The following is a 113158-nucleotide window of genomic DNA, read 5'->3' as shown; positions in this document are numbered from 1 at the left end:
CCTGTGGCGCGCCCCCATCTCGTCGGGCGTGATGACGTCGAGCGGTTCGCCCACGAGTTCCTCCGGCGCGTAGCCGAGGACGTCCTCGACGGCCGAGTTCACGAACCGGATGGTGTTCTCCTCGTCGATGGAGAGGATGAGGTCCGAGGAGACGTCGAGGAGCGTCTCAAGCGTCTCTCGGGTCTCCCGGGACTCCGCGTCCGTCCGGTCGGGCGGCGCCGTCCGGGCGGCGACGGCGTAGTCGCCGAGGACGGCGGCGCCGTCGGGGCCGGTGTCCCGGACGTACTCGTCGACCCCCGCCTCACGGACCCGGCCGAGGAGTTCAGGCGAGCGTTCGGTATCGAACAGGACCGTCGTGACCGACGGATACCGCGCGGCGACGGACGCGAGGTAGTCCACGCCGTCGTCGGGGGCGGACGGGGCGGCGTCGACGGACGATGTGTCGCCGGCCGGATCCTCTCCGGACGACTCGGCGCCCGAGAGCGTCAGGCGGGCGACCACGCAGTCGACCGACGACTCCGAGAGCGCCGTCTCGGCGGCCGAGACGGTCGTGACGGTCCGAAGCCGGAGGTCCGGGTGCGACTCCCGGAGGGCCGAACGAAGCGCGTCGGCGCGGTCAGGGTCGGGGTCGACGTAGAGGGCGAGGGGTGCGTCTGAGGGCATGGAGGGCGAACGGGTGAACAGCGTTAGCGAAACTATGTGTCTGGCTGTCTGATAAATGGCCCGGCCGCGGCGAACGATGCTGCGGAGGAGCCCCGAGACGGCGTATCGTCGGCTCCGGACCGCGGCACGGATAGGAAATGTATCTGATATGTCTGGTCGGCGCCGTCGGGTCGGCGCCGCGACCGGGGCCCGTCGGCGAAGGGTAATGAGTGGTTTTCACGTACAATCCGGACGCTTACGTCGCCGCACCGTCGACCTCGGAACGTCCATCAGCGGTCGGCTTCCGACGTTCTCTGTAGACACGGGCGGAGGTATCGCTGCTGGTGGGCGAGGCATTTCGGAGCGCGTCCCACCAGTATCCGAGATGTCGTCCACACGAGTCGCCACCTCACTGGCGGCTTTTCCGGTGGGAGAGCTACACGCTGTGTTCGACGGCGATGGTGTGCTCGATCAGGGAACCGGTCCCGCGTCTGAGGAGTGCGCCGAGCGCCTGCTGGCTTATCTCCAGTTCCTCGCTTATCTCTCCGAGTCTGACCGTTCGGTTCACGTCGTAATAGCCCGCTTCGTACGCCTCGAGGAGCGCGTTTCGTTGCTTGTCGGTCAACCCGTACAGGGCGCTGTCGCGGGCGATACTGTCCGACAAGCGAGTCACCGTCAGGTCGAGTCCCTTCTCCTTGCAGGTGGATTGGAACTCCGCGAACGTCTCTCTATCTTCGGCGATGAGTTCGAATCGCCAACTGCCCTCCGAGCAGATGGCCCGTTGGACCGCGAGGTCGTGCGTCTCCAGGGCGTCGAGCAACCCGTCGACGCCCGGCTTCCACCGCACCTGGAACAGACTCCGTCCGGTCGCACCGTTGAGTTTGTCGACCGACTCCACGTACTCGGAGGCGCGGACCGCCGAAGCGACCGCGTCGTCGTCCTCCGTGTCCGCCCAGAAGTACGGGATGAGGGCCTCTCCGACGGGGACGAACTGGGTGAGTTCGATGTACGTCGCGGCGTCCACGTCCAGCGCCTCTCCGAGGACGAACTCGTCGCTCTGGACGGTGAACTGGAGCAAGGCGGTCATCGGTCCTCACCCCCGGCATCCGTCGACGGACGTGGTCGGAGAGCGAGCAGTGCGGACGGGTCGTGACGGAGATTCGGCTCGTGACTCCGCGAACGGGAAGGTATCATGGTTGACTGGTCTGGGGCGCGTAAAAGCCGATTATGTGTCCACTCGTCTGCGCGACGAACGGACTGCCAGCAACCCACATTAGGGCCCCGTGAGGAACACACAAAGGGGGCGTTCAGTCGTCCCGCTTGTCGTACGGCGTCGACGCATTTAGTCTGTGCTCATACCTATCATGGAGTATCGGGAACTCCGAAAAGTCGGAATATGTTTCCGTTATCGGCGGCGGCGCTCGCGAGCGATTCGGGCGCGCATTCGGTTCTCTCGGGAGAGACGGAGGCGGAGCCGTCGAAATCAGACCGCCGGATTAGTCGGAGAAATTTAATTTCAGATAAACCTTAGAGATACAAATAAGCGTTTCAACGACAGCGTACAGACGTATCATCGAAATCGTCGTCTCACGAGACGTTGACGAGCGGTACTCCCCCGAACCGCTCGTCGCCCCCCAACCATGACAAGTAAACAGTCCGGGAAGACGTCCGGCGTTACCGAATCCGCGATCAGACACTGCGAGGACTGCGGTGGTCGGCGAGAGCACGCGGTCCACCTCGAACTGCTCCGAGGCGAGACCAGAGACGACATCCGAGTCGAAAACCGGGACTACGCGAAGAAACCGTACCGAGTCGTAGCGTGTGTCTACTGCGGGGAGTCGTCGAGAGAGAAGGTCACCTGACGAACGGTTCCCACAGCGAGGAGAACTCTCTCGCCTCGAAGGAGTGTACGCGGAAAAAATCGGATTCGAGGTCGCCTGCAGTTCGCGGTCGTATATCGTCGGAGATACGCTCCGCGATTAGATGACGCGGTTCTGGAGGTAGTCGAGGTGCTTCGCGTTGTAGACGATTTTGACCTCGTCTGCCTCCGGCGACCCGATGCAGGTGAGACGGACGTTCTTGTCAGAGACCTCCTCGTCGGAGAGAATCTGCTGCATGTCCATCTCGATTTCGCCCTCTTTCAGGATGGCCGCGCAGTTCGCGCAGGCGCCCGCGCGGCACGAGAAGGGCCAGTCGTAGCCCTGCGCCTCGGCCGCTTCGAGGATGTACTCGCCCTGGTTGACTTCGAGAGAGCCGTAGTCTTCGTCGTCGAAGTCCGCGTCGGCGGCCTTCTCGAAGAGGTCGTCGTCGTCGATTTCCCAGCCGTTGTCGTCGAGTACTTCGTAGTTGAGGTATTCTACCGTGGGCATCACCGATTGGTTCACGACGCACGCCATTAGACTTTGCTGTTCTTCGCCGAAAATCGGACCCCCAAATCGGCCGAATTTCGGTTATTTGGCCCGCCTAAACCCAATCGCGGTCACAGCGGCGTGACCGAGAACAGCGCGTAGGAGGCGACGGCCGACAGCGACGGCGTGAGTAGCCAGAAGAAGATGACGCGGCCGGTCGTCCCCGGGTCGAACAGGTCCGACCCGGCGAGGTCCGTCTCGGACTCCTCGCCGACCGGCGGCACGTCCTCGCGCGTCTCGGCGGTCAGGGCGTTCACCGACATGCCGGGCGATTTCCCGCCGATGGCCTCGCCGATGGTCACCGTGCGGGTCGCCCGACCCCACCCGAGGCCGACGATGCACATCGTCGCCGAGACGGCGAGGCTGGCGGGGATGCCGATGTACGAGAGGAACGTGATGAGCGACGCCGACACCGTCTCGACGATGAGCGCCGCGAGAATCGGGAGTTCGGTGAGGTCGTTGCCGACGGTGTCGAGCGTCCGGCGGGCGATGGTGAACGCGCCGAGGCCGATGGCGCCCGCGCCGAGGAGGATGCCCTCGTTGATTCCGAGGGCGCCGTTGCCGACGAGGGGCGCGACGGCGTTCGCGGCGTTCGACGCGCCCGCCGAGTAGGCCATGTAGCAGGCGATGACGACGACGAGGACGGTGCTGGCCGCCTCGCGGACGGTGGTGTTCGGCCCCAGTTTCGGCGTCGGGATACCGTATTTGTCTATCTCGACGAGCGGTCCCGGCGAACTGTCGAGTTTGAGTTTCGCGTCGAGGTGCGGGTAGACGTACCGGCCGACCATGGCGCAGGTCCAGAAGGCGATGACGGGGGCGACGATCCACCACGAGACGATTTCGAGCATCACGCCCTCGTCGAGCGTCCCCGTGGCGACGCCGAGACCGGCGATGGCGCCGACGGCGGTCATGGAGGTGGAGGCGGGGACGCCGAACGTGTTCGAGATGAGCAGGGCGAGGCCGACGAAGAAGAGGACGGCGACGCTCGCCGCGAGCGTGAACTCCGACTGCGGGACGATCTGACCGCCCATCGTCTTGATGACCTCCCGTCCGGCGGTCCACGCGCCGAGCAGGGCGAACGCGGTCATCAGCGCGGCCGCGGCGAGTTTGCTGAGGAGGCCGCTGCCGACGGCCGGGCCGAAGGCCACGCCGGTGGAGGAGCCGCCGATGTTGAAGCCGACGAAGACGGCGACGAGGAGGCCGACGACGAGGAGTATTTCGACCACGGGTGAACCTTCGGGGGAGCCGTGGATAAGCGTCATCATCCGGTTCCGGGTTCGACCCCTCGACCCTCAGAGGGCGACGGCGGGGCCGACGGCCGAGAAGACGAGGTACGCGCCGACGGTGGCCACCGCGGGGACGAGGTTCTGCAGGAACACGACTCGCGCCGTCGTCGCCGGCCGGTACAGGGCCGCCCGCCCGTCCGCGTCGAGTCCCGGGTCCGCGGCGTCGAGGCGATCCGGGGGTCCGGGTGCGGTCGGGTCCGGGGTGGGCGAGGGGGATGCGAGGACCGACGCTTCCCGTTCGCGGACCGTCTCGCGCCCCCACCCGAGGCCGACGATGGACATGGTGGCGATGACGACGAAACTGGCCGGGATGCCGAGCCACGACAGCACGGTGACGAGCGTCGCGCTGACAGTCGCGACGACCAGGGCGGCGGTCAGGGGGAGTTCGGTGAGGTCGTTGCCCATCGTCTCCAGCGTCCGGCGGGCGATGGTGAGCGCACCGACGGCGATGGCGACGGCCGCGAGGAGGATGCCCGCGTCCATCGACAGCGAGCCGTTGCCGACGAGGGGCGCAACGGCGTTGGCGACGTTCGACGCGCCCGCGGAGAACGCCATGTAACAGCCGATGGCGACGACGAGGAACGAGCCGGAGAGTTCGCGGCGCGTCGTTCCTTCGCCGAGCGTCGGGACGGGCAGGACGCCGTCGCGACGAAGCGCCAAGAGCGGTCCCTCCGAGCGGTCGATGGCGACCCGCGCGTCGATGTCGGCGTAGGCGTAGCGCCCGACGACGGCGCTGATCCAAAAGCCCGCGAGCGGGGCGACCAGCCACCACGAGACGATTTCCAGGGCGAGTCCGGTCGCGAGTCGGTCGGTCGCCAATCCGTAGCCTGCGACGGCACCGACGGCGGTCATCGAGGTGGAGGCGGGCACGCCGAACAGGTTCGAGACGAACAGGGCGAGGCCGACGAACAGGAGGACGACGACGCTCGCCGCCACGGTGAACGGGTCGCCGACAACGAGGTCCGAGCCGAGCGTCGTGACGACGCGCCGGCCGACGGTCCAGCCGCCGAGGAGGGCGAAGACGCCCATGAGCGCCCCCGCGCCGAGTTTCGAGACGGTTCGGCTGCCCACCGCGGGACCGAAGGCGACCCCGGTGTTCGACCCGCCGATGTTGAATCCGACGAAGAAGGCGACGGCGATACCGACGAGAAGGAGTGCTTCGGTCACGTTCGAACTGCGGAACGGGGGGCGTTAAACCCCCCAGACGGTCGTCTTCGGGTAGTCGAATCCGCGCTCAGTTCGTCGTCCCCTCGATGGCCTGTTCGAGGTCCGCGACGATGTCCGCGGCGTCCTCGACGCCGACGGAGAGGCGGACCATGTCGGGCGTCACGCCCGCGGCGGCCTGTTCGTCCTCCGTGAGCTGCTGGTGGGTCGTCGACGCCGGGTGGATGACGAGCGTCTTCGCGTCGCCGACGTTGGCGAGCAGCGAGGCGAGTTCGACGCCGTTCACGGTTCCCCTCGCAGCCTCGTAGCCCTCCGCGAGGCCGAACGTTATCATCCCGCCGTAGCCGCCCTCCAAGTACTTCGAGGCCTCCTCGTGCGTCTCGTGGGATTCGAGGCCGGGGTAGTTCACCCACGAGACGGCGTCGTGGTCCTCCAGGAACTCCGCGACGGCCATCGCGTTCTCGCAATGTTTCTCCATCCGCAGCGGGAGCGACTCTATCTTCTCCAGGGTGGTCCACGCGTCGAACGGCGACTGGGCGTTACCCAAATCGCGCAGGCCGCGGGCGATGGCCGCGTAGGTGAACGCCGCATCGCCGAACCGCTCGGAGAAGTCGACGCCGTGGTACGCCGGGTTCGGTTTCGCTATCTCGGAGTACTTCTCGGCGTGGTCGGTCCACGGGAACGACCCGCCGTCGACGAGGACGCCGCCGATGGTCGTGCCCGCGCCGTGAATCCACTTCGTCGTCGACTCCCACACCAAGTCGGCGCCGTGTTCGAGCGGTCGGCAGAGGTAGGGCGTCGCGAACGTGTTGTCGACGAACAGGGGGACGCCGTTGTCGTGCGCCACCTCCGCGAGACGCTCGAAGTCGGGCGTTACCAGGGCGGGGTTGCCGATGGTCTCGACGTGGACGAACGCGGTGTCGTCGTCGATGGCCTCGTCGTAGGCGTCGTAATCCAGCGTGTCGACGAACTTCGTCGTGACGCCCCGCCGCTCGACGGTGTGCGTGAGGTAGGTGTACGTCCCGCCGTACAGCGACGAGGCGGAGACGATGTTGTCGCCCGCCTCGGCGAGGAGGAACGTGGCGAGGTCGAACGCCGCCATCCCGGAGGCGGTGGCCGCCGCGCCGACGCCACCTTCGAGGGAGGCGAGTCGCTCCTGCAGCATCGCCACCGTCGGGTTCATCAGCCGCGAGTAGATGTACCCCTCCTTCTCCAGGGCGAACTGACCCGCGGCGTCCTCGGCGTCGTCGAAGACGTAGGAGGTGGTCTGGTAGATGGGCGGCGCGCGCGCCCCGGTGGCAGCGTCCGGTTCCTGCCCGGCGTGGAGGCTTCGCGTGCTGAACCCCGGCGTTCCGTTCGCGTCGTTCCCGTCGGTTCCGTCGTCCGCGTTGTCTGTGTCGTCCGCCATGCGCGTGAGGACGCGTGACGGGGTGTTAAAACGAGGCGGCGCGCGCGGCGGACCGCGTCAGGTCGCGTCGCCGCGTGCCGCGTTCAGCGACGCCCCGGAGAAGAACAGGAGAAGGCCGACGACGCCAGCCACGAGTACGACGAGCGGCGAGAGCGCGTACAGGGCGAGGCCGAGAGCCGCGACGGCGATCAAGAGCGTGCCGACGGTGATAGCCCACGGCCGACCGCGGCCCGCGGCGACGGCGAGGCCGACGAGGGCGACGACGACACCGGAGAGACCGATGACGACGAAGACGTTGAGTTCGCCGGCGAGCAGCGCGTCGAGACCTCTCGGGACCGTCGCGGACCCGACGAGCAGACCGTAGTAGGCGACGAAGGCGCCGACGGCGGCGGCGAGGAGGCCGCCGAGTCGACCGATGAGACGAGCGAACGACATACGAACGGCGTCGTTCGGGGACGGGAAAGTCGCTTCGGGTCCATCCGGGTGGTCTCGCGGACGGTGCGTCCGGTCGGACCACAGCCACTCCGAACCCCGACTGCGGGACACCGGCTCCGGCGCGCGAGTCACTCGTCCGTACTGAGGCGGTGACGCGCTCGATATCAGAATAGATATTCTATACGGAACGTATTTGTCGCCGGTACGAATCGACTCCGTACATGCAAAGCAAACGATGGGAACTGTACGTCGAAGACAACGTTCTCGTGGCGGACTTCCACGCGGACATGGATCTGACCGACGAGATGTTCGCGGAGGTGAACGAGCGGTTCGAGAAACTCGCCTCTCGACCGGCCGTCGACACGCACGTGTCGGTTCTGGAGATGGAGTCGCCGCTGAACTCCGACGTCTTCGAACGGGCGAACGAGGCCGCGGAGGCGGGCGTCGAGTTCGGTATCGACCGCTGGATTATCGTCTCCGATACCATCAAGAACATGGCGCTCCGGAGTCGGATCGACGACCTCCCGGAGGTCGAAGTCCTTCTCGCCGACGACAAGGCGGAAGCGATGCGGATGGCGACGCGGTAGCCGTTCGGAGCCTCACGCGGCGCGTCGGCCTCCGTAGCGCGTCCGACGCGCTCGTTCTCTTTTCCGAATGCGGCGATTTCGCCGCGAGCGTTCCTCCGCTCACCGACTGAACAGCGAGGAGTGCACCGGCGCGAAGTCCCGGTCGTCCGGCAGCGACTCGGGTTCCTCCTCGGTGTCGTGAATCGCGCGGCCCTCGACGCCCGCGTCGAGGAAGTCCCTGAGCGGCGGGCCGACCTTCTCGGGTTCGACGAGGAAGGCGTCGTGGCCGTGGTCGGACTCGACGACGTGGTGGGCGACGGGGGCGTCGAGTTCGCGGAGCGACTCGGCCAGCGACTCGGACTGCTCGGTCGTGAAGTGCCAATCGCCCGTGAAGGAGAGCAGCAGCGTCTCGCCCTCGAAGGCAGCGAGGGCGTCGGCGTCGCTCTCGTACCCCTCCGCGAGGTCGTAGTCGTCCATCGCGCGCGTGAGGTAGAGATAGGAGTTCGCGTCGAAGCGCTCGACGAACTTCTCGGCCTGGTAGTCGAGGTAGGACTCCACGTCGCGGTAGGGGAAGTACGCGGCCGCGGGGTCCGTCGGGAACGACTCCCGTTGGGCGTCGCGGCCGGCGGCGCGCCGGCCGAACTTCCGCTCCATCGACGCTTTCGAGAGGTACATCACGTGGCCGAGTTGGCGGGCGAGGGCGAGGCCGTCCGTGGGCGGGTCCGAATCGTAGTAGTCGCCGCCGTTCCAGTCCGGGTCGGTGGTGATGGCGCGCCGCGCGATGGCGTCGAGGGCGAGACACTGCGGGTCGAGGCGGCCGGCGGCGGCGACGACGGCGAGGTGATGCACGTCGTCGGGGTAGCGCTGCGCCCAGTCGAGAGCGTTCATCCCGCCGACGCTGCCGCCGACGACGGCGTGCAGGCGGCCGACGCCGAGTTCGTCGAGGAGGAGACGCTGGGCGCGCGTCCAGTCGCCCACGGTGACCGGCGGAAAGTCCGTGCCGTACGGTTCGCCGTCCGGACCCGGAGAGGCGGGGCCGGTCGTCCCGTAGCAGGACCCGGGGACGTTCGCGCAGACGACGTAGTAGTCGTTCGTGTCGATGGCCTTGCCCGCGCCGACGATGTCGTTCCACCACGCGCGGGCCTGTCCGGCCGTGTTCGTCCCGTAGCCCGCGACGTTCTGGCTGCCGGTGAGGGCGTGGCAGACGAGGACGGCGTTGTCGCCGTCGAACTCGCCGTAGGACTCGTAGGCGACCTCCAGAGAGGGGATGTCGGCCCCGCACTCGAAGTCGAACGCGCCCACGTCGACGGTGCCGCTGTCGGTCTGCATCTTACCGAACCGCCTCCGCGGCCCGGCGAATCGACTCGTCCAAGTCGGCGACGATATCCGCCGAGTCTTCGATGCCGACGGAGAGGCGGAGCATGTCGGGGCCGACGCCCGCCGCCCGTTGCTCCTCGGCGCTCAACTGCGCGTGCGTCGTCGAGGCGGGGTGGATGACGAGCGTCTTCGCGTCGCCGATGTTGGCGAGGAAGGAGGCGAGGTCGGTGTTCTCGCAGGTGCGCTTGGCCGCCTCGTAGCCGTCCGCGAGGCCGAAGGTGACCATACCGCCGTAGCCTCCCTCTAGGTATTCGCTCGCGTTCCCGTGCGTCGGATGGTCCTCGAATCCGGGATAGGACACCCACGCCACGTCGTCGTGACCGCGGAGGAACTCCGCCACTTCGCGGGCGTTCGCGCAGTGTTTCTCCATCCGAAGCGGGAGGGTCTCGACGCCCTGAATCGTCTGCCACGCGTCGAACGGCGACTGCTGGTTTCCGAGGGTGCGGAGCGAGCGCTGACGCGCGGCCATCGCGAACGCCCGGTCGCCGAATCGCTCGACGAAGTCGACGCCGAACGCGGGGTTCTCCCCGGAGAGTTCATCGTAGTCGGCGCGCGCCCACGGGAACGTCCCGCCGTCGACCAGTATCCCGCCGACGGTCGTCCCCGACCCGTGAATCCACTTCGTCGTCGACTCCCAGACGATGTCGGCGCCGTGTTCGATGGGTCGGCACAGGTAGGGCGTCGCGAACGTGTTGTCGACGACCAACGGGGCGCGCGCCTCGTGGGCGATGTCGGCCAGACGCTCGAAGTCCGGCGTCTTCAGCGAGGGGTTGGCTATCGTTTCGACGTGGACGAACGCCGTGTCCTCGTCGACGGCCTCCTCGTAGGCGTCGTAGTCGAGGGTGTCCACGACGCGCGTCTCGACGCCGCGGCGCGAGGCCATCTTCGTGAGGTACGTGGAGGTGCCGCCGTACATGTCCGCGGAGGCGACGACGTTGTCGCCGACGGAGGCGAGGATGCTCGCGGCGGCGTCGAAGGCGGCCATACCGGAGGCGGTGGCGACGGCGCCGACGCCCGATTCGAGCGCCGCCAGCCGGTTTTCGAGCACGCGCGTCGTCGGGTTCGAGATGCGCGAGTAGACGTCCCCCTCGGCGTCCAGCGAGTAGAGGTCGGCGGCGCGGTCGGCGTCCTCGAACAGGTACGAGGTGGTCTGGTAGATGGGCGGCGCGCGCGACCCGGTGGCCGAATCCGGCTCCTGCCCGGCGTGGAGGCTCCGGGTGTGGAACCCGTGTGTCATGTACTACACGCATATTCCCCGTGAGAGATATAACCTACGGTTACGGTAGCCGACGGCGGCGGGTCGGGCGCACCGAAGTGTTTTTTCGCTCCGCAGAACGTCTCCGAGGCATGTCGAATCAGACGGGCGCGGCGGACGCCCGAATCGAGGTGGGGTACGACGCCGCGGTGTACGAACGGTTCCGGGGCGGGGAGTCGAACCCCGAGGCGGTCGTCCGGGTGTCGGCCGACGGTCGGGAACTGACGCGCGGGCGCGACGGACTGCGCCGATACTGCGGCCGACTACTCGACGCCGCTGAGTCGGTGCTCGCCGGCGACGCCGCGACCGTCGAGTGCTACGGCGGCGGCGGACGGTACCGCCTCGTCCCCGCGGGCGAGACGCTCCGAATCGTCCCGGACGCCGCGGTGCGGACGGGCACCGACGGAGAGACGGCAATCGAAGGCGCGGGGGCGGAGAGCGCGGACGGAGGCGGGGACCGGGACGCGGGCGTCGCCGTCGACCGCGAGGGGTTCCTGACCGAGATACTGCGGACGGCCGAGACGTTCTGCGACGTGGCCGTCGGGGCGAACCCCGCGCTGGCGGCGGACGTCGCGCCGGTCCGGGAACGCGTCGGCGCCGCCCGCGTCGCCGCCGCGGGGTTCGGGGAGTGGGGCCTGCCCGTCCGCCTGCTCGACGCCGTCCCGGAGACGGCGTACGGCGGGACGGTGTACGCACAGACGGCCGTCGTCGCCGCCGGCGACGCACGATTCGGCGCTTTCGACGGCGACACGCTGGCCGACGACACCGCGCGCGACGCACCGGCCGCCGCCCGAATCTGGCTCTCGGACGTCGAGACGGTCGACCGCGGCGACGGCGTCGGACGGCACGTCGAACCCAACCCGGACGCCCTCGTCTGGCACGACCACGCCTTCGCCGGCGAGGTGGTCTCGGTGGGTCCGGTGCCGGCGTCGGCCCGCACGCCCGCCGACCGCGCCCCCGAGCGGTACGCGCTGTTGCACGTCGGCGCGGGAACGGTGGCGTTCGACCCCGACGAGGTGGCGGCGGGCGACGGAAACGGTGCAAACGGCGGTTCGGTCGCGGTCGGCGACTTCCTGCGACTTCGGGCCTCGCGCGTCCACCTGAGCGACATCGCCGTCACCGACGCGCCGTCGCTGACCGACCGGTCGGACGCGTCGCTGCGCGACTCGCTGTCGGACCCCTCGCGCCGCGCCGCCGCCGCCGCCGAACTCGCCCGGCGCGGGGCCGAGGACGCCGCGGACGCCCTCGTCGACTGCCTCCGAACCGACCCGCCGGTGGCGGACCGCCGCGCCCTCGTCCGCGCGCTCGACGTGCTGGACGACCGCGCGGCCGTGCCGGGACTGGTCGACCGACTGGCCGACCCCGACCCGGACGTGCGCCGGGCCGCCGCGGGCGCCCTCGCCACCATCGGCGACCCCGAGTCGATAGACCCCCTGCTGGCCGCCGTGCGCTCGGAGTCCGACGCCGCCACGCGCCGCGCCGTCGCCCGCGCGGCCCGCGACGTCGATCCGACGAACGCCCTCGACTACTTCGCCGGCCTCGTCCGCACCGACACCGACCCCGAGGTGCGCGAGACGGTCGTCCGCGTGCTCAGCGGGACGCGCAGCGTCCACGCGGAGGCGCTGGTCGTGGAGGCGCTGGACGACCCGGACACCGCCGTCGCCTGCGAGGCCATCGACGCGGTCCGATGGCTCACCGACGAGCGACCCGTCGGCGGCCTCCTGCGCCGCCTCATGGACGACGACCCGACGGTCAGGGCCGCCGCCGCCGGCGCCTTCGTCGAACTCGGCGCGCGCACGCCCGACTACCACGGCGAGGGGGCGTTCGGCCCGGAGACACGGACGCGCGTGGTCCGCTCGCTGCTCGAACGGTTGGACGACGAGAGCGCCGCCGTCAGGGCGACGGTGATAGAGGCGCTCGGGTCGCAGGCGCACCCCGAGTCGGTCGCCCCCCTGTGCGACGCCTACGACCGGGATACGGAGTGCCGGCCGAGCGTCGTCGACGCCCTCGGCCGCATCGGCGACCCGCGGGCCATCCCTACCGTCGTCGCCGCGTTGGACGACGACCGGCCGGGCGTCCGGCGCCGCGCCTGCCGCGCCTGCGCCCGCCTCGGCACCGCCGCGGGCGTCTCCCGACTCTGCCGCCTCGCCCGCGAGGACCCCCGGCCGGCCGTCCGCGTCGAGGCCGTGGAGGCGCTGGGCCGCGTCGGCGACGACCGCGACGAGGTGTTCGACGCCTTAGAGGCCATCCTCGACGTCCGGGAGGCGGGCGTCGACGCCCGCGGGGCCGAGCGCGACCGCTCCTCGGCGTTCGGCGGCGCGGAGAACGCGGACCTCCGCTGGGAGGCGGTGACGGCCCTCGGCCGACTCGACCACCCGCGCTCGCGCTTTCTCCTCCGGTGGGTGGCCGAGGAGGACCCCGACGACTCGGTCAGAGACCGGGCGCGCAGTCGGTTGGAGTAGCGTTCACTCTGGAGCGGCGCCGTCGCCGTTCCCACCGCCGTCGCCGTCGCCGGACCGCCGCCGACCGCCGCGGCCGAGTATCCGGTCGCCCGCGAACGCGAGCGCCGCGCAGACGGTGAGGAGCGCGAACGGGGCGACGAAGCCGCCGATGCTGAACCCCGTGAGGAAAGCGAAAAACGCGACGAGAACCGCCAGCGCACCGAGAGCTCCGAGCGCCTCGTCGACGACGGCGTTCCAGACGAGGAGCGCGAGGACGGCGAGCACGCCGGCCCAGAACGCCACGGTGGGCGCGTTCTCGGCACCCAGTCCGCCGCGGTCGACGAGGGAGACGCCCGACGGGGAGACGGAGACGTAGGGAAGAACCAGATAGACGAAGAGTCCGACCGCGCCCGCCACTCCGGCGAGCGTCGCGAGCAGACCGAGTCCGCGGCCGAGCGAGGCGAGACGGGAATGCGAACTAGTCACACGAACAGTTGGTAGCGGACTGACAAAAGGTTGGAGGGAGGACGAGCGAGGGACTGCGAGGGTCACTCCGACGACGTGCGTCGCGTCAGGGCGTCCTCGAACGGTCGGGAGTTCCGTACGAGGAGCGTTCCGAGGACGCTCGTGACGAGGACGTAACCGACGGTGAACGCCGGAATCGTCTCGCGGAGCGCCGGCGTCGTTCCGGCCGCCGCCAGAAACGCCGCGATGACGAGCGAGAACTCCCCGCGGGGGGCGAGCGCGCAGCCGACGCGAACCGCGCGTCGACGGTCCAGCCCGTACGACCGACCGGCGAGGAAGCCGCTGAAAAGCTGTCCCGCGGTGGTGAGTACCGCCGCGACGACGACGAGACCGCCAGTGGCCGAGAGGAGCGCCGGGTCAGTCCCGAGGCCGACGGCGACGAAGAAGACGGCCGCGAACGCGTCCCGACTGGGCGCGAGGAGACGCTCGATCCGCCTGGTGTGTCGAGTCCGACCGAACGCCGTTCCGACGAGGAACGCCGCGACGGCTTCGCTCACGCCGACGGCGATGCCGGCGCCCGCGACGACCGCCCCCGCGCCGAGGACGCCGACGACGAACAGTTCCGGGGACTCGGTGTCGAACAGTCGGTCGAGCGCGCCGGCCCCGTAGTAAGCAAGGAGGAGGAGACAGAGGAGGAACGCGAGCGACCGCCCGACGGAGGACAGGACCGCCGAGGCGTCGGTTCCGCCGAGCAGAAACACCGAGAGGACGGCGAACGTCACCGCCGTGATGACGTCCTCGATGACGACGATGCCCAGCACCGCCCGTCCCTCCGAGTCGGCGATCCAGCCGAGGTCGATGAGCGACTTGGCGATGATGACCGTCGAGGAGTTGAAGACGACGAGGGCGAAGAAGCCGGCCTCGAGGAGGGAGAACCCGAACGCGAGCCCGAGTCCGAATCCGAGAGGGACGCTGACGCCGACGTCGACGGCGCCGGCGCGAAGAAACTTAGTCCGGTTCGTCAGCAACTGGTCCAAACTCAGTTCGAGGCCCACGAAGAACAGGAGGAGGACGACGCCGAGGTCGCCGAGCAGTCTGACGACGTTCGGGTCTTCCACAAGCGTCAGGGAGGCGCCGCCGACCGTCGGGGCGTACGGGCCGACGAGGACGCCGAGGAGGATGTACGCCGGAATGACCGACTGGTCGACCCTGAGCGCGACCGCGCCCGCCGCGGCGAGCAGCGAGAGCAGCAGTCCGACCGTGAGGAGGAGGTTGAGTTCGACCACGTCGGCCTACTCCCGGGCGCAGGCGCGGGCGCGTCCGCCGAACGCCGTGCCCGACTGCGAGCGGTCCGATTCGTTCACGAGGAGAGGTGCTCCGAGAGTGCGTCCTGCGCCTCGTCGTCACCCACGACGACGAGCGTGTCGCCCGGACGAATCTCCGTGTCCGGGTCCGGGTTCGAGAGCGTCGACGACCCGCGCTGAATGGCGAGCACGGAGACGCCGGTTCGACTCCGGAGCGCCGCCTGCCGGAGCGACCGGTTCGCAACCGGCGAACCGTCCGTCACTTCGATCCATCTGATCCGGGCGTCTCGCAGCGTCTCCTCTAGCTCCTCTCCGGCGTGGAAGTACGTCCCGTCGAATATTTCGGCGATCTTCCGCGCCTGCGATTCGGTGGCCTCGAACAACTCCTCGCCGTCCGCGTCCGAGTCGCCCCGCCAGTAGGTCTGCCGGGTTCCGTCGTCGTGTATCAGGACGGCGAACTCCCCGCCCGAAGGGAACCGGAGCGTGTACCGCAGACCGACGCCGGGAATCCGCGTTTCGAACACCTTCATGCGTACGGGTTCGCGAGAGGGGAGTATCGTCGTTGCGGTCGTTTCGCGGGCGTCTCCGGGAACCGACCCGAGAGTGCGAACCGCCTCCGACGTGTCAGTCGTCCGCCGGCGCGGATTCCGACTCTACCGCGTCGAGTTCCGCGCGCGCGGCGTCCAGACCCGCCTCGACGTCCACGTCGACGCCGGCGTCGTCCATCGCCTCGCCGACGGTGCGGACGCCGCGGAGGATGGCGTCGTCGGGGAGGCCGCCCATGTTGCTGACGCGGAATATCTCTCCGCCGAGGTGGGCCTGCCCGCCGGAGATGCTGACGTTCCGCTCCGCGACGCCGTCGAAGAAGGCGTCTGCGTCGTCGCCGTACACCGTCTCGGGCAGGGAGACGGCCGTGACGGTGTTCGAGTAGTCGCTCTCCTCCTCCAACTCGGCGAACAGGTCCAGCCCCATCGCGGCGAACCCCTCGCGGAACGCCGCCGCCTGCCGGCGGTGCCGGCGGATGCGCGTCGGCATCGTCTCCTCGACGATGTCCTCGACGGCGACGGCCAGCGCCCGGAACAGGGGGACGGCGCTGGTGAAGGGCGTCTGGTGGCTCTCCGCCTTGCGGAGGTGCCACTCCAAGTCCTCGTAGAACGGCGCGGACTCGCCGTCCAGTCGCTCCTCTACGTCGCTGGACACCCACATCGCGCTGACCCCCGGCGGCGCGGCCAGCGCCTTCTGCGAGTCGGTGACGGCGATGTCGACGTTCCACTCCTCGAGGCGGAACTCGTCGCCGCCGATGGAGGTGACGCCGTCGACGACGAACGTGGCGTCGTGTTCGGCGGCAATCTCGCCCACCTCGGCGACGGGGTTCAGGATGCCCGTGCTGGTCTCGTTGTGGACCATCGTCACCACAGCGGTGTCGTCGGTGACGGCCTCGCGCACGTCGTCGACGGAGAGGGAGGTACCCCACTCGGCCTCGACGCGCGTCGCCTCGCCGGCGTGGCGGTCGGCGATGCGTGCGAAGCGGCGCCCGAACTTGCCGTTGACGAGCGAGACGACTTCGTCGCCCTCGCCTGCGAGGTTGGCGACGGCCGACTCCATGCCCATCGTCGCCGTCCCGTTCAGGACGAGCGACGTGCCCCCCGAGTCGGGGGCGGTGGACGACCCGTCGAGCGTCGACTCGGTGAACACGTAGTCCAACCCGTCCTGCGCCCGTTCGTACACCGCCTCGAAGTCGGCGGACCGGTGCGAGACCATGGGTTCGTCCATCGCCGCCGACACCTCGTCGGTCACCGGCACCGGGCCGGGGTTGAGGAGGAGAAACTCCTCTTCGTCCTCTGTCATAGTTGGCCGATTGTGGTCCCCACGAATAAGCGATGCGGGTGTGTGCAAACGTCGCCGTCGCCGCCGTTCGTTCACACGGGTGCGCGACTCGTTCGGGCGCGTTCCGATGACTTTTCGCGCCGGCGGACCGACGGGCGGACAATGAGCGACGAGGCCGATTCTGACGCCGACGGAGGCGAAGACGAACCGAAGTACGCCGACACCTCGAACCCCTATCTCACCGACCCGGACACCGACTTCGACCCCGTCGAGTCGCTCTCGCGCGAGGACGCCGAACGCGAGGCCGAACGGCTCCGAGAAGCGATCAGAGAGCACGATTACAGATACTACGTCGCGGCCGACCCCCTCGTCGCCGACCGGGCGTACGACGCCCTGTTCGCTCGATTACAAGACTTGGAAGACGCCTTCGACCTCGACGACGCGTCCAGTCCGACCCGGCGCGTCGGCGGCGAACCGCTGGACGAACTCGAAACGATAGAGCACGTCGCGCGGATGCTCTCCATCGACCAGTCCGTCGAAGAGGAGGACGTGCGCGAGTTCGACCGGCGGGTGCGCGATTCGGTCGGGGAGGTGACGTACGTCTGTGAACCGAAGTTCGACGGTCTCTCGGTCGAGGTCGTCTACGAGGACGGCGAGTACGTCCGCGCGGCCACCCGCGGCGACGGCGACAGGGGCGACGACGTGACGGAGCAAGTGAGAACGATTCGGTCCGTGCCGCTCCGCCTACGCGGCGACCACCCCGACTTCCTCGCCGTCCGCGGCGAGGTGTACATGCCGAAGGACGCCTTCCGCGAGATGAACCGCGAGCGAGTCGAAGCGGACGAGGAACCGTTCGCCAACCCGCGCAACGCCGCCGTCGGCACCCTCCGCCAACTGGACCCCGCCGTCACCGCCGGCCGGCCGCTGGAGTGTTTCTTCTACGACGTGCTCGACGCCAGCGAGGTACCCGAGACGCAGTCGGAGACGCTGGAGCGATTGGAGACGTGGGGCCTGCGGACGAACGGGGAGGTGAGGACCGACGCCGAGACCATCGACGACGCCGTCGACTACCGCGAGGAGATGATGGCCGCGCGCGAGGGTCTGAACTACGAGATAGACGGGACGGTCATCAAGGTGGACAGGAGAGACCAACGCGAGGAACTCGGCGCGACGAGTCGCTCCGTCCGATGGGCGTTCGCCTACAAGTTCCCCGCCCGCACGGAGGTGACGACGGTGACGGACGTGGTGGTGCAGGTCGGCCGAACGGGCCGCCTGACGCCCGTCGCCCTCCTCGAACCCGTCGACGTGGGCGGCGTCACCGTCTCGCGGGCGTCGCTGCACAACCCCGACGAAATCGAGCGACTCGGCGTCGACGTCGGCGACGCGGTGCGCGTCAAGCGCGCCGGCGACGTGATTCCCGACGTGGCCGAAGTGGTCGAAAAGCGCGCCGAGGGGACGTTCGCGTTCCCCGAGGCGTGCCCCGTCTGCGGGAGTCCGGTCGAGCGCGAGGGACCGCTGGCGTTCTGCACCGGCGGACTCGCCTGCGAGGCGCAACTCGTGCGCGCCGTCGACCACTACGCGATGCGCGGCGCGTTGGACATCGAGGGCCTCGGCGGCGAACGCGTCGAGCAGTTGGTCGACGCCGGTCTCGTCACGGGACTGCCGGACCTCTACCGACTCGAACGCGAGGAGTTGGCCGAGTTAGAGGGATGGGGCGAGACCAGCGCGGACAACCTCGTCCGCGAGATAGAAGCGACGAAGTCGCCGTCGCTGTCGGCGTTCCTCGTCGGCCTCGGCGTGCCCGAGGTCGGCGGGTCGACGGCGCGGAACCTCGCCCGCGCGTTCGGCAGTCTCGACGCCGTGATGGACGCCTCCGAAGAGGAGTTGGAGGAGGTCGACGACGTGGGACCGACCGTCGCCGAGCGGATACGCGAGTTCTTCGACACCGAGACCAACCGCGAGGCCGTCGCGGAGTTGCGGTCGCTCGGGGTCGAACCCGAAACGGAGGAGACGGCCGACGAGGGCGACGACGAACTGGACGGACTCACGTTCGTCTTCACCGGGTCGCTGTCGGTCACGCGCGGGGCGGCGCAGGACCTCGTGGAGGCGCACGGCGCCAGCGCCACCGGAAGCGTCTCGGGGAACACCGACTACCTCGTCGTCGGCGAGAGTCCGGGCCAGTCAAAACGCGACGACGCCGCCGAGAACGACGTGGAGGAACTGGACGAGGCGGCGTTCGCGTCGCTCCTCGAAGAGCGCGGAATCGACTACCCGCCGTAGCCGGTCGACTCCCTCGAATGTCTCCCCAGACGACGGGTTTCGGTGGTTTGAAGCGTGCTGACGGTCCACATACTGACGATTCGGTCAAGAGCTCGAGTCAGACATGATCGACGACGATTCGGCTCTCTCGGGGTACGAAGGCTACGACTGGGAGCGTCTCTCGGGCGTCCCCGCGCCCGACGCGCTGTTTCGGGCGCTCTCGCACCGCCAGCGGCGCCGCGTGCTGTGGTTCCTCCTGGAGCGCCCGGAGACGGCCCTCGCGGAGGTGGCCGACGTCCTCGTGGGGTGGGAACTGAAGGACGGCGAGGACGCCGCCGGACCCGAGAAACACCGGCGGGTGCTGGCCGCCCTCCACCACCACCACCTGCCGGTGCTCGCGGAGAGCGACCTCGTGGAGTACGACGTCGAGACGGGCGCGGTTCGGCTCTCCGCGCCGCCGGAACCGATCAGAGTGCTCATCAAGTTCAGCTACCAGTACGAGCGGGCCGTCGCGGGCCGGGGAGTCTGAGGTCGGATGGCGGGCGACGAAGATGGTCTGCGGGCGATACTGGACGCCGCCGAGCGGCGCCGCAAGTCCGTCACGCACTACGCGCCGGAGGCCGGCGACCTCGCGGAGCGGTTGGACACCCGGAACCTCGACGTCGAGTTCCGGCCGATTCCGCCGGGGGGACCCGAGCCGTTTCTCGTCGTCCGGGACGGCGGGCGGTTCCGGGGAGCGATGCCCGTCGAAGCGCTCCGCGAATACGCGGTCACCCGGAACCGGCGCGGAGCGGTGACCGAGGACCCCGAGGCGCGCGCCATCGTCACCGAACTGCTCGACGACACGGTGTTCTCGTCGCTGTCGAAGCGGCAACTGCTGTCGACCGTGCGGGAGTTCGAGGACCGCGCGTTGCGGGTGGGGACCGGAACGCTGCACACCGGGTTCCAGTCGGCGGCGGCGTTCGCCCCGCAGCGAGAGCTGTACCGGGCGTTGGCCGCCGAGACGGCGCTGGACGTGCACGTCTACGTCGGCGGCGGGAAGGGGGCCGAACCGGAACCGCTCGACGAACCGAACGCGACCCTGCACGCCGACCCCCCCGAGGAACTGGGTCGCTACTGGTTTCTCGTCTTCGACGGCGGAGAGGACCCCGAACAGGGGGTGGCGCTCGTCGCCGAACAGCGACCGGACGGCTCCTTCCGCGGCGTCTGGACGTACGACCCCGAACTCGTCGACCGGGCGCTGTCGCTCCTCCCGGCGGTCGAAGGGGAGCGGTGAGGAACGCGGTCGAAAAATCGCGGCGGACGGCGAACCCGCTACAGGTCCCGTTTGCGGAAGACGTAGTAGCCGACGACCGCCGGGGCCACTATCCACGCGAGGAAGACGAGGAGCATCACCCCGCCCGAGAGGTAGACGGGGACGCCGCCCTGCGCGGGGGCGAACTGGTTGCCGACGACGAACGCCTCGCCCGTCGTGGCGCCGGTGAGGCGGGCCTGCGCGGGGCCGTAGTACACCTGCGCGACGAGCGTCTCGTACGTCCGGAGCGGGTTGAGGTACTTCAGGAACAGCCCTATCTTCACCCGCGTGAAGTTCTCCAGGGCGCCCACGCCGGCCTCCTCGGCGGCGTAGTTGAGGAGCTTCGGGATGCCCTCGGCGATGGGCTTCCAGAGGATGCCGAAGATGAGGTACAGTCCCAGCGTCGCCAGCGTCGCCTCCCGGTTCGAGTCGGCGACGGCGGAGATGCCGAGGCCGACGGAGACGAACGCGAAGCCGAGGAGCACCGTCAGCGCGACGACGGGCACCAGCGACTCGACGCTCATCGTCGTCCCCGTGGCGACGAGGACGACGAACGCCGCGAGGAAGCCGACGAGGAGGGCGGCGGCGACGACGGCGCCGCGGCCGAGGAACTTCCCGGCCATCAGGTCGCGCCGCGAGTTCGGCAGCGACAGGGCGAGCTTTATCGTTCCCGTCTCCCGCTCTTCGGTTATCGCCCCGTACGACGTCGACAGCGCGACGAAACCGAGCACGAGGGCGAGCAGACCGGGGAACGAGAGCCTGAAGATGCCGAGGTCGGCGAAGAAGCCGAACAGGTTGGAGGCGTCGTTCAACTGCGGAGGGAGGAGGACGCCGAACATGAGGAACGACGCGCCGCCGACGAACAGGACGAAAAACAGCGTCGCCCCGTGGAGCCACCGCGAGCGGATGGAGTCGTCGAACTCCTTGCGGGCGACCGCCTGCCAGGTCATGCGCGCGCCTCCTGTCCGTCGGCCGCTTCGTCCGCGTCCGCGGCGCTGTGGCCGGTGTACGAGAGGAACAGGTCCTCAAGCGACGCCTCGCGCGTCTCGAAGTCGGTCACGTCGAGGCCCTGCGACTCCAACTCGTCGATGACGGCCATCTTGGCGTCGCCGACGCAGGAGACGGTGAGGGAGTCGGCGGCGTCGTCGACGGTGACCGAGCGGACGCCGTCGAGGGCGGTGACCGCCTCGGCGTCCAGCGCCGAGACGTCCCCCGACACCTCGACGCGGAGGGTGGCGTCGGCGTCGGACTTCTCGCGCAGGCTATCGACGCTGTCGACGGCGACGAGTTCGCCCTCGCGCATGATGCCGACGCGGTCGCAGACGGCGTCGACCTGCTCTAAGACGTGGCTGGAGAAGAACACGGTCGTCCCGCGTTCGGCCTCCTCGGAGACGATGTCGCGCATCTCCTTGGCCCCGGCCGGGTCGAGGCCGGAGGAGGGTTCGTCGAGGACGAGCAGGTCCGGGTCGCCGACGAGCGCCATCGCGAGGGCGAGGCGCTGGCGCATCCCCTTCGAGTAGCCGCCGGCCTTCCGGTCGGCGGCGTCGGCGATACCGACGCGTTCGAGGACGGCGTCTATGTCGGCGTCGCTCTCGTCGAGTCGCTTGGAGGAGGCGGCGAACTCGACGTGCTGCCGCCCGGTGAGGCGGTCGTACACGTCGAAGCCTTCGGGGAGGACACCGGTACGTGCGCGCACGTCGACGCTCTCGTCGCGGGCGTCGAAGCCGAGGACGCGAATCGAGCCCTCGGTGGGGCGCACGAAGTCGAGGAGCATGTTGATGGTCGTCGATTTCCCCGCGCCGTTGGGACCGAGGAAACCGAACACTTCGCCCTCCTCGACCGTCAGCGAGAGGTTTCTGACTGCGGTAACGTCGTCGGAACGCTCGGCGTTCCGAACGGAGTCGACGAGGCGCGAGAGTCTCCCGCCCTCCTCGAACCGTTTCGTTACCCCGTCGAGTTCGATGGCGGCCATGGGCGAGGGTAGTCCGTTCCCCGGATAAAGCGTTTGGTGCAAAAATCAGCGTTGAGACTGGGAGGCGCGTTCCGGGGGGTCTCGCCCCGAACTCTGTTTAGAGTTCGTCGCCGGGGTCGTACCGTTCGCGGACGCGTTCGACCTCGGTCCGGTAGCGCTCCCGCGTCTCGGCGTCGTCGACGGGTTCGAGGTCCGCGGCCGCCACCGTCGTCGCCGCGGTGGCCTCGGTGCCGCGTTGGCGCATGATGGTCGCCGATATCTGCTTTCGCCGCACCCGGTCGCCCGCGGGCGTCGCGTACACGAGGTCGATGAGGCCGCGGTCGGTGTACGTCCGTTCGACGAGCCAACAGCGGACGCTGTCGTCGTTCTCGGCGGCGGAATCGTCGGGGGACTCGGTGTCGGAATCGGAGTCGCTCACGTCCGACGCCTCGACCAGCGGACGCTTGACGCTGTCGCCCGCGGCCGGAACTGATTCCCTCTGAGCGCGGCGGTCCGGGCGAGTCGGTGACGGGAGCCGCGCTCGTCGACGTGTCGTGTCGAAATGTAATCCTAGTAAGTATTAACTCCCCTCGGGACGGTTGTTCGGATGGTATGGGGAGGGCAGATATCGGGGACCTACACGAGATGGTATCGACCGACCGACGACGGCGGGCGCTCGCGGTGCTGGCCGACGCGGAGAGACCGCTCGGTTGCGAGGAGTTGGCGCGACGAATCGTCGCGCGCCGCTCCGACGGCGCGGGCGACGCCGAGTCGACCGGAGAACGGGAGACCGAAGTCGAGATATCCCTCGGCCACGTCCACCTTCCGAAACTGGAGTCGGGTGGGGTGGTGGAGCGGACCGCGGGAGAGGAGTACGACGTGACCCCCCTAGGATACGACCTCAGGCGCGCCGCGGGGGCCTTCGAGGCCCGTCTCGACGCCGACACGCGGGAGGTCGAGGCGGCGGCGTCGCCGGCGAACCGCTCGGACGCCGTGCCCGCGAGCGACGGCGACGACGGGCGGTAGCGGCCCCGCGACCGGGGCCGTTCGCCGCGCGTCAGCCTCAAGCCGTTCGGGGCGTAACCTCGCGTAGATGGATGCGAGCGACGTCCGCGAGCGAGCGAGCGACCTGCCGACGGGGCCCGGCGTCTACCAGTTCCTCGACGGCGACACCGTCCTGTACGTCGGCAAGGCCGTCGACATCCGCGCCCGAGTGCGGTCGTACGCCGACCCGCGCGGCGAGCGCATCCGGCAGATGGTCGACCGGGCGGCGAGCATCGACTTCGCCGTCACCGACACGGAGACGCAGGCGCTCCTCCTCGAAGCGAACCTCATCAAGCGCCACCAGCCGCGGTACAACGTCCGCCTGAAGGACGACAAATCCTACCCGCTGGTCCAACTGACGGACCATCCCGTTCCCAGAATCGACGTGACCCGCGACCCGGAGGAGGGGGCGACGGTGTTCGGGCCGTACACCGACAAGGGCCGCGTCGAGACGGTGGTGAAGGCGCTGCGGGAGTACTACGGCATCCGCGGCTGTTCGGACCACAAGTACGCCAACCGCGACCGACCCTGCTTGGACTACGAGATGGGGCTCTGTACGGCCCCCTGCACCGGCGAGATATCCGAGGAGAACTACCTCGCGGACGTGGAGTCGGTCGTCCGATTCTTCGAGGGAGAGACGGGCGTCCTCGCGGACCCGCTCCGCCGAACGATGGAGGAGGCCGCCCAGGCTGAGAACTTCGAGCGGGCGGCCAACGCCCGCGACAGACTCGAAGCGGTGGAGTCGTTCCACGGCGCGGGCGAGGAGGCCGTCTCCTCGCAGTCCGACGAGCGCGCCGTCGACGTGCTCGGCGTCGCCATCGAGGGCGACGCGGCCACCGTCGCGCGCCTGCACAGCAAACGCGGCCAACTCGTCGACCGCTCGCGGCACCGCCTCGACGCCCCCGAGGGAGGCGAGCGCTCGGCGGCCGTGCTCTCAGCCTTTCTGCCCCAGTACTACGCCGAGCGCGAACTCCCCGACGCCGTCCTCCTCTCCGAACGTCCGGACGACGAGGACGTGCTGGAGTGGTTGCGCGTCGAGGGCGTGAACGTCCGCGTCCCCGGCGCCGGCCGCGAGGCCAAACTGGTCGAACTCGCGCTGAAGAACGCCCGGCGCGGCCCGGCCCGGAACGACGAACTCGGCGCGCTCTCGGACGCGCTGGGGATTCCCGGAATCTCCCGCATCGAGGGGTTCGACGTGAGCCACGCGCAGGGGAAGGCCGTCGTCGGCAGCGACGTCTGCTTCGTCGACGGCGACGCCGTGAAGGCCGACTACCGGCGGAAGAAGCTCCCGGAGCGAAACGACGACTACGACAACATGCGCGCGCTCATCCGCTGGCGGGCCGAGCGCGCCGTCGAGGGGCGCGACGACAGGCCGGACCCCGACCTGCTGCTCATCGACGGCGGCGACGGCCAACTCGGCGCGGCGACGGATGCGATGCGAGAAGTGGGCTGGGACGTGCCCGTCGTCGCCCTCGCGAAGGACAGGGAGTTGGTCATCACGCCCGACCGGGTGCACGACTGGCCCGCCGACTCGCCGCACCTGCACGTCTTACAGCGCGTCCGCGACGAGTCGCACCGCTTCGCCGTCCAGTACCACCAGACGCTCCGCGACGACGTGCGGACGGTTCTCGACGACGTGCCGGGCATCGGCGAGAAGACGCGGCGCGCGCTCCTGCGGCGGTTCGGCAGCGTCGAGAACGTCCGCGGTGCGACGGTGTCGGACCTGACGGACGTGCCGGGCGTCGGCGAGAAGACGGCGTCGACGCTCAAAGAGCGGTTGTAGCTTAGTTAGGGTTCGAGTCCCCGCGCCCAGTCCACGGCGTCCTGCGGCGTGTCGGGCGTCTCGACGACGGCGTTCGTCCCGCGGAGGCGCCCGCGGAGCGCCACCTGCTTGGCCGTCGGGCCGACGAACGCCACGCGCCGGACGCCGAACTCGTCTATCTCGGCGGCGAGGGCGTCGAAGCGCTCGAAGAACCACTTGCTGATGCCGCCGCCGTCGCCGAGGACGAACACCGAGGCGTCCACGTCGGGGCGCGAGTAGACGGCCGCGACCGTCTCGAAGAACCGTTCGAGGAGGACGCCGCCGCCGACGCGGAACTCCGTGAGGTCGAACAGGGCGACGCCGTCGACGATGTCGTATCGGTACACGTCTGCGCTCATACCGCACAGGACCCCCCGTTCGGACCTAACTACGCGGGGGCTACCGAAGCCGTAATCGGGGGTTAACAGGGGTTAACGGGGGTATCACTCGGCGTACGCGGGTCCTACCGACCCGTGCGGCCGGTCGCTCCGGAGCGGCCCGAACTGAAGAAGATGGTGAATATGTGCTAGTAGAGACGGTCTCTTCGTGGTTATTCTCCCCATACGGTGTCGGTATCTTCGGCGTCGTCGGAACGACGGCGCGTGCACGCGCGCTACGGTGAAGACGGGCATCCACGCGGCGGCCGTGCGGGTCCGAAACGGTGTTCACGACGCGAACGCGTCCGACCGGAGGAGCAACCACGCCGCGAGTGCGACCCACGGGAGCGCCGCGAGGGCGCCGACCGGGGCGGGCCCGAGGAGCGAGTGGGGAGAGCCGAGGACGAACAGCGTCCCGAGTCCGGCGACGGCGTTTATCGCACCGTGACCGACGGCCGCGGGCCAGACGCTGTCGGTCCGGAGCGTCGCCCACGCGAGGAAGACGCCGGTGGCGACGGTGAACAGGCACATGGCGAGAAACCCCGTCCACGGCGCGCCGACGTAGCCGAAGCCGTAGTTGTACCCCATGGCGACGATGGGCCAGTGCCAGACCCCCCAGACGACGCCGACGAGGAGCGTCGCCCGCGTCGCGCCGAGGGGGAGGAGGTTCGGCAGCAGGTACGCCCGCCAGCCGAACTCCTCGCCGAAGGCGAAGACGGCGTTGATGAGCGGTGCGATGGTCAGCGCGGCGACGACCTGAATCCCGACGAGCGTCCACGGGTCGACGGGCACGCCGCCCGCGGCGGCCTCCAGCGCCGACCGATACGCCGACAGCGTGGGGTCGAACTGGCCGGGGAAAACCGCGAAGTACAGCGCCGCGCCGAGGAACGTGAGGAGGGCGGGTGCGACCCACGCGGCGGCGTAGACGCGGAGCGACCCCGAGAGGTGAGGGCGGACCCGGAGGTTCGACCGACCCTCGCCGGTGGCGAGTCGCGCGGCGACGTTGCCGACGGCCGGCGCGAACATGTACGCCGTCGGCAGGAGGACGGACGCGAGCGTGAGGCCGAGACCGGGGACGACGACCGGACTGTCCGCGAGGCCGCCGGTGGCGTAGATGGCCGCGGCGGTGGCCCATGCGACGCCGAAGGCGACGGCGAGGAAGACGCCGACGCGACGCGTCCGGACCGATTCGAGAGCCATGGCTCGCCGTTCGCCGGGTGAGCGCAATAAATGATACGGGTGGTCGCCGTCGCGTCCGAGGCGCGTCGACGTCAACGCCAACGCCGACTACGAAATCTCGTCGTACTGGTCGCTCAGTTTCTCGGCTGCGTCGTCCATCAGTTCCCGCTCGTAGTCGTCGAGGTCCCACTCGACGACCTCTTCGATGCCGTTCGAGCCGAGTCTGACCGGGACGCCGAAGGCGGTGTCCTCGTAGCCGTACTCGCCGTTGAGGACGAGCGACCCCGGCAGCACCTCGCCGGTGTCGCGGAGGATGGCCTCGACCATGTGGGCGACGCCCGTCGCCGGGCCCCACTGCGTCGCGCCCTTGCGCGAGATGACGTCCATCGCGGACTCCTGAAGGTCAGAGAGGATCTCTTCGCGTTCGTCGGCGGTGAACTCGGGGTCCGTGCCGTCGACGCGCACCTTCGAGAACGCGGGCACCTGCGCGTCGCCGTGTTCGCCGAGGATGGTCGCCTCGACGTTCTTCACCGGCGTGTCGAAGCGCTGGCTGAGGACGTAGCGGAACCGCGCGGAGTCGAGTCGGCCGCCGAAGCCGACGACTTTGTGTCTGTCGCGGTCGCCCGCCTCGTACAGGTGGCGGTTCAGGAGGTCCACCGGGTTCGAGGTGGTGACCGAGACGAAGTCGTCGTTGTGCTCGGCCAACGAGGACCCGATGTCGGCCATGATGGGCGCGTTGTCGCCCGCGAGGTCGATGCGGGTCTGTCCCTCCTTGCGCGGGATGCCGGCGGTGATGACGACCACGTCGGACCCCGCCGTGTCCTCGTAGCCGCCCTGATACACCTCCGTGTTCGAGTCGTAGGCGATGCCGTGGTTCGTGTCGGCCGCCTGCCCGACCGTCTTGTCCTCCATGTCCGGGATGTCGACGAAGACGAGTTCGTCGGCGACGTCCCGAAGCGCGAGATTGTACCCGGCGGCTGCGCCGACCGTCCCGGCCGCACCGACCACGCTAACTTTCGTCATACCACGTAAAGGACGCGGCGGATTCCGATTAAACGCTTCGGAACCGGCTCCTCCGACGCTCTATCGTCGTATTAGTGTTCGTCGTCTGTCGAAAACGGGGGCGGGACGGGGACGGGGACGGGACGCGGTCCGCCGGGTCGGCCGAGTCGTCGGGTCCCGGTGGGTTTTTCGACGCACGTCCCCTCCGCCGAGGTATGAGCGACTTCGACAAAGAGGCGGAGCGACAGCGCCTCCGCGAGAAGTACGAGAAGGACGCGGAGCGCCGCGAGGAGACCCAGCGGATGAGCGAACTCCTCCTGCAGGGGGCGACGATGACGAACAAGCACTGCAACCAGTGCGGGACGCCCATCTTCCGCTATCAGGGGACGGAGTTCTGTCCGAACTGCCAGAACGAGCAGGCGAACGCGGCGGCCGAGACGGCCGACGCCGCCGCCGCGGAGGTGGCCAACGGGGAGGCCGGGGAGGCTCCGGCCGAGGCCGCGTCGGAAGCGGCGGAGGGCCGCGAGGCGACCGGCGAGGCGGCGCAGTCGGTGCCGACGCCGGAACCCGAACGGGACGTACCGTCGGGAGTCGCCGACGCGGGCGGCGCGTCCGGCACGGGTGCGGAGAACGCGCGGGCCGGCGGGTCGAGCGGTGGAACCGCCGCGTCCGAGCAGACGGCGAGGGAGCCGGGAACCGAAGCGGCCGTCGGGACGTCGTCGACCGCACCGACGGGCGGGTCGACCGAGCCCGCGGCGGAAGCGGTCAGCGGAGCGGACTCGGCTAGCGGGTCGATGCAGGGCGCGCGCGAGGCGCTCCTGCAGGCGATAACGAAACACGCGCGACGGTCGACCGCCACCGAGGAACCGCAGCAGGCGACGGCGCACCTCCAAGCGGCCCGCGAAGCGGCCGAGGCGCTGGACGCGCTGGACCGGTAGACGGCACTACACCTCTTTCTCGGTCGCTCTGCGAAGCGCACGTTCGATGTCCCCACCCGTCGACGGTTCCGGCCGCAGCGACCGTACCGTGGCGTTCGCCGTCGTCGAAGCCGCCGGAGTCGGCCGAGGGAGACGCCGCTCGGTCGAAGGGCGGCAGTTCGGTCACGTACTAGTGGGGCACGTCGACCCCGTCACCACCGCACCATGATACCCCGGGCGCCGAGGCGCGACGCCGGGGACTCCTCGTCGGTGCGTTCACGTTCGGCCCGCCGACGGAGCGTGTCGGCGTGAGCGCGCCGTTCTTCGGGGTTCGACCGCCGGGAGTCCGAGTCCGAGTTCGTGCCCGTTCTCCCCTCCGTCGGCGTCGACGCGGAACGCTCGGCGTACGAACGGAGTTCGCGGTCGGTGGGCGGTGACGAGACGGAGGCGACGCGTGCCCGCTCGGCGTCGGTCGACGAACGCGTCTCGTGCTGCGGGGTACCGTAGAACGCCCGCACCGCGCCGGGAGGGAGGTCGGGACTCATACATCGTGTAAGCACGCTGGGATAACATATAGTCGTTGCTACGATATCCGAGATAGATGACTGTCCGTCCAGATACTAAGTCGCTCGTCCGTGCTTCGTTTTCTTACTCGTAACTCGACCCGACGACGTCCCGGATTCGCTCCGCCGTGACTTCTCCGATTCCGGACACGTCCAGCAGGTCGTCCTCGCGGGCAGTCATCACCGCCTCGACGGTACCGAACGCTTCGAGGAGGTTGCGCGCGGTGACGGGACCGATATCGGCGATGGAGGAGACGACGTACTCCTGCTGTTCCGTGAGCGTCTTCTGACTCTTGCCGCCGTGGACGCTCACCGACCGCTCGCGCTCGGTCTGTTCGCGCGAGGCGACGGTGAGGAGCAGTTCCGCCGTGTCCGCCTCGTCGCGCGTCTGCAGGACGCTCACGTCGAAGTCGACGGCCAGGGAGGCGAGGGCGCCGCGGATGGCGCCGGGGTGGACGTTCCGCTCCTCGTAGAGGCCTTCACCTTCGAGAATCAACAGCGGGCGCGCGTACGCCCGCGAGAGGTCGCCCACCTGCTCGAACAGCGAGCGGTCGCCCCCGGTGAGCGTGTCGAGGAAGTCCGAGACGGACTTGCGCTCGACGGCGACGCGGTCCGAGAGCACGTAGTCGCCCACGGCGAGCGTTTCCAACCGAGTCTCGACGCCGTCGCGCGTCGAGAGGTCCTTCGCGATGGCGGAGTCCAGTTCCCGCTGGTCGACGACGATTTCGACGACGTCGTCGTCGCGTCCGGCGGTGGCGACGGTTCCCTCGGGTTCGCTCGCGTCGGTATCGCCCGAGTCGTCCCCGTCGCCCTCGTCCTCGTCCCCGTCGTCCTCGGCGCGGGCCACCTCCTCGTCCGCCGCGGAGAACGCCGCGAGGCCCGACTGGCCGTTCGCTCCCGCCGCGGCGGCGTCCGTCCGGTTCTCTGTTGCTGCACCCCCGTCGCCTCCGCTCGACCCGCCGCCGAACGCGTCCAACCCCTTCTGGGAGTCGTCGAGTTCCTCCTCCACCTCGTCGGCGACGCCCTTCAGGTCGCGCAGTTCGGACTTCATCTCCTTCTCTCGCCGCCGTGAAATCCAGAAGTACGCCTCGTCGCGGGTGTCCTCGGCCATCAGGACGACGACGCGCCCCTCGGCCTGCCGGCCGGTCCGCCCCTTCCGCTGGATGGAGCGAATCGCCGTCGGCACGGGCTCGAAAAAGAGCACGAGGTCGACTTCGGGCACGTCCAACCCCTCCTCGGCGACGGAGGTGGAGACGAGCACCTCGAACTCCCCGTTTCTGAACTCGTCGAGCGTCTCCTGCTGTTCCTTCTGGGTCATCCCGTCGGACCCCTCCCGGTCGCCCTGTCCGACGAACCGCCGCACGTCGAACGACGCCGAGAGGAACTCCGTGAGCGCCTCGGCGGTGTCGCGCGACTCGGTGAAGACGATGACGCGCTGGCCGCCCTCGATACCGAGCGTCTGCGCGAGGAGGATTCGGGTCCGGGAGAACTTCGGGTGCAGGCCGTCGAACGACTCGGCCTTCCGCATCGCCTCTCTGACTTTGGGTTCGGCGACGAGTCGCTGACTCGCCTTCGACGCCCCCGACGACTGCGCGGCGTTGCGCTGCCGTTCGAAGTAGCGGCGGACGGACTCCACCGATTGGGTCTCGACCAGTTCGACCGCCCGCCGGAGCTTCATCACCTCCGCGTGGGTGGACATCCCCTTGTAGCCCTCCGACTGGTCGTTGTTCATCAGCTTCTGGAGTTCCGCGCGCATCCCGTTCAACTGCTTCTGGGAGACGTCCGGACTCGTCGTGTTCGACACGCCGAGCGATTTCAGTTTCTCCAATCTGTCCTTGATGACCTCGTTGAGCGCGTCGCGTATCGCCAGAATGTCGTCCGGCAGGTCGATGCGCTCCCACTCCACGTCGGTGTCGTAGGTGTACTCGTCGACGTCGGCGTCCTCCTCGGTCATCACCTCGACTTCGGAGAGTCCGAGGTTCTCACAGACTTCGAGGATGGACTCCTTGTCGCCGCCGGGCGAGGCGCTCATCCCCGTGACGAGGGGGTGTTCGGCGTCGGCGTGGTAGCGCTCCGCGATGTAGACGTAGGCGTAGTCGCCCGTGCCGCGGTGGCACTCGTCGAACGTGAGGTGCGTCACGTCGCGCAGGGAGACGCGGTTGCCGATGAGGTCGTTCTCGACGACCTGCGGCGTGGCGATGACGATGCGGGCGTCCTCCCAGAGGGCCGCCCGGTCGTCCGGGCGCACGTCGCCGGTGAACACGACGATTTCGTCGTCCGGTATGGTGAGGGCCTCGCGGTAGAAGTCGGCGTGCTGCTGGACGAGCGGTTTCGTCGGCGCGAGGAAGAGCGCCTTCCCGCCGACGCCGTTCAACCGTTCGGCCGTGACGAGGAGGCTGACCGTGGTCTTGCCGAGGCCCGTCGGGAGACAGACGAGCGTGTCCGCGTCGCGGGCGGCGCTCGCCAGTCGAATCTGGTACAGGCGTCGCTCGATGAACGACGGGCTCAGGAGGGGATGGTCGACGTGCGAGGGGTCGTCTGCGGCCGCCATTGGGCCCGCTTGGGCGCGATGCGGGTTAAGGGTTAGCGAACCGCGGCGAAAGTGTATCTCCGGCCGCGGGCGGTGCTCGTCGGCGCCTATCGTCGGTCGGTCGTCAGCGCCGGTCGGCGTCGCGGCCGTCCCACTGGTCGGGAGTCTGTCGGTCCGCCGCGTCGACGACGCCGTCCGGCACGGACTCGCCGACGAGGTCCGCCCACTCGGCGACGTGGTGACCGCGGGTGTCTCGGGTCATGCTCTCGGGCGTCACATCTCCTCAGGCGTACATAACGATTGTGCAAACACGTTACTACAGAGAACAGACAGGAGTAGAACGACTGTCGGGGTATCGAGGTAGAGACGGCCTGTCGTCTCGGCGTTCGACTCGTCTTCGGTGGCGCGAAGACGATGTCGGTCAGACGACCTGTTCGCCGTCGTCGTCGTAGAGTTCGATGGCGTCGACGGGGCAGACCCGCGCGGAGAACTCGGCGTCGAACTCCTCGTCCTCGGGAACTTCGACCTCGAAGACGCCGTCTTCGACCTCTTCGGCGCCCGCCAAGTCGGCCTTCCCGTCGTCGAGGTTCTTCTCGAAGGCGTCCCACTCGTCGACGCACTGGAACATGCCGATGCAGGTGTCGCGGTCGTAGCGAATCTTCATGCCGGCCGTTCGGTCAGGGCGTACAAAGCGGTGACGACGCCGGTGCGCTCGCCGCTCAGTCGGTCCCGGTCACCCCGGCGGCGAACTCCTCGACCGCGTCCGCGACGAGGCGTTCGACGAACCCGGCGGCGAACGCCACCGAGAGCGCGACCAGCGGACTCGCGAGGAGCGCGTCGAAGGGGTCGTCGGTTACGGCGGTGACCACGCCCGAGGTGACGAGAACGTAGGCCAGTACGCCCATGAGCGCGCCGACGACAAGGCGGACGAGCAGTAGGTCGCGGTTGACCGGCGGGTCGGACGACCCCGCGTGGCCGGGACCCGCGGCGGAGATGTCCTTCAGGTCGAAGAGGGCGCTCGCCAGCGCCCCGAACAGGCCGAACAGGCCGACGACGGCGAGCGTCGAGGCCACCGACAGGTCGCCGAGCGGGGTGAACGCCCCCGCCGCGCCGCCGACGGTGACCAACAGTAGCAACGCGGCGAACCCCGCGAGGCAGACGAGAGTTCCCAACCTGAGCAGTCGACCGACGGTGCGCTCGGTTCGGGCGTCCGCCCGCCAGCGGTCCTGAACGAGCCCGGCCGCCTGCTGGAGTTCGCGGACGTCGACGTCGGGTCGGACCGTCCCCTTCGAGTCGTAGAGTCGGCCGCGGACGCTCCCGGTCAGCGCGTCCTTCGACCCGAACTCGGCCTCAACCCGAGTGACGACGTGGGTGGCGGTCGACGCGAGATACCGGCGCGCCCGCGGGGAGAGGCGACCGCCGAGGTCGACGGGCGTCGCGGCGGTTCCGGCGGGAGCCGCGCCGCCCGGGTCGGTCGCCGACCCCGTCTCGGCGTCGTCCGCGTCGGCGACCACGGTCACGCTCACCGCGGGTTCCGTCAGGACGTCCTTCAACAGTTCGACGGCGTAGTCCACGGCGATCAGGTCCCGCTTCGCCGAGTAGAAGTGGAACAGCGCGTCGTTCGCGAGTCCCATCTCGAGGTCGCTGTCGGCCTGTCGCAGGCTCGCGCGGGCCGACGCGAGCGCCGCCTCGGCCTCTGCGACCGCGATGCGCAGTTCGCTGTCCGCGCGGGCGTCCGCTCTCGCCTCCGCGAGGAGAGCGCCGAACAGAGTCTCGCGGGCGCCGAGACGCCGAGCGTAGGCGGCGAACCGAGTCCGGTACGCGTTCGGCGACCACGGGAACGCCGGCCGGACGTACGCGAACGCGAGGAGCGCTCCGACCCCGAGACCGACGCCGATGAGGAGCCACGGCGGCGACGGGGCGGCGGCGACCGCGAGGACGTACGACGACCCGCCGACGAGCGCGGCGACCGCGAGGGCGTCGCCGGCGCGCTCGCGCGCCCATCCCGCTTCCTCCCTCCGGCCGAAGGCGAGCAGGAACCCCGCCCGGAGCGCGAAGACGCCGGCTAACGCGGCGACGGCGAGAACGACCGGCGAACGGAGCGGAACGCCGAACACCGACCCGGTCGCCGCGCCCGCCGAGGCGAACAGCATCGCGCCGACGACGGCGAGCGTCACCGCGGCGGCGCGAACCGCACTCCGCCACCCGTCGCGGCCGGAGCGACGCCGGACGGGGTCGAATCCGGCGTTTCCGACGAGGAGGTCCGTCGAAAACTCCGGGACGGAGGAACTCGGGGTCGACGCGCCGCCGCCGTCGTCCGCGGACCGGGGGGTAACCGCGGCGTTCGCGTCGGTATCGCGTCGTCGGAAATCGGAAGAGTGCATCGTGGGTACCTCTCTATCGGCCGGCCTCGAACGGTCCTAACTAGGTGATTCGGCGGCGGTACGATCCCCTCGTACTTCGCGCCGCGGGGAGAAATACTGGTACGCTCCGGAGCGGCGGTCGGCGATCGCTCACTCTTCACCGCCTCCTCCCCGCCGCACACCCCGGACGCTCTCGGGTCCGACCATTTAAACCGGGTGACGGCTTACTCCGCGCCAATGAGACCGGAGGACGTGCCGGGCCTGCCGGAGGGGGTGCCCGAACGACTGCAGTCGGGGGGCATCGAGGAACTGTACCCCCCGCAGGCCGAGGCGGTGGAGGCGGGCGTGACGGAGGGCGAGAGCGTCCTCGCCTCCGTCCCGACCGCGTCCGGGAAGACGTTCATCGCCGAGTTGGCGATGCTGTCGAGCGTGCGACGGGGCGGGAAGGCGCTGTACATCGTGCCGCTCCGCGCCCTCGCCTCCGAGAAGAAGGCCGAGTTCGAGCGCTGGGAGGAGTTCGGCGTCGACGTGGGCGTCTCGACGGGCAACTACGAGTCCAGCGGCGAGTGGCTCTCCTCCAGGGACATCATCGTCGCCACCTCGGAGAAGGTGGACTCGCTCATCCGCAACAACGCGGGATGGGTGAGCGACCTCTCCTGCGTCGTCGCCGACGAGGTGCACCTCGTGAACGACTCGCACCGCGGGCCGACGCTCGAAGTCACCCTCGGCAAACTCCGGAAGATAAACTCGAACCTCCAAGTGGTCGCGCTCTCGGCGACGGTGGGCAACGCCGAGGAGGTGGCCGAGTGGCTGGACGCGACGCTCGTCCAGTCGGAGTGGCGGCCCATCGACCTGAAGATGGGCGTCCACTACGGCAACGCCATCTCGTTCGACGACGGGACCCAGCGGGAGGTTCCGGTCGGGAAGGGCGACAGGCAGACGTCGGCGCTCGTCGCCGACACCCTCGACGAGGAGGGCTCCTCGCTCGTGTTCGTCAACTCCCGGCGGAACGCCGAGGCGGCCGCCAAGCGACTGAAGAACGTGACCGCGGAGTACCTCACGGGCGAGGAGCGCGGCGAGTTGGCCGAGTTAGCGCAAGAGATACGTGATGTCTCCGACGCCGAGACGAGCGACACCCTCGCGAACTGCGTGGCGAAGGGGGCCGCGTTCCACCACGCCGGCCTCGCGTCCGAGCATCGGAGACTGGTCGAAGAGGCGTTCCGCGACCGGTTGGTAAAGACCGTCTCGGCGACGCCGACGCTCGCGGCGGGCGTCAACACGCCGAGTCGGCGGGTCATCGTCCGCGACTGGCAGCGCTACGACGGCGAGTTCGGCGGCATGAAACCGCTCGACGTGCTCGAAGTCCACCAGATGATGGGGCGGGCCGGCCGCCCCGGACTCGACCCCTACGGCGAGGCCGTCCTATTGGCGAAGGACTCGGAGACGCGCGACGAACTGTTCGAGCGGTATATCTGGGCCGACGCCGAACCGGTCCGCTCGAAACTCGCCGCCGAACCCGCCCTGCGGACGCATCTCTTGGCCACGGTCGCCTCCGGGTTCGCGCACACCCGCGAGGGACTGTTGGAGTTTCTCGACCGAACGCTGTACGCGACGCAGACCGACGAACCCGGCCGGTTGGAGCGGGTCACCGACACGGTCCTGCAGTACCTCGAAGTGAACGGGTTCGTCGACATCGACGGGGACGACATCTCCGCGACGGCCATCGGCCACACCGTCTCGCGGCTCTACCTCGACCCGATGAGCGCCGCCGAGATAATCGACGGCCTGGAGTGGGCGGCCGACCACCGCGAGGAGAAACTCCGCGAACTGGCCGGCGTCTCCGATTCGGAGGCTCGCCGCGCGGCGAGCGACGCCGGGGACGCCGAGAGCGAGGAGTCCGCCGGGTTCCGGCGGGCCAGCGAGATGGTCCCGGAGGCGGACGGCGAGAGCGGAGACGAAGGGGAAGGCGAAAGAGAAGACGAGAACGTCGAAGCCCTCGAGACGGACCGCACGTATCCCACGGCGCTCGGCCTGTTCCACCTCGTCTCGCGCACGCCCGATATGTATCAGCTCTACCTCAAATCGGGCGACCGAGAGACCTACACCGAGGAGTGTTACGAGCGCGAACCCGAACTGCTCGGGAACGTCCCCTCCGAGTACGAGGACGTGCGCTTCGAGGAGTGGCTCTCGGCGCTGAAGACCGCCAGACTGCTCGAAGACTGGACGCGCGAGGTGGACGAGGACCGCATCACCGAACGCTACGGCGTCGGACCGGGCGACATCCGGGGGAAGGTCGAAACGGCGCAGTGGTTGCTCGGCGCGGCCGAGCGACTCGCCGGGGAGTTGGACCTCTCCTCGGTCGTCGCCGTCCGCGAGGCGAAAAAGCGCGTCGAGTACGGCGTCCGCGACGAACTGCTCGACTTGGCCGGCGTGCGCGGCGTCGGCCGCAAGCGCGCCCGCCGCCTGTTCGAGGCGGGCATCGAGACGCGGAACGACCTCAGAGAGGCCGACAAGTCCGTGATTCTCGCCGCCCTGCGGGGGCGGCGGAAGACCGCCGAGAGCGTCCTCGAAGCCGCCGGGCGGCGCGACCCGTCGATGGACGACGTCGACGAGGACGAGGCCGACGTGCCCGACGCGACGTTCGAGCGAGCGAGCGAACGGACCGACCGCGGCGACGGAAGCGGAGACGCGGACGACCCGCAGGAGCAGGCCAGCCTGGGTGATTTCGGATGAAGTTCGTCGAGGGCGTCGCCGACGTGGAGAGCGTCGACGCCTTCGTCGCCGCCGTCGGCCAGGTGGCCGAGGAGACGGGCGCGACGGTGCAGGTGTTCGACGCGCGGTACGTCGCCGGCGAGGAGCACCTCCGCCGCGCCGTCGAACTGGCGGACCGCGCCATCGACCGCGGCGAGAACGTCGCCCGCGACAGGGCCGTCGAAATCCTCCTGTACGCCGCGGGTCGACGGCAGATAGACGACGCGCTGACGATGGGCGTCTCGGCCGGCAAGACGCCCGCCGTCGCCCTCGTCGACGGCGGCGACGAGGCGGCCGCAGCGGCTCAACTGCGCGAAACGCTCGCCGAGGAACGGACGCTCGGCCGCTTCGACGGGGAGCGTCTGCGCGAGTTCTTCGCGGTGACCGACACCGAACTCGCCGCCGTCGACGGCGACCTCGGGTCGCTCGTCCGCGAACGCGTGGCGCTGCTGAACGTCGAGAAATAGCTCCGGGAACCCCTTCGTTTCGTGTGGAAATTCGAACGTATTCTCGGGAGGGGGGACCCCTTCGTTTCAACTGGAGAACGGGAGACAGCGGGGCGACGAAACGTCGAAACGAAATCCGGAGCGACGATACCGCGAGCGACTGGGTTACCGAGTAGCGGCGAGAGTCACTAAAGGGATTCGAATCGGACGAAGGGGTTCGGAGCGAAGACCGCGGGAGCGACGTGACGAAATGGTTAAGCGGGCTATCGTCGTTCCGGTCGGCGGAGAGCATCATGGATGGAGACACTCGACCGCCCGCGGTCGCGGAATCGCTCGTGACGGAGTGCGCCGACTGCGGCGGCGTCCGGGAGCACACGGTCACGGCCGCGGTGGAGACGGCACCGACGCGGGCGGGGGTGCGGAGAGAGGAGGAATCGCTTCGGCGGCGGATTCGGATCCTACGGTGTCGGACGTGCGGCGTCTCGACGACGGTTGACGCCGTCTGAGCGCCGTAGCGGATAGGAGCGGGAGCGGCCGAGGCGGGGACTGATTGGCGGCAGTGCGTACCGGCGCCGCGACGAGCGATTTCACCCTCCGCGCCGCGACGGCCGGCGCTCGCGGGCGTTCTCGGCTGCGATTACGACCGCGACACCGGGAAGCGCGCCACCGCGCCGTCGTCGACGTACGACACGTAGAGTCGCCCGTCGGCCGCCGAAACGTGTAACCGGCTGTACGACTCGGGTTCGTGCGACCACCGCGTCTCGCCGGTCGCGCGGTCGAGTACGACCACCTGTCGCCCGCCCGAGAGGGCGACCGAGTCCCCGACCGCGAGGAGGTCCTCCGCGTCCGGCGCCGCGGTCTCCGTCCGCCACTGGCGCCGCCCCGTCAGGTCGAAGCGGTCGACGCGCCCGAGGATGCCGCCGTCTGGGTCGTCGACGCGACTCCCCACGAACACGGCGTCGTCGGTCGGCGTCACCCGTCGGAGGTCGTACCCGGCGGTGTTCCGCCACGCGACCGACCCGTCGCGACGGTCGAGCGCGACCAGTTCGTCCGCCGACTCCGACCGTTGGTTCTGTAGGTACACCTGCGGACCGAGCGTCGGGTCTCGGTAGGACTCCGCGTCGACCGTCGACTCCCACCGGGCGGCCCCGCCCTGCGGGTCGTACGCTCGGACGGTCGACTCGCCGTCGGAGACGACCAGCCGTTCGTCGGCAGTGAGACCGGGATACCACTCGCTCGCCTCCGTCCGCCAGCGGACGCTCCCGTCCTCCGTCGCGACGGCGACGAGGCGCGTTCGATCCCCGCCCGCCGCCTCGCGGAAGACGAACGTCGATTCGAGCAGTCCGGAGAGTCGGTAGCCGGCGACGTCGCGGGCGAACCGTCGCTCCCCGGAGTCCGCGTCGAATCCGCGGACCTCGTCGATGTGGCGGTCGAGGTGTGCGAGCAGCGACCCGTTGCTGGCCACCGTTCCGCGCTCGTGCAATCCCTCCTCGCGCCACCGCAGGTCGCCGGCCGCGTCGACGGCGTAGACGTCGCCGTCGGTGCTGTGGGCGTGGTACGGCCCGTCGTCGCCGGACGCCGCGGGGCGCGCTTCGATGGGGCCGCCCGTCTCGTATCGGAACGCGGTCTCCCCGTCGTCGCGACGGAGCCCGTACAGCGCCTTGTCCTGCGCGCCGACGAGGACGTGCGCCGCCGAGACGGCGAGCGGACTCGCGGCGCTCGCGTCCGCGAACTCCCGCCGCCACTCCGGGTCGACGCCGCCGAGTCGAGGGAGGGAGCTACAACCCGCGAGCGCGAGGCTTCCGAGCGCCGCGATGCCGCCCAGCGCGCGCCGACGCGAGACGCGGTGGCGCTTCTCGCCGCCCGCGCGGTCACGCCGCATCCAGCACCTCCGGGGCGAGTCGGGCTACTTGCCACTCCTGTCCCAGGTAGACGCCGCCGCCGACGGCCGCCGCCCAACCGAGTTGTCCGCCGCTCTGGTAGCCCTCGAATCGCCGCTCCGTAATCCGCGTCCCGTCGGTGTCGTGGACCGAGAAGACCGTCGGCCCGAAGGGAACGGTGCCGCTCGACCCGCGAACTCGGAGGTCGCCGCCCGACAGCGTCACCAGTTTGCCGTCGGCCGTCGTCGGCCCGGACGTGACGGCGTTCGGCGTCTCCGTCCGCCAGCGCCGCTCCCCGGAGTCGGCGTCGAACGCGTACAGGTAGTAGTCCGCGGCGCCGACGAAGACGCGCCCGTTGGCGACGAGCGGCCGGGTGAATACCGTGTTTTCGAGGTCGGCCCGCCACCGTCTCTCGCCGGTCGCCGCGTCGACCGCCAGCACCGACTCGGTCGCGCTCCCGACGTAGACCGTCCCGTCCTCGACGGCGACGTCCGACATCGCGGCGCCGACGTCGAGGCGCCACGCGTCGGTTCCGTCGGCCCCGACGCGGCGGAGCGTCCCGTCCAACAGGGCGAAGACGACCCCGTCCCCGTCGCTCGCCGGGGCGCCCGCGAGGGATGCCGGAAGGTCGACGCTGAACCGCTCGGCTCCGTCCGAACGCGCGAATCCGACGAGCCTGTCGGGGACGTCGTCTTCGGTCCCGGAGACGGGCACGACGACCGTCCCGCCGGCGACGACCGGCGCGAACTGCACGACGCCCGGGTCGGCCCGGTTCACCGCCGGTATCGACGCCTCCCAGACGGGCGCTCCCCCCTCGTGCTCGAACGCGAACACCGTTCCCGTCTTCGAGAAGACGTAGACGCGGCGTCCGTCCGTCGCGGCCGGCGAACACCGCTCGTCGGGGCCGGAGACGGACCACGTCGTCTCTCCGGTGTCGGCGTCGACGGCGCTCAGCATCGGGTCGTTCGAGAACGGACTCCGGGAGGCGAAGACGACCCGTCCCTCGGTCGGCCGGACGCCGACCGTCGTCTCCCGCAGGTCCGCGACCCACGCCGTCGGCAGCGGTAGGTCGTCCTCGTCCCCCGAGAGCGCGCTGCACCCGGACAGCCCGACTGCGAGCGCGGGGAGCGACCGGAGGGCGTCGCGTCGCGTGTAGGAGACCATCGGTCGCCGCTTTCGAGTCGGTCGGTATCAGTCTTGTCACTCGTTCGGAGAGACGCGTTCGCTGTCGTGTCTCGGTCCCGCCGCCGTAACTTCTACTCGCGTGAGCGACCTGACTACGAGTGTGACCCTGGACCTCCCGCCCGTCGGATTCGGCACGCTCGGAATCACCGACGTCGACCTCCTGACCACCGGCATCGAGATGGGGTACGAGTACGTCGACACGGCCCAGTTCTACGGGAACGAATCGGAGGTCGGCGACGCCATCGAACGCGCGGACGTCGACCGCGGGGAGTTCACGCTGGCGACGAAAATCTGGTACGACAGACTCGGCTACGACGACGTGCACGACGCCGTCGAGGGGAGCCTCGACCGACTCGGCGTCGACACCATCGACCTGCTGTACGTCCACTGGCCGCTGGGCGACTACGACCCCGAAGAGACGCTCCGGGCGTACAACGAACTCGTCGCGGAGGGAACCGTCTCGAACATCGGCGTGAGCAACTTCTCCCCGGAGATTCTCGAGACGGCCCTCGAACACGCCGACCCGACGGTCGCCGCGAATCAGATCGAACTCCACCCGCTCCTCCAGCAGGAGCGCTCGCGCGAGTTCCACCGCGAACACGGCGTCGAGACCCTCGCCTACGGACCGCTACTCGGCGGTCGAACGGAGATGATTCCCGAACTCGAAGAAATCGCCGAGAAACACGACACGACCGCGAGTTCGGTCGCGCTGGCGTGGAGTCAGCGACTCGACGGCGTCACGCCCATCGCGGGCGCGGAGACCGAATCGCACCTCCGCGAGAACCTCGATTCGGTCGACCTCGAACTCGACGACGAGGACGTCGAGACCATCGAGACGCTCGGTCGAGAGATCAACGCCTACGGCAGCAACGGCGTCAGTATCGACCCGGGCGTCGACCGACTGTAAGGCGACCGTCCGTGGACGCGAGTGACCGTCTCGGACCACTGTCGGATCGAGCGTCGCTCCCGAAACCCGGTCGTCGGTCGGGCTACGCTTCCGGTTCGACGGTCACCGCGTCCGCCAGAGCGACGATCTCGGCCCGACTGGCGGCCGGATCGAGGTCGATATCGGCCGAGAGAGTCAGATCGAGGCCCGTCCCTCGCTCGCCCGTGATGCTCGCCGTGCTCGCTTCCCGAAACGACTCGGCGGGGTAGGCGCCGCCCGCGGCGAGCCCGGTGCCCGAGTCCTCCTTCCACGTCGAGATGAACCCGCGGACGGGGAGCGACCCGCCCTCGATCTCGATCGCGATTTCGCCGGCCCGTTCGTGTTCGATCGCCGCCGAGAAGCCTTCGTAGCCGAACTCGCCCTCGTACTCCCGCGTCTGACTCGCCACCTCCGGACGGACCGTCCCGACTTCGACCTCGCGGACGTTCCGTATCCCGCTCTCTCGCATCGTCTCTCTCAGTTCGTCGGCCGCGGGTTCGACCAGTCGCTCCGGCGTCGCCCCGAACGTCGTGAACCCCCGGAGATCGATATGCGCGGCGAAGAACCTCGCCAGCGGGCTATCGAACTCGCCCAACGTGAGCCGCTTCACGCGTTCGCGGAGGGCGGCGTTCTCGAACGTTCGGAAACAGACGTACGGCGTCGTCCCCAGTTGAGCGGGAAGCTTCATCCTTCGCGTCTCGGTCTCTTCCCAGCCGTCCGCTCTGTCCGACCGAACGACCGGCCGAGCGATCTCGATATCTGTCATTTCGTTCGGTGCCCACTATCCCGTCGAGGGACGCACCTACTTACGCGGACCGGCGGCGTAGTCGTCTTTCGCGGCGGTGGCGAGATACAAACGGTCAGTCTCCCGTCGTGCGACTCCGCGGAAGATCTCACGCGAGAAATCGAGAGAATAGTCCCACCAGGATTCGAACCTGGGTCGTTGCCCCCAGAAGGCAACAGGATTGGCCACTACCCCATGGGACTGACATGTCTGTCAGCAGCCACCCGCCGGCTCGTACCAACGGGACAGTCACACCTACCCCCCGATAGCGTATCAATGTTGCGAAACGGCACGATGGCGGCCGTCGAACCACGCGTCTCACCATCAAACCCGGACGGTGCTTGGATGTCGCCGCCCCTCAGTCGGAGTCGACGCGTTCTTTCGAGACGTCCCCGAACTCGGCGACCATCGCGGAGGGTTCGATATCCAGCCGCTCGAACCGGTAGTGAGCGTGTTCCTTCCGGTGACAGTTCGCACAGAGCACGTCACAGCGCCGTATCTCGGCGCGAATCGTGTCTCGCGACCGCTCGTTCGAGACCAGTTCGCTGACGTTGGCCGTCTTCTCGACGCCGTCGCGATGGTGGAAATCGAGGCAGACGGGATCCGATTCCGAACACCGAGTACAACCACGTTCGCGCTTGAGGCCGTACACCCACGCCCGGAGTTTCGCCCGCTTATCGAGCGTCTGCGTCGCGTTCTGTTCGCGGTGGCGGTAGTGCCAGCGCTGGTCGACGCTCAGTTCGGCCCACGCCTCCTCGGAGAAGTCCACATCCGTCGGCTTGGACTGAACGCGGCTCCCGCGACTCGCTGCGGTCTCTAACCCCGCTGCCTCCTTCGCGGCGTTCCATCCCCCCATCGTTCGGACGATGGTGGCCGACGCGGGGGTGAGACCGAGCGATTCGTACTGCGCCTTCGACGGTGATTCGCCGAGTCGGTCCGCGGCAGTTCTGAGTGCCTGTCGACAGTCGGTAGGAGAAGTGCTCGCCATCACTCGTTGCTGGCGAGCGATTATTTCTCACGCGATAGCCGAGATGCGAACCCAGATCCGATACTCAAGCTGAAAGGGTTGATTTGTAGCTCCGTTTTCCGCAAGTTCCGTCGACGGACTGTGACCGAGGAGCAATCAAGTCGGAACATCGATAGCGCACTCTCTCCTCTTTCGGGCATTCCGAGGAAAGCGTGGAGTGGAAACGACGGGGACCGACGCTGACATATCAGCTCTTAGATACTGGAGAATAGGATCGGAATCGAGCTACACCCCCGGTTTTTCCGGAGTCTGCCCCGCTGTGATGGATGTAGCGGGTACGTCGCGTCGATTCGGCTGTGTGTCCGTTTCGACGTAAAACGGTGGGTTGGTCTACGTCGATTTTAGCCTCTCATCGCTTCTCGCGACCGTTCGGGTAGGCATAGAGAGTACACGGACGAACGACGAATCGGTCCGCACCGACGCTCGAAATCGAATTCCTACGATACACCCCCGATTCATCGGGGTGTACCGGGGTTCCAGTATTTGTAGGGGGCGTTACTTCCGACGAGAAGGACGAACCCTTCAGCCAGTGTTGTTCGCAAACCCGGTTGAAAGCCCGGTTTTCGACGGGTTTGAGGTGATTTGAGAGTAGTTCGATGTCAATAGCATACCGACCGGACGCGTCGTCACCGAGGGTAGTTCTACACTCCGAAGACACGCTTTCCTTCCGGAGGAGTGTGTAGATGTACTCCACCGAATAGCGGATTTAGACGCCTCGTAGCGGTGAGATGCTCGTACAGAGGGGTGTACGGCGAACTCACCGCGAAACTATGTCAGGTTTCGTACGTCCGGCCCTCGGGGTCCGTGCGAACACCACCCGTCCAATCGGGCAGTCGTTTCTTTGCCGGCCGCCGCGTCGGCGCGAGCATGTCAGAACCGACGTACGTCATCGGGCACCGAAAACCGGACACGGACACCGTCTGCGCCGCACTGGCGTACGCCGAGTTGAAACAAGAGCAAGGCGAAGAGGGCGTTTCCGCGGCCAGGGCCGGGGACCTGAACCCGGAGACGGAGTTCGTACTGGACTACTGGGACGTCGAGGCGCCCGCCCTCCTCGAAGACGCGACGGGGACGCGACTGGTCCTCGTCGACCACAACGAGTACAGCCAGACCGTATCCGGCGCGCGGGAGGCCGAAATCGTCGAAGTCGTCGACCACCACCGCATCGGCGACGTGGAGACGAGCGCCCCGATTCCGTTCCGGAACGAGCCGGTGGGGTCGACGGCGACGATTCTGGTCGACCTGTTCGACGAGGCGGGCGTGACTATCGACGCGCGGACCGCCGGCCTCCTCCTCAGCGGACTGCTCAGCGACACGGTCGTTCTGCGCTCGCCGACGACGACGGAACGCGACCGGACGGTCGCCGAGCGACTGGCCGAGACGGCCGGCGTCGGCGTCGAGGAGTACGGCGAGAAGCTCCTCGCGCACAAGAGCAAACTCGGCGAGAAGGGTCCCCGCGAGATGGTGCTGGGCGACTTCAAGGAGTTCGAGTTCGGCTCCGGTCGCGTCGGTATCGGGCAGGTCGAAACGGTCGAACCCGGCGTCGTCTTGGACCAGCGAGACGCCGTCCTCGATGCGATGGACGGCGTCGTCTCCGAACGCGACTACGACGCGCTGTTGTTGCTCGTGACCGACCTGCTCGACGAGGAGTCGACGGTTCTCGTTGCCGGCGACGAAACCGCGACGGTCGAAGCGGGACTCGACGCGAGGTTCTCGGACCGGGAGGCGTTCCTCCCCGGCGTGATGTCCCGGAAAAAGCAGGTCGTTCCGCCGCTGGAAGCGGCGTTCGACTGACGGCGGGACGGAGCGGGCCCGAACTCGAACCGAATTCGAACCGGACTCGGCGGGAGAAGACCGCGCCGCGTCGCGTTCACTTCCGGTCGGAGGAGGCGCCGTCGGCGTCCGCGTCCACCGCGCAGGTGAAATGCCGCGACCGGTTCTCGGCGACGTAGCGGTAGACTCGGCGGCCGACGCGGGCGACCGGACCGAGGCTCATCACCCACGAGAGCGGAACGAGAACCGGGAACTGCTTCGCGAGTCGGCGGAACGCGTCGTAGCCGGCGTAGGCGTCCTCGCCGTCGAACACGTACATCGCGTCCTCGAAGCTCACGTCCTCGCGCCCGCGGTACCGGTCGGGGACGGTGTACTGCGAGTGGAACCGGACCGCGTTCGTGAAGTCGAGCAGTTTGAACGAGTAGAGACTCCGCGCGCAGAAGTAGCAGTGCTCGTCGTACACGAGGTCTATCGTCTCGTCCTCGTCGGGGCCGAGGTATCGGAAGAGCGAGTCCCACGGGAGGAGGAGCGCGAGGAAGACGTACTGGTCGAAGAAGAACGGACCGAGCGAGAGGGCGATGACCGTGTGCATCCCGAGCGTCCCCAGGAGGAGGGGCGTGATGGGCAACCCGACCAGAACGGCGACGAGCAACCCGAGTTCGAAGACGATGGTTCCCAGCGCGGCGCCCGTCAGGAGGAGCGGGTATCGGAGCATGAACTCGCCGAGTCGCGTCGGCGGGTCCCAGTAGACCAGGGCGGACGTCGCCCACCGTCCCAGCGCGGTCGCGCTGATCCAGTCCAGCGAGAGGTCGGACCCGAAGACGAGTTTCGTCCACGCGGAGCCGAAGTAGAGAACCGCGACCGTCAGGAGGACCAACTGCAGGATACGCATGCTGTGCTCGCCGGTGTTCGGCGAGCGGAGCGTCTCGTTCAGGTCGTCGATGCTCTCGGAGAGCGCCCCCCGAACGGCGTCGACGTTCAGGCGGTCGGTCTCCGCGTAGAGCCCGAAGAAGATCAGGAAGAAGCCGGCGATGAACATCGAGTTCACCCGACCGGAGTCGACGTAGGCGTTCATCACCGTCGCCAGGTGCGCCACCAACAGCGCGCTCACCAGCGCCGTGAGTCGCTGTCTGTACCCGACGAGGAACGCCAGCAGAAACACCAACAGCACGGCCTTCTCGACCGGAAGGTACTGCTGGACGACCGGCGGCTGAAAGAACAGATACTCCTCCGCCCCGGGCATCAGGTGCCACTCGTCGATAGCGCCGAACTCCATCGAACCGAAGTTCCAGAGGAGGTACGCCCCGAAGATGACGCGCGCGACGCCGACGTTGATAGGCGAGTCGCGCCGCGGGTTGCGGACGTAGTTCACGAACAGTTCGGGGACCCTCATACGCACCGCTCCTCGAAGGTGTACTCGACGTCGGACGCCGTCGCGTTCGCCGGGAGGCTGACCTCGAAGGCCAGTTCGCGCTCGGTGGAGGTCAGTTCGTAGCCGCCCTCCTCGAAGTGGAGGTGGAGTTCGTAGACTTTCAGCGTGACGAACTCACCGTATCCGTCCAGTTCGCTCTCGGTCCAGCGGAAATCCTGTTGGTGCCGCGGGAAGTCCACCCGCTCTACGAGCGACGGGGCGCCCGCTTCGATTCGCTCGCGGTACTCGTGGGACCTGTGCAACAGATACCGCCCCGCGGCCTCCGACTCCTCCTGCGAACAGTACGCGAGCGCACGAGCGACGTCGTCGTTCGGGCTGACGGTCGGAACGACGCGCCGGTCGAACCGAATTTCCCGCCCCGCGGAGTCCTCGACGTAGATGAGGTAGTTCACCTTCTCCTCGGACGGAATACCCGTGAACTTGTGGAGGTCCTCCATCGGTCGAATCTCGTACCCCGACGGCGAGAGGTTGACCAACAGAAGGCAGGCGAAAAACACCGCCAGATAGCTCGAGCGAACGTACCGGTGTCGGTAGAAAAAGGCCGCCGCGAACGTGCCGAGAAAGAAGAGACCGAAGAAGAGCGGAACGACGAGGTCCTTGTACGCGATGATCGACTGGACGACGTCGTCCAAAACTAGATACATGAGTTGTGATTTGTCGGGAGTACAATAGTATTTCTGCCCGATCATCGTCTAATCAAATCTCATCGAAGATGATCAGATAGTCCCGACGGGGCCGACGCGGACGGTTCGGTCGGTTCGTCCCGCAGTGGGGTTAGTGAAGGACCGCCCGTACCTCGTCGACGCGAGGCCCGTCGTGAAATGGATTTTAATCAGTAATATGACGCCAAAAAACATATACATATGTCAGCGATAGTAAGAGGCAGATGTTTAGACGCAAGTTTCTCAAAGCGGCGGGCGCATCGGGCGTAGCCGGTCTCGCCGCCGGTTGTATGGGCGGCGAGCAGAGCGAAGCGACGGAAGCGGCCGGCGGGACGACCGGCGGCGACGGGACCGCGACCGAAACTGCGACCGAAACCGAGACGGGAACCACAGAGTCGACGGCCGATGGAACCGAGAGCGGCCTCGGTGACGTCACCGGAGAAGTCGGCGACACCCCCGACGGTCTCGAAGTCGCGTCCCACAGCGTGTACGCGGAACAGAGCGCCGTCGGACTGCGAGGAACGGTCGAGAACACCGGCGACGAGGACTACCAGTACGTTCAGGCCCAGGTGACGCTCCAGGACGACCAAGGAGACGTTCTCTACGAGTTCTTCGACGAGACCGAGCAGGCGGACACCGTCACGCTTCCGACGGGCGAGTCGTGGGACTTCGACGTGCTGTTCGAGGAAGCGGACGACCTGAGTGCGGTCACGGCCTACACGGTCGACCTCGCCGCGAGCACGGGCGGGACCGGAACCGGTACCGAGACGGACGACATCACGGGCGAGACCGACCAGCAGGACCCCAACCTCGAAATCACGGACCACCAGCTGACGCGCGAGGAGTCGACGACGTACGTCAGCGGAACGGTCGAGAACGCCGGCGAGGAGGACATCGAGTCGGTCGAAGTGTCGGTCACGCTCTACGACGCCGAGGACCAGGAGCTGTTCGACTTCAGAAACACCGTCGAGCAGGAAGAGGACGTCCAGCAACTCGCGCCCGGCGAGTCGTGGAACTTCCGCGTGCAGTTCCCGGACATCGACATGCAGCGGATCAGCCGGTACGTTATCAGCGCCGACAGCGACATCGTCTAACGCTTTTTCGACGGAAGAGCCGACGGAACGACGCCGCGTCCGCGACCGGGCGGTCGTCCGACCGCACGCCGCGGCGCGGTCGAGCGAGAGGGACGGTCGAGCGGACCGCTCTCAGTCCGCGTGTTCGGTCTGCCCGCCGCCACCGCCGACGGCGTCGCGCGCGTTCGACAGCGTGCGACCGACGAGTTCCTGGAGGCTCTCGCGCCGCTTGAAGAAGAGCGCGAACCCGAGGACGAGATAGACGGCGGTGTAGGCGTAGAGGATCATCATGCTGAGTTCGGTCGCGGCGGGTTCGGAGACGGTTCGGATGACGTAGAACTCCGCGAGCACCTGCGAGACGAACAGGACGAGAAGCGTCACCGCCTCCCGCGTGCTTATCTCGAAGTTGGTCAGGATGGCGATGGCGAAGAGGCTCTGGGCGGCGGTGATCCATATCTCGGCCGCCTGCTTCGAGTCGAACGGCAGGGTCCCGACGGCGCCGGCGGAGATGGAGTAGACGACGGCGAGCGTCCCGATGAGCAGCGTCCACTGGTTCAGCTTCGAGGAGATGAGCGCGTTGAACCCCGCCGTCGAGCGCGCCTTGTTTACGAGGTAGGCGACGACGATGAGTTCGGGGCTCTCGGAGGCCAGAGGCGCCAGCCACTGTATCATGAAGAACTCGGGGATGCCGTACTGGAGGCCGAGCGTCTCCAACCCCTCGGCGAACGGGTGGACGGCGGTGAAGATGATGGCGCCGGAGAAGGCGAATCCCGTGAGGACGGCGGCGACGCGCACCGCCTTCGACTTCGCCTGGAAGTAGGCGGGCACGCCGACGTTCTCCTCGTGTTCCTCGACGCCGCCGCGGATGATGACGAACAGGTAGAGCACGTAGAGACCGACGAGAAACAGCGTGTCGACGGGGCCGATGCCGCCGCTGAGGGGGACGAAGAAGGCGAACGCCGTCGCCGCGAGGAGAAACGTTATCTCGGTGGCGATGCCGCGGTCGAGGCCGACCACGTCGGCCAGGAATCCCGAACGGTGTTCGACCGCCGGGTCGGAGCCACTCCTCGCGCGAAAGATGGTGAACAGAGCGATGCCGGACCAGCCGAGACCGATGAGGATGCGGTTGGCGCCGGTCATGTTCGCGACGGCGAGGTTGCCAGCCTGCTCGGACCCGGCGCCGGCCTGCCAGGCGTAGAGGGCGTCGACGGCGTACTCGGGAGCGACGGCGAGGACGGCGAGGACGGCGATGGCGAACGCCTGCGGGACGTCTTTCTCGGCCGTTTCGGCGGCCCACGCCAAGAGAAAGGACGCTCCCAGGATGGCGAGGCCGGCGACGAGGACGGCCGTGCCGGGCGCGATGTTCTCGCCGGGGTGGACGGTGCCGTAGCCACCGTAGGAGAAGAACAGTCCGACCCACGGAACCGTCAACAACAACGTGAGGACGACGGCGACAAGGGGGTGACGAAACCTATCGAGCATTAGTCGGTAGTTGTAGAACAAGCACCTACGTCTTTTGTTTAGCGGCCCGCCGTCGGACGGTCGCACGAACCGGGGATTGACCTCCGGACCGACCACAGGGTTATCCCTCTCATCCGCCTGTGGACGGTATGGCAGACACGAAGAAGGGGCGAGAGAAGCAGGCCCGAGACGCGGAGACCCGCCAGCAGGAACGGGACGTCGCCGAGTTCCGCGAACGCGCCGACGAACCCGAGCCCGAACCGCCGCGCGCAGACGAGGAGGCCGAGGAGGCCGAAGCGGCGGACGAGGGGGAGTCTCCCCGAACGTGTCACCGCCGCGGATGCGAGGAACCGGCGGCGTTCGTCGTCCTCGAACGGTACCAAGAGGACACCGGCCACGGTGCCGTCGAGGCCGAAGCGTTCCTCTGCCGGGAGCACACCGAAGAGGAGAGTCCGGTGAACCTCGACGGCGTCTACGAGGAGTACGTGTTCCGCGTCGAACCCCTCCGCTCGTCGGTCTGAGCGGAACGGGGCGGCCCCGCCGCCGCAGGGGAAGAACGTGCACAAATCACCACCTATTTAGCGTCCGTCTATGCACTCTCGTGTATGTACGTCGGACGGTTCATCGTCGTCGGTCCCGACTTCGGAGCGTATCGCGTCTCCTCCCGGTCGTTTCCCAATCGGCAGGTCGTCGAACGCGACGGCGTCCTCACCGTCGCGCCGACGCCGGACGCACCCGAGAGCGACAACCCCTACATCTCCTACAACTGCGTCCGCGAAGGGGGCGACGGCGTCGTCGTCGGCAACGGGTCGCACGTCGACCCCGTCGCGGAGAAACTCGACATCGGCTACCCCGCCCGCGACGCCCTCGCGGAGTCGCTTCTGGCGCTCGACTACGAGAAGGACGACTACGACACGCCCCGCATCGCGGGTGTCGTCGGCGAGGACTCCTACGTCGGCATCGTCCGGAAGGACGCGCTCCTCGTCCGCCCCGTCGAGGATGATCCCCTCCTCGTCGCCACCTACGAGGAGGACGACCCCGCGCCGGTCACCTTCGACGGGAGCGGGTCCCCCGCCGACATCGCCGAACGCGCCTACGGGATGGCCTACGAACACGCCGTCTGCGCCGCGGGCGTCGCCTACGACGACGGCGCGGTGGACGTCGGCTTCCACAACGGAGAGTGAGTCGCCGTCGGGGCCGTCGTCGCCGATATCGGTCACCGACGTTCTCGTTACCCTGACGGCGACGGCGAGGACGACGTCGGGAGTCGAAGCGTGAGGAGGACGACGACGGCGAGCACCGCGGCCAGGAGGACGTATCCCTCGTCGAAGTAGCCGCGGTCGGCCAGTCCGCCGAAGAGCACCGGCCCCGCCGCGCCGAGCGTCGCCACCGTGGTTCTGACGACGCCCAGACCGGTGCCGCGGACCTCCTCGGAGAAGGCGTCCGAGAGGAACGACTGCGTGACGGCGCCCGACCCGAGCATCGTGCTGACGACGGCGGTGAGGGCGGCCAGCGGCCAGAACCCCTCGACGACGGGCAGCAGCGCCAGCCCCGCGACGGGACCGACGAGGACGGCGACGAGCGTGTTCCGCAGACCGATGCGGTCGTACGCCGCGCCCGCGACCGGTTTGACGACGACGCCGAACGCGAAGAAGGCGCTGAACAGCGTCCCCGCGGCGGCGGAGGAGAGCCCCTTCTGTTCGACCAAGTACGTGGGGTACAGTCCGGTGAACGACTGCCAGATGAGGATATAGAGGAACAGAATGAACGAGACGAACCCGAGGTTCGAGCCGCGGAACTCGGCGAGCACGTCGCGCACGCTCTCGGAGGGGAGCGGGTCCGCGGACGCGGCGTCGGCGTCGGTACCCGAGTCGGACCCGCCGCCGGCCGGGAGCGTCACGCGGACGACGAACCCGGCCACGAGGAGCAAGGGGACGACGAACAGCAGGCCCGCCTGCCACGCGACGGCCGCCGCGAGCACCCCCGCGACGGGCGGGAGGACGGTCTGTCCGAGGTCGCCCGTCGCCATCGTCACGCCGAGGGCGCTCCCGATTCGGTCCGGGTATATCTGCGAGAGCATCGTGATGCGCGCGATGGGGTACAGCGACTGGCCGAGGCCGACCAGCGCCGTGGCGGCGAAGAGGACGAGGGCCGTCGGGGCGGCGGCGACGAGCACCAGCGCCGCGGCGACGACGAGGGCGCCCGCGGTCATCACCGACCGCTCGCTGTAGCGGTCGGCGAGGAGGCCGCCGGGGAGTTGGCCGACGGCCGACCCGAGCCACAGAACCGTCACGAGGAGGCCGGCGACGGTGAGGCTGATGTCGAAGGCGTCCCGCAGGTACGGCAGCAGGACGGGATAGATCATGCGCGCGCCGAGCAGCGTCCCCCACCCGCCCGCGATGGCGACGAGCGACGTCCCTCGGCCGCCGCCCCACAGCGCTCGGAGTTCGTTCAGGACGGACTGGAGGACCCTCATTCGGTGTCGGTGAGAGTTCCCGCGAACGGCTGATAAGGGTTGACGTACCCGCCCTCGCTCACCGCCTGTGGGCGCGACCCCCCGGTAGGAGCGGCGGGGGCAGCGGTGTGGGTCCGCGGGTCGTTTTTGAGGCTGCCGCTCCTACGTCGACGCATGCGAGTCGCCGTCATCTCGGACGTACACGGGAACCGGGTCGCACTCGACGCCGTCCTCTCGGATATGCCCGCGGTGGACGGAATCGTCTGCGCCGGCGACGTGGTGGGTTACAACCCCTGGCCGGCCGAGTGCGTCGCCGAACTCCGCGAACGGGACGTGCCGACGGTGATGGGCAACCACGACCGGGCCGTCGCTTCCGGGACGGCGTTCCGATTCAACGGGATGGCCGCCGCGGGCGTCGAGTACACCCGGAACGTGCTCGACGACGACGCGATGCGGTGGCTCTCGGAGTTGCCCGACGAACGGACGGAGTTCGACGGGCGCGTGAAACTCGTCCACGACCACCCGAGGATACAAGACAAGTACACCTACCCCGAGGAGTTCGACGCCGACTTCCTCGACGAGGAGGACGTCCTCGTCCTCGGTCACACCCACGTACAGGACCACCGCACGTTCGACGAGGGCATCGTGATGAACCCGGGGAGCGTCGGCCAACCCCGCGACGGCGACCACCGCGCGGCGTACGCGATACTGGACTTGGACGAGTTGTCGGTCGAAGAACGCCGCGTCGACTACGACGTCGAGGCGGTCGTCGAGGCGGTGAACGAGGCCGGGTTGCCGGAGCGCATCGGAACGCGACTGTACGACGGACAGTAGCCGGCGGCGGACGCGAGCGACGGAACCGAACCGTCGAAGGGATTCGACGGGGCCGATAGGGATTACCCGTCCGGGAGCGACCCGGTCTCAGCGACGGCCGGCGCGGTGACGCGCGGCCGTCGAAACGAACCATGTTCCCGTCACTCCTTCCCGTCTCCGTCTCGGTCGCCGCCGCCGTATTCGCCCTCCCCGGATTCGGGGACGGCGTCGTCGCCGAAGCGGTGCGGGCGGCGAGCGGGTGGGGCGGACTGGCCCTCATCTTCGTCTACTCGGTGCTCATCGCCGTCGTCCTACCGCTTCCGGGCGAGGCGGTGCTCGTCCCGGCGGTGGAGGGGACGCTGAAACTCGGCGCGCCGACGGCGGTGGAAATCGCGCTCGTCGTCGTCGTGAGCAGCCTCGGTAAGGCGCTCGGGAGCGTCGCCGCCCTGTCGCTCGGAACCCGCGCCACCCGGTCCGGTCCCGCGATTCGAGCGGTGCGCTCGCTCGGCGTCGACCCCGTGGCGTGGTCGCAGCGTCGCGTCGTCGACCTCGTCCAGCGGTACGGCTACGTCGGACTGGCGGGGACGCTGATGGTGCCGATGTTCCCCGATACGCTGCTGCTGTACGCCTTCGCCGTGCTCGACCTCGAACGGGCGAAGTTCGCGGCGGCGGCGTTCGTCGGGACGGTCGGCCGACTCCTCATCACGCTGTTCGTGCTGGAGAGCGTCGGGTCGGTCTCCTGAGAGTCGAACGTGAGTGAGTCGGGAAGAGGGACGGAGTCAGTCGGCCGAGAGAGAGGCCGAAACGGGTTCCAGCCGCGCCGAGAAATGCCGGAGTTCCTTCATCTCCGGTTCCTCGACGATTTCCAGCCCCTCGTAGCGCTCGGCGGACTCCCGCACCGCGGCGGCCGTCTCCGCGACGTGTTCGAGGTGTTCGCGCGAGTACGTTCGGCGGGGGAGCGCCAGTCTGACGAGGTCCGGGCGGTCGGTCCCGGGGAACGCGAAGCCGCCGAGTTCGACGCCGCGGACGCCGCCTTCGAGGTAGAGCGCGCAGACGAGTTCCTGCCCGGGGAAGCGCTCTTTCGGGACGTGCGGGAGGACGGACCCGGCGTCGACGTAGACGGCGTGGCCGCCGGTCGGTTCGTAGACGGGGACGCCCCGGTCGGTCAGGAGGCGGCCGAGTTCGGCCACCTGTTCGACCCGCTCTCCGACGTACGGCGGTTCGACGGCCTCCCGGAGGCCGACGGCCATCGCCGCGACGTCGCGCCCGGCGAGACCGCCGTAGGTGGGGAAGCCCTCGTAGAGGATGCCCCGTTGCTTGGCCGCCTCGAAGAGGTCGGGGTCGTCCATCGCGGCGAAGCCGCCGATGTTGACGAGGGCGTCCTTCTTGCCCGACATCGTCACCGCGTCGGCGTACGAAAGCTGTTCGCGAGCGATTTCGGCCACCGTCGCGTCCGCGAACTCGGCCTCTCGCTCCCGGACGAAGTGGGCGTTCTCGGCGAACCGACAGGCGTCAATCACGAACGTCGCGTCTATCTCGTCGGCGAAGGCGGCCACTTCGCGGGTGTTGGCGACGCTGACGGGTTGGCCGGCGACGGAGTTGTTCGTCACCGTGAGGACGACGACGGGAATCGCGTCGGCGCCGACTTCCTCGACCAGTTCCCACCCCGCCTCGACGTCGAAGTTCCCCTTGAACGGGTGGTCGGCGTCCGGGTCGCGGGCGAGTTCGTGCGGACAGTCTACGGGGTCGGCGCCCTGATTGGCGACGTGGGCGCGCGTCGTGTCGAAGTGCGCGTTGTTCGGCACGGCGTCGCCCTCGTCGACGAGGACGCCGTAGACGACGTTCTCCGCGCCGCGTCCCTGGTGAGTGGGGACGACGTGCTCGAAGCCCATCACGTCGCGGACGGCCTCGCGGAGTTCCTCGAAGCTTCGACTGCCGGCGTAGGCCTCGTCGCCGCGCATCAGCGCCCCCCACTGCTCGGCGCTCATCGTTCCGGTTCCCGAGTCGGTCAGGAGGTCGACGTACACGTCGTCTGCGTCGAGATTGAAGGCGTTGTACCCGGCGGCATCGAGGGCCGACTCGCGGTCCTCGCGCGAGGGGAGGGTGATGGGTTCGACCATCTTCGCTTTGTACGAGCGCATGGGAGAGCACACGCCGCCCGCCGTGAAGGTCGTTCCCGAGGATAATCGAGGGACTCCGGCGGGTTTCAGGCGACGGGGAACGGTCGGCGGCGGAGAGGACCGGAGAACGACGACAGTGGACGGAGTCGTCCCTCGACGCGCGGAGATGCGGAAAACCGGTGCCGAGGTCGAAGAGTCGGGAGTTAGAACTCGTCTTGGACGATGCTGAGCGTCTCCTCGCGGTCGTCCCACGCGACGAAGATGGCGACGGAGGTGGCGGAGGTGATGACGTCGTGGATGTTGATTCCGGCCTCGGAGATGGGTTGGACGATGTCGAGCATGACGCCCGGTCGGTTGGGGAGTTCCCCGCCCGTGACGCGGATGACGGCGAGGCCGTCCGCGACGGTGACCGAGGAGAGCGACTGCTCGTCGACGACCTTCGAGTGCAGGAGGTTCTCGGCCTCCTCGGCGCGGTCCTCGTCGATGTAGAAGGTGACCGAGTCCATCCCGCTGGCGACGGCGTCGACGTTCACGTCGCGTTCGCGGAGGGCCTGCGAGAGGTCCGCGAGGATACCCGGCCGGTTTCGGATGGAACGCCCCGCGACGGTGATGCACGCGAGGGGGTTCTCCTGCATGTCGATGAGGTTGTGAAACTCCCCCTCGATGAGCGTCCCGCCGGTCAGGAGGTTGCCGTGCTGGTAGTGGACGACGCGGACGCCGAGGGTGTCGTCCTTGTAGGAGAGCGCCGACGGGGCGACCACTTCGGCCCCGCGGAACGAGAGGTTCCGGAGTTCGTCGACGGTGATGCGTCCGACGTTCCGCGCCCCCTCGACGACGTGCGGGTCGCCCGTCATGACGCCCTCGACGTCGGTGACGATGACGACTTCGTCGGCGTCCATGTACCGGCCCATCATCACGGCCGTCGTGTCCGACCCGCCGCGGCCGAGCGTCGTTATCTCGCCGTCGTGATTCTGCGCGAGAAAACCGGTGATGACGGGGACGACGCCGTCCATGTCGGCGGCGAGTTTCGCGGCGCGCCGCTTCGTCTCCTCGACGTCCACCTCGCCGAGGTCGTTCGTGATGACCGGCCACGCCTCGGAGCCGGGTTCGACGAACAGGGCGTTCACGCCGCGGGCGGTCAAGGCCGCCTTCAGCATCCGGACGCTGGTTCGCTCGCCCATCGAGACGATTTCGGCCCGGTCGCGGTCGTCGGCCTCGAACTGTATCTCGTCGAGAAGGTCGTCCGTCGTGTTGCCCATCGCGGAGGCGACGACGGCTATCTCGTGACCCTGTTCGACGGCGGCGGCGACGGAGTCGGCGGCGCGGTTGATCCGGTCGCCGCTTCCGAGCGAGGTTCCCCCGAACTTCGCGACTACTCGCACGGCCCGACCCCCGGCCGATTCGCCCGCAGAGACTGAGACTGGTGCTGTGGCATGCGCGGGGGTAGCGTGGGGCCGCGTATAACTGTGTCTCCCCCTTCAACCGTTGCCGACGCCGACAGTCCGGTCCGACTGACAGGTTCGCGGTTGCGGGGGCTGTCGGACCGTCGGAGACGGGGGCCGCACCGACCACCGGCGGCGAGTCCCGTTCACAGCGACGCCTCCGGCCGACAGCGGCCTTTATCACTGCGGCGTGGTACCATACGGTATGGACGCGGAGGTACGAGACGCCCTCGAAACGGACGCCGAATCGCTGGCCGCCATCGCCGACGTCCCGACCGACGTGATGCGGAACGTCGTCCACGACCGGACCGTCCGCGTGGCCGAACGGCGGCGCGAGGCGTCCGACCCGAACGCCGACACCGACGCCGCGGACGCCGAACTCCTCGGCTTCGTCGCGTTCGACGTCCGCGACGACACCGTCCACGTCACCCAACTCGGCGGGTCCGCGGAGGCCGTCGAGCGACTGCTGGGCGAACCCGTCCGCTTCGCCTCGAATGAGCGCTTGCGCGTCGAGTATCTCGCCGTCGCGTCGGCCACCGACCACCACGAGGCGGCCGAGCGCGCGGGGTTCGAACGCCTCGGCCCCGGACCGCGGTTCATGAGCGAGGAGACGGTTCGGTTCGGGATGGAGCCCTGACGGCGTTCGGTCTCAGTCGTCCGCGCTCGCCTCGGACGGCACCTCGTGGTCCGCTATCGACGCGCTTGGGGCGAGGAACGCCTCGGGGTCGAACTCGTCGAGGTCCTCGACGTCGGCGCCCGACCGGACGCGGCGCGGCCAGTCGGGGTTCGCCAGCGCACCCGTCGCCAACGTCACGAGGTCGGACCCCGCCTCGACCGCCCCGCGGGCGTCCTCGGGGTCGGTGAGGCCGCCGTTAGCGACGACGGGCGCGTCGCCGTACTCGACGGCGTGTTCCGCCAGCGTCGGTCCCCCGTCGCCGAACGCCGGCGCCGTGACGTCGGGGTCGGTGACGTGCAGGTAATCCGCGCCCGCGTCGGAGAAGGCGCCGAAGAACGCCTCGGCGGCGTCTTCGCCCTCGGCCCACTCGTACTCCGCGTCGCTCACCTTCGTCTGCGAGACGCGGACGCCGACGACGAACTCCTCGGGCAGTTCCTCGGCGACGGCCTCGACCACACTTGCCGGGTAGCGAGCGCGCGCCTCCGGGTCGCCGCCGAACTCGTCGTCGCGGCGGTTCGCGTCCGCCGCGAGGAACTCGTTGAGGAGGTAGCCGTTCGCGGCGTGTATCTCCACGCCCTCGAAGCCCGCCTTCCGGGCGTTCTTCGCCGCTTCGACGAACCCCTCGCGGGCGTCCTCGAGTTGCTCCTTCGTGGCTCTGTTCGGGACGTAGTACTCCCCGCTCCCGCCGTACGCCTCGGCCATCTCGCCCTCGGGTTGGACGCCGGAGGGGGCGATGGTCTCCCCGTCCTCGACGTGCGGGTTGCCCTGCGCCTGCGCGCCGGCGTGCATCAACTGCGCGAAGATGGGTGCCTCGGCGTCGTGAACGGCGTCGACGACGCCGCGCCAGGCCTCGACCTGTTCGTCGGTGACCAGTCCGGGTTGGTTCAGGTAGCCCTGACTGTAGGCGTCGTCGGTGTAGGTACCCTCGGTGATGAGGAACGAGAACCCCCCGTCGGCGAACTTCGCGTAGTAGCGGGCCATCTCGTCGGTCGCGCGGCCGTCGTCCGTCGCGCTGACCCGCGTCATCGGCGCGAGGCCGACGCGACCGTCCAGTTCGATGTCGTTCAGCGTCACGGCGTCGAAGAGGGAGTCCGAGTCGGTCATCGTGCGTGATTGCGTCCGGACGCTGAAGAACGGGCGGCGGACGTGTCGCGGCCGCGCACAGTACGTGTGCTACCGCGGGGCGTAGGCGGGAGGTGTCGCGGAGTCGTCGGAATTCAGGAGAACTTTCGAACGGTCATCTCCAGCGTGTCCAAATCGAGGATGGGCGCGTAGCCCGCGTCGGGGTCGATGTTGACCGACTTCTGGAAGTCGGTCTGGGCCTGCCAGCACCCGGAGTTGACCGCGAGGACGTTGTGGTACTTCCCCCAGCCGAGTTTGTGGACGTGGCCCGTGTGGAACACGTCGGGCACCTCCTCCATCACGAGGTAGTCCTTCTCCTCGGGCGCGAGGCGGGTGTGCCCGCCGTACTGCGGGGCGACGTGGCGCTTCTTCAACAACTGGTACATCGCCTTGTGCGGTTCGTCGTAACTGGCCGACTCCGCGGGGAGTTCGGCGATAACCTCGTCCAGCGAGACGCCGTGGTACATCAGCACCTTCACACCCTCCAGGGTCACCGTCGAGGGGTTGCTCGTGATGTGTGCGTCGTGGACGGACATGATGTCGCGGAGGTGCTCGTCGAACCCGGGTTGGGGTTCGGCGAGGCGGACGGCGTCGTGGTTGCCCGGTATCATCACTATCTCCATGTCGCCCGGCACCTCTTTGAGGTGCTCGGAGAACTGCTCGTACTGGTCGTAGATGTCGACGATGTCCAACTCCTCGTCCTGGTTCGGGTAGACGCCGACGCCTTCCACCATGTCGCCCGCGATGAGGAGGTACTCCACGTGTTCGGCCTCCTCGGTGTGAAGCCACGAGGTGAATCGCTGCCACGCGTCGGTCATGAACTCCTGACTCCCGACGTGCACGTCGGAGATGAGCGCCGCCTGCACGTGTCTGTCCGCGGTGTTCGGCCTGTACGTCCGCGGCACGTCCGGGGAGTACATCGAGTCGACGAACATGATGCCCGCGTCGTCGGCCAGAGTGCCCTCGACGGCGATGCACTCGTCTAAGAGGAGTTCCTCCACCGCCGAGGCGAACTCGCGGTCCTTCATCACGAGACAGGGGAACGTCCCCGTCGTGTCCTCCAGTTCGACCAGCCAGTGACCGCTGGCCGTCGACCGGATGTCGTTGACGAGGCCGACCATCGCCGCGTCGCTGCCGCCGGACATCGACTGGATGGCCTCGGCGGGCCGGTGGTTCACCCGGCCGCGAAGCTGTCGGGAGAGCTTCTCGTAACGGTCCTTGAACACCTTCACGAAGTCGCCGTACTCGCCCGTTCCGGTGCTCTGTCCGGTCATGTCGTTGGCGACGTCGAGCGACCGGAGCGACGTGTCCAAACTGCGTCCGGACCGGTTCCCCTCTGTTTCGGGTGCAGCCGATTTCGGTCCTATCGAGTCTTCGTCGTTCGTTTCTCCACTCGAAGTAGAGGGGTCTGTCGAGGGGGTGGAAGCGGGGGTAGAGGCGGATTCGTGGGCGTCGTTATCCGCGGGTCTTCCGGCCGCCGCCCCGCCGTCCGTCGTCGGGTCGGTCGTTCCGGGGTCGGTAGGCGGGGTTTCGGCGGGCGAGGCGGGGTCGGAGACGGGCGCGTCAGTCGCGTTCGGGCCGGCGTCGAGCACCGCGCGGACGTCCTCGGCGGTGACGCGGAAGGAGTCGGGGCCGGCATGCTCGACGGCGCGCGCGAGCGTCGTCCCGGGGTCTGCGGCGCCCGCGATGAGCGTCACGGCCTCCCGTTCGGCGTTGTAGCCGTGGCGCGCGAGTTCGCGGACGATGCGGGCCGGCGTCTCCAGAGGCACACCGGTCGAACGGCGACGTCGGAGAAAAGCGTACTGAAAATCCGAGACCGAGTCCCAGAACGTTAAAACTCGACGGCGGAGAACGCAGGGGTAGATGAACGACGACCAGGGCGACGCGGGCGCCTCCGACGACCCGCCTCGTCCGAACCCCGACGCGTCGAGTACCGAGTCGTCGGACTCGCCCCTCCATCGACTGCTGAACGCGCAGGACGGCCCCCTGCTGTTCGTCCGCGAACTGCTGGTGAGCGTCTCCGCCGTCCTCGTTCTCGGCCTCCTCCTGTTCGCCATCGCCGGCGTCTGGCCGCCGATGGTCGCCGTCGAGAGCGGAAGCATGGAACCGCACATGTACCGCGGCGACCTCGTGTTCATCACCGAACCCGACCGCTTCAGCCCCGACTACGCGTTCGAGGACACCGGCGTCGTCACCGTCGACGTCGGGAGCGAGGAGGGCTACCAGTCGTTCGGCGGGGCCGGGTCCGTCGTCGTCTACGACCCGCCGTCGAGGCTGGGTTCGCCCATCATCCACCGCGCGCACTTCCACGTCGAGGAGGGGGAGAACTGGTACGACAGGGCGAACCCCGACTACGTCTCCGCCGACGACTGCGAGGAGTTGAGCTACTGCCCCGCGCCGCACGCCGGGTTCATCACCAAAGGCGACGCGAACGCCCGCTACGACCAGGCCAGCCGCATCGCCGAACCGGTCCGCCCGGAGTGGATACAGGGCGTCGCGCGACTCCGTATCCCCTTCCTCGGGTACGTTCGACTCGAACTCGCGGGGGCGATACTCCCGATGCCCGCGGGCGTCGAGACGGGCTATTCGACGACCGCGACCGCGGCCACAGGCGCGACCGCGACTGTGCCGAACTCGGCGACGAACGCGACGACGCCGGATTCGACGGCGCCGAATACGACGACTAACTCGGCGGCGGACGGACCCCCCGGTTTCCACTCCGCGAACAGAGCGGCGGGCGCCGCGTAGAGACCGTCCAGAGGCGAGCCGAGGCGTTTCGACTCGAACCGAAGGGGTCGAGAAGATGGGGGCGGGAGAGGGAGTCGCGGCGGGCGAAGTCGCTCAGTTGTCGAAACGGGCTTGGACAAACGGTTGCGCGTTCTCGATGTCGCCGAGGCGGGAGTCCGAGAGGAGGACCGCCTCCGTCTCGTCGATGGGAACCGACAGCGAAATCTCCTTAGTGCGGCCGTAGCGGCCCTTCGAGACGACGACGGCGTTGACGATGCCGAGCATGTCGAGTTCGGAAATGAGGTCGGTGACGCGCCGTTGGGTGAGAATGTCGGCGTCTATCTCCTCGCAGAGGCGCTTGTAGATGTTGAACACCTCGCCCGTGTTGATGTTGTGGACGCCGTTCTTCTCCAGGAGGATGATGGCGAAGAGGACGATTTTCGACTGGGTGGGAAGGGTACGGACGACCTCGACCACTCGGTCCAACTCTATTTTGTCCTGCGCCTGCCGGACGTGCGCCTCCTCGACGGTGTCGGCCTGTCCGCGTTCGGCGAGTTCGCCCGCGGTCCGGAGCAGGTCGAGGGCGCGGCGCGCGTCGCCGTGTTCCTGCGCGGCGAAGGCCGCACAGAGCGGGATCACGTCGTCCGTGAGCGCACCGTCCTTGAACGCCACGTCGGCGCGGTGCTGGAGGATGTCGCGCAGTTGGTTCGCGTCGTACGGCGGGAACACGATCTCCTCTTCGCCCAGGCTCGATTTGACCCGGGGGTCGAGGAAGTCGGTGAACTTCAGGTCGTTCGAGATACCCATGATGGAGATGCGCGAGTTGTCCAACTCGGAGTTCATCCGCGAGAGGTTGTACAGCGTGTCGTCGCCCGACTTCTCGACGAGTTTGTCTATCTCGTCGAGCATGATGACGACGACGCGTTCGTTGTAGTCGACGGCGTCGAAGAACGTCGAGTAGACGCGGTCGGTCGGCCACCCGGTCATCGGCACCGTCTCCATCTCCTCGCGGTCCGTCTCCAGTTGGTCGATGCGCTCCTCGACGGCGTCGAGCGAGTCGAACTCGGTGTCGGAGAGGGAGTTCGGGGCGTCTCCCGCGCGTGTGCGGAGGTCTTCGAGGCGGTCGAGTTCGTCTTCGATGACGGAGAAGTTCTTCTCGATGAATTTGTTCGCCAACTGCGCGAGGACGCGGTACTGCGTGTCCGTCACCTCGCAGTTGATGTACTCGACTTCGCAGGGGACGTCGTACTTCTGGGAGGTCGATTCGAGTTCCTGACTGACGAACTTCGCGCTGGCCGTCTTCCCCGTCCCCGTCTTCCCGTAGATGAGGATGTTCGACGGCGTCTCACCGCGGAGGGCGGAGACGAGAATCGTCGCCATCTGGTTTATCTGCTCGGTGCGGTGGGGGAGTTCGTGCGGGGTGTACGAGGGGCGCAGCACCTCCTTGTTCTCGAAGATGGGTTCCCCCGAGAGCAGGTCGTCGAACAGGCCGCGACTGTCGCCGTCCTCCTCGTCGAGGACGACTTCGTCGAGGCTCACGTCGGTCGCCGCCTCGTCGCCCGTCGCTCTTCCCGTTCCGTCGGTGCCGTCGGGACTCACGTCTCCACCCCCCGCGGTGTCGACTCCTGACTCGCCGGCGCCGGAGACGCCGTCGGGGCCGCCGGGACCGATGCTCTCGCTGATGTCGATGTCCTCGGCCGTGACTTCGTCGGCGGCGTCGGGAGCCCCGTCGGTACCCCTCTCGGCGTCGACTTGCGCTTCGTCCGTTCCGCGGGACGTTTCCTCGGTTCGGGGGTCGTCTCCGACCTCGCCCTCGCCCTCCGAATCTACATCCGTATCCGCGTCCGCATCTACGGCCGCAGACCCCTCTTCGGAGGGATGATCCTCGGTTTCGGCCTCGGTCGAGGCCGTCGTGTCCGTCTCGGACCGGTCGGCCGAACCCGACCCCTCGTCTCCGTCTCGCGCCGGTGTGTCGTCGTTCATGCGTGAGTAACCCCCTCATTTCGACTGGAAACCGCTCCGAAAACGGACCATAACGGGCCGGACGCCGTCGTATTCGCGGCATCGGACCTTAGAACCGAGGACGGAGCGTCCAAATGATGCAGACGAACCAGACGAAGAGGTGCTACAAAAAACTTGTCTATCAGTCGCACGGTTTCGGATGCACGGAACGGGAATGCCCTCTATACTCGTTCTAGTTGTAATAGGTCGAGGGTATCGATATCAATTCTCGGTCGACCGGAAGCGAAGGGGTTGGCCCCACGACACGGAGGTGTTTCGGATGCACCCGAATCAGTCAGTCCCGCCTGTGCGGGCCGTAAACGGAAGGTTCGGAGCGCCGCAGGAGCCGCGGACCCGAAGCGGAGGAGGGGCCACCCTCCCCCACCCCTTCGTTTCGGGTGGAACGGCGTAGAGGTGGGGTGGGGGGTTCGCGAGTGGCTTCTAGAGCCGGTAGTTTTAGTACCGTGTACTCACAACCAAACCCGTAGTGGGGAGAAAAGAGATAATTACGCCATATTCTTTTCTGTATTAAACTAGATGAGCTGCCGTCACCGAGAGCGGGGGGAGGGCTCTCGGCGCGTTCCACTCGAAACGAAGGGGTGGGGGGTCCGGAAGACACGAGAGAATGGACGGCGAACGGTCGTCCGAGGACGTACCGACGTTCTCCCATCGAGTCTCGCGGCGAAAGCGGTGACTCTGTGCCCTGTTGGACGTCGAACCGGGCCACTCGCTCGCTCGACTTGAAACAGAGGGGTGGGGGGCGACCCCCGGGTTTTCCCGAGAAGCGCGGTAACAACCCACAGTCGTCGATACTATCGATCCGGGATACTATTCCCCTCACGAAATTTCATCTAAAAAGATGTTTTCACACCGAAACACCGCTCTATCTCTCGGTTTCGTCCGCTCGTCTACCCGGTCGTTAATCGGGTTTCGGCCGGATAAAGCGGACGTGAACCTGACCGGTGTCTGACGTAGTACTTAAGTAATCACAGAAATGTGGTACCTGCATACGCCCCTCCACGACGGATTCGGGAGGTGCGGGAGGACAGGATGGGACTGCTTACAGGATTACGAGACAGCATCTCACGGGTCGTCGACCGGATGTTCTCGGACGCAGAGCCGAGACGAATCGGCATCTACGGACCGCCGAACGCCGGGAAGACGACTCTCGCAAACCGTATCGCCCGCGACTGGACCGGTGACGCCATCGGTCCGGAGAGCCACGTCCCTCACGAGACGCGGCGCGCGCGCAGAAAGGAGAACGTGGAGATAGAACGCAACGGGAGGAAAGTCACCATCGACATCGTCGACACGCCGGGCGTGACGACCAAAGTCGACTACAAGGAGTTCCTCGACCACGACATGGAGAAGGACGACGCCGTCCGGCGGTCCCGCGAGGCCACCGAGGGCGTCGCCGAGGCCATGCACTGGCTCCGCGAGGACGTCGACGGCGTCATCTACGTGCTCGACAGCACCGAGGACCCGTTCACGCAGGTCAACACGATGCTCATCGGCATCATCGAGAGCCAGGACCTCCCCGTCCTCATCTTCGCGAACAAGACCGACCTGGAGGACGCGAACGTCCAGCGGATATCGAACGCGTTTCCGCAACACGAGACGGTGCCGCTCTCCGCGCTGGAAGGTAACAACATGGACGAAGTGTACGACAAGATAGCGGAGTACTTCGGGTGAGTATCATGCCTGAAGTCACACCCGGCGACGACGGGGTGCAGATCGACCTCATCAGCGGAGCCCGCATGGAAGGGCTCGCGAGCATGGAGAAGATCCGTCTCATCCTTGACGGCGTCCGCGACGGCAACATCGTCATCCTGGAGGAGGGGCTCTCGCCAGACGAGGAGTCGAAACTCATCGAAGTCACGATGACGGAGATCAGCCCCGACGAGTTCAACGGCATCGAAATCGAGACCTACCCGCAGTCCCAAGGCGGACAGGGGTTCCTCGGCCGACTGATGGGCAAAGAGGAGACGAAGAAGCTGACCGTCATCGGCCCGGCGAATCAGATTCAGACGCTGCACAAAGACGAGAACCTCATCAGCGCCCTCGTCTCCCGGAAGTAACGCGGCGCCGCGCAACGCCACCCGCACTCGAACGCGGACCACCGACCCAACCCACACCAGACCACGAGAACGGACACACATGCCCCACCAATGTACGAACTGCGGGAGGGTGTTCGCCGACGGCTCCAAGGAGATGCTGTCGGGATGCCCTAACTGCGGCGGCAACAAGTTCCAGTTCAGCCCCTCGAAGGGCGGACGCGACGACGCCGCCGAGACGACCGGCCAGCGAGAGGCGTCGCCGTCGGAGTCGACGGCGTCGTCCGACGCGACGCCACCGTCGGATTCGGCGCAATCACGGAACCCGACGCAGTCACCGGATTCGACGCCGACGTCGGATTCCACACCGCCGTCGGGGCGGACCGCCGACGCGAACGCGACCGACGCCGAACCCGCAGACGAGACGTCCGGGTCGAACACCTGGCGACGCGCCGCCTCCCGGGCGGCGGACGCGGAGAGCGAGCGACCCGACGCCGACCGCGAGACCGAGGCCGGGGCGAACCCCCCGAACGACGTCGACGCCGCCCGCCGCCGCGGGCAGAGCCTCCGCGAGTGGGCGAACTCCCGCGGCTTCGCCAGCGAAGTCCAAGACGAGAAGGACGAGACCACGCTCCGGGAGAACCGCCGGCGGACCGGCGACGCGCAGCGCCGCCCCCCGGAACGCCGGTCGTCGACGGAGACGGAAACGGAGGCCGAGACGGGACCGGGGACCGACGAGAGCGGCGCTTCGTCCCCGGAGCGCCCGTCCGACCCCGCGGGCCCGGCAAACCAGACCGACCGTCCGTCCGACCCCGCGGACCGGTCCGCGGAACCCCCATCCGACTCCGCGAACCGGACCGATAGCCCGTCCGAACCGACGGAGACGGCGGACCGTTCGACCGGCCGCGCCGCCTCCGACGACGACGGCGAAGACGACGCGCAGGCGAGCGCCCGGTCCGACGTCGTCTCGCCCGACGAGATTCGCGCCGCCTCCGAGGCCGACCGCCCGACGGACGCGAACGGGCGCGTCATCGAACCGCGGAGCGACGACCGGCCGAACCTCGACGAACTCCGCGAGGAACTGAACGAGCAGTTCGAGAGCATCAAAATCGTCGCACCCGGCGAGTACGAACTCAACCTGATGGAACTGTACGACCGCCCCGAGTACATTATCTCGCTGCGCGAGGACGGCCGCTACGTCATCGAAGTCCCGGACACGTGGGGACCGCGCGACGACGACCGCTGAGGTCGCTCGCTTCGCTTCCCCCTCCTCGTTCCTCTCCGCAGTCCTCTCCGTCCCTTTCCTGCCGGCCGAACCCCTTCGTTTCCGGTCGAACCTACGCCCGACCGCCCGCACAGGTTCCCGACCGAGTAGTTCTGTCCGCTCCGACCGGGTACCGGTTCTATCCGCCGGTTGGTGAACGGCTACACGGGTCTCGTCCTACCGTCCGACGTGTCCTCGTCGCTCCAGCGCCGCGCCCACGACGCCCTGATGCGCTTTCCCGCGCTGTTGGCCCGACTCGGCCTCGTCGACCGCGAGAAGGGGTCGCGGGCGTTCGACCTCGCGGTGCCGGTGATGGTGACCGGCGGGATGCGGACGCTGCTCAGAATCGCCGACTTCCTGATGGTGAGCATCGCCTTGGGCGAGTCGGCCGTCGCGGGTCTCGAACTCGGCTTTCAGTACTACTTCATCCCGTTCGGCCTCGCCCTCGCCCTGACCAGCGGCACCATCAGCGTCGTCTCGCGGTTCGTCGGCGCCGAGGACTACGACGCCGCCGACTTCGCCGTCAAGCAGTCGCTGTGGCTCGCCCTCCTCGTCTCCCTCCCCATCACCGTCGCCGGGTGGGTGTACGCGACGCCGCTCGTCGACCTGCTGACGAACGACCCGGCCGCGATACGTCTCGGGAGCGCCTACCTCCGCATCGTCATGCTCTCGGTCGCCTTCCGCTTCTGGAGCATGATCGCGGCCCGCGCCCTCGCCGGCGTCGGCGACACGCGGACGCCGATGTACGTCCGCGTCCTCACCGTGCCGACGAACGTCGTGCTCAACGCCGTCCTCATCTTCGGACTGTTCGGCGCGCCGCGACTCGGCGTCGAGGGGGCGGCGTGGGGCACCGTCGCCGCCAACGCGCTGGCGGCGACCATCTTCTTCGGCCTCCTCGTCTCCGGGCGGCAGGCCATCACGCTTCGCCTCGGCGGCAAGCAGTGGGACTGGAGCGTCGCGAGTGAAATCGTCCGCGTCGGCCTCCCGCTCGCGGGAACGCGTCTCTCGCGGACGTTCGGGCGCTTTCCGTTCCTGTTCGTGCTCGGCGTCCTCGGCACCGACGTGGTCGCGGCGTACGCCATCGGCCGCCGCGTGATGCTCCTCGCACTGATGCCCGCGTGGGGGTACTCAACGGCTGCCTCGACGCTCGTCGGGCAGGCCATCGGCGGCGGCGACGACGCCGAGGCGACGGCGTTCGGCTGGCAGACGCTCCGCATCGCGCTGGTGACGCAACTGCTCGTCGCGGCCGTCCTGTTCGCCGGGGCGGAGTGGCTGGCGCAGTTGTTCCGCGCGGGCGACGTCGCCCTCACCGCGACGTTCGTGCGCGTGTTCGGCCTCGGCGTCGCCGGGTTCAGCGTCTCGCGGACGATGCGCGGCGCCCTTCGAGGTGCCGGCGACACGCGCTGGCCGTTCTACGGCGCGCTCCTCGGGACGTACGTCGTCCGACTTCCCATCGCCGCCGCGGCCCTTCCCGTCGGCTTCGGTCTCACGCTCCTCGGCGTCACGGTCGCGCCCGGTCTCGGGTGGGGACTGCCGGCCGTCTACGCGGCCATCGTCGCGGACATGTACGCCCGGGGCGTCGTCAACGCCGCGCGCTACCACAGCGGGAAGTGGCTCCGAGTCGCCCGGGAGTCGGGCGTCGGGTCGGCGTCGGACTGACCGCCGCCGAGACCCCTCGCTCTCCTCGGCTTCGCCCCTCCGTCCTCTCTCCTTCGCTCGACGGTACCGAACGGGACCGCGCTAGCCGATATTGAAGCCTTTAAGCGCCAGCGCTCTCAGCGTGACATCATGAGCCAAGCGACGAAGATCGTCATCGGTACAGTCGGCGTGTCCGCGGTTCTCGCCATCGCATTGCTCGCTATTCTCGCGTTCGGATAGCGGAGACACCGCCTCCGACCGAGGCGGGTACGCTCGACGAACCGGCGAACGCACCGCTGAAGGGTTCGGGGCCCGAACGGGGACCATGTTCGAATCTCTCGACCTGGCCGACGACGTGGCGGCCGTCCGCGCCGACCACGCGCCCGACTCGCTCGTCCTCTCGGCCGACGCCGACTTCGAGACGATTCCGCCGGCCGCGGCGGAGGACCTCGGACTCGTCGCCGACTCGCTCGACCCGAAATCCTACCCCGCCGAGTGGCTGCCCGAGGACGCGCCGGCGCTCCTGGTCCGCTACGCCGGCAGCGATTTTACCATCGGAATGCCGGGCGACGGAACCGTCGTCTGGACGCGACAGACCGTCCCGCCCGCCGTCATAGCCAAGAAGCGCGCCGAGGGGACGCCGACGGACTTCCTCGATTTCCTGTTCGCGGAGGCGTTCGTCCAACTCGGCACCGACGCGCCCGAGCACTGCCTCCCGTTCTTCGGCGAACACTACCGAGAACTCGACGCCGCCGTCCCCCTTCCGCCGAACGACGTCTACCAGATTGCCGCGGCGCTGTACGAGGCGTGGCTCGGTCTCCAGACCCGAGAGACGTTCGCCTCGTGGGAGGAGACGCACCCCCGACTGCACGGCGCGTGGGTCGACGCCGGCGAGCGGTTGACCGGCCGCCTCGACACCCTGCCCCGCGCCGTCGCCCGCGGCGGAACCTCGTTCGCGGAGGCGACCGAGTACGCCTGCTCGGCCGTCAAACACGGCCTCGACCTGCCGGCGCCGTTCGCCGCCCTCGACACCGCGGCGTACGTCGAGTACGGTCCGAGCTACGGCGTCCGCTGGGCGACGAAGACGTTCGAGCAGTTGGGCGAGGAGGACGGCGGAACCGCCGAGAGCGGAGGGACGGTCGAGGAGTAACGTCCCCTCCCGCCGCGACCGCTCCGGCGTCCGTTCGCCGCTCCGGTCTCAGAACTCGCAGGTGACGCTGCCGTCGACGTCGAGTTCGACGACGCCCTCGAACAGGTCGCGGAACCGCGTTATCGTCTCCTCCTCGTGCACCTCGTTCGAGAGGTGGAACAGGCCGACTGCCTCGTGTTCGTCGAGCAAGTCGAGCAGTCGCTCCGTCGCCTCGAACGCGCCGTCGACGTCGGCGTAGTACGCCATCTCCGTCACGGAGTCGACGCTGACGCGGAGTTTCCCCTCGTGGGATTCGAGGAAGCTCCGCGTCTGTTCGACGATGCCGTCCAGGTCGTCGGGCGAGGAGACGTAGTGGACGTTCTCGGAACTCCGTCGGGAGTAGCCGCGTTCGACCGAGAGCGTATCGAGGATGACCGCGCGGGACTCGTCGACGTCGTAGTGTTCGAGTTTCTGCTCGACTTCGCGGGCCGTCGTTCGGGTGGAGATGACGAGGAAGTGGTCGGTGTCGGTCTTCAGGAAGTCGGTGTCGATACGGTCCGTCTCGCCGATGCTCGGATGCAGGAGAAGAATACCTGTGCCGCCCGGAATCGTCTCCGGGGCGTTCTCGATGGCGAGGGTGTAATCCATGTCGGAAACTCCGACCGAGTGACCTTAAGACTGCGGGTGAGTCTCCGTCGCATCCGTCGATTCCCGGACCGAGAAGCTGCCTGAAAGAATCGGTCCGAGCGCCGCGGCACCGCCGCTCAGAAGACGGTGTCGGCCGTCGCGGCGCCGATGACGCTGAACACCGCACCGATGCTCGTCGCCTTCAGCGTCGTCGCCAACATCTCCCGCTGGAAGCCGAGGAAGGTGGTTCCGTCGCTGGCGGCCATGTCTTCGAGGAACGTCCCCGGCGCGTCGAACGCCAGGGCGAGGATGAACACCGAGAGGTAGGAGACGAGGATGAGCGAGACGAACCGAATCGGAACCCCGAGGACGTCTTTCTCCCTGTCGGGGTCCCTGTCGTCGGCCTTGTAGAGGGCGCCGTAGCCGACGACCAAGACGATGACGGCGGTGAGCGCTCCCTGCACGGCGGACATGCTCCGCGCGAGACTCCACACCTCCTCGGTCACGACGAACGGCCCCGCGAGCAGGAACCCCCCGACGACCTGTTGGGCCGTGTCCGCGAGCGCGAACCGGCGGCGTACTCCGACCATACTCCGATGCTGGCGGCGCCTCGGTATAAGCGGCCCGACCTTTCTTCCGTCCCGGCGACACGAAACCCGACAGACTTAGTCGCCCGACGCCGACGCGACGGTATGAGCGTCAGAGACGAGTTCGACGCGTGGGCCGCGGACGGCCGCGACAAGGGGATGGAGGACCGCCACTGGCACACCGCGAAGCACGTCCTCGCGCGGATGCCCGTCGAACCCGGCGACGTGGTGTTGGACCTCGGGTGCGGAAGCGGGTACGCCGGCCGCGCCCTCCGCGAGACGAAGGGCGCGGGCCGCGTGTACGGCCTCGACGGCGCGCCCGAGATGGCGCGCAACGCCCGGTCGTACACCACCGACGGCGGGGCCGCCGAAGATACCGACGAGGCCGAACTCGGCGATATCGGCTTCCTCGTCGGCGACTTCGACGAACTCCCCTTCGCGGACGACAGCGTCGACCACGTGTTCTCGATGGAGGCGTTCTACTACGCCGCGGACCCGCACCACACCCTCGAAGAGATAGCTCGCATCCTCGCGCCCGGCGGGACGTTCTTCTGCGCGGTGAACTACTACGAGGAGAACGAGGCCTCGCACGCCTGGCAGGACCGTATCTCCGTGGAGATGACGCGGTGGTCCGGTCCCGAGTACCGCGAGGCGTTCCGGAAGGCGGGCCTGCACGTCGCCGAGCAGGACAACGTCCCGGACGACGACATCGAGATTCCTCCCGCGGAGGCGTTCCCGACGGACGACTGGGAGACGCGCGAGGCGATGGTCGAACGCTACCGCACGCTCGGAACGCTCCTGACCGTCGGCGTCGCGCCGTAGCGTCCGGCTCCCTCTTTTGTCGCCCGACCCGCCGCTCAGTCGTCCGACTCGGGCGCCGACCCGTCCGACTCGGACTCCGGCGCCGACGGCAAGTCCTCGACGGCGGGGCCGTCGACGACGCCGCCCTCGTAGTCGAACCGGGAGCCGTGACACGGGCAGTCCCACGTCCGGTCGCCGTCGTTCCACTCGACCAGACAGCCCATGTGCGGGCAGACGGCCGAGACGGCGTGCACGTCGCCCCCGTCGTCGCGGTAGACGCCGCGGACGTCGCTCCCCTCGCGGAGCACCGTCGCCTCGTCGACGTCGAGGTTCCGAACCTCCTCGGCGCGCGGTTTCGTCACCCAGTCGCCGGCGAACGACTTCGCCACCTCTGCGTTCTCCTTCGCGAAGTCGCCCGCGGCGGAGAGGCTGAACCGGTTCGGGTCGAACACGTCCGCGTGCGGGTTCGGTTCGTCTCGAATCAGGTCCGCGATGATTCGCCCCGCGGCGGTGCCGTTCGTCATCCCCCACCCGTCGAACCCGGTGGCGACGTAGACGCCGTCGGAGACGGGACCCATCTCGCCGGCGTACGGCAGGTCGTCGATGGGGGTGAAATCCTGCGTCGACCAGCGACACTCCACCGACTCCACGTCGAAGTGCTCGCGGGCCTGCCGTTCGAGCCGCTCGTAGCGCTCGCGGACGCTCCCGCCCTTCCCCGTCTGGTGGCTCTGCCCGCCGACGAGCACGATGGGTTCGTCGTCGGCGCTCGCGCCCGCCGACCGAATCGAGAGGTACGGCTCGGACTCGCGGTAGAAGTGCGCCTCCGTCGGCGGGTCGGCGACGCGGACGCCGACGACGAGGGAGTGTTTCGGCGTCTGCCGGGCGAAGTAGCCCCCGCGGTCGAAGACGGGGAAGTGCGTGGCGACGACCACGTCGTCGGCGACGACGTTCCCGCGTTCGGTCCGCACGCGGTGCGGTTCTCCCGCGTCGAGGTCCGTCGCCCGCGTCCGCTCGAAGACGACGCCACCGGCGTCGTCGACCGCTTCGGCGAGGGCGAACAGGTACGCCCGCGGGTCGAACTGCGCTTGGTCGTCGACCCGGACGGCGCCGACGGCGTCCTCGGAGACGGGAATCTCCTCGACCAGCGACGCCGACAGACCCGCCCGTCGAGCGGCCTCGAACTCCGACTCCACCGTCTCGCGCTCCGAGTCGTCCTCGACGTACGAGTACGCCGGGAGACGGCGGAATCCGACGTCCGCGTCGGCCGCCTCGCACCGCCGTTCGACGTAGTCGACGGCCGCCTCGTTCGCCGCGGCGTACCCGCGTGCCGTCTCCTCGTCGAACTCCTCGACGAGACTCGCGTACCGGAAGCCGTGCAGGGAGGTCACCTTGGCCGACGACCGGGCGGTGACGCCCTCGCCGACGCGGTCGCGTTCGATCACGGCGACGTCGCGGCCGGCCTCCGCGAGTTCCAGCGCCGCCGTGAGACCGGCGATGCCGGCGCCGACGACGGCGACGTCCGCGCGCACGTCGGTTTCGAGGGGGTCGTACGGCGGTCCGGACGCCGTGCGGAACCAGTAGGCGTCCCGTTCGGCGGTCGATTCGTCCCGCTCTGTGGGTGAGTTGTTAGAAGACATGGGTGCGCCCCGCCCGCGGCGAGGTAGGTCAGGTAGCGACCCCGACGGAAAACGTCTGCTGGCCGTCACGCCCGGCCCTCCTCCAGTTCACTCCACTCTATCCCGCCCTACCCCACACCTCACTCCACTCTACCCCACCTCACTCCACTCTACCCCACCTCACCCCACCTCCGTCGAACCCCTCCGTTTCCGGTGGAGACGTTACCGATTCCCATCGGATTCCGGCGGGTCGCCGGTACGCGACGGAAGGAAATCGGGGGAGACCAGGCGCTCAGAACCCGCCTCGGCCGCCGGTCCGTCCGCCGAAGCGCTCGATGACGACGAAGCTCAGGCCGGTGACGGCGAGGAGGACACAGCCCATCGCCGTCGCCGGGCCGAGGCGTCGCCCGAGGTAGCGCTGAACGGCGACGGGCATCGTGTAGCTGCTCGACCCTTCGGCGAGGATGACCGTCGAGTCGAACTCCCCGATGCTGATGGCGAAGGCGAACGCCGCGCCGGCGACGACGCCGGCGGCGACGAGCGGTAACTCGATGTCGAGGAGCGCCCGGACGCGACTCGCGCCGAGCGTCCGCGCGGACTCGACGAGTCGCGGGTCGAGGCCGCCGAGAAGCGGGGCGACGGTGCGCGTCACGAACGGGTACGCGCCGACGGCGTGGGCGGCGACGACGGCCAGGGCGCCGGTCACCTGTATCCGAGTGCCGAACACGACGGTGCCGAAGACGAGGCCGCGGAGCATTCCCAACCCCACGACGATGCCCGAGACGGTCAGCGGCGCCATCAGGAGCGCGTCGAGCACCTTCCGCCCCCGGAAGTCACGCGTCGTCAGCACGCTCGTCACGACGCCCATCGGCAGCGCAAGCGCGAGCGTTCCGAGGCCGAAGACGAGGGAGTTGCGCACCGCGGTGAGCGGTCTGACCTGGTAGCTCGTCCCCGTCTGCTGACGTTCCAGTAAGAAAAGGTAGTGGTCGAGCGTGAATCCGCCCTGCGGACCCGTGACGCTGGCGAGGAGCATCGAGGCGACGGGCGCGACGAACACGAGGAGGACGACGACGCCGTAGCCGGCCACGGCGAGTCGCGTCGCGGCGGCGCGTTGCGTCCACGACGCGGGCCACAGGGGGCGGCGACGCTGCGGGCGCGCGCCCCGACCGCTCGACGACATCCGCGCCTCGTACCGGAGGTAGCCGTAGGTCAGACCGAGCGAGAGAGCCGTCTCCACCACCGCCAGCGACGCCGCCTCCGCGAACGCGAGGTTCTGGACGCGCGAGTAGATGAACACCTCGACGGTGGCGAGTTGGTAGCCGCCGAGGGCGAGGACGATAGGGAACGAGGCGAACGTGAAGATGAAGGTGAGCGTCGCGCCGACGGCTATCGCGGGGAGGAGTTGCGGCAGCACCACGTCGCGGAAGGCGCGCCGGGGGGAGGCGCCGAGCGTCCGCGCCGTCTCCACCGCCGAGGCGTCGACGCTCTCCCACACCGCCGTCGTCACCCGCGTCACCAGCGGCGCGTTGTAGAAGGCGTGCGCGACGACGATGGCGGGCAGCGAGTACAGCAGCGTCACCTCGGGCAGTCCGAGCGCCCCCAACACCGCGTTCAGCGTCCCGGTCCGGCCGAACGTGGCGACGAAGCCGATTGCGACCATGATTGAGGGCATGACGAACGGGAGGATGGTGAGCGACCGGAGCGTCTCCCGTCCTCGAAAGTCGAAGCGCGCGAGCACCCACGCGCCGGGGAGGCCGAGGGCTACGGAGGCGGCGGTGGACAGCAGCGCCTGGTACGCGGTGAACCGGAATATCTCCCGATAGAAGGGGTCGGTGAGCACGTCGGCGAGCGGTCCGAGCGTCCACTCGCCTCCCGCGTACACGGCGTCGACGAAGACGGTGCCGACGGGGTAGTAGAAGAGCAGACCGAGGACGAGGGCCGTCAGCAGGGCGACGGCGGTCAGCGCGCGGCGCTCGCCCCACCGCCGGAGGGCGTCGACGGCGCGGCGCACGCTAGTTCCCGACGAACTGCCGTTCCCACGCGGAGGTCCACTCACTGAGGTTGTCTCGGAGCGTGTCGTAGTTGAACGTGACCGCTTCCGGCGGTTCCTGCGCGTACCGCGCGAACGACTCGGGTAACTCCGCCGTCGTCGTCGCGGGGTACTGGACGTTGCGGACGGCTATCTCGGCCTGCACCTCGGGTCTGAGCACGAAGTCCATGAACGTCCGCGCGAGTTCGGGTCGGTCGGTGCCCTCGAACATCGCCATCCCCTCGGGGTTGGCGTAGCCCTGCCCGTTCGGGAAGCGCAACTGGTGCTTCGCCAAGTCCTCGCCCTCCTCGTGGGCGTACACCTGGTCGGTGGAGTAGGAGACGACCATCGGCGCCTCGCCGTTCGAGTAGGCTGTGTAGGAGGTGGTCCAGTCCTCGAGGACGCGCACGCCGTTCTCCTGGAGGTTCCCCCAGTAGTCGAGGTAGCCGTCCTCGCCCTTCGCCTTGATGGTGTGGAGCAGGAACGCCTTGCCCGTGGCGCTGGAGATGGGGTTCTGCGTCAGCAGGTCGCCCGAATACTGCTCGCGCAGGAGTCCGTCGAACGTCTCCGGCGCGGTGAACCCGCCGTCGCCGAACGTCTCGTCGTAGACGATGCAGATGTAGCCCGTGTCGTACGGGACGGCGCGGCCCCGCGGGTCGAACTCCAGCGACTCTTTGACCGTGTCGCGCCGGTCGAGGCCGTCGACGGGTGCGAACAGCCCCGAATCGAGGTTCTCGTCGATGCGGATGAGCATGTTCACGTCGAGGCCGACGTAGAGGTCCGCCGGGATGTCCACGTTTCGGAGCGCGCGTTCGATGTAGTAGTTCACCTCGCTGTCGGGCGTCTCGTAGCGGAGCGTCGCGTCGAACTCCGACTCGAACGTCTCCTTCAGCCACGGTCCGGGACTCGTGCTCGGCGCGTCGACGAACGCGCCGTACGTGCCGACGACCAACTCCGGCACTTCTCCGCCCGCGGTACCCGTCGTCGTCCCGTCGGTCCCGGTGTCTCCCCCGGTTTCGCTGCCCGCCTCCGTCCCACCCTCCGTCGCCGTCCCGTCGCCCCCGCCGGTACACCCGGCGAGCGCCGCGACGCCGCCCGCGCCCGCCGCCGCAAGGAAGCTTCGTCGTCTCATGACCGGGTAGTTTCACCCGGTGATACTTAACGCGTGCCATCGCGGGTCACGTGCGACGACGCTCGCATTTCCGCGCCCGCTCGGACCGTTCCGTCGACGTCGCGGGCCTGATACTCCGTGAGGAACGACTTTGTGCGTTCCCCTACATTACCAGTCGTGACTCTCGAACGTCGGCACGTGTTCGGCGGGTTGTTCATCCTCGCGGGCGTCGCCGCCGCGTTCCTCCTCCGCTCGGTGCTCGGGACGGTGTTCTTCTCCGTCACCGTCGCGTACGTGCTCTGGCCGCTTCGGCAGGCGCTGGTCCGCCGCGGCCGGTCGCTCCGCGTCGCCAGCGGACTCGCCACGACGGCCGCGTTCCTCGCGGCGTCGCTCGTGCTCCTTCCGCTGGTAGTCGTCGTCTACCTCCGGTACGACTCGCTCGTCGCACTCGTCCGCCGTCTCCCCGACGAAGTCGTCGTCGAACTGTTCGGCATGGTCTACCGCCTCACGCTCGAAGAACTGGTTCCGGTGGTTCTCGGATTCTTCCGGACGCTGGCGGGCCTCCTGGCGGTCGCGACGCCCGTCCTCCTCGTCAAGGCGACGCTGTTCGTCTTCGTCGTCTACTCGCTGCTCGTCCACGGCGAGGACGCCCGCCGGGCGGTCCTCGCGCTCGTTCCCACCTCCTACCAGGGCGTCGCTCGGGCGATGAACCGCCGCGTGCGCGAGACGCTGTTCGCCATCTACGTCCTCCAGGCGGCGACGGCCGCCGGAACCTTCGCCCTCGCGCTCCCGGTCTTTCTCCTCCTCGGCTACGACCCGTTCGTCACGCTCGCCACCGTCGCCGCCATCCTCCAGTTCATCCCCATCGTCGGCCCGAGTTTCCTCCTCGGGGGACTGGCGGCGTACCACCTCCTAATCGGGGAGGTGACGCAGGCGATTCTCGTCGTCGTCGTCGGCGGGGTGGTGGTGGCGTGGCTTCCGGACGTGCTCATCCGCCCGCGCTTGGCCCGCAAGACGGCCGACATCCCGGGCAGTCTCTACTTCGTCGGCTTCTTCGGCGGCGCGCTGACGCTCGGCGCCGTCGGCATCGTCGCCGGTCCCCTCGTCGTCGGCCTGTTCGTGGAGACGGCGTCGCTGCTGTCGACGGAACTCCACCCGGAGTCCGTCGAGGACGCCGAATAGCCCGGTTCGCGCGTTCGGTGTCGGTCAGTCCGCTTCCGTCTCGCTCTCCGTCTCCGTCGGCCCGCCGCGCTCCTCCCACTCGGTGAGGCTCCCCTCGTAGAACGCCACGTCTTCGTACCCCAGAGACCGCAGGACGACGTACGTGTGGCTGATGCGCCGCGCCGTGTTGCAGTAGAGGACGACGCGCTTCTCGGGACCGATTCCGACCTTCCCCAGGACGGACTCCAGTTCTTCTCGGGATTTCAGTCCGCGCGTCTCGTCGTCGACGAGTTCGCGCCAGTCGAGGTTCACCGCGCCGGGGAGGTGGCTCTCCTCGAACTCCCACTCCTCGCGGGTGTCGACGACGACGGTGCCCTCCTCGTCCAGACTCTCCAGAACGGCGTCGTAGCCGACCAGCGGCGACCGCTCGGGGTCGCGCACCTCGTACGCCGTCTCCTCGTGTTCCGGCGTCTCCGTCGTCGTCTCGCGCTCGCGGTTCCACGCGCTGTAGTCGCCGTCGAGCAGGTGGAGGCGGTCCGTCGGGTGGCCGTACAACTCCGCGGTGACGAGAAAGCGCGCGGCGAACACGCCGTGGGTGTCGTCGTAGGCGACCAGGTGGTCGTCGGGTCCGACTCCGGCGGCGGACAGCAGCGACTCCCACGCCGCCTCGCCCGGAAGCATTCCCTCCTCACCCTCCGAGGACCGGAACTCGTCGAACGGGATACTGACCGCGCCGGGGAGGTGGCCGATGCCGTCGAACTCCCAGGCGTCGCGCACGTCCACGAGGCGAACCGCGCTCTCGTCTCCGTCCTCGTCCGCTCCGTCGTTCGCGCCGTCCGCGCTCCCGTCGCCCTCCGCCCCGAGTCGTGCCGCGACCCAGTCGGGGGAGACGACGATGTGCTCGTACATGCGACGACGTTACCGCGGCGGTGCCTTCAACCCGGCCGGTCGGGGTGTCGTTCGCCGGGCGTCAGAGAATACGGACTTTGTTGCCGATACTCTCCGGAGCCGCCGGCTCCGTCTCTCTCGCGGCGACCGTCTCCCGCGACGAACGCGAATGTGTCGGCAACATATTCCTCATCATGTGATGATGGGCAGTACGCGCCGTAGATACGAGAATTAAGCCGGGGGAGCCCGTAGGGGAGGATGTAATGACAACTGACGGTTACGCGAAGGACGTGCTCGTCTCGGCGGACTGGGTGGAGGACCGCCTGGACGAGTTCCAGTCCGACGACCCGGAGCACCGCCTCGTGGAAGTTGACGTCGACACCGAAGCCTACGACGAGGGCCACGCGCCCGGCGCCATCGGCTTCAACTGGGAGACGCAACTGCAGGACCAGACCACCCGCGACATCCTCGACAAGGAGGACTTCGAGGACCTGCTGGGGAGCCACGGCATCTCCGAGGACTCCACCGTCGTCCTGTACGGCGACAACTCCAACTGGTTCGCGGCGTACACCTACTGGCAGTTCAAGTACTACGGCCACGACGACGTCCGCCTGATGAACGGCGGCCGCGACTACTGGCTTGACAACGACTACCCGCTGAGCGAGGACGAACCCGACTTCGACGCCGTCGACTACTCGGCGAAGGGGCCGTACGAGTCCATCCGCGCGTACCGCGACGACGTGGACCACGCCATCGGCGAGGGCCTCCCCCTCGTGGACGTCCGCTCGCCCGAGGAGTTCTCCGGCGAGATTCTCGCGCCCCCGGGACTGCAGGAGACGGCCCAGCGCGGCGGCCACATCCCCGGCGCGGAGAACATCTCGTGGGCCGCGACGGTCAACGACGACGGGACGTTCAAGTCCGCCGAGGAACTCCGCGAACTGTACGCCGACCAGGGCATCGACGGCTCCGAGACCACCGTCGCCTACTGCCGCATCGGCGAGCGCTCCTCCATCGCGTGGTTCGCGCTCCACGAACTGCTCGGCTACGACGAAGTCGTCAACTACGACGGCTCGTGGACCGAGTGGGGCAACCTCGTCGGCGCGCCCATCGAGAAGGGCAACTAAGCGGCGACCGACCGCCGCGCGTTCGTCGCGCGGGAACTCGTTCCCGCCGGCTTCGAGCAACCGACGGTCGACGCCGCTCGAACCGACGCCTCGATTCCGGATTCTTTCGTTCGACGCCGAGGCCCGCGAGTCCCGACTCTCCGTTCGACGGGACGGCGGTGGCGGTGACGGCGCGACGGCGGTTCGCTCAGTCGGCCGTCGCTCGCGGCAGCGACACCGAGAACACCGTTCCCTCCGGGCTCCGACTCTCGGCTCGAATCGCTCCGCCGTAGGACTCGATTATCTCCCGCGCGAGGTGGAGTCCGAACCCGCTCCCGCCGCTGTCGAGGCCCTTCTCCCCCTTCTCGAACAGTCGTTCTCTCACTTCCTCGTCGATGCCGGAACCGTTGTCCGCGATGCGGACCGTCGTCTCCTCGGCGCTCGTCTCGACGCTGACGACCACGCGGGGGGTCTCCTTGTCGTTGTGCCGGACGGCGTTGTCGAGCAGGTTCTCGAACGCCTCCCCCAGCAGGTCGTCCGCCAGCACCGCGCCGGCGTCCGCGACGCTCTCTCCGAGGACGAACTCCGCCTCCCCGAACGTCCGCCGGGCCTGTTCGACCTTCCCGACCAGCGCGCCTTCGAGGTCGGTCGCCTCCAGGTCCTCCGTTTCGGTCTCCACGACCGCCCGCATCAGCGACCGAATCTGCTCGACCAGGTCGACCATCTCCTCCGTCCGCTCCCGGACCGTCCTCGCGTGGGGGGCCATCTCGGAATCGACCGCGCCGTCGAGGAGTTCGGCGCGCGCGCTGACCACGTTGAGGCCGTTCAGCAGGTTGTGACGGACGAGGCGGTTGAAAAACTCCAGTCGCTCGCGCTCGTGCGCCAGTTCCCGTTCGTGGTCGATGACCGCGACGGCCAGCCCGATTATCTCGCCGAGTTGCGAGAGGATGTTCCGCTCCTTCGCGTCGAACGCGCGTTCCCGGGTCGTGTAGACGGTCAGCACGCCGTAGCGCTCGTCCTCGTAGGCGACCGGAACCGACGCCACGCCGGTGATTCCCCGCCCGGCCAGTTCCCGCCACGGTTCGGAATCGCGCCGCGCCTCGGTGTCGCGGAGGACCTGCGGTTCGCCCGTCCGGGCCGCGCGGGCCGCGAGGCCGCCCGTCCCGAGGTCCGCCAGTCCGGCGGCGTCCCGGTCGGTCGCGCGGGTCGTCGGTACCACGTCGCTGCCCTCGACGGTACCGAGCCACGCGAACGCGTACGACTCCGACTCGGCGAGTCGGTCGCACACCACGCGCTCGACTTCCTCGCGGGTCGACTGCTCGGCCAGTTCCCCGTTGATGTCGCGGGCGGTCCGATTGAGGTCGTCCAGCGCGACGAACTGGTCGCTCTGCCGTCGCTTTTCGAGTTCGTAGCGGACCCACTGACCCACGAGGTGGTGGAACGCCTCGTCGGCCGTCGAAATCTCCTCGCGCGGCCGTCGGCTGACGAACCAGAGCGTCCGGTCGTCGGCGTCGTCGAACGGGAGGTACGTCCCGAGGTACGTCCGGACGCCGAACCGCTCGTAACAGAGGTCGTCCTCGAACGGTCCGGTGTCGGTGATGGCGCAGGTTCCGCCCTCGGCGACGGTCGCGCGGCAGTACGTCTCCGAGAGCGGGTACTCGCTTCCCGGGACGAGGTCGGGGTGGTCGCCGTTCGTCGCCTCGACCTCGAACCGGTCGGTCTCGGCGTCGACCCGCGCGAGCGCTCCCATCTCCATGTCGAAGCGCTCACAGCCCAACTCGAGCAGGGCCGAGAGCTTCTCCTCGAAGGTCCCTTCGACGTCCGCGACGACCTCGTAGAGGGCGTGCAGGTCGCGTTCGTGGTCGCGCAGGGCCACTTTCGACTCCGCCTGCTCCCGCAGCGTTCGGAGCCGTCGGTCGACCCTGTCGCCCGGCCGGTCGGGGCCGAGCACCTCCTCGGGCGGCGTGTAGTAGACGTTCTCCGAGACGGTCTCGCCCTGAGCGATCAGCGGATGCGTCTCGATGACTTCGTCGATGACGCCGTCGGGGAACCGCGTCCGGTCGTACTGACAGAGGAGGGCGCACTGGTCGGCGGCGGCGAGGGAGTCGAGCGTCGCCTCGTACTCGACCAACCCCTCGGGAGTCGACTCGCCGTCGAGCGCCAGCGTCATCTCCGCCGTCGCCCGGAGGCCACCGTGACCGTCGGATTCGGCGTCCGCGATATTATCCCGCCAGAATTCGAGCATCGCCTCTCTGTCGAACTCCCCGCCCGGTCGACGCGATTCCGGCGGCGTCACCACGGTCAGCGCGCCGGAGTCGAGCGCGGCGTCGGCGTCGATACCCCGGTCCCGCAGTTCGGCGAGAACGGCGTCCGGAGCGTCCTCGTCCGCGACGTAGAGGCACCGTTCTCCCAGTTCGAGGCCGCGGCGGAGGAACGGCGCGACGGCGTCGAACCGCTCGGCGCGGTCCTCGTAGACGAGCGCTCGGTGCCCGCCGTCGTGGTCGTGGTCGGCGGGACCCGGTCCGGTCGACCGCCGAAGCGTCCGACCGCTTCCGGCCTTCTCGCCGGTCCGTCCGGGAGTCGTCTCCTCTTCCCTATCTCCGCTCCCCTGCAGCGTGGTCATTCGCCTTGCCGTGAGAAAACGTCCCGAGCACAAAAACTCTTGTCGAAGAATTTCACCGAACGCGGTCACTCGACCCGGTTCGGGGCTCGACCGCCTCGCGCGCGTGTCGAGTAGACTACCCGACCAGCAGCGACGCGATTCGCGGCGTGAGGAACGCCTCGACGAACGCGGCGACGACGAACAGCGGAACGAGGCCGAGGAGCACGCGGTAGGCGCGGCGAACCGCCGCCGCGAGGCCGTCGACGCCCGTCCGGCCGCCGGCGACGCGCAGGCCGACGCCGCCCAACCAGACGCCGATGCCGCCGCCGAGAACGAGCGCCGGCACCTCGATGACGCCGTGCGGGACGACGAGTGCGGCGAACAGCCGCGAGTCGAACACCCCGCCGAGCGCCCCGACGACGAGGCCGTTGAACACGAGGCTCGTGACCGAAGAGACGCCGAAGACGACGCCCCCGTACGCCGCGTCCGCCGCGACGAGCCAGTTGTTCACCGCGAGGTTGACGAACGTCGCAAGCGGGAACGAGCCGAACACCGCGGCTATCTCCCCTTCTATCGGTACTTCGATGGCGTAGGGCGACGTGGCCGCCCACCCGCCCGCGAAGCCGCCGGCGAAGCAGACGGCCGAGACGGCGTTCGCCAGCGGGTGCTCGCGGACGAACGCGCCCAGCGCCCGCAGGCCGCCGCCGTAGGCCGCTCGGAACCGGTCTCCGAGCGGCGGCGTCTCCCGCCGCGGCAGGTCGCGTTCGGCGTACAGCGCGGTCTTGAAGCCGTCGAGCACCGGCGGGACGAGGACGGCGCCGAGGAGTGAACTCACCCGCGCCGCGCCGCCGAGCGACGCGACGAGCGCCACGCCGCCCGCCAGGATGAGCGCGCCGAGGGCGACGGCGACGTAGCCGACGAAGTCCGTCGGACGGCGGAACGGGAACCCCGCGCTTCGGCGGACCGCCGCGACCGCTCCGAGGCCGTCGACGGCGACGGCCTGCTCGGCGAAGGCGAACAGCAGGAGGACGGCCAGCACTAGCAGACCCGACAGCAGGGCGCCGGCCAGCGTCCCGAGGACGGTGGCGGCGCCGGCGATTCCACCGCCGTGCGACAGTGCGGACCCGAGCAGACTCAGGAGCACGAACGGAACGGCCGAGGCCGCCAGCGCGACGAGGAGCAGGAGCTGAACCCCGAGGAAACTGAGCCAGTCGTCGCGGGCGCCGAGGAGAGCCGACCGGACGGCGTCGTCGCCGCGGAGGGGTCCGAAGACGCCGTGGACGCTCGCGGCGTTCATCACCGGCGAGATGACGAACGAGAGGAGAAGCGACCCCAGCACACCGAGACCGACCAGCGCCGCCACCTCCGGGGAGAAGAGGTTCGCGACGGCGTCGCCGAGTCCGGGGGGAATCGCGCCGGGGTCGACCGTCCCGCCCTCGATTCCGCCGCTCTCGACCTCTCCGAAATCAATCTCGCCCGCGATGTCGAGCACCCGGCCGAGGCGGCCGTCGAGCGAGACGAGGGCGAAGGCGGCGAGGAGGGCGAGCACCATCGGGACGCGGACGACGCCGGACAGACCGGTCACGAGGAGGTACACCGGCAGGACCGACGCGGAGTACTCGGAGAGCATCCGGACGCCGGCGCGGAGGGCCGTGGAGACGTTCACGGGCGTATATCTCAGAGAGCCGTCATAACGATGTGGGATTCGACGGCCGCGTGCGGTCCGATGGCTACAAGCGGCGAGGTATCCTACCGCGTCGCATGAACGGAGACGACCTCGCAGACCGCGTTCGCGACGACCACGAGACGGCGTTCTCCCGCCTCGGTTCCTCGAAGGCGCTGTACGCCCTGACCGGCGGCGAGATGGAGGCCGCGTCGGTCCGCGCCGCCGCGGCGGCCGACCACCACGCCGTCGCGGACGTGCTTGACGACTGGGCGATGGCCGAACACGGCGACGCCGCGCCCGTCTTCGCGGACCTCGCCGAGGAGACGCGCGACCGCGCCGAGTCGCTCGAACCCGACGGGTACGAACCCGGGGACGACCCCGACCTGTACGACCGCCTCGCGTTCGAGGACGGGACGCCGGGCCGCGTCGGCGGCCTCCTGGGGCGCTACCTCGTCGTCTCCGAGTACGTCGGGCAGATGGTCGGCTTCTTCGTCGGCGACGCCGACCCGAAGGCGGCCGACGAGTTCCGCACGCTCCGCTCGGCCGTCGAGGACGAACGCGACCGAATCATCGACCTTCTCGACGACGTCTGCGAGAGCGACGACGACTGGGACGCCGCGGGCGAGGCGGCCGACGCCGTCGTCGAGGCGGCGTACGACGACTACGTCGAGACCTTAGAATCGATGGGCGTGAAGCCGAAGAACGTCTGCTAAACCCCCACCTTTCTTTTCGAGGGTCCTCGCAGACGGCTTCGCCGTTTGCTCGAACCCCCGGAAGAAAGCTGGACCAAAGAACCGCCGCGAGGACTCGCTCACTTCGTTCGCTCGCCTCGCGGTACGATACGTTACCTCTCCGCACCGCCTCCGCTTCCCGCCACCCTGATACCGCCTCCGCTTCCACTGCACCGCTTCGGACCTCGTTCGTCGCCGGTGACCGTCCTCGTAACCGCACCGCTGAAACCGTGTCACTCAGTTCCGTACATCTGACTGAAGAGAACTATCACCGTTTTCCACTCGAAACAGAGGGGTTCGTGAACGAGTCTCAGACGCCCTCGACGCCCTTGCGGTACTCGAAGACGTGGTCGCGGGCGGCCGTCGTCCGGTCGCTCACCTCTCCTTCGGTCTCGCGCGCTATCTCCGCGAGGATGTTCATATGCCGGTCGAGTCGGCCGTGGTCCGGTTCCGACTCCGCGAGTTCGGCCAGCGCGTCGGCCTGTTCGGTGAGTCGGTCCCGCGTCTCGCCGTCGGCCGCTTCGGCGGCCGACCGGAGTTTCTCGCTCGCGGCGGTGAGTTCGTCTGCCATGTGCTGACCGTGGACGGACCGAGTAAAAAAGCGGGCGGTCGAGCGGCGTTCGTCGAAGTCGACGGGCGCCGTTCAGTTGTTCTGGCGACGCTGGCGGAGGTACAGCGCCATCGCGAGTATCGTCTGGGGCCACTGGCCGACGAACAGGCCTCGCTCCGTGTTGCCCTGCACGTAGTACTCGTACAGCGAGAACGCGATGGATGCCAGCGACGCGAAGAGGAAGAGGTCGGTGCCCTTCGCTTCCTCTATCTGCTGCTGCTGATTCTGCTGCGTTGCGGCGTTCGACTGCGATGATTCAAACAGACTCATACATTAAATTCGTAGAGCTGGCTTTGATTAATTATACCGGCGAGAGACTTTTCCCTGTCCCTCCCTGCACCCCCGTTCGGCGCCGCTGCGGGCCGTTTTAGTGGTGCGACCGCGCGGCTAAAGTGCCTCCGTCCCCTCGAACTGACAATGAGTGATTCGTCCGGTTCCGGCGGCGCACTGACTCCGGACCGTCCCGGCGCTAACCGTCGGTTCCGCGTCGACGCCCCGTTCGACCCGGCCGGCGACCAACCCGAGGCCATCGAGCAGTTGGCCCGGGGGTTCCGCGAGGGCATGGAGAAGCAGACGCTCCTCGGCGTCACCGGGTCTGGCAAGACCAACACCGTCTCCTGGACCGTCGAAGAGGTGCAGAAACCGACGCTGGTCATCGCGCACAACAAGACGCTCGCCGCGCAGTTGTACGAGGAGTTCAAGAACCTCTTTCCCGACAACGCGGTGGAGTACTTCGTCTCCTACTACGACTACTACCAACCGGAGGCGTACGTCGAGCAGACGGACACCTTCATCGACAAGGATATGTCCATCAACGAGGAGATAGACCGCCTGCGCCACTCGGCCACCCGGTCGCTTCTCACCCGGGACGACGTCATCGTCGTCGCGTCCGTCTCGGCCATCTACGGCCTCGGCGACCCGAACAACTACACCGACATGTCGCTCCGTCTGGAGGTGGGCGACACGATGGACCGCGACGACCTGCTCGCCCAACTGGTCGACCTGAACTACGAGCGCAACGACGTCGACTTCCAGCAGGGGACGTTCCGCGTCCGCGGCGACACCGTCGAGGTGTTCCCCATGTACGGCCGCTACGCCGTCCGCATCGAGTTCTGGGGCGACGAGATAGACCGGATGCAGAAACTCGACCCCTTCAAGGGCGAGGTCCAATCCGACGAACCCGCCGTCATCGTCCACCCGGCGGAGCACTACTCCATCCCCGAGGACCAACTGGAGCGGGCGATTACGGAGATAGAGGACCTGATGGAGGACCGAGTCGGCTACTTCGAGCGACAGGGCGACCTCGTGGCGGCCCAGCGAATCGAGGAGCGAACGACGTTCGACATCGAGATGCTGCAGGAGACGGGTTACTGTTCGGGAATCGAGAACTACTCGGTCCACATGTCGAACCGCGACCCCGGCGACCCGCCGTACACGCTGCTCGACTACTTCCCCGACGACTTCCTCACCGTCATCGACGAGTCCCACCAGACCCTCCCCCAGATTCGGGGGCAGTTCGCGGGCGACAAGGCGCGGAAGGACTCGCTGGTCGAGAACGGCTTCCGCCTCCCGACGGCGTACGACAACCGCCCGCTGACGTTCGAGGAGTTCGAGGAGAAGACCGACCAGACGCTGTACGTCTCCGCGACGCCCGGCGACTACGAGCGAGAGCACTCCGAGCAGATAGCCGAACAGATCGTCCGCCCGACCCACCTCGTCGACCCGAAGGTCGAGATATCGGAGGCGACCGGGCAGGTGGACGACCTGATGGACCGCATCTCGGAGCGAATCGAACGCGACGAGCGAACGCTGGTGACGACGCTGACGAAACGGATGGCCGAGGACCTCACCGAGTACCTCGAAGAGGCGGGCGTCGCCGTGGCGTACATGCACGACGAGACGGACACCCTGGAGCGCCACGAACTCATCCGCGACCTGCGCCTCGGCAACATCGACGTGCTGGTCGGCATCAACCTCCTGCGGGAGGGATTGGACATCCCCGAGGTGTCGCTCGTCGCCATCCTCGACGCCGACCAGGAGGGCTTCCTCCGCTCGGAGACGACGCTCGTCCAGACGATGGGGCGGGCCGCCCGCAACGTCGAGGGCGAGGTCGTCCTCTACGCCGACGAGACGACCGACTCGATGGCCGCCGCGATAGAGGAGACGCAGCGACGCCGCGAGATTCAGACCGAGTTCAACGAGAAGCACGGCCACGAACCGACGACCATCGAGAAGGAAGTCGGCGAGACGAATCTGCCGGGCAGCGACTCGGACTCCTCGCGGTCCTCCTCGGAGCAACCGGCGAACGAGGAGGAGGCGCGCGAACGCCTCGACTACCTCGAAGACCGGATGCAGGAGGCCGCGGACAACTTGGAGTTCGAACTCGCCGCGGACATCCGCGACCGGATGCGGAAGATACGGGAGGAGTTCGACGCGTTCGAGGCGGACGAGGGCGTCGAACCGGAGGCCGACCCGCTGGAGGACGACGGTCTCGCCCCGCCCGAGGACTTCTGAGCGTCTGAACGCCGAGCGGAACGGTCGCACCGCTCTCGCGCCGAACTTCCTTCAGAAGCGAAAGACGCGCGGAAGTCAGTTTCCCGCGCGGTCCGCACCGTTCCGGAACCGCGCTGCGATTTACGAACTCTCGGTCGTCATCGTCTCGTTCATCGCCGTACCGGTACCGTCGCTCACCGTCTCGTCGCCGGGCGACTCCGCTCGGTCGCCGTCGAGTTCGATGGTGTAGTTCGCGACCTCAGCCATGTTGGCCTCCTCGAAGACCACGTCGAACTCCCACTCCGAATCGGGTGCGAGCGTCTGGGTCGCCTCCGTCTCGGCCTCGTCGATGAACTCGTAGAGCACCTCGCCCTGGTCGTCCTGAAGCGTGACTTGGACCTGCACGTTCTCGTAGGGCACGTCGCCCGTGTTCGAGACCGTCCCTCGGAAGCCGACGGCGCTCGCGTTCTGGTAGAGTTCGCGGTCGGTGACCTCCAGACCGGGCGGGGAGTCCTCCAGAATCTCGCCGTCGATATCGAGGGCGTCGCCGCTTCCGGTGCCGGTGCCCGACCCTTCGGTCGTGCCTTCGCCCATGCCGTCGGTCGTCTCCGTGCCGGTAGCGGACCCGGTGCCCGTCTCCGTGCTCCCGCCGGAGCTACCTGAACATCCCGCGAGCAGACCGCCGACCATCGTCGCACCTGCCGCCTTGACGAACTTTCTACGGAACATCGTATCGATGTGAAACATTGCGCCGTAGCCGTGTTAAAATCAGTGGCCAGATGTGTGAATAATAGTCGCACCGACCGGTCGAGACGGGCGCTCCGTAGACGCGCATGTGTTTGGTACTAGGTCTCTAAGAGCCACTGCAACCTCAAGACTTTTCACCGATTCGTCGCTACGGGCGGGTCACGATGCTTTGCGACACGGCCGACGACTGCGCCGAACTCGACCGCCGCGTCCCGTTCCCCACGGGGGGGCTCTCCTGAATGAACAGCGGTCACGACGCAACGGCGACCAGCGACGACTCTGTCCACTCCCAGCACCCCTCGGCGCGAACCGCCGACGGCGCCGACCACTGATCTCCAACATGAGTTCTGACACCTCGGACCCCCTACGGAAGACGCTTCTCAAGTACCAACACGTGTTCGTGCTCCTCGCGCCGGTGGTTTTCGTCACCATCCTCCTCATCGCCGCGCCCACGCAGGGGAGCGTCGGCACGGACTACTGGCTGGAGTTCTGGTGGCTGTTCCCGGCGTTCCTGCTCGGCGCCACTATCGTCAACACCGTCGGAATCAGCGGGTCGGCGCTGTTCGTGCCGTTTCTCATCTTCATCTTCCCGCTGTTCGCCGCACCCCTCGAACCCGAGACGATAGTCAAGGTCGGTCTCATCAGCGAGGCGTTCGGCCTGTCGAGTTCGTCCATCGCGTTCATCCAGTACGGCCTCGTCGACCGCCGACTGGCGCTGACGCTCGTCGGCGGCGCCGTCCCGTTCGTCGTCGCCGGCGCTCTGCTGTCGTTCGTCATCCCCGAGGTGGTGTTCCACTCGCTGCTCGGACTGGCGCTCCTGGCGGCGTCGTACCTGCTGTTCCGCGCGGACCTCGGGCACGACGAGTCGGGCAGTAGCGACGAGGCCGTCGCCGACGGCGGCCCCGTCGACCCGGACCTGCCGAACGACGACGGGAAACTCGGTCCCGCCGGCGTCGACACCGACACCGACGGCAACGTGACGCGCGTCGACCGCGACGGCGACGACTACAGTTACACGCGCGGCGGCTACACCCGTCGGTTCGCCAACTACAGCATCGGCGGTCTGTTCCAAGGGCTCGCCGGGTTCGGCGTCGGCGAACTCGGCATCATCTCGATGCTGGGAACGAAGGTGCCCGTCCGCGTCGCCATCGGCACGAACCACATCGTCGTCGCCCTCACGGCCATCCTCGCCTCCCTCGTCCACGTCTTCGGCGGCGGACTCGTCGGCGGCCACTCGCTCAGTCTGGCGACGACGCCGTGGAACATGGTGGTCTTCACCGTCCCGGCCGCCACTCTCGGCGGACAGATAGCGCCCTACGTGTCGAACGCCTTGGAGACGGACACCATCAAGAACTTCGTCGGCGTCCTCTTCGCCATCATCTCGGTCGCGCTGTTCGTCATGGCCGCGGGCAACGTCATCTGAGGCTACTTCCCTCCTCTCTACTGGCTTCCGGCGTCGTTGGCGTCGCCGTCTTTGTCCTTGTCGACCAACCCCTCGCCGTCGTCGAGGTCGCCGTCGCCGTCGAAGCCGTGTTCGCGGAGTTGCTCGGAGGGCGTCGACCCCTTGTCGTCGACGTACACGTCGGCGTGCCCCTTCTCCATCCGCAGGCCGTGCCAGTCGATGCCCCACTCGGTGAGGCGGGCGACCGTCTCCTGTGCGGCCTCCCAAGGCCGGGCGGTCCAGACGATGATGGTGTGACCCTGCCGGTACTGGTAGTTCACCCACTCGACCATCTCCTCGTCGGGGTCCTCGGGGCGTCGGGTGATGTAGGACTCCTCGCCCTTCGTCAGCGTCTTGTCGAAGTCGACGGCGATTCGCTGGTGCTCCTCGGCGTCGAACGGTTCCTCGCCCTCGAGCATCACGCCCTCGCCGTCGGCGTCGCTGTCGCTCATACTCGAACCCGAACCCCCAACGAGAAAGGCGTATGGGCCGCTCTCGGGCGCTACCGTTCGCTCGACTCGATTCCGCCCCGCGACGCGTTTCCGCCGACCGCCCGTACGCGCATCTCGACGTACCGTTCCGACCACGTCCGGAGGTGCCGTAACACTCGGGCGACGACGCCGTCGTCGGCCGTCGGCCGCGGTGCCGGCGCCCCCTCCGGTCCGGTCGGTCCGCGCTCGTGACTCATGGTTCCGTATTATGAACTATTGTTCATAAAGTTTGTGCGGGAGTGACAGGGTACCGCCGCGCCTACCGCTCCCGCGTCTCTTCGAGGTGGACGTCCCGCTCTCCGGCGTCGCCGTTCGCCAACTCCTCCACCTCGCCCAGAATCTCCTCGATGTCGTCGAGGCCGATGAGTTCGCGCGTCTCCTCGTCGAACTCCCGGCTCTCCAACCCCGCCGACTCCTGGACGTCCGAATCGCTCAACTGCCGGCCGTACCGCCCTAACAGACTCGTGAGTTCCTGCGGGAGGACGTACGTCGTCGACGGCGACTCCCCGATGCGGCGGAGCGACTCCAACCCCCTGTCGACGATGGCGCGTTCGCCCATCGACTCGGCGGATTTGGCCCTCAGGACCGTCGAGATGGCGTCGCCCTGCGCCTCCAGAATCTGGCTCTGTTTCTCCCCCTGCGCGCGGATGATGTTCGACTGCTTCTCCCCTTCGGCCTGCTCGACGGCGGAGCGCCGCTTCCCCTGCGCCTCCAGAATCATGGCGCGGCGGCGGCGCTCGGCGGAGGTCTGTTCTTCCATCGCGTTCTCCACGCCGGGGGAGGGCCGCACCTCGCTCACCTCGACGGACTCGACTTCGACGCCCCACTCGTTCGTCGGTTCGTTCAGTTGGGCGTAGATGCGGCGGTTTATCTCGTCGCGCCGCGACAGCGTCTCGTCCAGTTCCATGTCGCCGATGACGGCCCGCAGCGACGTCTGCGCGAGGTACGACACCGCGTTCCGGTAGTCGTCGACCTCCAGAAAGGCCTTCTTGGCGTCCTTCACGCGGATGTAGACGACGGCGTCGGCGGTGACCGGCGAGTTGTCCTCGGTGATGGCCTCCTGAGAGGGCACGTTCAGCGTCTGCGTCCGCATGTCGAACGGGTACGTCTTCGAGACGAACGGCGGCACGAGGTTGAACCCCGGTTCGAGCAGTTTCCGATACTCGCCGAACACCGTCAGCGCCGTCCGCTCGTAGGCGTTCACTAGCTCGACGGCGCTGAACACCGTGGCGACGACGAGGACGAGGGCGAGGACGCCGAGGAGGACCGCCGGGTTGAACCCGACCACCGCGAGGGCGACGAAGACGGCGAGAACGCCGGCAACGCCGGACATCAGCCAATCCGGGGGACCGCTCGCGGACAGGCGCCCGAGTTCGCGGAACAGGTTTGCCATAGTCGTCCCTTAGTGTCGACGGCATTAAGCGTACGTCCGTTCGGACCCCGATTCGGCTCGATTCGCGCGGGCCCGACCCGGCGCCCCGGAAGACACTTCGCCCCCGAGTGCGACTCGACGGCCATGTTCCCCGACGCGCGCGGCAAACTCGACGTGGAAGACCTCCTCAGATTAGTCCTCGTCCTCGTCGTCGTCTGGCTCGTCCTCGAAATCGTCGGCGGCGTCCTCGGCATCCTCGCGGGCCTGCTCGGCCCCCTCCGACCGCTCCTCGGTATCGCCGTCGTCGCCCTCATCGTCCTCTGGTTGCTCGACCGCATCTGAACGGACGCGGAACAGACGACTTTTCCCCTCCGACGCCGACGCTCGGACGTGTTCAGCCTCAACGTGCCCGTTCCAGGCCGGGTCGAACGCCTCGCCTCGGAGCTCCACCCGGCGCTGACCTCGTTCGACTCCATCCGCGAGCGGCATTCGCTGGTCGTCAAGCGCTTCGACACGTCGCTCGACGACGACGCGGACTCGCTGCCCCGCCTCCGCGAGCGACTCCGGGGGACGCTCCGCGGCGTCGACCCGTTCGAGGTGCGAACCGACGGCATCGGCGCCTTCGAGATACCCACCAAGGGGTCGGGACCGGTCGTCTACCTCGCAATCGACAGCCCCGGCCTGTTCGACCTGCACGACCGGCTCTGCGCCGAGTTCGGCACCGTCCCCGAGATGGAGGGAGACGACTACACCCCGCACGTGACGCTCGCCCGCGGCGGGCGAATCGAGGACGCGAGAGCGCTCACCGAGCGGAGAGTGGAGGACGTCCGCTGGACCGTCGAGGAGGTCCGCGTCTGGGACGGGCGCTACCGCGAGGACGCCGCGCGCATCCCGCTCTGACTCTCCCTACCGCTCGCGCAGTCGCATTCCCATCGGCTCCTCGGGGTGCATCGTCAGCGACCCCCGCAGGCTGAACGGCTCGTCCCGGACGTAGTCGAGTTCGTACTGCTGTACCACCGTCGCGAGGATGAGTTGCGCCTCCATCATCGAGAAGCGCTTGCCGATGCAGTGGCGCGGGCCCCCGCCGAACGGGAAGTACGAGAACCGCGGCCGCTCGGCGCGACGGGCGGGGAGCCACCGGTCGGGGTCGAACTCCTCCGGCGAATCGTACCACCGCGGCGACCGGTGGACCACCCACTGCGGGAGCATGATGGCCGACCCCGCCGGGATGCGGTACCCCCCGAGGCGCACGTCCACCTTCGGTTCGCGGAAGACGACGTACACCGGCGGGTACAGCCGCATCGCCTCCTGAATCACCCGCTCGACGTAGTCGAACCGCCGCACGTCTGCGGCGGTGGGCGTCTCGCCGCCGCACACCGCTTCGACCTCCTCTTGCACCTCGGCCTCCGCCTCGGGGTGCTGCGAGAGCAGGTACCACGTGTACGTCAGCGTCAGCGCCGTCGTGTCGTGCCCGGCCAGGAGCATCGTCATCATCTCGTCGCGTATCTGCCGGCCGGTCTGTTCGCCGCGCCCCTGCGCCCGCAGGAGCACCGACAGGAGGTCCATCGGCGCGCCGCCTTCGTCCCCGTCGGCGACGGCCGCCGCCGGGTCGTCCTCGGTGCCGCGTCGCTCCGAGACGACGTCGTCGATGACCTCCTCCAGCACCCCGACGGACTCGGCGTACTCGCGGTTCTCCCGCGTCGGCGCCCAGTCGGGGACGAGAAAGCGCATCGGGTCCGGTTCGAACCGCTTGCCGAGGGGTTCGAGGTTCTCCTGAACCGCTTTCACCCGCTCGTCGTCCAGCGACGACCCGAACATCGCCTCGACGATTATCTTCACCGTCACGCGGGCCATCTCCAACTGCACGTCGCGCACCTCGCCGTCCGACCAGCCGGCGACCATCGACTCGGCGTGGTCGGTCATCGTCTCGCCGAGCGCCGAGATGCGGCCGGGGGCGAAGGAGGGCTGCGCCAGTCGGCGCTGTTTTCGCCACCGTTCGCCCTCGCTCAACAGCAGTCCGTCGCCGAGCAACGTCCCGAACGCGTCGTCCTGGAAGTCGGGCTTCCGATAGCGCGCGTCGTTGGACACCAACACCCGCTCGACGTCGGCGGGGTTCGTCAGCATGTACGTGTCCAGCGGTCCGAGTCCGAACCGGACCACGTCGCCGTACGACTCCGACACCTGCGTCAGGAAGGTGAACGGGTCCTTCGCGTACTGCCGTCCGCTCCCGAACAGCGGTACGCCGTTCGGACCCGGCGGTCGGATGCTCATGCGGGGGCTTAGCTTGGATACGTATGAACGTCTCGGATGTACGCAAATCTGACAGTTTGCGCGTCGGATTCGGTCCGAGCGCGGTTCTCACCACCGGGCAACAGGCTTAAGCGCCAGACGGACATGGTACATTTTATCGACATTTTGTGTACGGTGCGGTTGAATCAGCCGTGACGTGCGCCGGCCTCTATGACGCCGTCTCACTCGCCCGTCGGTGACGATTCGTCCGACGCGGGTGGAAGACGACCGACCGAACGGATTATCTCGACAATGAATACTACTCGGCCGAAGAGAGACGAAACGGAGAGTTCGTCGCGCCGACGGTTCTTGCGGACGTCGGCCGTCGCGGGCGCGGGAGCGCTCGCGGGCTGTATCGGGTCTGCGACCGAACTCGATCGAACCCTGACGATGGGGTACCAGCCGTTCTCCGCGCACGCGTGGGAGGCGCTCGTGATGAAACACAGCGACATCCCGCAGAAGTACCTCCCCGACGGTTACTCGTTGGAGTGGCAGTCGGCGCTCCAAGGAGCGGTCATCGGGAACCGCATCAGCGTCGGAAAGAACCAGGCGGGGTGGATGGGAGACATGCCGGCGCTGACGACCATCGCTCAGAACGAGACACCGGCCAGCCTCGTCGGCCTCGCCAACTGGTCGCGGGGCCAGCAGTGTAACCTCCTCGTCGTCCCCCGCGACTCCCCCATCGAGGAGACGTCGGACATCGCCGGCGAGACCGTCGGCGTCACGAAGGGGTCGTGTACGCACCGCTATCTCCTCCGACTGCTCGAAGCCGAAGACATCGACGTCACCATGGAGGACACCGGCATCTCGACCATCCTCGCGAACCTCCGGGAGGGCCGAATCGCGGCGGGTCTCGGATGGGAGCCCTCGATAGCGAAGTCGGTGTTTCAGGACGACCTGACCCGGTACGTCTCGACCGGCGCCGAGTACGACGTCATCGACGCCGGCGGTATCCCGATGACCGACAACCTGATACACAACCACCGCGAGGCCGCGAAGGGGATTCTGAAGGCCGAACTCGAAGCGACGCGGGTCCTCGCGACCCAGCACGAACGGACGCTCGACCTGGTCTCTCGGGAGGGCGACCTGCGGTACTTCGACCGGTCGTCGCTTCGGTGGGGCGTCTACAGGGACCCGCCCATCGGCGAGGACGTCCAACGCCTGAAGTACGCGACCGACTTCGAACGGGCCGAGGAGCCGGGCCGACTGATGAAAGAGACCGGCCCGCGGTTTCTCACCCGGCAGGGGGCGCTCGAGGCACCCCCGCCGTCCGACCGGTACAAACCGGAGGTCCTCGACGAGGCGGCGGCCGAACTCGACGACGCCGTCGAGTGGTCGCCGCGGTCGACCGGCGGCGACGCGTCGAGAGCGACGAACTCCTCGAACGATGGGACCGCGACGGGGGAGAGCCCGTGAGCACCCGGTCGACGACCGAGCGCGTCGGCGAGTGGTTCACCGGGTCCTTCCCGTCACCGACGCGGGGGGTCCGAAAGCTCCTCTCGCTCGTCGGGTTCCTCGGCGTCTGGTGGCTGTTCTACCAGTTCGGCGTGCTCAACTTCGAGCACTTCGTGAGCCCCGGAACGGCTCTCGTCGCGTTCGGCGAGGTGCTCGTCGGACAGCCGCTGGTCGAGGGCGGGGACACCATCTACCTCCACGCCGCCTACTCGACGGCGCGGGTCGCGGTCGGCGTCGGCGTCGCGGCGCTGCTCGCCGTCCCCCTCGGTCTGGTCGTCGGCACGAGCCAGCGATGGGAGAACCTCCTGTACACCGCGCTCGAAGCGCTCCGTCCGATACCGCCCATCGCGTGGCTCCCGGTCGCCATCATCGTCTTCCCGGCGCTCACGCTCGGGGCGGTTTCGATTCCGCTCTCGGCGCTGTTCGTGGTGTTCATCGGCGCCTTCTTCCCGATATTCACGAACACCGTCGAGGGCGCGCGGAACGTCGAGGCGGAGTTCCGCCGGGCGGCCGAGAGCCTCGGCGCGTCCTCGAGGAACGTCTTCCGGCACGTGGTGCTGCCGGCGACGCTGCCGTCGATCATCACCGGGCTGTCGCTCGGCGTCGGCCTCGGGTGGATCACGGTCGTCGCCGCCGAACTCGTCACCGGCGGTCCCGGACTCGGCTACATCATCATCCGGGGGTCGCGGCTGCGGAACAAACAGACCATCGTCATCGGTATGCTCGCGGTCGGCGCGCTCGGATACGCGTCGTCCGCACTCGTCGCGCGACTCGGCCGATGGCTCACCCCCTGGACCGACGCGGAGTGACGTCTTCCGGAGATACCTACTATGAGTGAACGCAACACCGACGACGCGCGCACCGACGCGAACGAACGACCCGCGGACCGAACGGGACCGGACGGCGACGAGCAGTTCCGCTCGTGGACCGAATCCAGCGGGACGGGCACGGTCAACATCAAAGATATGTCGAAGGTCTACGACGCCGACGGCGGCGACCTGACCGCGGTCGACGGGATGGACCTCCACATCGAGGCCGAGGAGTTCGTGACCGTCCTCGGCCCCTCCGGATGCGGGAAGAGCACCGTGATGGAGTGCGTCGCGGGCTACCTCGACCCGACCGAGGGCGAGGTGCTGGTCAACGGCGAACCGGTGGACGGACCCGACCCCTCACGCGGGGTGGTCTTCCAGGAGAACCGGCTGTTCCCGTGGAAGACCATCAACGAGAACGTCCGGTTCGGGCCCCAGATGCGGGACGCGGTCGACGAGAACCGCGTCGAGACGCTGTTCGACCAGATGGGGTTGGAGGGGTTCGAGAACTCCTACCCACACGAACTCTCGGGCGGGATGCAACAGCGCGCCGAACTCGCGCGACTGCTCGCGAACGACCCCGACATCATGCTGATGGACGAACCGTTCAGCGGACTCGACGCGATGACTAAGGAGCTGATGCAGGAGAAACTGCTCGACGTCTGGGAGGACGACGACAGGACCGTCCTGTTCATCACCCACGACGTCGAGGAGGCCATCCTGCTCGCCGACCGGGTGGTCGTGATGACGGCCCGACCGGGGCGGGTGAAAGACGTCATCGACGTCGACCTCGACCGACCGCGCGACACCGACGTCGTCACCACCGACCGGTTCAAGGAACTCCAGCGGCGGGCGAACGAGAGCATCCACGAGGAGGCCGAACGCGCGATGGAGCAGGCGGAGGGACGGGCCTGATGCGCTACGCCAAGCGCGCCGAGCAGTCGGCGTCGCTCCTCGCGGTGCTCGCGGTCTGGGCGGCCGCCACGATGGTGTTCGCCACCGACCCGAGCCTCCCGACCCCGCCGCAGGTAGTCGCGGCGCTGATCGACTCGGCGACGGGGTCGTACTTCTGGGGCGAGGTCGCCCTGAGCACGTTTCGGGTGTACTTCTCCTATCTCGTCGCCGCCGCGGTCGGCGTTCCGCTGGGACTGCTGATCGGACGGAGCGAGGTCGCCGAGGACCTTCTCTTCCCGGCGCTGGAGGTCCTCCGGCCGATTCCGCCCATCGCCTGGTTCCCGGCGCTGACGATCATCCTGTTCACCCCGCAGAACATCGTCCGCTTCATCATCTTCCTCGCCGCCTTCTTCCCCATCCTGCTCAACACCATCGAGGGCGTGCAGGCCGTCGAGGAGGAGTACTCGCAGGCGGCTAGTTCGCTCGGCGCGTCCAGGTCACAGACCCTGCGTCACGTCGTGCTTCCCGGCGCGCTTCCCTCCGTCTACACGGGTCTCGTCAACGCGATGGGGCTGGCGTGGGTCAGCCTCGTCGCGGCCGAGGTGCTGTCGAGCAGCGGTCTCGGCTATTTCATCTGGAACGCGTTCACCGCCGGTGCGTACCCGAACGTCGTCGTCGGGATGGTCGCGGTCGCCGTTCTCGGCTACGCGTCGTCGGCGCTCGTCCGCCGACTCGGCGCCCGAGGCCTGCCGTGGCTCCAGTCGGCGTCCTGACTCGCCCGTCCGACTCCGCCGGTCGCGGTCGCCGTCGCCGTCGCCGTTACGGCCGCGGCGGGTCGCCCGCGTAGGCGTCGTGGTCGCCGTAGAAGTTCAGCATCGCGAACTTCAATTTCTGCGCGGAGACGTCGACGAGTTCCGCCCGCTCCTCGGCCGGGAACGACGAGCGGACGCCGTACTTGCCCATCTCCGAACTCATTCGCGTGTAGCGCTTGTCGGCGAGGACGCGCACGCCGAAGTCCTCGGGCGAGCGGATGACCCGCCCCAGCGCCTGTCTGGTCTTGCGGATGGTCGGAATCTCGACGGCGTAGCGCCACCCCGCCTCCTTCCGACCGCTGTACGCGCGGTCGTAGGCGTCCTGAATCGCCTCCATCCGCTCGGAGAGGTGCGGGTACGGCACGCCGACGACCACGACGGTCCGCGCGTCGTCGCCGTCGAAGCTCACCCCCTCCGCGAGCGTTCCCCACAGCGAGGTGAGCATCACCGCCCCCTGACTCTCCACGAACTCCGAGCGAATCTCCTCGGTGTCGGTCCCCGCCTCGTCCAAGAAGAGGCGGTCGGTCACCTCCATCCGCGACTGCAGGCGCTCGTGGTAGCGCTCCGCCTCGGCGTACGAGGGGAAGAACACGAGCGTGTTCCCCGGCGTGAACCGCGCGGCGTCGGCCACCACCTGCGTCAGTTTCTCCTGCGTCGCGGGTTCCTCGCGCTCGGAACTGAACAGCGCCGGCGTCTCGACGGCCAGCGTCCGTCGGTTCTCCTCGGGATACTCCAGCCCGTAGGCCATCGTCACCGGGTCCGAGAGGCCCAGAACGTCTTCGGTCACGTCGAACGGGCGGAGCGTCGCGGACATGAGGACGCTCGCGTGCACCTCCTCGAACAGCGCCTCGGTCACCTCCCGGGGGATGCAGGTGTACAGTTCCGCGCGGCCGTACACCTCCTCGGTGCCGCCGTCCCGTCGAACCGAACACATCGGGTGCTGGCCCAACTTCGCGCCGTCGGCCATCCACGCGCCGACGAACTGGGCGGCCTGCAGGGTCTGACACTCCTTGCGCGTCGTCGTCTCGCCGTCCTTGTACGCCTCCTCGTACTCGCCGTCGAGGCGCTTGCCCAACTGGAGGGCCAACTCCACCTCCGCGTCGATGCCGCGGCCCTCGTACTGCTGGAGGAACGTCAGCGTCAGGTCGTCGCGCCTGTCGCGGTTGGCGATGGGCAGGTCGTACCAGTTCTCCCCGACCTGTTCGCGTTCCCCGAAGCCGAACGCCTCGTCGTACGTCTCCCGGAGGGCGTCGAGGAACGCCGAGAGGACGTTCTCGGCGGCCTCGGCGCGGGAGTCGTCGGTGTCATCCAGTTCGTCCAGCGCCTGCTGTAAGGTGTTCTCCGTCAGCGTCCGACTCGCGTGGTCGCGGGCGGCCGACTCGATGTTGTGCGCCTCGTCGAAGACGGTGATGACGTCGTCGGGGTCGCGGTCCAGCCACCGGAAGAACTGCTCGCGGATGTTCGGATCCAACAGGTGGTGGTAGTTGCACACCACCAGGTCCACTCCCTCCATCCCCTCTTTCAGCAGTTCGTAGCCGCACAGCGTCCGTTCCTCGGCGTACTCGTAGACGTCGTCGGGCGTCCGCACGTCGTCGAACAGCCACGAGAAGAACTCCTCGGTGTCCTCGGTGAGGTTGTTGTAGTAGTACTCGCAGACGTTGCCCTCGCGGAGTTCCTCCAACTCCTCGTCGATGTCCTCGAGTTCGTCGGTGACGGCCGTCCGCGCCTCCGCGGCGCCCTCCTCACCCGCGCGCATCCGGTCGACGAGGGCGTCGGCCTGTTCGGAGAGTTCCGCTTTGTCCTCCTCTCTCTCCACGAGGCTCCGCGTGGTGTCGCGGAGCGTCTGACACTCCTGATAGTCGACGCCGATGTGACACATCGACGACTTCCCCTTGAACACCACGGCGCGAATCGGCTCCGTCCGGGTGATGGCCCGGGCGTCCTCGACGAACTGGCGCATCTGCTGGTGGACGTTCGTCGTGATGACCACCGTCTTGTCCTCGCGGCGGGCGTACTCCAGGGCGGGGACTAACGCCGAGAGCGTCTTGCCCGTCCCCGGCGCGCCCTCGATGAGCACGTCCCGGCCGCCGTCGAGGGCCTCCGAGATGCCGTCCATCGCCGCCTCCTGGTTCGGGTACGGGCGGTCGTACGGGAAGAACCGCATGTGTCCGCTCGTCTCAGCCACACGCGTTCTTGCGCGCCATCGGTTATAACGTCCCGGTTGGGCCGACATCGCCCCCCGTCGTCGCGGTTCGAAAGTACTGGAGCGACGAACATCGATTGTAGCTACCAAAATCGGTTTTATCAGGGGGTCCTATGCTGTGTCCGCAATATGTCCGTTCTCAGCAGCGCGGCGGCCGCGCCGTTACAGACGACGCCGAACCCGGACCCGATTCCCGATTCGGTGAACGAACTCCTGACGCAGTACGGCGGACTCGTCGGCAAAGTCGTCGCGTTCGTCGTCGCGTTCTTCGTGGTCTGGATACTCGCACGCCTCGTCCTCGTCCCCATCGCCAAGCGCCTGATGGAGGGAGCGGGCTACGACGAAACGGTGCTGACTCTCGCGGATAACGTCCTCGGCGCTCTCGCCGTCGTTCTCGCCGTCGCCATCGCGTTCACCGTCGCCGGGTTCGGCAACGTCATCGCGGCGTTCGCGACGCTCGCCGGCGCTCTCGCCCTCGCACTCGGATTCGCCGCGCAGGACCTCCTCTCGAACTTCGTCGCCGGCGTGTTCATCCTGAAGGACAAGCCGTTCGAGGTGGGCGACTGGATCGAGTGGAACGACATGTCCGGGCGCGTCGAGGACATCGACCTGCGCGTCAGTCGCGTGAAGACGTTCGATAACGAGCGCATCACGGTTCCGAACTCCGAACTCGCGGACAACGCGGTGAAGAACCCCGTCGCCTACGACAAACTCCGCCAGAAGTTCGTCTTCGGCATCGGCTACGACGACGACATCGACCACGCTCGCTCGGTCATCGTCGAGGAGGCGGAGACGAACCCCGACATCCTCGACGACCCCGCGCCCGACGTGCGCGTGACCGAACTCGCGGACTCCTACGTCGGCCTCCAGTCGCGCTTCTGGATAGCCAACCCCGGCCGCTCGGACTTCGTGCGCATCCGCTCGGACTTCGTGCAGGCGGTCAAAGAGCGCCTCGACGCCGAGACCATCGACATGCCGTACCCGTACCGCCAACTCACGGGAGCGGTGGAGACGACGGTCACCGACTCGGGAACGCAGCAGTCGACGGCGACCGACGACTGACGACCGACGCCCCGGTCGGTCGATTTCCGGGCGACCATCACGTCTTCGGGACCGTCTCCCCGACGAGACGGTCCGGTGCGGATTCGCGCGACCGGTCGATGCTGTGCGGTCGGCCCTCCCGACCGAGAGAGGATTTTGCCCTCCGCGCGCCTCGTAGAAGACGTTATGTCCACGAGAGCGACGTCCGAGACGGTCGACCGAACCGACGGGATGGAGACCAGCGAGATGACCGAGCGCATCGCGGGCGTCGAAAGCTGGCAGGCCGGCGTCGTCGCGGGCCTCCTCGGGTCCATCGCGTTCGGGGCGCTGCTGGCCGTCGTCGCCCCCGGCGCGCTGACCGCGGCGATTCCGGCGATGTACGGCCTCTCGGGCGGCGTGGCGGGGATGGTCGTCCACCTCTCGCACGGCGCCGTCCTCGGGGTCGCGTTCGCGGCCATCCTCCGCGCGCGACCCGACTTGGGGAACACGGTCGGCCGCGCGACGGCCGCCGGCGCCGCCTACGGCGTCGTCCTCTGGGTGCTCCTCGCGGTGCTCGTGATGCCCGTCTGGCTCTCGGCCGTCGGGTTCGCGGGCGCTCCCCCCTTCCCCAACGTCGACGCGATGAGCCTCCTCGGCCACGTCGTCTACGGCGCCGTCCTCGGCGCGGCGTACCCGATGCTGCGCCGGTGAGCGAACGAACGCTTCCTTTTAACCGCTAACTCCCCTTCACTGACCCGCGGAGAAGTCACGAGCGAAGAGAGTCGACCTCGGCGGGCAAACAGCCTCTTCCGTCTCACGATGCTACTCGTAGTTATGTTCGGAGCCTATACTGTCGGAAAGAAGGCGGCGAAGTTCGGCTACAAGCGACTCGGCATCCCCGGCGCGGTGGCGTCCGGCGCCCTCGGCCTCGCGGGCTACGTCGCCGTGCGACGGGCGCTGAAGTCCGCCGTGAAGTCCGACGACGTCTCCTCGGCCATCGACGCCGAGACGATACGGGACGCCGTCGAGCAGGACGGACTGAGCGCGGTGAGCGACCGGGAGACGCTGGACGAGGCGATAGACGAAGAGCGGTTGGACGACTCCGTCGACTTCGAGGAGGTTCGGTCCTCGACGGCCGAGGAGTCCGAAGCGATGACCGACGACGACGGCGGCGTCGACATCGACGTCGACAACGTGAAAGAGGTGGACGAGGCGGACGACGTCGAACCCGTCGAGACGGACGAGGTTGACATCGAGGACGCGGAGGAGACGGGAACCGGCGGCACGAACGACTCGGTCGGCGACGACGAGGACGACGGCGAGAAATAGACCGCAGACGCTCCCGCGGCACCGCGGGTCGAAGCGGTTCGACTCGTTCTCCTCACTCGGCCTCTTCGAGCAACTCCACCAGCAGTCCCTTCTGAGCGTGCAGGCGGTTCTCCGCTTGGTCCCACACTAGCGCGCGGTCGGATTCGAGCACGTCGGCGCTTATCTCCTCGCCGCGGTGGGCGGGCAGGCAGTGCATCACCTTCGCGTCCGTTCCCGAGAGCAGGTCCTCGTTCACCTGATACCCCTCGAAGGCGGCCAGTTTCTCGTGGCGTTCGCCCTCCTGTCCCATCGATATCCAGACGTCCGTGTACACCACGTCCGCGTCGGCGACGGCCTCCTCGGGCGTCTCCGCGACGGTCGGTTCCCCGCCGTACTCGGCGGCGTGCGCTATCACGTCGTCGTCGATGCCGTAGTTCTCGGGCGTGGCGACGGTGACGTCCAGTCCCGCCATCGCCGCGCCGACGACGAACGACTGGGCGACGTTGTTGCCGTCGCCCACCCACGCGGCGTTCACGCCGTCGAAGCCGCCGAACTCCTCTCTGATGGTCAGGAGGTCCGCGAGCGTCTGGCAGGGGTGGGCGTCGTCGGTCAGACCGTTGACGACGGGCACGTCGGCGTACGCCGCTATCTCCTCTAAGTCCGAGTGGTCGAACAGTCGCGTCATCACCACGTCCACGTAGCGCGAGAGCACCCGCGAGGTGTCCGACAGCGGTTCGCCGCGGCCGAGGTGGATGTCGTCGGGGCCGAGGAAGATGGCGTGCCCACCGAGTTGCGTCATCCCCGTCTCGAAGGAGATGCGCGTGCGCGTCGAGGGCTTCTCGAACACCATCCCGAGCGTCTGGTCTTCGAGGCGGGCGTCGTCCGCGCCCGACTCGATGGCCGCCGCGCGGTCGAGTACGCCTGTCAGTTCGTCCGTAGCGAGGTCGTCGATGTCGAGAAAGTGCGTGGTTTCGAGCATCTCTGTCACTCCGTCAGCGTCTCGCAGACGTTCGTCAGCACCTCGATGGCGGCGTCGTACTCCGCGAGGTCGAGGTGTTCGTTCGGCGCGTGGTCGAGGTCGGAGTTGCCGGGGCCGTACGTGGCCATCGGGCAGTCCCACGCGCCCGCGTAGATGTTCATGTCGCTGGTGCCGGTCTTCCGCAGGAGGCGGGGGTCGCCGTCGGCCTTCCGGATGGCGACGCGGAACGCCCGCGCCACCTCCGTCCGCGGGTTCATCATCACGGGGGGGATGGGCCGGTTCCAGTGGACGCTCCCCTCGGTGAGTTCGCCCTCGGCGACCTCTCGCACGTCGTCGATACCGAACCGGGGCGGGACGCGGAACTGCACGTCCACCTCCGCCTCGACGGCCAGTCCGTCCTCCGTGGGGCCGCCGTGGAACGTCACGGGTTTCGTCGTCACGGTGTCGAAGACGCCCTCCTCCTCGTCGGCGTCGAAGAAGTCCGCGACGCGGGACCACCAGTCGACGGCCGACTGGATGGCGTTGTTCTCCGGGCGCGAGGAGTGGCCGAGTTCGCTCGTCCCGACGTACGTCCCCGAGAGGATGCCGCGGTAGCCGAGGGTGATTCCGTCCCACCCCGAGGGCTCGCCGTTGATGACGGCGTCGGGCGCCTCCCTGTCCTCGACGAGGTGCCACGCCCCCTTCGAGGTGGTCTCCTCTTCGACGACGCCGACGAAGGAGACGCCCGTCTCGACGGCGGCGACGGCCATCGACGCGAGGGGGCCGGTGGCGTCGACGCTGCCGCGCCCCCAGAGCACGTCGTCCTCTATCTTCACCGGCACGTCACCGGGGACGGTGTCGATGTGCGAGGTGAGAAGCACCGAGTCGTCGGCGGGCGCGCGGACGTTCCCCACCTCGTCTATCCACACCTCGCGGCCGTGCGCCTCGAAGAACGCCTTCAGACGCTCGGCGGCGGCCGACTCGTCGCCGGAGACGGCCGGGGTGGCGACGAGGTCCGCGAGCAACGCTTGCGCCTCTGTCAGTCCGTCCGTGAGGTTCTCTTGTACCTGAAACTGCATCGTCTCGGTCTCGGCTCCGGTCGTCTCCGCGTCGTCGTCGGCCGCCTCCGACGACGCGCCGTTCGTCTCCCCGTCGCGGGCCGTCCCGTCGTATCGACTCGCCTCGACGGCCTCCTCGTGCCTCCGGCGCTCCTCTTCGAGTTTCGCGCTCATCGCAGCACCTCCGCGAACGCGTCGACGAACTCGTCGGCGTGGTCCTCCGTGACGACGAGGGGGGGCAGCAGGCGCACCACCGACCGCCCGGCGGGCAGCGCCAATACCCCCTCACTGATGGCGAGGTTCTTCAGGATGCGGTTCGCGCCGCGCTTCACCTGAATCCCGAGCATGAGGCCCTGTCCGCGCACCTCGCGCACGGGCAGGTCGTGCTCCTCCGTCGCCGTCTCGATTTCGGATTTGAGGTACTCGCCGACGGCGGCGGCGTGGCCCGGAACGTCCTCGTCGACGATGGTCTCCAGGGTGGCGTTGGCCGCCGCGCAGACGACGGGGCCGCCACTGAACGTCGACCCGTGGTTGCCGGGGTCTTCAGCTATCCAGTCGGCGACGAGCGTCGCGCCCATGGGGAGTCCGTTGGCGATGCCCTTCGCGGAGGTGAGGATGTCGGGTTCGACGCCGGCGGCCTCGCAGGCCCACAGCGTCCCCGTCCGACCGAGACCGGTCTGAATCTCGTCGAAGACCAGCGCCGCGCCGGCCTCCTCGGTGGCCTCGCGCGCCGTCTCCAGATACTCCGTCGCGGCGGGGTGGATGCCGCCCTCGCCCTGCACGGGTTCGAGGAAGACGGCCGCCGTCTCCTCGTCCACCGCTTCCGCGAGTTCCTCGCCGTCCCCGTAGGAGACGAACTCCACGTCGCCGGCGAGCGGTTCGAACGGTTCCTTGTACTTGTCCTTCCACGTCATCGCCAACGCGCCCATCGTCCGGCCGTGGAAGCCGCGCTTGGTGGCGATTATCTTCGAGCGACCGGTCGCCGAGCGCGCGAACTTCATCGCCGCCTCGTTGGCCTCCGTCCCGGAGTTACAGAGCCAGACGTTCGAGATGTCGCCGGGCGCGAGGGTCCCCAGTTTCTCGTACAGTTCCGTCCGGACGTCGACGGGGTAGGACGCCTGCACGTACGTCAGTTTCTCCGCCTGCTCCTGCACCGCTTCGGTGACCGCGGGGTGGTTGTGCCCGAGGGAGGCGACGGCGTAGGAGGCGCCGAAGTCGAGGTATTCGGTGCCGTCCTGGCCGTAGAGGTACGCGCCCTCGCCGGACTCGATTTCGATGGGTTTCTCCGAGAAGACGAAGCCGCTCATGCGTTCACCTCCTCGGCGACGGCGGCGGCGTCGACGTGCGTGCCGCCCCCGTGAAGCGCCTCCACGACGGGGTCGTTCACGTTCGCGTCCGCGACGATGACCTTGGACGCGCCGCCGGTCAGCGCCTCCTTCGCCGCCATGACCTTCTTCGTCATGAAGCCCTGAGCCGCGGATTCGAGCGCCTCGAACTCCGCGGGCGTCCGGACCGACTCGATGAGCGTCGATTCGTCGTCGGGGTCCTCGTAGACGCCCGTCACGTCCGTGAGGACGACGAGTTCCGCGCCGAGGGCGCCCGCGACGGCCGCCGCCGCGCGGTCCGCGTCGGCGTTGACCGCGACGCCGTCGTCCGCCAGCATCGGGACGGTGACGACGGGCACGTAGCCCTCGCCGAGCAGCGTCTCCAACAGTGAGGCGTTCACGCCGGTTATCTTTCCGGAGTGATCGCCGCGTTTGATCTTCTTCTTGCCGTCCTCGACGACCCGCACGGCGGACTTGCGCGGTCCCGTCAGGAGGCCGCCGTCGACGCCGGAGAGGCCGAGAGCGTTCACGCCCGCGCCCTGCAGCGTCGTCACGAGGTCGGTGTTGAGTTTGCCGGGCATCACCATCGAGAACACCTCCATGGTGCGCTCGTCGGTGAAGCGGCCGACGACGCCCGAGGGCGTCTCAACGTAGGTGGGTTCCTCGCCGAGTTCTTCGAGCGTGTCGTCCACCGCCGTCGACCCGCCGTGGACGACGACCACGTCGCGGCCGTTGGCGACGAGGTGCGCGACGTCCTGCACGGCGCCGGCCGGGTCCACCGCCCGCGCGCCGCCGACTTTGACGACCACCGGCGGTTCGTCCGCCGGAACGGTGCCGCCGTCGGCGCGGAGCGTCTCGTTGTCGGCCAGTTCGTCGTGCATCGCGCACAGTTCGTCGCGTGTGTAGTGGGTCATCGGTTGGGTCGAAGCGGTCGTGTGGATTCGGTGTGTGGGTGTCGCGTAGTCAGTCGCGGTCCGGTTCGGTTCGGTCCGTGGTTCGGCGGCGGGTCTCAGGGCGACCCGACCGGGTGGAGGCCGGCGAACTCCAGACCGGCCGTCTCCTCGACGCCGAGGGCGACGTTCGCGGCGTGGACCGCCTGCCCGGCGGAGCCTTTCATCATGTTGTCGATGGCCGAGAAGACGACCACCCGGCGGTTCGAGGGGTCGAGTTCGAAGCCGACTTCGGCCATGTTGGTCCCGGCCACCGACTTCGGTTCGGGGTAACGGTAGACGCCGCCGCCGCCCGCGACGGTGCGGACGAACGGTTCGTCGGCGTAGCTTCCTCGGTACGCCTTCCAGAGGTCGCCCTTCGAGACGGGCGAGTTCGGGAAGACGTGACAGGTGGCGCTGGCGCCGCGGACCATGTCCACGGCGTGGACGGTGAAGGAGACGGAGAGGCCGAGGAACTGCTCTATCTCGGCCTCGTGGCGGTGGCCGATGGGCGCGTAGGGGCGGACGATGCCCGAGCGCTCGGGGTGACTGGAGGCGTCGCCGCCGCCGGCGCCGCCCTCCGAGGAGCCGACTTTCACGTCGACGACCACCTGCTCGTCGCCCTCCAAGATACCGGCGTCGAACATCGGTTTGAGACCGAGAATCGTCGCCGTCGCGTTACAGCCCCCGGAGGCGATGAGGCTCGCTCCGGAGAGGTTCTCGCGGTTTATCTCGGGGAGGGCGTACTCCGCTTTTTCGAGGTATTCGGGACGGACGTGCCCGTCGTACCACTCGTCGTACTGCGCTTCGGTATCGAGCCTGAAATCGGCCGAGAGGTCGACCACCGTGTCCGCGGCCGCCTCGAACTCGTCTATCCGCTCCATCGAGACGCCGTGGGGCGTCGCGGCGAACAGCACGTCCACCGATTCGAGGTCCTCGGGCGAGGTGAACCGCAGGTCCATCTCGCGCAGGTTCGGGTGGACGTGGCCGACGGTCTTGCGCTCCTTCGAGCGACTCGTCGCCTGCACCACGTCGAACTCGGGGTGCTGGTAGAGGAGGCGGAGCAGTTCCCCGCCGGTGAAGCCGCTGCCGCCGACGACGCTCGCGGTGTATTCGGACTCCGCTCCGCTCATGCGGTCGCCTCTGCGAACTCCGTCTCGCTCTCGACCTTCGCTTCCAACCAGTCGACGACGAGGGCGGGCACGTCCACGTCGACGGCGTCGTTCAGCGCCTTGAACTCGACGGTGTGGTTGACCTCGTGAACGGTGTAGTCGTCACCGGTCTCCATCAGGTCCACACCCAAGAGACCGCCGCCGACGGCGTCGGAGGCCTTCTCCACCAGTTCCAGTGCGCGGTCGTCGAGTTCGAACTCGGCCACCTCGCCGCCCTTCGCGGCGTTCGTGAGCCAGTGGTCCGAGGAGCGCGTCATCGCCGCGACGGGGTCGCCGTCGACGGCGAGCACGCGGATGTCGCGGCCGGGTTTCTCGACGAACTCCTGCACGTAGAACACTTTGTGCTCGTAGTTGCCGAGCGTGGATTTGTGTTCGAGGATGGCTTCTGCGGCCGACTCGGAGTCTATCTTCGCCATCAGCCGGCCCCACGACCCGACGACGGGCTTCAGCACGCAGGGGTAGCCGAACCGCTCGATGGTCTCCATCGCGCTGTCGGTGGTGAACGACACCTCCGTGTTCGGCGTGGGGACGCCCGCCTGCTGCAGGGCGAGGCTGTTTTTCACCTTGTCGGCGCAGACGTCCGCCGTCTCCGCCGAGTTCACGACGGGGACGTCGTAGCTCTCGAGGAACTGCGTGACGTACAGGCTGCGACTCGTCGCCAGACAGCGGTCGAGGGCGACGTCCACCTCCTCCAGTATCGCCGGCGGTTCCGCGATGCTGAACTGCTCTTTCCGGACGTCTATCTTCGTCACCTCGTGCCCGCGTTCGCGAAGCTCCGAGAGGAGGAGCTTCTCGTCCCTGCGTATCCGGGAGTAGAGCAGCCCAACGTTCATCTTACTCGCCCCAGTCCTCTTCGAGTTCGGGCGCCTCCTCCAGTGTCACGGGGTCGACGGAGACGACTTCCAGTTCCGCGCCCGTCGCGGGGCTGTCCACGATTTCGCCGACTTCGACGTCGGCGGGAATCTCTATCTCTTCGCCCGTCACCGGGTCTTCCGCGGTAATGGTGTCTGCCATCGTACTCCTCGCTCGGCTGTGAGGAGACTTAAACCCATCGAACTTATTGGAGAATTGAAACGAACGGAGACGGCTCTATCGGGGGTCAGAAGGTCGAACGGGCCGAGCGTGCGAAATCGATGTCTGATTTCATATGTTAGTTGTCCCCGGGCGGGGACGGTCGTCGCGGCGGTCGCGGGACCGGTCGAAGCGGCTTCGCGTCGGTGCGGCGCGGGGTAGTCTGCGCGTTCGAGTCAGTCACGGGTCATCACCTCTACGTCCGCCGCGAGTCTCTCGGACGCCGAGTCGAGCGCCTCCCGGCGGTCGGCGAGGGCTTCCCGGTGAGAAGCGAGGTCCGCCGACGCCTCGTCGAGTTGGGCCGCGACGGCGGCGGGGGCGGGTCCGCCGGCGGAGTCGCGACTCTTCACGGAGGCGACCGGGTCGAGCGCTTGCTCCACGTCACTGCGACTCACGTAGTCGAAGAGGGACGCATCTAATACGTCCTCCGCGGATGCGTCAAGTGTTGCGAGGTCCGGCGTTTCCGCTCCACCGCGTTCGGCGGCGGCGGCGACGACTTCGTGGGCCGTGCGGAACGGCAGGCCGGCCATCGCGAGGGCGTCCGCGACGCCCGTCGCCGTCGAGAACCCCTCGCCCGCGGCGGCTTCGAGCGTCTCCGCGGGCCACGTCGCGGACGACACCGCGCCCGCGGCGACGGCCGTCGCCTCGGAGACGACGTCGACCGTCTCCCAGGCGTGCGGCGTCGCGCGCTGTAAGTCGCGGTTGTACGCGCGCGGCAGTCCCTTCAGCGTCGTCAGCAGGCCGGAGAGCCCGGACGCCGCGTCGCCCGCGACGGCGCGGACGAGTTCGAGGGTGTCGGGGTTGACCTTCTGCGGCATGATCGAAGAGGTCGAAGAGTAGTCGTCGGACAGTTCCACGAACCCCTTGTTCGAGAATATCACGAGGTCCTCGGCGAGTCCCGACAGCGTCGTCGCGTGCGTCGCCAGCGCCGAGACGGATTCGAGCAGGAAGTCGCGCGCCGAGGAGGCGTCCATCGAGTTGCGCAGGACGCCGTCGAACCCGAGCAGGTCGGCCGTCCGTGCTCTATCTATGTCGAACGGCGTCCCCGCGAACGCGGCGGCGCCGAGGGGCGACCGGTTCGTCCGGTCGTAGGCGTCGAGGAGGCGCGCGGTGTCGCGGGCGAACGCCGCCTCGTAGGAGAGGAGGTAGTGCGCGACGGTCGTCGGCTGTGCGGGCTGGAGGTGCGTGTAGCCCGGCATCACCGTCTCCGTCTCCTCCCCGGCGGCTTCGACCAGCGACTCGCGGAGCGCGACGGTGGCCTCGATTGCCTCGAAGAGGTCCTCGCGCAGGCGGTAGCGGATGCACGTCGCCACCTCGTCGTTGCGGCTGCGGGCGGTGTGCATCTTCCCGCCGTCGGGGCCGACGCGCTCGATGACGGCCGTTTCGATGGCCTCGTGAACGTCCTCGCCCTCGGGGAGGGCGGAGTGACCCGCCGTCTCCACCTCGTCGAGGGCGGCCAGAATCTCCCCGGCCGTCGTCTCGTCGACGATACCCCGCTCGGCGAGCATCACGACGTGTGCGCGGTCCACCGCGAGGTCCGCGGCGAAGATGCGCTCGTCGGCCGCGAGGCTCGACACGAACCCGCGGGCGGGGCCGCCGCTGAAGCGGTCCCGGCGGACGACGCCCTCGCTGCCGTCGTGATTCTCGCTCATCCGTCTACTCGTCCTCGTTCGCCTCGGCGTCCGACCCGCCGTCGCTGGCGAGTTCGGGTTTGTCCTTCGAGGCGTTCTCTATCGCGGCGTTGGCGAGGCGCGACTGGAAGCCGTGGTACTTCGCGACGCCGGTGGCGTCCTCCTGCGTGATGCCGCCGACCGTCTTCGTGTTGAACGAGGCGGCCTCCTCGGAGTAGACGGCGAACTCGGACTCGCGGGCGACGGGGCGGGCGCGGCCGCCGTCGAACTTGATGGTGACGGTGCCCGTCACGCGCGTCTGCGTTTCCGCGATGAACCCCTCCAGCGCCTTCACGAACGGCGCGTCGATGAGACCCTGGTAGCCCTTGTTGGCCCACTGCTGGTCTATCTGCTCTTTGAAGTCGCGCTCCTCCTTCGTCAGCACGAGTTGTTCGAGCCCCTCGTGGGCGGTGAGCAGCGTCGTCGCCGCCGGGTGCTCGTAGTTCTCGCGCACCTTCAGCCCGAGCATGCGGTCCTCCATCATGTCCGTGCGGCCGACGCCGTACTGGCCGGCGAGGGCGTTCACGTGCTCGATGAGGTCCGCCGGGTCCATCGCGTCGCCGTCGACGGCGACGGGGTAGCCGTTCTCGAACTCGATTTCGACCGTTCCGGTCTCGCCCGTCGGTGCCTCGGTCCACTCGTAGATGTCCTCCGGCGGGATGTAACCGGGGTCCTCCAGTTGGCCGCCCTCGATGGAACGGCTCCAGAGGTTCGTGTCGATGGACCAGACGCCGTCGTTGCCGGCCTGCACCGGCAGGTCGTGCTCGTCGGCGTACTGCTTCTCCCACTCGCGCGTCAGGCCCATCTCGCGGACGGGCGCGACGACTTCGAGGTCCGAGGAGCGCCAGATGGCCTCGAAGCGGAGTTGGTCGTTCCCCTTCCCGGTACACCCGTGCGCGAGGGCGTCGCAGCCCTGCTCCTGGGCGACCTCGAGGATGGCCTGCGCGATGACCGGGCGCGCCAGCGCCGTCCCCAGCGGATAGCCCTGGTACGTCGCGTTCGCGCGGACCGAGTCGAAACAGAGGTCCGCGAACTCGTCTTTCGCGTCGACGACGTGAATGTCGAGTCCGTGCGCATCCGCCGTCTGCTTGGCTTCCTCGAACTCGGATTCGGGCTGGCCGACGTCGACGGTGACGCCGACGACTTCGTCGTAGCCGTACTCTTCCTGTAGCAGCGAAACGCAAACCGTCGTGTCCAGTCCGCCGCTGAACGCGAGTGCCACGCTTGTCATATACCTCACTGTGGCCGTTCGGGGGTGATAAATTACACGGTGTTAAGCCACGAAAATAAAGGGTAGAGATGCCTATACGGGAGCTGAGCGCTTTCGAGTTTTCCAACAAACCGTCGAAGTGTAGTGTGTAGTAGGCCCTAGAGGGCCGGTCGTCGCGGTCGTCGGACGCCGACGGGCCGCGCCGGAAGAGAAACCGTCGTCGCGGGCGCCGAGGCGTCCGGACGCGCGGCTCTCGGGGAGTCGTTGACGGCGACCGCCGAGACCCGCGTCATTGAGACATCTCATCGAGTACGTCCTATTAAATCCTTCCGAGAACGCAACGGTTGCCGCGCGGAGCGGCGGCCGACGCGGGGTTCGGCTCACCCCGTTGGCTCGGTTCCCTCCTCCGGGTCGCGGAAGACGCGCCGCTCGATGACCGAGGACTGGCCCATCAGGACCGTCCCGAGCATGCTCATCAGGAGCACGTAGCCGACGGCGAACGCGGGGATGATTTCCCGCATGACGGGCGTCGACCCGCCCGCGGCGAGCGCCGCGATGACGAGCGAGAACTCCCCGCGCGGCACCATCCCGAGACCGGCCCGGAGCGACCGGCGCTTCGAGAGGTCGTAGGCGCGCCCGCCGAGGTAGCCCGACAGCAGTTTCGCGGGCGTCGTGAGGGCGACGGCGAGGACGAGGGGGACGGCCGCCGCGGCCAGGAGCGTCGGGTCCGTACCCACGCCGATCCAGAAGAAGAACACCGCGCCGAACACGTCGCGGATGGGGCTGAGGCGGCGCTCTATCTTCTCGCGGTGCCCGCTCGTCGCGAAGCCCATCCCGACGAAGAACGCCGCGACGGCCTCGCTCACGCCGAGCGCGAGCGCCACTCCCGAGATGGGCACGACGACGGCCAGCGTCCGCAGCACGAACGCCTCCTGTCCGGCGCCGCCGAGGAGGCGAGCGAACAGCGACGTCCCGTACTGGACGGCCAAGAGGAGCACTCCCAGGAAGCCGAACGCCACCGCCAGCGACTGGACGATGCTGCCCGTCCCGGCGTCGGCGCCGCCGAGCACCAGCGAGGTGACGACGGCGAGGTAGACGGCGATGAAGAGGTCCTCGAAGACGAGCGTCCCCAACAGCGGTTCGGCCTCCGGGTTGGCGATCCAGCCGAGGTCGATGAGCGACTTCGTGATGATGGCGCTGGAGGAGATGTAGACGATTCCGCCGAGGAGGAGCGACTCCACCAGCGACCACCCGAGGACGAGGCCGATGGCGACGCCTATCGGGAGGTTCACGACGAGGTCGACGACGCCGGCGCGCGTTATCTGCGTGCGCGACTCCAGCAGTCGGTCGAGGCTGAACTCCAGTCCGAGGAAAAAGAGGAGGAGGACGATACCAACCTCCGCCAGCAGCGTCACTATCTCGCCGTTCGGGACGTACGGCAGTCCGAACCGCCCGGCGACGAACGGGCCGGCGAGGACGCCGCCGACGACGTACAGGGGGATGACCGACAGGCCGAGACGGAGCGCGATGGCACCGGCGACAGCGAGGACGACGAACAGGTGGCCGAGTTCGAGGAGCGCCGCCGCCATCAGTCCCCGCGCACCATCGACGCCACGTCTCGGCACGCCTCGGACGGTCCGATGACGATCAGCGTGTCGCCGGCCTCGATGGTGGCCTCACCGCCGGGCGAGACGATGACCCGCTCGCCGCGTTCGATGGCGATGACGGACGCGCCGGTCGCCTGCCGGAGGTCCGAATCGGCGAGCGTCCGCCCGACGACGGGCGAGTCCTCGCCCACCTCGACCCACTCCAACAGCGTGTCGCCGCCGAGAAGCGTCTCTATCTCGTCGGTCTGGACCGGTTGGAAGTACGCCCCCTCCAGCAGGGTCCCGACCTGTCTGGCGAGTTGGTCGGAGAGTTCGAACAGTTTCTCCGAGTCGCTGTCGGCGTCCGCTCGGCGGAACACCTCTCGCTTCCCGCTGTTGTGCGTCACGATGACGAGGCGGGCGCCGTCGCCCAGTTCGACCTCGTGCTTCTTTCCGACGCCCGGAAGGTCGCTCTCGTAGACAGTCACGGGTGAACTTCGACGCCGGGCGACAAAAACGCTCCCCGCCGGGCGGCCCCTCCTCGCCCGCTTCCTCTCATACCGCCGACACGCCGACGACCCACAGCACGGCGGCTATCGCCAGACACGCCGCGGG

General features: G+C 68.3%; 107 protein-coding genes and 1 tRNA gene (2 of these 108 cut by a window edge). 42 read left to right on the top strand and 66 right to left on the bottom strand.

Annotated elements, in window-relative coordinates; genetic code table 11:
• Positions 1-663, bottom strand: partial view of a bacterio-opsin activator domain-containing protein gene (locus NDI79_RS18340; protein WP_310930112.1) — the beginning only. The gene continues 2262 nt to the left of window position 1, outside the view; only the first 663 of its 2925 coding nucleotides appear in the window; the start codon lies at positions 661-663; its stop codon lies beyond the left edge, outside the window.
• A 415-nt stretch (positions 664-1078) separates the two neighbouring features.
• Positions 1079-1729, bottom strand: a complete 651-nt coding sequence (locus NDI79_RS18335; protein WP_310930111.1) for a helix-turn-helix domain-containing protein — start codon at positions 1727-1729, stop codon at positions 1079-1081.
• 553 nt (positions 1730-2282) lie between these two features.
• Here NDI79_RS18335 and NDI79_RS18330 point away from each other — a divergent pair.
• Complete coding sequence (locus tag NDI79_RS18330; protein ID WP_310930110.1) at positions 2283-2504, top strand: DUF7835 family putative zinc beta-ribbon protein; 222 nt, start codon at positions 2283-2285, stop codon at positions 2502-2504.
• Between the two features lie 117 nt (positions 2505-2621).
• Here NDI79_RS18330 and fer read toward each other — a convergent pair whose 3' ends face one another.
• The 5 genes from fer to NDI79_RS18305 all read right to left on the bottom strand — a co-directional run bounded on the left by fer (position 2622) and on the right by NDI79_RS18305 (position 7343).
• Positions 2622-3011: a ferredoxin Fer gene (gene fer / locus NDI79_RS18325; protein ID WP_310930109.1), complete on the bottom strand. Its 390-nt coding sequence runs from the start codon at positions 3009-3011 to the stop codon at positions 2622-2624.
• Between the two features lie 110 nt (positions 3012-3121).
• Complete coding sequence (locus tag NDI79_RS18320; RefSeq protein WP_310930108.1) at positions 3122-4276, bottom strand: inorganic phosphate transporter; 1155 nt, start codon at positions 4274-4276, stop codon at positions 3122-3124.
• A gap of 66 nt (positions 4277-4342) precedes the next feature.
• On the bottom strand, positions 4343-5503 hold the full coding sequence (locus NDI79_RS18315; protein WP_310930107.1) for an inorganic phosphate transporter: 1161 nt from the start codon (positions 5501-5503) through the stop codon (positions 4343-4345).
• 67 nt (positions 5504-5570) lie between these two features.
• A complete protein-coding gene (locus NDI79_RS18310) occupies positions 5571-6908 on the bottom strand; it encodes an O-acetylhomoserine aminocarboxypropyltransferase/cysteine synthase family protein (RefSeq protein WP_310930106.1) in 1338 nt (445 codons plus the stop codon).
• 57 nt (positions 6909-6965) lie between these two features.
• A complete protein-coding gene (locus NDI79_RS18305; RefSeq protein ID WP_310930105.1) occupies positions 6966-7343 on the bottom strand; it encodes a hypothetical protein in 378 nt (125 codons plus the stop codon).
• A 221-nt stretch (positions 7344-7564) separates the two neighbouring features.
• Between NDI79_RS18305 and NDI79_RS18300 the strand changes: the two genes are divergently transcribed.
• Positions 7565-7930 carry a hypothetical protein gene (locus NDI79_RS18300; protein WP_310930104.1) on the top strand — a complete coding sequence of 122 codons (366 nt, stop codon included), beginning with the start codon at positions 7565-7567 and terminating at the stop codon, positions 7928-7930.
• A 99-nt stretch (positions 7931-8029) separates the two neighbouring features.
• Here the strand turns inward: NDI79_RS18300 and metX are convergent, their stop codons facing one another.
• Positions 8030-9238, bottom strand: a complete 1209-nt coding sequence (gene metX, locus NDI79_RS18295; RefSeq protein ID WP_310930102.1) for a homoserine O-acetyltransferase MetX — start codon at positions 9236-9238, stop codon at positions 8030-8032.
• A gap of 1 nt (position 9239) precedes the next feature.
• A complete protein-coding gene (locus NDI79_RS18290) occupies positions 9240-10523 on the bottom strand; it encodes an O-acetylhomoserine aminocarboxypropyltransferase/cysteine synthase family protein (RefSeq protein WP_310930101.1) in 1284 nt (427 codons plus the stop codon).
• A 110-nt stretch (positions 10524-10633) separates the two neighbouring features.
• Here NDI79_RS18290 and NDI79_RS18285 point away from each other — a divergent pair, with 110 nt between their 5' ends.
• Positions 10634-13003: a HEAT repeat domain-containing protein gene (locus NDI79_RS18285; protein ID WP_310930100.1), complete on the top strand. Its 2370-nt coding sequence runs from the start codon at positions 10634-10636 to the stop codon at positions 13001-13003.
• A 3-nt stretch (positions 13004-13006) separates the two neighbouring features.
• Here NDI79_RS18285 and NDI79_RS18280 read toward each other — a convergent pair whose 3' ends face one another.
• The 4 genes from NDI79_RS18280 to NDI79_RS18265 form a co-directional block, all read right to left on the bottom strand.
• Positions 13007-13468 (bottom strand): hypothetical protein, encoded by a 462-nt coding sequence (locus tag NDI79_RS18280; RefSeq protein WP_310930099.1) that lies wholly within the window; start codon positions 13466-13468, stop codon positions 13007-13009.
• A 62-nt stretch (positions 13469-13530) separates the two neighbouring features.
• A complete protein-coding gene (locus tag NDI79_RS18275) occupies positions 13531-14733 on the bottom strand; it encodes a cation:proton antiporter (protein WP_310930098.1) in 1203 nt (400 codons plus the stop codon).
• 74 nt (positions 14734-14807) lie between these two features.
• On the bottom strand, positions 14808-15281 hold the full coding sequence (locus tag NDI79_RS18270) for a cation:proton antiporter regulatory subunit (RefSeq protein WP_310930097.1): 474 nt from the start codon (positions 15279-15281) through the stop codon (positions 14808-14810).
• Between the two features lie 94 nt (positions 15282-15375).
• The gene (locus NDI79_RS18265) at positions 15376-16599 is read right to left on the bottom strand and encodes a pyridoxal-phosphate-dependent aminotransferase family protein (protein ID WP_310930096.1); all 1224 of its coding nucleotides are present in this window, start codon (positions 16597-16599) and stop codon (positions 15376-15378) included.
• Positions 16600-16740: 141 nt separating this feature from the next.
• Here NDI79_RS18265 and ligA point away from each other — a divergent pair, with 141 nt between their 5' ends.
• The 3 genes from ligA to NDI79_RS18250 all read left to right on the top strand — a co-directional run bounded on the left by ligA (position 16741) and on the right by NDI79_RS18250 (position 20113).
• On the top strand, positions 16741-18858 hold the full coding sequence (ligA, locus tag NDI79_RS18260) for an NAD-dependent DNA ligase LigA (RefSeq protein ID WP_310930095.1): 2118 nt from the start codon (positions 16741-16743) through the stop codon (positions 18856-18858).
• Positions 18859-18961: 103 nt separating this feature from the next.
• Positions 18962-19366, top strand: a complete 405-nt coding sequence (locus NDI79_RS18255; RefSeq protein ID WP_310930094.1) for a DUF7344 domain-containing protein — start codon at positions 18962-18964, stop codon at positions 19364-19366.
• Positions 19367-19372: 6 nt separating this feature from the next.
• The gene (locus NDI79_RS18250) at positions 19373-20113 is read left to right on the top strand and encodes a DICT sensory domain-containing protein (RefSeq protein WP_310930093.1); all 741 of its coding nucleotides are present in this window, start codon (positions 19373-19375) and stop codon (positions 20111-20113) included.
• Positions 20114-20151: 38 nt separating this feature from the next.
• On the opposite strand, the gene NDI79_RS18245 is transcribed toward NDI79_RS18250, so the two are convergent.
• The 3 genes from NDI79_RS18245 to NDI79_RS18235 form a co-directional block, all read right to left on the bottom strand.
• The gene (locus NDI79_RS18245) at positions 20152-21081 is read right to left on the bottom strand and encodes an ABC transporter permease (RefSeq protein WP_310930092.1); all 930 of its coding nucleotides are present in this window, start codon (positions 21079-21081) and stop codon (positions 20152-20154) included.
• Positions 21078-22103: an ABC transporter ATP-binding protein gene (locus tag NDI79_RS18240; protein WP_310930091.1), complete on the bottom strand. Its 1026-nt coding sequence runs from the start codon at positions 22101-22103 to the stop codon at positions 21078-21080. Before NDI79_RS18240 ends, NDI79_RS18245 begins: the two co-directional genes overlap by 4 nt.
• 97 nt (positions 22104-22200) lie before the next feature.
• Complete coding sequence (locus NDI79_RS18235; RefSeq protein ID WP_310930089.1) at positions 22201-22521, bottom strand: DUF7967 family protein; 321 nt, start codon at positions 22519-22521, stop codon at positions 22201-22203.
• A gap of 173 nt (positions 22522-22694) precedes the next feature.
• Here NDI79_RS18235 and NDI79_RS18230 point away from each other — a divergent pair, with 173 nt between their 5' ends.
• On the top strand, positions 22695-23108 hold the full coding sequence (locus tag NDI79_RS18230) for a DUF7344 domain-containing protein (protein WP_310930088.1): 414 nt from the start codon (positions 22695-22697) through the stop codon (positions 23106-23108).
• Positions 23109-23175: 67 nt separating this feature from the next.
• Positions 23176-24909: an excinuclease ABC subunit C gene (locus NDI79_RS18225; RefSeq protein WP_310930087.1), complete on the top strand. Its 1734-nt coding sequence runs from the start codon at positions 23176-23178 to the stop codon at positions 24907-24909.
• Between the two features lie 5 nt (positions 24910-24914).
• Here NDI79_RS18225 and NDI79_RS18220 read toward each other — a convergent pair whose 3' ends face one another.
• From NDI79_RS18220 to mdh, 3 genes are all read right to left on the bottom strand, one after another.
• Positions 24915-25286: a hypothetical protein gene (locus tag NDI79_RS18220; protein ID WP_310930086.1), complete on the bottom strand. Its 372-nt coding sequence runs from the start codon at positions 25284-25286 to the stop codon at positions 24915-24917.
• Positions 25287-25592: 306 nt separating this feature from the next.
• Positions 25593-26504 carry a CPBP family glutamic-type intramembrane protease gene (locus NDI79_RS18215; protein ID WP_310930085.1) on the bottom strand — a complete coding sequence of 304 codons (912 nt, stop codon included), beginning with the start codon at positions 26502-26504 and terminating at the stop codon, positions 25593-25595.
• A gap of 87 nt (positions 26505-26591) precedes the next feature.
• A complete protein-coding gene (mdh, locus tag NDI79_RS18210; RefSeq protein ID WP_310930084.1) occupies positions 26592-27506 on the bottom strand; it encodes a malate dehydrogenase in 915 nt (304 codons plus the stop codon).
• Positions 27507-27700: 194 nt separating this feature from the next.
• Here mdh and NDI79_RS18205 point away from each other — a divergent pair, with 194 nt between their 5' ends.
• The gene (locus NDI79_RS18205; RefSeq protein ID WP_310930083.1) at positions 27701-28423 is read left to right on the top strand and encodes an Sjogren's syndrome/scleroderma autoantigen 1 family protein; all 723 of its coding nucleotides are present in this window, start codon (positions 27701-27703) and stop codon (positions 28421-28423) included.
• A gap of 191 nt (positions 28424-28614) precedes the next feature.
• Here the strand turns inward: NDI79_RS18205 and NDI79_RS18200 are convergent, their stop codons facing one another.
• The 5 genes from NDI79_RS18200 to NDI79_RS18180 all read right to left on the bottom strand — a co-directional run bounded on the left by NDI79_RS18200 (position 28615) and on the right by NDI79_RS18180 (position 33879).
• Positions 28615-28947 (bottom strand): hypothetical protein, encoded by a 333-nt coding sequence (locus NDI79_RS18200; RefSeq protein ID WP_310930082.1) that lies wholly within the window; start codon positions 28945-28947, stop codon positions 28615-28617.
• A gap of 103 nt (positions 28948-29050) precedes the next feature.
• Positions 29051-31516: a DEAD/DEAH box helicase gene (locus tag NDI79_RS18195; RefSeq protein WP_310930081.1), complete on the bottom strand. Its 2466-nt coding sequence runs from the start codon at positions 31514-31516 to the stop codon at positions 29051-29053.
• A 103-nt stretch (positions 31517-31619) separates the two neighbouring features.
• Complete coding sequence (locus tag NDI79_RS18190) at positions 31620-31757, bottom strand: hypothetical protein (RefSeq protein ID WP_310930080.1); 138 nt, start codon at positions 31755-31757, stop codon at positions 31620-31622.
• Positions 31758-31916: 159 nt separating this feature from the next.
• Positions 31917-32159 carry a ferredoxin gene (locus tag NDI79_RS18185; protein WP_310930079.1) on the bottom strand — a complete coding sequence of 81 codons (243 nt, stop codon included), beginning with the start codon at positions 32157-32159 and terminating at the stop codon, positions 31917-31919.
• Positions 32160-32214: 55 nt separating this feature from the next.
• Positions 32215-33879, bottom strand: a complete 1665-nt coding sequence (locus NDI79_RS18180; RefSeq protein ID WP_310930078.1) for a hypothetical protein — start codon at positions 33877-33879, stop codon at positions 32215-32217.
• 216 nt (positions 33880-34095) lie between these two features.
• On the opposite strand from NDI79_RS18180, the gene NDI79_RS18175 reads away from it, so the two are divergent.
• The 3 genes from NDI79_RS18175 to NDI79_RS18165 all read left to right on the top strand — a co-directional run bounded on the left by NDI79_RS18175 (position 34096) and on the right by NDI79_RS18165 (position 37561).
• The gene (locus NDI79_RS18175) at positions 34096-36591 is read left to right on the top strand and encodes an ATP-dependent DNA helicase (protein ID WP_310930077.1); all 2496 of its coding nucleotides are present in this window, start codon (positions 34096-34098) and stop codon (positions 36589-36591) included.
• Positions 36588-37076: a KEOPS complex subunit Cgi121 gene (cgi121, locus tag NDI79_RS18170; protein WP_310930076.1), complete on the top strand. Its 489-nt coding sequence runs from the start codon at positions 36588-36590 to the stop codon at positions 37074-37076. Before NDI79_RS18175 ends, cgi121 begins: the two co-directional genes overlap by 4 nt.
• Positions 37077-37348: 272 nt before the next feature.
• Positions 37349-37561 carry a hypothetical protein gene (locus tag NDI79_RS18165; RefSeq protein WP_310930075.1) on the top strand — a complete coding sequence of 71 codons (213 nt, stop codon included), beginning with the start codon at positions 37349-37351 and terminating at the stop codon, positions 37559-37561.
• Positions 37562-37692: 131 nt separating this feature from the next.
• On the opposite strand, the gene NDI79_RS18160 is transcribed toward NDI79_RS18165, so the two are convergent.
• Positions 37693-38937 (bottom strand): outer membrane protein assembly factor BamB family protein, encoded by a 1245-nt coding sequence (locus tag NDI79_RS18160; RefSeq protein ID WP_310930074.1) that lies wholly within the window; start codon positions 38935-38937, stop codon positions 37693-37695.
• Positions 38927-40099 carry an outer membrane protein assembly factor BamB family protein gene (locus tag NDI79_RS18155; RefSeq protein ID WP_310930073.1) on the bottom strand — a complete coding sequence of 391 codons (1173 nt, stop codon included), beginning with the start codon at positions 40097-40099 and terminating at the stop codon, positions 38927-38929. Before NDI79_RS18155 ends, NDI79_RS18160 begins: the two co-directional genes overlap by 11 nt.
• Before the next feature lie 121 nt (positions 40100-40220).
• Here NDI79_RS18155 and NDI79_RS18150 point away from each other — a divergent pair, with 121 nt between their 5' ends.
• Positions 40221-41027, top strand: a complete 807-nt coding sequence (locus tag NDI79_RS18150) for an aldo/keto reductase (RefSeq protein ID WP_310930072.1) — start codon at positions 40221-40223, stop codon at positions 41025-41027.
• Between the two features lie 82 nt (positions 41028-41109).
• Here the strand turns inward: NDI79_RS18150 and NDI79_RS18145 are convergent, their stop codons facing one another.
• From NDI79_RS18145 to NDI79_RS18135, 3 genes are all read right to left on the bottom strand, one after another.
• Positions 41110-41811 carry a DUF6517 family protein gene (locus NDI79_RS18145; protein WP_484494546.1) on the bottom strand — a complete coding sequence of 234 codons (702 nt, stop codon included), beginning with the start codon at positions 41809-41811 and terminating at the stop codon, positions 41110-41112.
• Between the two features lie 148 nt (positions 41812-41959).
• Positions 41960-42032: transfer RNA gene (locus tag NDI79_RS18140), tRNA-Gln, on the bottom strand.
• A 155-nt stretch (positions 42033-42187) separates the two neighbouring features.
• Positions 42188-42817, bottom strand: coding sequence for a homing endonuclease associated repeat-containing protein (locus NDI79_RS18135; RefSeq protein ID WP_310930070.1), 630 nt, complete (start codon positions 42815-42817; stop codon positions 42188-42190).
• Between the two features lie 906 nt (positions 42818-43723).
• On the opposite strand from NDI79_RS18135, the gene NDI79_RS18130 reads away from it, so the two are divergent.
• The gene (locus NDI79_RS18130) at positions 43724-44650 is read left to right on the top strand and encodes a manganese-dependent inorganic pyrophosphatase (protein WP_310930069.1); all 927 of its coding nucleotides are present in this window, start codon (positions 43724-43726) and stop codon (positions 44648-44650) included.
• A gap of 76 nt (positions 44651-44726) precedes the next feature.
• On the opposite strand, the gene NDI79_RS18125 is transcribed toward NDI79_RS18130, so the two are convergent.
• Both NDI79_RS18125 and NDI79_RS18120 read right to left on the bottom strand, forming a co-directional pair.
• On the bottom strand, positions 44727-46022 hold the full coding sequence (locus NDI79_RS18125; RefSeq protein ID WP_310930068.1) for a DCC1-like thiol-disulfide oxidoreductase family protein: 1296 nt from the start codon (positions 46020-46022) through the stop codon (positions 44727-44729).
• Positions 46019-46705: a hypothetical protein gene (locus NDI79_RS18120; RefSeq protein WP_310930067.1), complete on the bottom strand. Its 687-nt coding sequence runs from the start codon at positions 46703-46705 to the stop codon at positions 46019-46021. The genes NDI79_RS18125 and NDI79_RS18120 overlap by 4 nt, the downstream gene beginning before the upstream one ends.
• 242 nt (positions 46706-46947) lie before the next feature.
• Between NDI79_RS18120 and NDI79_RS18115 the strand changes: the two genes are divergently transcribed.
• Positions 46948-47817: an FxLYD domain-containing protein gene (locus tag NDI79_RS18115; protein ID WP_310930066.1), complete on the top strand. Its 870-nt coding sequence runs from the start codon at positions 46948-46950 to the stop codon at positions 47815-47817.
• Positions 47818-47928: 111 nt separating this feature from the next.
• Here the strand turns inward: NDI79_RS18115 and NDI79_RS18110 are convergent, their stop codons facing one another.
• Positions 47929-49278, bottom strand: a complete 1350-nt coding sequence (locus NDI79_RS18110; protein WP_310930065.1) for a sodium:calcium antiporter — start codon at positions 49276-49278, stop codon at positions 47929-47931.
• 128 nt (positions 49279-49406) lie between these two features.
• On the opposite strand from NDI79_RS18110, the gene NDI79_RS18105 reads away from it, so the two are divergent.
• On the top strand, positions 49407-49778 hold the full coding sequence (locus tag NDI79_RS18105) for a hypothetical protein (protein ID WP_310930064.1): 372 nt from the start codon (positions 49407-49409) through the stop codon (positions 49776-49778).
• Between the two features lie 84 nt (positions 49779-49862).
• Positions 49863-50441, top strand: coding sequence for an IMP cyclohydrolase (locus NDI79_RS18100; protein WP_310930063.1), 579 nt, complete (start codon positions 49863-49865; stop codon positions 50439-50441).
• Positions 50442-50488: 47 nt separating this feature from the next.
• Here the strand turns inward: NDI79_RS18100 and NDI79_RS18095 are convergent, their stop codons facing one another.
• Entirely contained in the window at positions 50489-51733 is a 1245-nt protein-coding gene (locus NDI79_RS18095; protein WP_310930062.1) for an MFS transporter, read from the bottom strand.
• A 153-nt stretch (positions 51734-51886) separates the two neighbouring features.
• Here NDI79_RS18095 and NDI79_RS18090 point away from each other — a divergent pair, with 153 nt between their 5' ends.
• Positions 51887-52546 carry a metallophosphoesterase family protein gene (locus NDI79_RS18090; protein ID WP_310930061.1) on the top strand — a complete coding sequence of 220 codons (660 nt, stop codon included), beginning with the start codon at positions 51887-51889 and terminating at the stop codon, positions 52544-52546.
• A gap of 131 nt (positions 52547-52677) precedes the next feature.
• Positions 52678-53268, top strand: a complete 591-nt coding sequence (locus NDI79_RS18085) for a VTT domain-containing protein (RefSeq protein WP_310930059.1) — start codon at positions 52678-52680, stop codon at positions 53266-53268.
• A gap of 36 nt (positions 53269-53304) precedes the next feature.
• Here NDI79_RS18085 and NDI79_RS18080 read toward each other — a convergent pair whose 3' ends face one another.
• Positions 53305-54666, bottom strand: a complete 1362-nt coding sequence (locus NDI79_RS18080) for a tryptophanase (RefSeq protein WP_310930058.1) — start codon at positions 54664-54666, stop codon at positions 53305-53307.
• Between the two features lie 182 nt (positions 54667-54848).
• Positions 54849-56027 carry an aspartate kinase gene (locus NDI79_RS18075; protein WP_310930057.1) on the bottom strand — a complete coding sequence of 393 codons (1179 nt, stop codon included), beginning with the start codon at positions 56025-56027 and terminating at the stop codon, positions 54849-54851.
• Between the two features lie 265 nt (positions 56028-56292).
• Here NDI79_RS18075 and NDI79_RS18070 point away from each other — a divergent pair, with 265 nt between their 5' ends.
• Positions 56293-56724 (top strand): hypothetical protein, encoded by a 432-nt coding sequence (locus NDI79_RS18070; RefSeq protein ID WP_310930056.1) that lies wholly within the window; start codon positions 56293-56295, stop codon positions 56722-56724.
• Between the two features lie 12 nt (positions 56725-56736).
• Here the strand turns inward: NDI79_RS18070 and NDI79_RS18065 are convergent, their stop codons facing one another.
• Together NDI79_RS18065 and NDI79_RS18060 are read right to left on the bottom strand one after the other, a co-directional pair.
• Complete coding sequence (locus tag NDI79_RS18065) at positions 56737-57867, bottom strand: oxidoreductase (protein WP_310930055.1); 1131 nt, start codon at positions 57865-57867, stop codon at positions 56737-56739.
• A 113-nt stretch (positions 57868-57980) separates the two neighbouring features.
• Complete coding sequence (locus NDI79_RS18060) at positions 57981-59654, bottom strand: DNA-directed DNA polymerase II small subunit (protein WP_310930054.1); 1674 nt, start codon at positions 59652-59654, stop codon at positions 57981-57983.
• A gap of 94 nt (positions 59655-59748) precedes the next feature.
• Here NDI79_RS18060 and NDI79_RS18055 point away from each other — a divergent pair, with 94 nt between their 5' ends.
• Positions 59749-60633, top strand: coding sequence for a S26 family signal peptidase (locus tag NDI79_RS18055; RefSeq protein ID WP_310930053.1), 885 nt, complete (start codon positions 59749-59751; stop codon positions 60631-60633).
• 93 nt (positions 60634-60726) lie between these two features.
• On the opposite strand, the gene NDI79_RS18050 is transcribed toward NDI79_RS18055, so the two are convergent.
• Positions 60727-62595 carry a Cdc6/Cdc18 family protein gene (locus tag NDI79_RS18050; protein ID WP_310930052.1) on the bottom strand — a complete coding sequence of 623 codons (1869 nt, stop codon included), beginning with the start codon at positions 62593-62595 and terminating at the stop codon, positions 60727-60729.
• A 1068-nt stretch (positions 62596-63663) separates the two neighbouring features.
• Here NDI79_RS18050 and NDI79_RS18045 point away from each other — a divergent pair.
• The 6 genes from NDI79_RS18045 (at position 63664) to NDI79_RS18025 (ending at position 68719) form a co-directional block, all read left to right on the top strand.
• Entirely contained in the window at positions 63664-64305 is a 642-nt protein-coding gene (locus NDI79_RS18045) for an Era-like GTP-binding protein (protein ID WP_310930051.1), read from the top strand.
• A gap of 5 nt (positions 64306-64310) precedes the next feature.
• Positions 64311-64691: a DUF2073 domain-containing protein gene (locus NDI79_RS18040; RefSeq protein WP_008386401.1), complete on the top strand. Its 381-nt coding sequence runs from the start codon at positions 64311-64313 to the stop codon at positions 64689-64691.
• 79 nt (positions 64692-64770) lie between these two features.
• A complete protein-coding gene (locus NDI79_RS18035) occupies positions 64771-65913 on the top strand; it encodes an OapC/ArvC family zinc-ribbon domain-containing protein (protein ID WP_310930050.1) in 1143 nt (380 codons plus the stop codon).
• Positions 65914-66159: 246 nt separating this feature from the next.
• Positions 66160-67590: an MATE family efflux transporter gene (locus NDI79_RS18030; RefSeq protein WP_425499634.1), complete on the top strand. Its 1431-nt coding sequence runs from the start codon at positions 66160-66162 to the stop codon at positions 67588-67590.
• A 129-nt stretch (positions 67591-67719) separates the two neighbouring features.
• Entirely contained in the window at positions 67720-67809 is a 90-nt protein-coding gene (locus NDI79_RS23645; protein WP_425499630.1) for an adenosine deaminase, read from the top strand.
• An 85-nt stretch (positions 67810-67894) separates the two neighbouring features.
• On the top strand, positions 67895-68719 hold the full coding sequence (locus NDI79_RS18025) for a DUF7089 family protein (protein ID WP_310930048.1): 825 nt from the start codon (positions 67895-67897) through the stop codon (positions 68717-68719).
• A gap of 48 nt (positions 68720-68767) precedes the next feature.
• Here NDI79_RS18025 and NDI79_RS18020 read toward each other — a convergent pair whose 3' ends face one another.
• Positions 68768-69346 (bottom strand): DUF7090 family protein, encoded by a 579-nt coding sequence (locus NDI79_RS18020; protein ID WP_310930047.1) that lies wholly within the window; start codon positions 69344-69346, stop codon positions 68768-68770.
• A gap of 116 nt (positions 69347-69462) precedes the next feature.
• Positions 69463-69915 (bottom strand): DUF2391 family protein, encoded by a 453-nt coding sequence (locus NDI79_RS18015; RefSeq protein ID WP_310930046.1) that lies wholly within the window; start codon positions 69913-69915, stop codon positions 69463-69465.
• Between the two features lie 102 nt (positions 69916-70017).
• Here NDI79_RS18015 and NDI79_RS18010 point away from each other — a divergent pair, with 102 nt between their 5' ends.
• Entirely contained in the window at positions 70018-70734 is a 717-nt protein-coding gene (locus NDI79_RS18010) for a class I SAM-dependent methyltransferase (protein ID WP_310930045.1), read from the top strand.
• Positions 70735-70769: 35 nt separating this feature from the next.
• Here the strand turns inward: NDI79_RS18010 and NDI79_RS18005 are convergent, their stop codons facing one another.
• From NDI79_RS18005 to NDI79_RS17995, 3 genes are all read right to left on the bottom strand, one after another.
• Positions 70770-72350, bottom strand: coding sequence for an FAD-dependent oxidoreductase (locus NDI79_RS18005; RefSeq protein WP_310930044.1), 1581 nt, complete (start codon positions 72348-72350; stop codon positions 70770-70772).
• A gap of 271 nt (positions 72351-72621) precedes the next feature.
• A complete protein-coding gene (locus NDI79_RS18000; protein WP_425499629.1) occupies positions 72622-74385 on the bottom strand; it encodes an ABC transporter permease in 1764 nt (587 codons plus the stop codon).
• Entirely contained in the window at positions 74342-75490 is a 1149-nt protein-coding gene (locus NDI79_RS17995) for a thiamine ABC transporter substrate-binding protein (protein WP_310930042.1), read from the bottom strand. Before NDI79_RS17995 ends, NDI79_RS18000 begins: the two co-directional genes overlap by 44 nt.
• Before the next feature lie 156 nt (positions 75491-75646).
• On the opposite strand from NDI79_RS17995, the gene NDI79_RS17990 reads away from it, so the two are divergent.
• On the top strand, positions 75647-76651 hold the full coding sequence (locus NDI79_RS17990; protein WP_310930041.1) for an AI-2E family transporter: 1005 nt from the start codon (positions 75647-75649) through the stop codon (positions 76649-76651).
• 24 nt (positions 76652-76675) lie between these two features.
• On the opposite strand, the gene NDI79_RS17985 is transcribed toward NDI79_RS17990, so the two are convergent.
• On the bottom strand, positions 76676-77539 hold the full coding sequence (locus NDI79_RS17985) for a sulfurtransferase (protein WP_310930039.1): 864 nt from the start codon (positions 77537-77539) through the stop codon (positions 76676-76678).
• A gap of 242 nt (positions 77540-77781) precedes the next feature.
• Here NDI79_RS17985 and NDI79_RS17980 point away from each other — a divergent pair, with 242 nt between their 5' ends.
• Complete coding sequence (locus NDI79_RS17980) at positions 77782-78642, top strand: sulfurtransferase (RefSeq protein WP_310930038.1); 861 nt, start codon at positions 77782-77784, stop codon at positions 78640-78642.
• Positions 78643-78829: 187 nt separating this feature from the next.
• Here NDI79_RS17980 and NDI79_RS17975 read toward each other — a convergent pair whose 3' ends face one another.
• Complete coding sequence (locus NDI79_RS17975) at positions 78830-81244, bottom strand: MEDS domain-containing protein (protein WP_310930037.1); 2415 nt, start codon at positions 81242-81244, stop codon at positions 78830-78832.
• 115 nt (positions 81245-81359) lie between these two features.
• Positions 81360-82889, bottom strand: a complete 1530-nt coding sequence (locus NDI79_RS17970; RefSeq protein WP_310930036.1) for a stage II sporulation protein M — start codon at positions 82887-82889, stop codon at positions 81360-81362.
• 95 nt (positions 82890-82984) lie between these two features.
• Between NDI79_RS17970 and NDI79_RS17965 the strand changes: the two genes are divergently transcribed.
• The gene (locus tag NDI79_RS17965; protein ID WP_310930035.1) at positions 82985-83602 is read left to right on the top strand and encodes a transcription antitermination protein; all 618 of its coding nucleotides are present in this window, start codon (positions 82985-82987) and stop codon (positions 83600-83602) included.
• A 328-nt stretch (positions 83603-83930) separates the two neighbouring features.
• On the opposite strand, the gene NDI79_RS17960 is transcribed toward NDI79_RS17965, so the two are convergent.
• Entirely contained in the window at positions 83931-84191 is a 261-nt protein-coding gene (locus NDI79_RS17960) for a DUF7553 family protein (RefSeq protein ID WP_310930034.1), read from the bottom strand.
• A 72-nt stretch (positions 84192-84263) separates the two neighbouring features.
• Entirely contained in the window at positions 84264-84500 is a 237-nt protein-coding gene (locus NDI79_RS17955; RefSeq protein ID WP_310930033.1) for a hypothetical protein, read from the bottom strand.
• Between the two features lie 147 nt (positions 84501-84647).
• Between NDI79_RS17955 and uvrB the strand changes: the two genes are divergently transcribed.
• Entirely contained in the window at positions 84648-86744 is a 2097-nt protein-coding gene (gene uvrB / locus NDI79_RS17950) for an excinuclease ABC subunit UvrB (protein WP_310930032.1), read from the top strand.
• A 120-nt stretch (positions 86745-86864) separates the two neighbouring features.
• Here the strand turns inward: uvrB and NDI79_RS17945 are convergent, their stop codons facing one another.
• The gene (locus NDI79_RS17945) at positions 86865-87452 is read right to left on the bottom strand and encodes an FxLYD domain-containing protein (protein WP_310930031.1); all 588 of its coding nucleotides are present in this window, start codon (positions 87450-87452) and stop codon (positions 86865-86867) included.
• A 358-nt stretch (positions 87453-87810) separates the two neighbouring features.
• On the opposite strand from NDI79_RS17945, the gene NDI79_RS17940 reads away from it, so the two are divergent.
• The gene (locus NDI79_RS17940) at positions 87811-88893 is read left to right on the top strand and encodes a sulfite exporter TauE/SafE family protein (protein ID WP_310930030.1); all 1083 of its coding nucleotides are present in this window, start codon (positions 87811-87813) and stop codon (positions 88891-88893) included.
• A gap of 17 nt (positions 88894-88910) precedes the next feature.
• Here the strand turns inward: NDI79_RS17940 and NDI79_RS17935 are convergent, their stop codons facing one another.
• The 3 genes from NDI79_RS17935 to NDI79_RS17925 form a co-directional block, all read right to left on the bottom strand.
• Positions 88911-89363, bottom strand: coding sequence for a hypothetical protein (locus NDI79_RS17935; RefSeq protein ID WP_310930028.1), 453 nt, complete (start codon positions 89361-89363; stop codon positions 88911-88913).
• Positions 89364-89413: 50 nt separating this feature from the next.
• Positions 89414-89599 (bottom strand): hypothetical protein, encoded by a 186-nt coding sequence (locus NDI79_RS17930; RefSeq protein ID WP_310930026.1) that lies wholly within the window; start codon positions 89597-89599, stop codon positions 89414-89416.
• Between the two features lie 62 nt (positions 89600-89661).
• Positions 89662-90795 carry an SPFH domain-containing protein gene (locus tag NDI79_RS17925; RefSeq protein ID WP_310930025.1) on the bottom strand — a complete coding sequence of 378 codons (1134 nt, stop codon included), beginning with the start codon at positions 90793-90795 and terminating at the stop codon, positions 89662-89664.
• A gap of 123 nt (positions 90796-90918) precedes the next feature.
• On the opposite strand from NDI79_RS17925, the gene NDI79_RS17920 reads away from it, so the two are divergent.
• Positions 90919-91116: a DUF7554 family protein gene (locus NDI79_RS17920; protein WP_310930024.1), complete on the top strand. Its 198-nt coding sequence runs from the start codon at positions 90919-90921 to the stop codon at positions 91114-91116.
• Between the two features lie 48 nt (positions 91117-91164).
• Positions 91165-91674 carry a 2'-5' RNA ligase family protein gene (locus tag NDI79_RS17915; protein WP_310930023.1) on the top strand — a complete coding sequence of 170 codons (510 nt, stop codon included), beginning with the start codon at positions 91165-91167 and terminating at the stop codon, positions 91672-91674.
• A 6-nt stretch (positions 91675-91680) separates the two neighbouring features.
• On the opposite strand, the gene NDI79_RS17910 is transcribed toward NDI79_RS17915, so the two are convergent.
• Positions 91681-93045, bottom strand: a complete 1365-nt coding sequence (locus NDI79_RS17910; protein WP_310930022.1) for a cytochrome P450 — start codon at positions 93043-93045, stop codon at positions 91681-91683.
• A gap of 327 nt (positions 93046-93372) precedes the next feature.
• Between NDI79_RS17910 and NDI79_RS17905 the strand changes: the two genes are divergently transcribed.
• The 4 genes from NDI79_RS17905 to NDI79_RS17890 are packed head-to-tail and all read left to right on the top strand — an operon-like array spanning position 93373 to position 96994.
• Complete coding sequence (locus tag NDI79_RS17905) at positions 93373-94479, top strand: ABC transporter substrate-binding protein (RefSeq protein ID WP_310930021.1); 1107 nt, start codon at positions 93373-93375, stop codon at positions 94477-94479.
• Positions 94476-95327, top strand: a complete 852-nt coding sequence (locus NDI79_RS17900) for an ABC transporter permease (protein WP_425499633.1) — start codon at positions 94476-94478, stop codon at positions 95325-95327. Before NDI79_RS17905 ends, NDI79_RS17900 begins: the two co-directional genes overlap by 4 nt.
• Before the next feature lie 21 nt (positions 95328-95348).
• On the top strand, positions 95349-96242 hold the full coding sequence (locus tag NDI79_RS17895; protein ID WP_310930018.1) for an ABC transporter ATP-binding protein: 894 nt from the start codon (positions 95349-95351) through the stop codon (positions 96240-96242).
• On the top strand, positions 96242-96994 hold the full coding sequence (locus NDI79_RS17890) for an ABC transporter permease (protein ID WP_310930017.1): 753 nt from the start codon (positions 96242-96244) through the stop codon (positions 96992-96994). The genes NDI79_RS17895 and NDI79_RS17890 overlap by 1 nt, the downstream gene beginning before the upstream one ends.
• A gap of 46 nt (positions 96995-97040) precedes the next feature.
• Here NDI79_RS17890 and NDI79_RS17885 read toward each other — a convergent pair whose 3' ends face one another.
• Positions 97041-99197 (bottom strand): ATP-dependent DNA helicase, encoded by a 2157-nt coding sequence (locus NDI79_RS17885; RefSeq protein ID WP_310930221.1) that lies wholly within the window; start codon positions 99195-99197, stop codon positions 97041-97043.
• Positions 99198-99365: 168 nt separating this feature from the next.
• Here NDI79_RS17885 and NDI79_RS17880 point away from each other — a divergent pair, with 168 nt between their 5' ends.
• From NDI79_RS17880 to NDI79_RS17870, 3 genes are all read left to right on the top strand, one after another.
• Positions 99366-100298: a mechanosensitive ion channel family protein gene (locus tag NDI79_RS17880; protein ID WP_310930015.1), complete on the top strand. Its 933-nt coding sequence runs from the start codon at positions 99366-99368 to the stop codon at positions 100296-100298.
• Positions 100299-100463: 165 nt separating this feature from the next.
• Positions 100464-100967: a histidine kinase gene (locus tag NDI79_RS17875; protein ID WP_425499628.1), complete on the top strand. Its 504-nt coding sequence runs from the start codon at positions 100464-100466 to the stop codon at positions 100965-100967.
• A 123-nt stretch (positions 100968-101090) separates the two neighbouring features.
• Positions 101091-101585, top strand: coding sequence for a hypothetical protein (locus NDI79_RS17870; protein ID WP_310930013.1), 495 nt, complete (start codon positions 101091-101093; stop codon positions 101583-101585).
• Between the two features lie 52 nt (positions 101586-101637).
• On the opposite strand, the gene argF is transcribed toward NDI79_RS17870, so the two are convergent.
• The 12 genes from argF to NDI79_RS17810 form a co-directional block, all read right to left on the bottom strand.
• Positions 101638-102543: an ornithine carbamoyltransferase gene (argF, locus tag NDI79_RS17865; protein ID WP_310930012.1), complete on the bottom strand. Its 906-nt coding sequence runs from the start codon at positions 102541-102543 to the stop codon at positions 101638-101640.
• A gap of 5 nt (positions 102544-102548) precedes the next feature.
• Positions 102549-103601 (bottom strand): [LysW]-lysine hydrolase, encoded by a 1053-nt coding sequence (locus tag NDI79_RS17860; RefSeq protein ID WP_310930219.1) that lies wholly within the window; start codon positions 103599-103601, stop codon positions 102549-102551.
• A 149-nt stretch (positions 103602-103750) separates the two neighbouring features.
• Positions 103751-104887 carry an aspartate aminotransferase family protein gene (locus tag NDI79_RS17855; protein WP_310930011.1) on the bottom strand — a complete coding sequence of 379 codons (1137 nt, stop codon included), beginning with the start codon at positions 104885-104887 and terminating at the stop codon, positions 103751-103753.
• The gene (locus tag NDI79_RS17850) at positions 104884-105819 is read right to left on the bottom strand and encodes an acetylglutamate/acetylaminoadipate kinase (protein ID WP_310930010.1); all 936 of its coding nucleotides are present in this window, start codon (positions 105817-105819) and stop codon (positions 104884-104886) included. Before NDI79_RS17850 ends, NDI79_RS17855 begins: the two co-directional genes overlap by 4 nt.
• Before the next feature lie 95 nt (positions 105820-105914).
• Positions 105915-106967 carry an N-acetyl-gamma-glutamyl-phosphate reductase gene (argC, locus tag NDI79_RS17845; protein WP_310930009.1) on the bottom strand — a complete coding sequence of 351 codons (1053 nt, stop codon included), beginning with the start codon at positions 106965-106967 and terminating at the stop codon, positions 105915-105917.
• Entirely contained in the window at positions 106964-107839 is an 876-nt protein-coding gene (lysX, locus tag NDI79_RS17840; protein ID WP_310930008.1) for a lysine biosynthesis protein LysX, read from the bottom strand. Before lysX ends, argC begins: the two co-directional genes overlap by 4 nt.
• Position 107840: 1 nt before the next feature.
• On the bottom strand, positions 107841-108020 hold the full coding sequence (gene lysW / locus NDI79_RS17835) for a lysine biosynthesis protein LysW (RefSeq protein ID WP_008386491.1): 180 nt from the start codon (positions 108018-108020) through the stop codon (positions 107841-107843).
• A gap of 233 nt (positions 108021-108253) precedes the next feature.
• Positions 108254-109729 (bottom strand): argininosuccinate lyase, encoded by a 1476-nt coding sequence (argH, locus tag NDI79_RS17830; RefSeq protein ID WP_310930006.1) that lies wholly within the window; start codon positions 109727-109729, stop codon positions 108254-108256.
• 4 nt (positions 109730-109733) lie between these two features.
• Positions 109734-110978 carry an argininosuccinate synthase gene (locus NDI79_RS17825; protein ID WP_310930005.1) on the bottom strand — a complete coding sequence of 415 codons (1245 nt, stop codon included), beginning with the start codon at positions 110976-110978 and terminating at the stop codon, positions 109734-109736.
• A 359-nt stretch (positions 110979-111337) separates the two neighbouring features.
• Positions 111338-112546 carry a cation:proton antiporter gene (locus NDI79_RS17820; RefSeq protein ID WP_310930218.1) on the bottom strand — a complete coding sequence of 403 codons (1209 nt, stop codon included), beginning with the start codon at positions 112544-112546 and terminating at the stop codon, positions 111338-111340.
• Positions 112546-113031 carry a cation:proton antiporter regulatory subunit gene (locus NDI79_RS17815; protein WP_310930004.1) on the bottom strand — a complete coding sequence of 162 codons (486 nt, stop codon included), beginning with the start codon at positions 113029-113031 and terminating at the stop codon, positions 112546-112548. Before NDI79_RS17815 ends, NDI79_RS17820 begins: the two co-directional genes overlap by 1 nt.
• A gap of 67 nt (positions 113032-113098) precedes the next feature.
• On the bottom strand, positions 113099-113158 hold the final stretch of the coding sequence (locus NDI79_RS17810) for a diacylglycerol/polyprenol kinase family protein (protein ID WP_310930003.1). The gene runs 567 nt beyond the window's last position; 60 of the gene's 627 nt are visible here — the last part of the coding sequence; its start codon lies beyond the right edge, outside the window; the stop codon is at positions 113099-113101.

Origin of the sequence: Halogeometricum sp. S3BR5-2, from assembly GCF_031624635.1 — an archaeon.
Classification (GTDB): Archaea; Halobacteriota; Halobacteria; order Halobacteriales; family Haloferacaceae; genus Halogeometricum; species Halogeometricum luteum.
This window is presented reverse-complemented; position numbering and strand designations above follow the sequence as displayed.

Coding starts and splice junctions, on each gene's coding strand:
- NDI79_RS18230 (WP_310930088.1), top strand. CDS start 22,695: ATGGGGAGGGCAGATATCGGGGACCTACACGAGATGGTATCGACCGAC.
- NDI79_RS18335 (WP_310930111.1), bottom strand. CDS start 1,729: ATGACCGCCTTGCTCCAGTTCACCGTCCAGAGCGACGAGTTCGTCCTC.
- NDI79_RS18305 (WP_310930105.1), bottom strand. CDS start 7,343: ATGTCGTTCGCTCGTCTCATCGGTCGACTCGGCGGCCTCCTCGCCGCC.
- NDI79_RS17910 (WP_310930022.1), bottom strand. CDS start 93,045: ATGAGCATCCGACCGCCGGGTCCGAACGGCGTACCGCTGTTCGGGAGC.
- NDI79_RS18155 (WP_310930073.1), bottom strand. CDS start 40,099: ATGGTCTCCTACACGCGACGCGACGCCCTCCGGTCGCTCCCCGCGCTC.
- NDI79_RS18225 (WP_310930087.1), top strand. CDS start 23,176: ATGGATGCGAGCGACGTCCGCGAGCGAGCGAGCGACCTGCCGACGGGG.
- NDI79_RS18120 (WP_310930067.1), bottom strand. CDS start 46,705: ATGTATCTAGTTTTGGACGACGTCGTCCAGTCGATCATCGCGTACAAG.
- NDI79_RS17945 (WP_310930031.1), bottom strand. CDS start 87,452: ATGTTCCGTAGAAAGTTCGTCAAGGCGGCAGGTGCGACGATGGTCGGC.
- NDI79_RS17850 (WP_310930010.1), bottom strand. CDS start 105,819: ATGACCCACTACACACGCGACGAACTGTGCGCGATGCACGACGAACTG.
- NDI79_RS18020 (WP_310930047.1), bottom strand. CDS start 69,346: ATGGATTACACCCTCGCCATCGAGAACGCCCCGGAGACGATTCCGGGC.
- argC (WP_310930009.1), bottom strand. CDS start 106,967: ATGAGCGGAGCGGAGTCCGAATACACCGCGAGCGTCGTCGGCGGCAGC.
- mdh (WP_310930084.1), bottom strand. CDS start 27,506: ATGACGAAAGTTAGCGTGGTCGGTGCGGCCGGGACGGTCGGCGCAGCC.
- NDI79_RS18055 (WP_310930053.1), top strand. CDS start 59,749: ATGAACGACGACCAGGGCGACGCGGGCGCCTCCGACGACCCGCCTCGT.
- NDI79_RS17890 (WP_310930017.1), top strand. CDS start 96,242: ATGCGCTACGCCAAGCGCGCCGAGCAGTCGGCGTCGCTCCTCGCGGTG.
- NDI79_RS17975 (WP_310930037.1), bottom strand. CDS start 81,244: ATGACCACGCTGCAGGGGAGCGGAGATAGGGAAGAGGAGACGACTCCC.
- NDI79_RS18085 (WP_310930059.1), top strand. CDS start 52,678: ATGTTCCCGTCACTCCTTCCCGTCTCCGTCTCGGTCGCCGCCGCCGTA.
- lysW (WP_008386491.1), bottom strand. CDS start 108,020: ATGGCAGACACCATTACCGCGGAAGACCCGGTGACGGGCGAAGAGATA.
- NDI79_RS17855 (WP_310930011.1), bottom strand. CDS start 104,887: ATGAGCGGCTTCGTCTTCTCGGAGAAACCCATCGAAATCGAGTCCGGC.
- NDI79_RS18105 (WP_310930064.1), top strand. CDS start 49,407: ATGGCAGACACGAAGAAGGGGCGAGAGAAGCAGGCCCGAGACGCGGAG.
- NDI79_RS18065 (WP_310930055.1), bottom strand. CDS start 57,867: ATGACCGACTCGGACTCCCTCTTCGACGCCGTGACGCTGAACGACATC.
- NDI79_RS17825 (WP_310930005.1), bottom strand. CDS start 110,978: ATGACAAGCGTGGCACTCGCGTTCAGCGGCGGACTGGACACGACGGTT.
- NDI79_RS18285 (WP_310930100.1), top strand. CDS start 10,634: ATGTCGAATCAGACGGGCGCGGCGGACGCCCGAATCGAGGTGGGGTAC.
- NDI79_RS18190 (WP_310930080.1), bottom strand. CDS start 31,757: ATGACCCGAGACACCCGCGGTCACCACGTCGCCGAGTGGGCGGACCTC.
- NDI79_RS18240 (WP_310930091.1), bottom strand. CDS start 22,103: ATGGCCGCCATCGAACTCGACGGGGTAACGAAACGGTTCGAGGAGGGC.
- NDI79_RS18165 (WP_310930075.1), top strand. CDS start 37,349: ATGGATGGAGACACTCGACCGCCCGCGGTCGCGGAATCGCTCGTGACG.
- cgi121 (WP_310930076.1), top strand. CDS start 36,588: ATGAAGTTCGTCGAGGGCGTCGCCGACGTGGAGAGCGTCGACGCCTTC.
- fer (WP_310930109.1), bottom strand. CDS start 3,011: ATGCCCACGGTAGAATACCTCAACTACGAAGTACTCGACGACAACGGC.
- NDI79_RS18310 (WP_310930106.1), bottom strand. CDS start 6,908: ATGGCGGACGACACAGACAACGCGGACGACGGAACCGACGGGAACGAC.
- NDI79_RS18035 (WP_310930050.1), top strand. CDS start 64,771: ATGCCCCACCAATGTACGAACTGCGGGAGGGTGTTCGCCGACGGCTCC.
- NDI79_RS18205 (WP_310930083.1), top strand. CDS start 27,701: ATGAGCGACTTCGACAAAGAGGCGGAGCGACAGCGCCTCCGCGAGAAG.
- NDI79_RS18330 (WP_310930110.1), top strand. CDS start 2,283: ATGACAAGTAAACAGTCCGGGAAGACGTCCGGCGTTACCGAATCCGCG.
- argF (WP_310930012.1), bottom strand. CDS start 102,543: ATGCTCGAAACCACGCACTTTCTCGACATCGACGACCTCGCTACGGAC.
- NDI79_RS17895 (WP_310930018.1), top strand. CDS start 95,349: ATGAGTGAACGCAACACCGACGACGCGCGCACCGACGCGAACGAACGA.
- NDI79_RS18245 (WP_310930092.1), bottom strand. CDS start 21,081: ATGACCTGGCAGGCGGTCGCCCGCAAGGAGTTCGACGACTCCATCCGC.
- NDI79_RS18040 (WP_008386401.1), top strand. CDS start 64,311: ATGCCTGAAGTCACACCCGGCGACGACGGGGTGCAGATCGACCTCATC.
- NDI79_RS17870 (WP_310930013.1), top strand. CDS start 101,091: ATGTTCGGAGCCTATACTGTCGGAAAGAAGGCGGCGAAGTTCGGCTAC.
- NDI79_RS18080 (WP_310930058.1), bottom strand. CDS start 54,666: ATGCGCTCGTACAAAGCGAAGATGGTCGAACCCATCACCCTCCCCTCG.
- uvrB (WP_310930032.1), top strand. CDS start 84,648: ATGAGTGATTCGTCCGGTTCCGGCGGCGCACTGACTCCGGACCGTCCC.
- NDI79_RS18090 (WP_310930061.1), top strand. CDS start 51,887: ATGCGAGTCGCCGTCATCTCGGACGTACACGGGAACCGGGTCGCACTC.
- NDI79_RS18115 (WP_310930066.1), top strand. CDS start 46,948: ATGTTTAGACGCAAGTTTCTCAAAGCGGCGGGCGCATCGGGCGTAGCC.
- NDI79_RS17940 (WP_310930030.1), top strand. CDS start 87,811: ATGAGTTCTGACACCTCGGACCCCCTACGGAAGACGCTTCTCAAGTAC.
- NDI79_RS17930 (WP_310930026.1), bottom strand. CDS start 89,599: ATGAGTCACGAGCGCGGACCGACCGGACCGGAGGGGGCGCCGGCACCG.
- NDI79_RS18185 (WP_310930079.1), bottom strand. CDS start 32,159: ATGAAGATTCGCTACGACCGCGACACCTGCATCGGCATGTTCCAGTGC.
- NDI79_RS18220 (WP_310930086.1), bottom strand. CDS start 25,286: ATGAGCGCAGACGTGTACCGATACGACATCGTCGACGGCGTCGCCCTG.
- NDI79_RS18250 (WP_310930093.1), top strand. CDS start 19,373: ATGGCGGGCGACGAAGATGGTCTGCGGGCGATACTGGACGCCGCCGAG.
- NDI79_RS17860 (WP_310930219.1), bottom strand. CDS start 103,601: ATGCAGTTTCAGGTACAAGAGAACCTCACGGACGGACTGACAGAGGCG.
- NDI79_RS18215 (WP_310930085.1), bottom strand. CDS start 26,504: ATGGCTCTCGAATCGGTCCGGACGCGTCGCGTCGGCGTCTTCCTCGCC.
- NDI79_RS17875 (WP_425499628.1), top strand. CDS start 100,464: ATGTCCACGAGAGCGACGTCCGAGACGGTCGACCGAACCGACGGGATG.
- NDI79_RS18265 (WP_310930096.1), bottom strand. CDS start 16,599: ATGACAGAGGACGAAGAGGAGTTTCTCCTCCTCAACCCCGGCCCGGTG.
- NDI79_RS17995 (WP_310930042.1), bottom strand. CDS start 75,490: ATGAGACGACGAAGCTTCCTTGCGGCGGCGGGCGCGGGCGGCGTCGCG.
- NDI79_RS17980 (WP_310930038.1), top strand. CDS start 77,782: ATGACAACTGACGGTTACGCGAAGGACGTGCTCGTCTCGGCGGACTGG.
- NDI79_RS17820 (WP_310930218.1), bottom strand. CDS start 112,546: ATGGCGGCGGCGCTCCTCGAACTCGGCCACCTGTTCGTCGTCCTCGCT.
- NDI79_RS17935 (WP_310930028.1), bottom strand. CDS start 89,363: ATGAGCGACAGCGACGCCGACGGCGAGGGCGTGATGCTCGAGGGCGAG.
- metX (WP_310930102.1), bottom strand. CDS start 9,238: ATGCAGACCGACAGCGGCACCGTCGACGTGGGCGCGTTCGACTTCGAG.
- NDI79_RS18135 (WP_310930070.1), bottom strand. CDS start 42,817: ATGGCGAGCACTTCTCCTACCGACTGTCGACAGGCACTCAGAACTGCC.
- NDI79_RS18255 (WP_310930094.1), top strand. CDS start 18,962: ATGATCGACGACGATTCGGCTCTCTCGGGGTACGAAGGCTACGACTGG.
- NDI79_RS18045 (WP_310930051.1), top strand. CDS start 63,664: ATGGGACTGCTTACAGGATTACGAGACAGCATCTCACGGGTCGTCGAC.
- NDI79_RS18145 (WP_484494546.1), bottom strand. CDS start 41,811: ATGACAGATATCGAGATCGCTCGGCCGGTCGTTCGGTCGGACAGAGCG.
- NDI79_RS17885 (WP_310930221.1), bottom strand. CDS start 99,197: ATGCGGTTCTTCCCGTACGACCGCCCGTACCCGAACCAGGAGGCGGCG.
- NDI79_RS18025 (WP_310930048.1), top strand. CDS start 67,895: ATGTTCGAATCTCTCGACCTGGCCGACGACGTGGCGGCCGTCCGCGCC.
- NDI79_RS18270 (WP_310930097.1), bottom strand. CDS start 15,281: ATGAAGGTGTTCGAAACGCGGATTCCCGGCGTCGGTCTGCGGTACACG.
- NDI79_RS18030 (WP_425499634.1), top strand. CDS start 66,160: ATGCGCTTTCCCGCGCTGTTGGCCCGACTCGGCCTCGTCGACCGCGAG.
- NDI79_RS18100 (WP_310930063.1), top strand. CDS start 49,863: ATGTACGTCGGACGGTTCATCGTCGTCGGTCCCGACTTCGGAGCGTAT.
- NDI79_RS18070 (WP_310930056.1), top strand. CDS start 56,293: ATGGACGCGGAGGTACGAGACGCCCTCGAAACGGACGCCGAATCGCTG.
- NDI79_RS17960 (WP_310930034.1), bottom strand. CDS start 84,191: ATGGCAGACGAACTCACCGCCGCGAGCGAGAAACTCCGGTCGGCCGCC.
- argH (WP_310930006.1), bottom strand. CDS start 109,729: ATGAGCGAGAATCACGACGGCAGCGAGGGCGTCGTCCGCCGGGACCGC.
- NDI79_RS18180 (WP_310930078.1), bottom strand. CDS start 33,879: ATGCACTCTTCCGATTTCCGACGACGCGATACCGACGCGAACGCCGCG.
- NDI79_RS17920 (WP_310930024.1), top strand. CDS start 90,919: ATGTTCCCCGACGCGCGCGGCAAACTCGACGTGGAAGACCTCCTCAGA.
- NDI79_RS23645 (WP_425499630.1), top strand. CDS start 67,720: ATGAGCCAAGCGACGAAGATCGTCATCGGTACAGTCGGCGTGTCCGCG.
- NDI79_RS18095 (WP_310930062.1), bottom strand. CDS start 51,733: ATGAGGGTCCTCCAGTCCGTCCTGAACGAACTCCGAGCGCTGTGGGGC.
- NDI79_RS17955 (WP_310930033.1), bottom strand. CDS start 84,500: ATGAGTCTGTTTGAATCATCGCAGTCGAACGCCGCAACGCAGCAGAAT.
- NDI79_RS18200 (WP_310930082.1), bottom strand. CDS start 28,947: ATGAGTCCCGACCTCCCTCCCGGCGCGGTGCGGGCGTTCTACGGTACC.
- NDI79_RS17880 (WP_310930015.1), top strand. CDS start 99,366: ATGTCCGTTCTCAGCAGCGCGGCGGCCGCGCCGTTACAGACGACGCCG.
- NDI79_RS18130 (WP_310930069.1), top strand. CDS start 43,724: ATGTCAGAACCGACGTACGTCATCGGGCACCGAAAACCGGACACGGAC.
- lysX (WP_310930008.1), bottom strand. CDS start 107,839: ATGAACGTTGGGCTGCTCTACTCCCGGATACGCAGGGACGAGAAGCTC.
- ligA (WP_310930095.1), top strand. CDS start 16,741: ATGAGCGACGAGGCCGATTCTGACGCCGACGGAGGCGAAGACGAACCG.
- NDI79_RS18160 (WP_310930074.1), bottom strand. CDS start 38,937: ATGCGGCGTGACCGCGCGGGCGGCGAGAAGCGCCACCGCGTCTCGCGT.
- NDI79_RS18125 (WP_310930068.1), bottom strand. CDS start 46,022: ATGAGGGTCCCCGAACTGTTCGTGAACTACGTCCGCAACCCGCGGCGC.
- NDI79_RS17965 (WP_310930035.1), top strand. CDS start 82,985: ATGAACGGAGACGACCTCGCAGACCGCGTTCGCGACGACCACGAGACG.
- NDI79_RS17925 (WP_310930025.1), bottom strand. CDS start 90,795: ATGGCAAACCTGTTCCGCGAACTCGGGCGCCTGTCCGCGAGCGGTCCC.
- NDI79_RS18010 (WP_310930045.1), top strand. CDS start 70,018: ATGAGCGTCAGAGACGAGTTCGACGCGTGGGCCGCGGACGGCCGCGAC.
- NDI79_RS18195 (WP_310930081.1), bottom strand. CDS start 31,516: ATGGCGGCCGCAGACGACCCCTCGCACGTCGACCATCCCCTCCTGAGC.
- NDI79_RS18015 (WP_310930046.1), bottom strand. CDS start 69,915: ATGGTCGGAGTACGCCGCCGGTTCGCGCTCGCGGACACGGCCCAACAG.
- NDI79_RS18050 (WP_310930052.1), bottom strand. CDS start 62,595: ATGAACGACGACACACCGGCGCGAGACGGAGACGAGGGGTCGGGTTCG.
- NDI79_RS18110 (WP_310930065.1), bottom strand. CDS start 49,278: ATGCTCGATAGGTTTCGTCACCCCCTTGTCGCCGTCGTCCTCACGTTG.
- NDI79_RS18300 (WP_310930104.1), top strand. CDS start 7,565: ATGCAAAGCAAACGATGGGAACTGTACGTCGAAGACAACGTTCTCGTG.
- NDI79_RS17985 (WP_310930039.1), bottom strand. CDS start 77,539: ATGTACGAGCACATCGTCGTCTCCCCCGACTGGGTCGCGGCACGACTC.
- NDI79_RS18290 (WP_310930101.1), bottom strand. CDS start 10,523: ATGACACACGGGTTCCACACCCGGAGCCTCCACGCCGGGCAGGAGCCG.
- NDI79_RS18005 (WP_310930044.1), bottom strand. CDS start 72,350: ATGTCTTCTAACAACTCACCCACAGAGCGGGACGAATCGACCGCCGAA.
- NDI79_RS18175 (WP_310930077.1), top strand. CDS start 34,096: ATGAGACCGGAGGACGTGCCGGGCCTGCCGGAGGGGGTGCCCGAACGA.